Annotated in this window: 109 protein-coding genes (1 of these 109 cut by a window edge); 41 read left to right on the top strand and 68 right to left on the bottom strand. The window is 64.7% G+C overall.

The window, feature by feature from the left end; all coding sequences use genetic code 11:
* The 3 genes from moaC to lexA all read left to right on the top strand — a co-directional run.
* Positions 1-217, top strand: partial view of a cyclic pyranopterin monophosphate synthase MoaC gene (gene moaC, locus LZA78_RS00540; protein ID WP_233675006.1) — the 3' end only. 257 nt of this gene lie to the left of the window's left edge; the window shows 217 of its 474 coding nt (coding positions 258-474); its start codon lies beyond the left edge, outside the window; its stop codon occupies positions 215-217.
* Positions 217-1,398: a molybdopterin molybdotransferase MoeA gene (locus LZA78_RS00535; RefSeq protein ID WP_233675005.1), complete on the top strand. Its 1,182-nt coding sequence runs from the start codon at positions 217-219 to the stop codon at positions 1,396-1,398. Before moaC ends, LZA78_RS00535 begins: the two co-directional genes overlap by 1 nt.
* A gap of 90 nt (positions 1,399-1,488) precedes the next feature.
* Positions 1,489-2,187: a transcriptional repressor LexA gene (gene lexA / locus LZA78_RS00530; protein WP_233675004.1), complete on the top strand. Its 699-nt coding sequence runs from the start codon at positions 1,489-1,491 to the stop codon at positions 2,185-2,187.
* Here lexA and LZA78_RS00525 read toward each other — a convergent pair.
* Complete coding sequence (locus LZA78_RS00525; RefSeq protein WP_233675003.1) at positions 2,181-4,280, bottom strand: ComEC/Rec2 family competence protein; 2,100 nt, start codon at positions 4,278-4,280, stop codon at positions 2,181-2,183. The two genes, lexA and LZA78_RS00525, sit on opposite strands and share 7 nt — an antisense overlap.
* Positions 4,281-4,390: 110 nt before the next feature.
* Here LZA78_RS00525 and gltX point away from each other — a divergent pair, with 110 nt between their 5' ends.
* From gltX to LZA78_RS00510, 3 genes are all read left to right on the top strand, one after another.
* A complete protein-coding gene (gene gltX / locus LZA78_RS00520; protein WP_233675002.1) occupies positions 4,391-5,791 on the top strand; it encodes a glutamate--tRNA ligase in 1,401 nt (466 codons plus the stop codon).
* A gap of 75 nt (positions 5,792-5,866) precedes the next feature.
* Positions 5,867-7,162, top strand: a complete 1,296-nt coding sequence (locus tag LZA78_RS00515; RefSeq protein ID WP_233675001.1) for a citrate synthase — start codon at positions 5,867-5,869, stop codon at positions 7,160-7,162.
* A gap of 66 nt (positions 7,163-7,228) precedes the next feature.
* Positions 7,229-7,648: a DUF1284 domain-containing protein gene (locus tag LZA78_RS00510; RefSeq protein WP_233675000.1), complete on the top strand. Its 420-nt coding sequence runs from the start codon at positions 7,229-7,231 to the stop codon at positions 7,646-7,648.
* 65 nt (positions 7,649-7,713) lie between these two features.
* Here the strand turns inward: LZA78_RS00510 and LZA78_RS00505 are convergent, their stop codons facing one another.
* Positions 7,714-8,271: a biotin transporter BioY gene (locus LZA78_RS00505; protein WP_233674999.1), complete on the bottom strand. Its 558-nt coding sequence runs from the start codon at positions 8,269-8,271 to the stop codon at positions 7,714-7,716.
* Positions 8,272-8,472: 201 nt separating this feature from the next.
* On the opposite strand from LZA78_RS00505, the gene LZA78_RS00500 reads away from it, so the two are divergent.
* From LZA78_RS00500 to LZA78_RS00485, 4 genes are all read left to right on the top strand, one after another.
* Positions 8,473-9,144: an SDR family NAD(P)-dependent oxidoreductase gene (locus LZA78_RS00500; RefSeq protein WP_233674998.1), complete on the top strand. Its 672-nt coding sequence runs from the start codon at positions 8,473-8,475 to the stop codon at positions 9,142-9,144.
* 87 nt (positions 9,145-9,231) lie between these two features.
* Positions 9,232-10,020: a 5'/3'-nucleotidase SurE gene (surE, locus tag LZA78_RS00495; RefSeq protein ID WP_233674997.1), complete on the top strand. Its 789-nt coding sequence runs from the start codon at positions 9,232-9,234 to the stop codon at positions 10,018-10,020.
* Positions 10,017-10,688, top strand: a complete 672-nt coding sequence (locus LZA78_RS00490) for a protein-L-isoaspartate(D-aspartate) O-methyltransferase (RefSeq protein WP_233674996.1) — start codon at positions 10,017-10,019, stop codon at positions 10,686-10,688. Before surE ends, LZA78_RS00490 begins: the two co-directional genes overlap by 4 nt.
* A gap of 55 nt (positions 10,689-10,743) precedes the next feature.
* The gene (locus LZA78_RS00485) at positions 10,744-11,940 is read left to right on the top strand and encodes a peptidoglycan DD-metalloendopeptidase family protein (protein WP_233674995.1); all 1,197 of its coding nucleotides are present in this window, start codon (positions 10,744-10,746) and stop codon (positions 11,938-11,940) included.
* A 39-nt stretch (positions 11,941-11,979) separates the two neighbouring features.
* Here the strand turns inward: LZA78_RS00485 and LZA78_RS00480 are convergent, their stop codons facing one another.
* The 5 genes from LZA78_RS00480 to LZA78_RS00460 all read right to left on the bottom strand — a co-directional run bounded on the left by LZA78_RS00480 (position 11,980) and on the right by LZA78_RS00460 (position 15,894).
* A complete protein-coding gene (locus tag LZA78_RS00480; protein WP_233674994.1) occupies positions 11,980-13,356 on the bottom strand; it encodes an SLC13 family permease in 1,377 nt (458 codons plus the stop codon).
* A 106-nt stretch (positions 13,357-13,462) separates the two neighbouring features.
* Positions 13,463-14,299, bottom strand: a complete 837-nt coding sequence (locus LZA78_RS00475; protein WP_233674993.1) for an ATP-binding protein — start codon at positions 14,297-14,299, stop codon at positions 13,463-13,465.
* Entirely contained in the window at positions 14,296-15,123 is an 828-nt protein-coding gene (gene tatC / locus LZA78_RS00470; RefSeq protein ID WP_233674992.1) for a twin-arginine translocase subunit TatC, read from the bottom strand. The genes LZA78_RS00475 and tatC overlap by 4 nt, the downstream gene beginning before the upstream one ends.
* Positions 15,120-15,632 (bottom strand): Sec-independent protein translocase protein TatB, encoded by a 513-nt coding sequence (tatB, locus tag LZA78_RS00465; RefSeq protein ID WP_233674991.1) that lies wholly within the window; start codon positions 15,630-15,632, stop codon positions 15,120-15,122. The genes tatC and tatB overlap by 4 nt, the downstream gene beginning before the upstream one ends.
* Before the next feature lie 46 nt (positions 15,633-15,678).
* Positions 15,679-15,894: a twin-arginine translocase TatA/TatE family subunit gene (locus LZA78_RS00460; RefSeq protein ID WP_233674990.1), complete on the bottom strand. Its 216-nt coding sequence runs from the start codon at positions 15,892-15,894 to the stop codon at positions 15,679-15,681.
* 183 nt (positions 15,895-16,077) lie between these two features.
* Between LZA78_RS00460 and LZA78_RS00455 the strand changes: the two genes are divergently transcribed.
* The 3 genes from LZA78_RS00455 to LZA78_RS00445 are packed head-to-tail and all read left to right on the top strand — an operon-like array spanning position 16,078 to position 17,724.
* Complete coding sequence (locus LZA78_RS00455; RefSeq protein ID WP_233674989.1) at positions 16,078-16,470, top strand: helix-turn-helix transcriptional regulator; 393 nt, start codon at positions 16,078-16,080, stop codon at positions 16,468-16,470.
* Between the two features lie 9 nt (positions 16,471-16,479).
* A complete protein-coding gene (locus LZA78_RS00450) occupies positions 16,480-17,097 on the top strand; it encodes a MarC family protein (RefSeq protein WP_233674988.1) in 618 nt (205 codons plus the stop codon).
* A 48-nt stretch (positions 17,098-17,145) separates the two neighbouring features.
* A complete protein-coding gene (locus LZA78_RS00445; protein ID WP_233674987.1) occupies positions 17,146-17,724 on the top strand; it encodes a retropepsin-like aspartic protease family protein in 579 nt (192 codons plus the stop codon).
* Here LZA78_RS00445 and LZA78_RS00440 read toward each other — a convergent pair.
* From LZA78_RS00440 to LZA78_RS00395, 10 genes are all read right to left on the bottom strand, one after another.
* Entirely contained in the window at positions 17,721-18,695 is a 975-nt protein-coding gene (locus LZA78_RS00440) for a magnesium transporter CorA family protein (RefSeq protein ID WP_233674986.1), read from the bottom strand. The genes LZA78_RS00445 and LZA78_RS00440 overlap by 4 nt on opposite strands.
* 424 nt (positions 18,696-19,119) lie before the next feature.
* The gene (locus LZA78_RS00435; RefSeq protein ID WP_233674985.1) at positions 19,120-20,190 is read right to left on the bottom strand and encodes a c-type cytochrome; all 1,071 of its coding nucleotides are present in this window, start codon (positions 20,188-20,190) and stop codon (positions 19,120-19,122) included.
* The gene (gene soxC, locus LZA78_RS00430) at positions 20,174-21,454 is read right to left on the bottom strand and encodes a sulfite dehydrogenase (RefSeq protein ID WP_233674984.1); all 1,281 of its coding nucleotides are present in this window, start codon (positions 21,452-21,454) and stop codon (positions 20,174-20,176) included. The genes LZA78_RS00435 and soxC overlap by 17 nt, the downstream gene beginning before the upstream one ends.
* A gap of 39 nt (positions 21,455-21,493) precedes the next feature.
* Positions 21,494-23,185: a thiosulfohydrolase SoxB gene (gene soxB, locus LZA78_RS00425; protein ID WP_233674983.1), complete on the bottom strand. Its 1,692-nt coding sequence runs from the start codon at positions 23,183-23,185 to the stop codon at positions 21,494-21,496.
* 135 nt (positions 23,186-23,320) lie between these two features.
* Positions 23,321-24,175, bottom strand: a complete 855-nt coding sequence (gene soxA, locus LZA78_RS00420; RefSeq protein WP_438811048.1) for a sulfur oxidation c-type cytochrome SoxA — start codon at positions 24,173-24,175, stop codon at positions 23,321-23,323.
* A 95-nt stretch (positions 24,176-24,270) separates the two neighbouring features.
* Entirely contained in the window at positions 24,271-24,600 is a 330-nt protein-coding gene (gene soxZ / locus LZA78_RS00415) for a thiosulfate oxidation carrier complex protein SoxZ (protein ID WP_233674981.1), read from the bottom strand.
* Between the two features lie 20 nt (positions 24,601-24,620).
* Complete coding sequence (soxY, locus tag LZA78_RS00410) at positions 24,621-25,040, bottom strand: thiosulfate oxidation carrier protein SoxY (protein WP_233674980.1); 420 nt, start codon at positions 25,038-25,040, stop codon at positions 24,621-24,623.
* 25 nt (positions 25,041-25,065) lie between these two features.
* The gene (gene soxX / locus LZA78_RS00405; protein ID WP_233674979.1) at positions 25,066-25,536 is read right to left on the bottom strand and encodes a sulfur oxidation c-type cytochrome SoxX; all 471 of its coding nucleotides are present in this window, start codon (positions 25,534-25,536) and stop codon (positions 25,066-25,068) included.
* Between the two features lie 206 nt (positions 25,537-25,742).
* Entirely contained in the window at positions 25,743-26,300 is a 558-nt protein-coding gene (locus tag LZA78_RS00400) for a thioredoxin family protein (protein ID WP_233674978.1), read from the bottom strand.
* A gap of 15 nt (positions 26,301-26,315) precedes the next feature.
* Positions 26,316-27,056, bottom strand: a complete 741-nt coding sequence (locus LZA78_RS00395; protein WP_233674977.1) for a cytochrome c biogenesis CcdA family protein — start codon at positions 27,054-27,056, stop codon at positions 26,316-26,318.
* 95 nt (positions 27,057-27,151) lie between these two features.
* Here LZA78_RS00395 and LZA78_RS00390 point away from each other — a divergent pair, with 95 nt between their 5' ends.
* The 3 genes from LZA78_RS00390 (at position 27,152) to LZA78_RS00380 (ending at position 29,147) form a co-directional block, all read left to right on the top strand.
* On the top strand, positions 27,152-27,565 hold the full coding sequence (locus LZA78_RS00390) for a thioredoxin domain-containing protein (RefSeq protein WP_233674976.1): 414 nt from the start codon (positions 27,152-27,154) through the stop codon (positions 27,563-27,565).
* A 118-nt stretch (positions 27,566-27,683) separates the two neighbouring features.
* Positions 27,684-28,058 carry an ArsR/SmtB family transcription factor gene (locus LZA78_RS00385; RefSeq protein WP_438811043.1) on the top strand — a complete coding sequence of 125 codons (375 nt, stop codon included), beginning with the start codon at positions 27,684-27,686 and terminating at the stop codon, positions 28,056-28,058.
* Between the two features lie 42 nt (positions 28,059-28,100).
* Positions 28,101-29,147, top strand: coding sequence for a YeeE/YedE family protein (locus LZA78_RS00380; RefSeq protein WP_233674975.1), 1,047 nt, complete (start codon positions 28,101-28,103; stop codon positions 29,145-29,147).
* Positions 29,148-29,214: 67 nt separating this feature from the next.
* Here LZA78_RS00380 and LZA78_RS00375 read toward each other — a convergent pair whose 3' ends face one another.
* Entirely contained in the window at positions 29,215-32,442 is a 3,228-nt protein-coding gene (locus LZA78_RS00375; RefSeq protein WP_233674974.1) for an efflux RND transporter permease subunit, read from the bottom strand.
* Positions 32,432-33,418, bottom strand: coding sequence for an efflux RND transporter periplasmic adaptor subunit (locus LZA78_RS00370; RefSeq protein WP_233674973.1), 987 nt, complete (start codon positions 33,416-33,418; stop codon positions 32,432-32,434). Before LZA78_RS00370 ends, LZA78_RS00375 begins: the two co-directional genes overlap by 11 nt.
* Positions 33,419-33,614: 196 nt before the next feature.
* Here LZA78_RS00370 and serS point away from each other — a divergent pair, with 196 nt between their 5' ends.
* On the top strand, positions 33,615-34,904 hold the full coding sequence (gene serS / locus LZA78_RS00365; protein ID WP_233674972.1) for a serine--tRNA ligase: 1,290 nt from the start codon (positions 33,615-33,617) through the stop codon (positions 34,902-34,904).
* 136 nt (positions 34,905-35,040) lie between these two features.
* Positions 35,041-35,247: a hypothetical protein gene (locus LZA78_RS00360; protein WP_233674971.1), complete on the top strand. Its 207-nt coding sequence runs from the start codon at positions 35,041-35,043 to the stop codon at positions 35,245-35,247.
* On the opposite strand, the gene der is transcribed toward LZA78_RS00360, so the two are convergent.
* The 5 genes from der to LZA78_RS00335 form a co-directional block, all read right to left on the bottom strand.
* Entirely contained in the window at positions 35,244-36,740 is a 1,497-nt protein-coding gene (der, locus tag LZA78_RS00355) for a ribosome biogenesis GTPase Der (RefSeq protein ID WP_233674970.1), read from the bottom strand. The two genes, LZA78_RS00360 and der, sit on opposite strands and share 4 nt — an antisense overlap.
* A gap of 48 nt (positions 36,741-36,788) precedes the next feature.
* Complete coding sequence (locus tag LZA78_RS00350; protein ID WP_233674969.1) at positions 36,789-38,108, bottom strand: outer membrane protein assembly factor BamB family protein; 1,320 nt, start codon at positions 38,106-38,108, stop codon at positions 36,789-36,791.
* A 56-nt stretch (positions 38,109-38,164) separates the two neighbouring features.
* On the bottom strand, positions 38,165-38,809 hold the full coding sequence (locus tag LZA78_RS00345) for a hypothetical protein (protein ID WP_233674968.1): 645 nt from the start codon (positions 38,807-38,809) through the stop codon (positions 38,165-38,167).
* A gap of 82 nt (positions 38,810-38,891) precedes the next feature.
* The gene (locus tag LZA78_RS00340; RefSeq protein WP_306798946.1) at positions 38,892-40,805 is read right to left on the bottom strand and encodes an ABCB family ABC transporter ATP-binding protein/permease; all 1,914 of its coding nucleotides are present in this window, start codon (positions 40,803-40,805) and stop codon (positions 38,892-38,894) included.
* A gap of 100 nt (positions 40,806-40,905) precedes the next feature.
* On the bottom strand, positions 40,906-42,057 hold the full coding sequence (locus LZA78_RS00335; protein WP_233674967.1) for a LysM peptidoglycan-binding domain-containing protein: 1,152 nt from the start codon (positions 42,055-42,057) through the stop codon (positions 40,906-40,908).
* A 122-nt stretch (positions 42,058-42,179) separates the two neighbouring features.
* Between LZA78_RS00335 and LZA78_RS00330 the strand changes: the two genes are divergently transcribed.
* The gene (locus LZA78_RS00330; protein WP_233674966.1) at positions 42,180-42,734 is read left to right on the top strand and encodes an LOG family protein; all 555 of its coding nucleotides are present in this window, start codon (positions 42,180-42,182) and stop codon (positions 42,732-42,734) included.
* A gap of 2 nt (positions 42,735-42,736) precedes the next feature.
* Here the strand turns inward: LZA78_RS00330 and rarD are convergent, their stop codons facing one another.
* The 7 genes from rarD to LZA78_RS00295 all read right to left on the bottom strand — a co-directional run bounded on the left by rarD (position 42,737) and on the right by LZA78_RS00295 (position 50,279).
* Positions 42,737-43,618 carry an EamA family transporter RarD gene (gene rarD, locus LZA78_RS00325; protein ID WP_233674965.1) on the bottom strand — a complete coding sequence of 294 codons (882 nt, stop codon included), beginning with the start codon at positions 43,616-43,618 and terminating at the stop codon, positions 42,737-42,739.
* 77 nt (positions 43,619-43,695) lie between these two features.
* Entirely contained in the window at positions 43,696-44,139 is a 444-nt protein-coding gene (locus LZA78_RS00320; RefSeq protein ID WP_233674964.1) for a baeRF12 domain-containing protein, read from the bottom strand.
* A 140-nt stretch (positions 44,140-44,279) separates the two neighbouring features.
* Positions 44,280-44,879: a superoxide dismutase gene (locus LZA78_RS00315; RefSeq protein WP_233674963.1), complete on the bottom strand. Its 600-nt coding sequence runs from the start codon at positions 44,877-44,879 to the stop codon at positions 44,280-44,282.
* A 264-nt stretch (positions 44,880-45,143) separates the two neighbouring features.
* Positions 45,144-45,695 (bottom strand): sarcosine oxidase subunit gamma, encoded by a 552-nt coding sequence (locus LZA78_RS00310; protein ID WP_233674962.1) that lies wholly within the window; start codon positions 45,693-45,695, stop codon positions 45,144-45,146.
* The gene (locus tag LZA78_RS00305) at positions 45,688-48,639 is read right to left on the bottom strand and encodes a sarcosine oxidase subunit alpha family protein (protein WP_233674961.1); all 2,952 of its coding nucleotides are present in this window, start codon (positions 48,637-48,639) and stop codon (positions 45,688-45,690) included. Before LZA78_RS00305 ends, LZA78_RS00310 begins: the two co-directional genes overlap by 8 nt.
* Positions 48,636-48,959, bottom strand: coding sequence for a sarcosine oxidase subunit delta (locus LZA78_RS00300; RefSeq protein ID WP_233674960.1), 324 nt, complete (start codon positions 48,957-48,959; stop codon positions 48,636-48,638). Before LZA78_RS00300 ends, LZA78_RS00305 begins: the two co-directional genes overlap by 4 nt.
* Before the next feature lie 72 nt (positions 48,960-49,031).
* Positions 49,032-50,279, bottom strand: coding sequence for a sarcosine oxidase subunit beta family protein (locus LZA78_RS00295; RefSeq protein ID WP_233675414.1), 1,248 nt, complete (start codon positions 50,277-50,279; stop codon positions 49,032-49,034).
* Positions 50,280-50,500: 221 nt separating this feature from the next.
* Here LZA78_RS00295 and ccmI point away from each other — a divergent pair, with 221 nt between their 5' ends.
* From ccmI to LZA78_RS00280, 3 genes are read left to right on the top strand one after another with little or no spacing between them, the layout of a single operon-like run.
* Positions 50,501-52,027 carry a c-type cytochrome biogenesis protein CcmI gene (ccmI, locus tag LZA78_RS00290; RefSeq protein ID WP_233674959.1) on the top strand — a complete coding sequence of 509 codons (1,527 nt, stop codon included), beginning with the start codon at positions 50,501-50,503 and terminating at the stop codon, positions 52,025-52,027.
* A complete protein-coding gene (gene ruvX, locus LZA78_RS00285) occupies positions 52,024-52,503 on the top strand; it encodes a Holliday junction resolvase RuvX (protein ID WP_233674958.1) in 480 nt (159 codons plus the stop codon). The genes ccmI and ruvX overlap by 4 nt, the downstream gene beginning before the upstream one ends.
* Entirely contained in the window at positions 52,496-52,753 is a 258-nt protein-coding gene (locus LZA78_RS00280) for a DUF1289 domain-containing protein (protein WP_233674957.1), read from the top strand. Before ruvX ends, LZA78_RS00280 begins: the two co-directional genes overlap by 8 nt.
* Before the next feature lie 54 nt (positions 52,754-52,807).
* Here LZA78_RS00280 and LZA78_RS00275 read toward each other — a convergent pair whose 3' ends face one another.
* Positions 52,808-54,595, bottom strand: coding sequence for a TRAP transporter large permease (locus tag LZA78_RS00275; RefSeq protein WP_233674956.1), 1,788 nt, complete (start codon positions 54,593-54,595; stop codon positions 52,808-52,810).
* Positions 54,595-55,164 (bottom strand): TRAP transporter small permease subunit, encoded by a 570-nt coding sequence (locus tag LZA78_RS00270; RefSeq protein ID WP_233674955.1) that lies wholly within the window; start codon positions 55,162-55,164, stop codon positions 54,595-54,597. Before LZA78_RS00270 ends, LZA78_RS00275 begins: the two co-directional genes overlap by 1 nt.
* Before the next feature lie 710 nt (positions 55,165-55,874).
* Between LZA78_RS00270 and LZA78_RS00265 the strand changes: the two genes are divergently transcribed.
* Together LZA78_RS00265 and ilvN are read left to right on the top strand one after the other, a co-directional pair.
* Positions 55,875-57,620, top strand: a complete 1,746-nt coding sequence (locus LZA78_RS00265) for an acetolactate synthase 3 large subunit (RefSeq protein WP_233674954.1) — start codon at positions 55,875-55,877, stop codon at positions 57,618-57,620.
* Positions 57,621-57,698: 78 nt separating this feature from the next.
* Positions 57,699-58,259 (top strand): acetolactate synthase small subunit, encoded by a 561-nt coding sequence (gene ilvN / locus LZA78_RS00260; protein WP_233674953.1) that lies wholly within the window; start codon positions 57,699-57,701, stop codon positions 58,257-58,259.
* Between the two features lie 3 nt (positions 58,260-58,262).
* Here the strand turns inward: ilvN and LZA78_RS00255 are convergent, their stop codons facing one another.
* Entirely contained in the window at positions 58,263-58,505 is a 243-nt protein-coding gene (locus tag LZA78_RS00255; protein ID WP_233674952.1) for a hypothetical protein, read from the bottom strand.
* Between the two features lie 192 nt (positions 58,506-58,697).
* Positions 58,698-59,444, bottom strand: a complete 747-nt coding sequence (locus tag LZA78_RS00250) for an alpha/beta hydrolase (protein ID WP_233674951.1) — start codon at positions 59,442-59,444, stop codon at positions 58,698-58,700.
* Positions 59,445-59,757: 313 nt separating this feature from the next.
* On the opposite strand from LZA78_RS00250, the gene thrS reads away from it, so the two are divergent.
* Positions 59,758-61,704, top strand: coding sequence for a threonine--tRNA ligase (thrS, locus tag LZA78_RS00245; RefSeq protein ID WP_233674950.1), 1,947 nt, complete (start codon positions 59,758-59,760; stop codon positions 61,702-61,704).
* Between the two features lie 254 nt (positions 61,705-61,958).
* A complete protein-coding gene (locus LZA78_RS00240; protein ID WP_218629324.1) occupies positions 61,959-62,165 on the top strand; it encodes a cold-shock protein in 207 nt (68 codons plus the stop codon).
* 43 nt (positions 62,166-62,208) lie between these two features.
* Here LZA78_RS00240 and LZA78_RS00235 read toward each other — a convergent pair whose 3' ends face one another.
* From LZA78_RS00235 to proS, 6 genes are all read right to left on the bottom strand, one after another.
* Entirely contained in the window at positions 62,209-62,532 is a 324-nt protein-coding gene (locus LZA78_RS00235) for an arsenate reductase family protein (RefSeq protein WP_233674949.1), read from the bottom strand.
* Positions 62,533-62,535: 3 nt separating this feature from the next.
* Positions 62,536-63,213, bottom strand: coding sequence for an ABC transporter ATP-binding protein (locus LZA78_RS00230; RefSeq protein ID WP_233674948.1), 678 nt, complete (start codon positions 63,211-63,213; stop codon positions 62,536-62,538).
* The gene (locus tag LZA78_RS00225; RefSeq protein ID WP_233674947.1) at positions 63,206-64,498 is read right to left on the bottom strand and encodes a lipoprotein-releasing ABC transporter permease subunit; all 1,293 of its coding nucleotides are present in this window, start codon (positions 64,496-64,498) and stop codon (positions 63,206-63,208) included. The genes LZA78_RS00230 and LZA78_RS00225 overlap by 8 nt, the downstream gene beginning before the upstream one ends.
* Before the next feature lie 80 nt (positions 64,499-64,578).
* On the bottom strand, positions 64,579-65,712 hold the full coding sequence (locus LZA78_RS00220; protein WP_233674946.1) for a cytochrome-c peroxidase: 1,134 nt from the start codon (positions 65,710-65,712) through the stop codon (positions 64,579-64,581).
* Between the two features lie 93 nt (positions 65,713-65,805).
* On the bottom strand, positions 65,806-66,294 hold the full coding sequence (locus LZA78_RS00215; RefSeq protein WP_233674945.1) for a DUF2937 family protein: 489 nt from the start codon (positions 66,292-66,294) through the stop codon (positions 65,806-65,808).
* A complete protein-coding gene (gene proS / locus LZA78_RS00210) occupies positions 66,294-67,631 on the bottom strand; it encodes a proline--tRNA ligase (protein WP_233674944.1) in 1,338 nt (445 codons plus the stop codon). The genes LZA78_RS00215 and proS overlap by 1 nt, the downstream gene beginning before the upstream one ends.
* 257 nt (positions 67,632-67,888) lie before the next feature.
* On the opposite strand from proS, the gene LZA78_RS00205 reads away from it, so the two are divergent.
* From LZA78_RS00205 to LZA78_RS00190, 4 genes are all read left to right on the top strand, one after another.
* Entirely contained in the window at positions 67,889-68,995 is a 1,107-nt protein-coding gene (locus LZA78_RS00205; protein WP_233674943.1) for an AI-2E family transporter, read from the top strand.
* A 7-nt stretch (positions 68,996-69,002) separates the two neighbouring features.
* Entirely contained in the window at positions 69,003-69,677 is a 675-nt protein-coding gene (locus tag LZA78_RS00200) for a P-loop NTPase family protein (RefSeq protein ID WP_233674942.1), read from the top strand.
* 53 nt (positions 69,678-69,730) lie between these two features.
* Entirely contained in the window at positions 69,731-71,896 is a 2,166-nt protein-coding gene (locus tag LZA78_RS00195; RefSeq protein WP_233674941.1) for an RNA degradosome polyphosphate kinase, read from the top strand.
* Positions 71,897-71,957: 61 nt separating this feature from the next.
* A complete protein-coding gene (locus LZA78_RS00190; RefSeq protein WP_233674940.1) occupies positions 71,958-73,514 on the top strand; it encodes a Ppx/GppA family phosphatase in 1,557 nt (518 codons plus the stop codon).
* Here the strand turns inward: LZA78_RS00190 and LZA78_RS00185 are convergent.
* From LZA78_RS00185 to scpA, 5 genes are all read right to left on the bottom strand, one after another.
* Complete coding sequence (locus LZA78_RS00185) at positions 73,511-73,897, bottom strand: AAA+ family ATPase (RefSeq protein ID WP_438811041.1); 387 nt, start codon at positions 73,895-73,897, stop codon at positions 73,511-73,513. The two genes, LZA78_RS00190 and LZA78_RS00185, sit on opposite strands and share 4 nt — an antisense overlap.
* A 17-nt stretch (positions 73,898-73,914) precedes the next feature.
* On the bottom strand, positions 73,915-74,928 hold the full coding sequence (locus tag LZA78_RS00180) for an endonuclease/exonuclease/phosphatase family protein (RefSeq protein WP_233674939.1): 1,014 nt from the start codon (positions 74,926-74,928) through the stop codon (positions 73,915-73,917).
* Positions 74,928-75,626 carry a tellurite resistance TerB family protein gene (locus LZA78_RS00175; RefSeq protein ID WP_233674938.1) on the bottom strand — a complete coding sequence of 233 codons (699 nt, stop codon included), beginning with the start codon at positions 75,624-75,626 and terminating at the stop codon, positions 74,928-74,930. The genes LZA78_RS00180 and LZA78_RS00175 overlap by 1 nt, the downstream gene beginning before the upstream one ends.
* A gap of 17 nt (positions 75,627-75,643) precedes the next feature.
* Complete coding sequence (locus LZA78_RS00170) at positions 75,644-76,132, bottom strand: GNAT family N-acetyltransferase (RefSeq protein WP_233674937.1); 489 nt, start codon at positions 76,130-76,132, stop codon at positions 75,644-75,646.
* A gap of 120 nt (positions 76,133-76,252) precedes the next feature.
* Positions 76,253-78,382 carry a methylmalonyl-CoA mutase gene (scpA, locus tag LZA78_RS00165; RefSeq protein ID WP_233674936.1) on the bottom strand — a complete coding sequence of 710 codons (2,130 nt, stop codon included), beginning with the start codon at positions 78,380-78,382 and terminating at the stop codon, positions 76,253-76,255.
* 203 nt (positions 78,383-78,585) lie between these two features.
* Here scpA and LZA78_RS00160 point away from each other — a divergent pair, with 203 nt between their 5' ends.
* Positions 78,586-79,053, top strand: coding sequence for a DUF4174 domain-containing protein (locus LZA78_RS00160; RefSeq protein ID WP_233674935.1), 468 nt, complete (start codon positions 78,586-78,588; stop codon positions 79,051-79,053).
* Positions 79,054-79,060: 7 nt separating this feature from the next.
* Here LZA78_RS00160 and LZA78_RS00155 read toward each other — a convergent pair whose 3' ends face one another.
* The 7 genes from LZA78_RS00155 to LZA78_RS00130 form a co-directional block, all read right to left on the bottom strand.
* Positions 79,061-80,623, bottom strand: a complete 1,563-nt coding sequence (locus LZA78_RS00155; protein ID WP_233674934.1) for a DUF8728 domain-containing protein — start codon at positions 80,621-80,623, stop codon at positions 79,061-79,063.
* 1 nt (position 80,624) lies between these two features.
* Positions 80,625-82,628: an acetyl-CoA carboxylase biotin carboxylase subunit gene (locus LZA78_RS00150; RefSeq protein WP_233674933.1), complete on the bottom strand. Its 2,004-nt coding sequence runs from the start codon at positions 82,626-82,628 to the stop codon at positions 80,625-80,627.
* Positions 82,629-82,798: 170 nt separating this feature from the next.
* The gene (locus LZA78_RS00145) at positions 82,799-82,999 is read right to left on the bottom strand and encodes a YMGG-like glycine zipper-containing protein (protein WP_233674932.1); all 201 of its coding nucleotides are present in this window, start codon (positions 82,997-82,999) and stop codon (positions 82,799-82,801) included.
* 325 nt (positions 83,000-83,324) lie between these two features.
* Positions 83,325-83,717, bottom strand: a complete 393-nt coding sequence (locus LZA78_RS00140; protein WP_233674931.1) for a hypothetical protein — start codon at positions 83,715-83,717, stop codon at positions 83,325-83,327.
* A 576-nt stretch (positions 83,718-84,293) separates the two neighbouring features.
* Positions 84,294-84,419: a hypothetical protein gene (locus LZA78_RS17755; RefSeq protein ID WP_255697070.1), complete on the bottom strand. Its 126-nt coding sequence runs from the start codon at positions 84,417-84,419 to the stop codon at positions 84,294-84,296.
* 226 nt (positions 84,420-84,645) lie between these two features.
* Complete coding sequence (locus LZA78_RS00135; protein ID WP_233674930.1) at positions 84,646-85,065, bottom strand: DUF6497 family protein; 420 nt, start codon at positions 85,063-85,065, stop codon at positions 84,646-84,648.
* A gap of 31 nt (positions 85,066-85,096) precedes the next feature.
* Positions 85,097-86,629 carry an acyl-CoA carboxylase subunit beta gene (locus LZA78_RS00130; protein ID WP_233674929.1) on the bottom strand — a complete coding sequence of 511 codons (1,533 nt, stop codon included), beginning with the start codon at positions 86,627-86,629 and terminating at the stop codon, positions 85,097-85,099.
* Positions 86,630-86,847: 218 nt separating this feature from the next.
* On the opposite strand from LZA78_RS00130, the gene LZA78_RS00125 reads away from it, so the two are divergent.
* From LZA78_RS00125 to LZA78_RS00115, 3 genes are all read left to right on the top strand, one after another.
* Positions 86,848-87,198, top strand: coding sequence for a DMT family protein (locus LZA78_RS00125; protein WP_233674928.1), 351 nt, complete (start codon positions 86,848-86,850; stop codon positions 87,196-87,198).
* A 70-nt stretch (positions 87,199-87,268) separates the two neighbouring features.
* Positions 87,269-88,465: a multidrug effflux MFS transporter gene (locus LZA78_RS00120; protein WP_233674927.1), complete on the top strand. Its 1,197-nt coding sequence runs from the start codon at positions 87,269-87,271 to the stop codon at positions 88,463-88,465.
* 48 nt (positions 88,466-88,513) lie between these two features.
* Complete coding sequence (locus LZA78_RS00115; RefSeq protein ID WP_233674926.1) at positions 88,514-89,908, top strand: helix-turn-helix domain-containing protein; 1,395 nt, start codon at positions 88,514-88,516, stop codon at positions 89,906-89,908.
* Between the two features lie 46 nt (positions 89,909-89,954).
* On the opposite strand, the gene LZA78_RS00110 is transcribed toward LZA78_RS00115, so the two are convergent.
* From LZA78_RS00110 to betI, 4 genes are all read right to left on the bottom strand, one after another.
* Positions 89,955-90,194 (bottom strand): HP1242/YdcH family protein, encoded by a 240-nt coding sequence (locus tag LZA78_RS00110; protein ID WP_233674925.1) that lies wholly within the window; start codon positions 90,192-90,194, stop codon positions 89,955-89,957.
* Between the two features lie 82 nt (positions 90,195-90,276).
* Positions 90,277-91,932 carry a choline dehydrogenase gene (gene betA, locus LZA78_RS00105; protein WP_233674924.1) on the bottom strand — a complete coding sequence of 552 codons (1,656 nt, stop codon included), beginning with the start codon at positions 91,930-91,932 and terminating at the stop codon, positions 90,277-90,279.
* A 59-nt stretch (positions 91,933-91,991) separates the two neighbouring features.
* Entirely contained in the window at positions 91,992-93,443 is a 1,452-nt protein-coding gene (gene betB / locus LZA78_RS00100) for a betaine-aldehyde dehydrogenase (RefSeq protein WP_233674923.1), read from the bottom strand.
* Positions 93,440-94,021 (bottom strand): transcriptional regulator BetI, encoded by a 582-nt coding sequence (gene betI, locus LZA78_RS00095; RefSeq protein WP_233674922.1) that lies wholly within the window; start codon positions 94,019-94,021, stop codon positions 93,440-93,442. Before betI ends, betB begins: the two co-directional genes overlap by 4 nt.
* A gap of 118 nt (positions 94,022-94,139) precedes the next feature.
* On the opposite strand from betI, the gene choX reads away from it, so the two are divergent.
* From choX to choV, 3 genes are all read left to right on the top strand, one after another.
* Positions 94,140-95,069, top strand: a complete 930-nt coding sequence (gene choX, locus LZA78_RS00090; protein ID WP_233674921.1) for a choline ABC transporter substrate-binding protein — start codon at positions 94,140-94,142, stop codon at positions 95,067-95,069.
* A 66-nt stretch (positions 95,070-95,135) separates the two neighbouring features.
* The gene (gene choW / locus LZA78_RS00085) at positions 95,136-95,972 is read left to right on the top strand and encodes a choline ABC transporter permease subunit (RefSeq protein WP_233675412.1); all 837 of its coding nucleotides are present in this window, start codon (positions 95,136-95,138) and stop codon (positions 95,970-95,972) included.
* Positions 95,969-97,018 carry a choline ABC transporter ATP-binding protein gene (gene choV, locus LZA78_RS00080; protein WP_233674920.1) on the top strand — a complete coding sequence of 350 codons (1,050 nt, stop codon included), beginning with the start codon at positions 95,969-95,971 and terminating at the stop codon, positions 97,016-97,018. The genes choW and choV overlap by 4 nt, the downstream gene beginning before the upstream one ends.
* A 3-nt stretch (positions 97,019-97,021) precedes the next feature.
* Here choV and LZA78_RS00075 read toward each other — a convergent pair whose 3' ends face one another.
* Together LZA78_RS00075 and LZA78_RS00070 are read right to left on the bottom strand one after the other, a co-directional pair.
* Positions 97,022-97,933, bottom strand: a complete 912-nt coding sequence (locus tag LZA78_RS00075; RefSeq protein WP_233674919.1) for a DMT family transporter — start codon at positions 97,931-97,933, stop codon at positions 97,022-97,024.
* Between the two features lie 52 nt (positions 97,934-97,985).
* The gene (locus LZA78_RS00070; protein ID WP_233674918.1) at positions 97,986-98,588 is read right to left on the bottom strand and encodes a LysE/ArgO family amino acid transporter; all 603 of its coding nucleotides are present in this window, start codon (positions 98,586-98,588) and stop codon (positions 97,986-97,988) included.
* Positions 98,589-98,662: 74 nt separating this feature from the next.
* Here LZA78_RS00070 and LZA78_RS00065 point away from each other — a divergent pair, with 74 nt between their 5' ends.
* Positions 98,663-99,529 carry a LysR family transcriptional regulator ArgP gene (locus LZA78_RS00065; protein WP_233674917.1) on the top strand — a complete coding sequence of 289 codons (867 nt, stop codon included), beginning with the start codon at positions 98,663-98,665 and terminating at the stop codon, positions 99,527-99,529.
* Positions 99,530-99,532: 3 nt separating this feature from the next.
* Here the strand turns inward: LZA78_RS00065 and LZA78_RS00060 are convergent, their stop codons facing one another.
* The 6 genes from LZA78_RS00060 to mgtE all read right to left on the bottom strand — a co-directional run bounded on the left by LZA78_RS00060 (position 99,533) and on the right by mgtE (position 105,325).
* Positions 99,533-99,697 carry a hypothetical protein gene (locus LZA78_RS00060; protein ID WP_233674916.1) on the bottom strand — a complete coding sequence of 55 codons (165 nt, stop codon included), beginning with the start codon at positions 99,695-99,697 and terminating at the stop codon, positions 99,533-99,535.
* A gap of 84 nt (positions 99,698-99,781) precedes the next feature.
* Positions 99,782-100,522, bottom strand: coding sequence for a YebC/PmpR family DNA-binding transcriptional regulator (locus LZA78_RS00055; protein WP_233674915.1), 741 nt, complete (start codon positions 100,520-100,522; stop codon positions 99,782-99,784).
* A 78-nt stretch (positions 100,523-100,600) separates the two neighbouring features.
* The gene (locus LZA78_RS00050; RefSeq protein WP_233674914.1) at positions 100,601-102,379 is read right to left on the bottom strand and encodes an SLC13 family permease; all 1,779 of its coding nucleotides are present in this window, start codon (positions 102,377-102,379) and stop codon (positions 100,601-100,603) included.
* Between the two features lie 82 nt (positions 102,380-102,461).
* Positions 102,462-103,277, bottom strand: coding sequence for a TIGR00282 family metallophosphoesterase (locus LZA78_RS00045; RefSeq protein WP_233674913.1), 816 nt, complete (start codon positions 103,275-103,277; stop codon positions 102,462-102,464).
* Between the two features lie 111 nt (positions 103,278-103,388).
* On the bottom strand, positions 103,389-103,943 hold the full coding sequence (locus LZA78_RS00040; protein ID WP_233674912.1) for a 5-formyltetrahydrofolate cyclo-ligase: 555 nt from the start codon (positions 103,941-103,943) through the stop codon (positions 103,389-103,391).
* Entirely contained in the window at positions 103,940-105,325 is a 1,386-nt protein-coding gene (mgtE, locus tag LZA78_RS00035; RefSeq protein ID WP_233674911.1) for a magnesium transporter, read from the bottom strand. Before mgtE ends, LZA78_RS00040 begins: the two co-directional genes overlap by 4 nt.
* Positions 105,326-105,462: 137 nt before the next feature.
* Here mgtE and guaD point away from each other — a divergent pair, with 137 nt between their 5' ends.
* Positions 105,463-106,743, top strand: coding sequence for a guanine deaminase (guaD, locus tag LZA78_RS00030; protein WP_233674910.1), 1,281 nt, complete (start codon positions 105,463-105,465; stop codon positions 106,741-106,743).
* On the opposite strand, the gene LZA78_RS00025 is transcribed toward guaD, so the two are convergent.
* The 3 genes from LZA78_RS00025 to LZA78_RS00015 form a co-directional block, all read right to left on the bottom strand.
* Positions 106,740-108,077, bottom strand: coding sequence for an 8-oxoguanine deaminase (locus LZA78_RS00025; protein ID WP_233674909.1), 1,338 nt, complete (start codon positions 108,075-108,077; stop codon positions 106,740-106,742). The two genes, guaD and LZA78_RS00025, sit on opposite strands and share 4 nt — an antisense overlap.
* 76 nt (positions 108,078-108,153) lie before the next feature.
* Entirely contained in the window at positions 108,154-108,975 is an 822-nt protein-coding gene (gene hisN, locus LZA78_RS00020; protein WP_233674908.1) for a histidinol-phosphatase, read from the bottom strand.
* Positions 108,976-109,060: 85 nt separating this feature from the next.
* Positions 109,061-109,423 carry a helix-turn-helix domain-containing protein gene (locus tag LZA78_RS00015; protein WP_233674907.1) on the bottom strand — a complete coding sequence of 121 codons (363 nt, stop codon included), beginning with the start codon at positions 109,421-109,423 and terminating at the stop codon, positions 109,061-109,063.
* Between the two features lie 354 nt (positions 109,424-109,777).
* Between LZA78_RS00015 and LZA78_RS00010 the strand changes: the two genes are divergently transcribed.
* Positions 109,778-110,737 (top strand): NADPH:quinone oxidoreductase family protein, encoded by a 960-nt coding sequence (locus tag LZA78_RS00010; RefSeq protein WP_233674906.1) that lies wholly within the window; start codon positions 109,778-109,780, stop codon positions 110,735-110,737.
* A 106-nt stretch (positions 110,738-110,843) separates the two neighbouring features.
* A complete protein-coding gene (locus LZA78_RS00005; RefSeq protein WP_233674905.1) occupies positions 110,844-111,617 on the top strand; it encodes a Bax inhibitor-1/YccA family protein in 774 nt (257 codons plus the stop codon).
* Positions 111,618-111,733 lie beyond the last annotated feature (116 nt).

Here is a 111,733-nt window from a genome sequence, read left to right as displayed (position 1 = left end):
TCTGGTGCCCGACGAAGCCTTGCCGGGCGTGCGGATCACCGCGACGGTCAAGACCTCTGGGCAGACCGGGGTCGAGATGGAGGCGCTGACTGCGGTCTCGACCGCCGCGCTGACGGTCTATGACATGCTCAAGGCGGTCGAGAAGTCGATGCGCATCGAAGGCATCCGCGTGGTGCTGAAAGATGGTGGAAAATCTGGACGTTACGAGGCGAAGTGATGATTTCGGTTGAAGAGGCGCTTGCCAAGGTTCTTGAGCTTGTCCAGCTCCTGCGCACCGAAACCATCCCCCTGCGCAAGGGTCTCGGGCGCGTCATGGCCGCGCCGGTCGCCGCCGCACTGACGCAGCCGCCCTTTGCGGCCTCGGCCATGGATGGCTACTGGCTGGCCGCCGCCGATCACCGCCCCGGCGCCACGCTACGCGTCGAGGGCGAGGCCGCTGCTGGCCGTGGCTTTGATGGCGCACTGGCGCCCGGTCAGGCGGTTCGCATCTTCACCGGCGCCCCTGTCCCGGCCGAGGGCGGTGTCGTTGTCTTGCAAGAGGACGTCTCGCGCGACGGCGACATACTCACCCTGCCCGAACGCCTGTCGGACAATCGCAACATCCGCCCGCGCGGTCAGGACTTCGCTGAGGGCACCCCCTATTTCCCGCGTCATCGCCTGACCGCCCGCGACCTCGGGCTAATGGCGGCGATGAACGTGGCCGAGCTGACGGTGTACCGCCGCCCGGTCGTCGCGATAATCGCCACCGGGGATGAGCTAGTCATGCCCGGCGAAACGCCCGGCCCCGACCAGATCATCTGCTCTAACAATTTCGTGCTGGCGGCGCTGTCCGAAGCGGCGGGCGCCGAGGTGCGGATGCTGCCGATCGCTGCCGATAACGAGGCCAGCCTGCGCATGGTGTTCAGCCTGGCCGAGGGGGCGGACCTGATCGTCACCTCGGGCGGCGCCTCGGTGGGCGAGCATGACCTTGTGGGCAAGGTAGCAGCAGATTTGGGCCTTGAGCGCGCCTTCTGGAAGATCGCCATGCGCCCCGGCAAGCCGCTGATGGCGGGTCGAATGGGGAACGCCGCGATGCTCGGGCTGCCGGGCAACCCGGTCTCGGCCACGGTCTGCGCGAAGCTGTTTTTGGAGCCGATGCTGGCCGCCCTTCAGGGCCTGCCTGCCGCGCATGATGTCCGGCAGGCCATTCTTGGCGCCGACACCGGCCCCACCGGCCCGCGCACCCACTACATGCGCGCACGCCTCGCGCCCGGCGCAGGGCTGCCGACGATTACCCCGTTTGGCAGTCAGGATTCCGCCCTGCTGGGTATACTCGCCGAGGCCGATGCCCTGCTGATCCGCCCGCTTGGCGACGGCGCGCGCCGCACCGGCGAGACCGTGGATTACATTCCGCTCTGATCCCGGCGCGTGTGCCACGTTGACACGCAAAGGGAACAGAGTTAGAACTTTTATCGAACATTGTTTTCTTGACCGTGCGGAGGAACGCGGATGCTGACGCGCAAGCAGTTGGAGTTGCTGGACTTCATTCAGAAACGCATGGCGCAGGACGGTGTTCCGCCCTCGTTCGACGAGATGAAGGATGCGCTCGATCTGCGCTCGAAATCCGGGATCCACCGGCTGATCACCGCACTGGAAGAACGTGGCTTTATCCGTCGCCTTGCCCACCGCGCCCGCGCGATCGAGATCGTGAAGCTGCCCGAGGCGATGGAGAAAGCGCAACCAAAGGCCGGCTTCTCGCCGCGCGTGATCGAGGGCGACCGCACCGATCCACCGCGCAACGCGATCCCGGTTGAGGCCGTGCACGCGCTGGAACTGCCGGTAATGGGGCGCATCGCCGCCGGTGTGCCGATCGAGGCGATTTCCGAGATCTCGCACCACGTCGCGGTTCCGGGCTCGATGCTTTCGGGGCGCGGGCAGCATTACGCCCTTGAGGTACGTGGCGACTCGATGATCGAGGCCGGGATCAACGATGGCGACGTTGTCGTCATCCGCGAACAGGGCACCGCCGATAACGGCGATATCGTCGTTGCGCTGGTCGAGGGGCAAGAGGCAACCTTAAAGCGCTATTATCGCCGCAACGGGATGATCGCGCTCGAGGCCGCCAACCCGGCCTATGAGACGCGAATGCTGCGCGAAGAGCAGGTGAAGGTGCAGGGCCGCCTCGTCGGGCTGATCCGCACCTACTGAGCCTGGGTTTCGCGCGGGTGCCCGACCCAAAGACGCGGGCCAGTCACCTGGTATGAGGTCACCAGCCGCCCGTCGGGCATGATCGCCAATGCGCCAGTCTCGCGCAGGCGGTTCTGGTCCCACAGATCGCACCCCGAGGGCGCGCCTTGCGTCCGGGCGGCAAGGATCAGCATCGCTCCGTCATGACAGTGCGCGGCCACTCGCGTCTCGGCGCCTTTCCCCATTAGATGCACGAGGCGCCGCCCATCGGATAGCTGGGCTTCTCGCGCGCCCTTCGGGCCGGTGAAAGCCGGGCGCGTCGCGGCCTCTTCCGGCCTCAGGGTCTCGCCATCTGCATCAAGCCAGTTTTGCGCGATGAAGCTCGCGCCGGGTTTGGAAAGCGACCGGCCGTGGGGTGTGATCAATCCGACCAACTCGCCTTTGGGGGCGATCAGCAGCAGCGGGCGCTCGGCCAATCCCCATCCGACGAATGCGGCCACCACCACGCCCGCGCCGACACCGCGACCCGCCCCGCGAGCGAGTATGGCGATGCAAGCTCCCAACCCCATCAACGGCATGACCCATCCGGGTGGTGTCGCGACCGCGACAACCGCCTGATCGAAGCCCGCAACCCACTCGGCCACCCAGATCATCCAGCGGGTGCCCCAGCCCATGACCCAAAGCGCCGCCCCCTCCAACCCGAGAGGCGCGAGCAGTGTCGCCACGACCCCAGCGGGCATCACGATACTGCCCATGACCGGCACCGCCAGTAGGTTCGCGATCAGCCCGTAGGCCGACATCCTGTTGAAATGGGCGGCGGAAATCGGTGCGGTCGCGAAGCCAGCCACCACCGAGGTCAACAGCAGCATCGCGACCGGGCGCAGGGTCGTGGGGATGCGCGGACTGATCCGGCCCCAGGGCTCGAAGGTCACGATCAGCGCGACCGTTGCCGCGAAGGACATCTGGAAGCCGGGGGTCAGCAGGCTTTCAGGGCGCAGCACCAGAAGCACGCTTGCCGCCATGGCGACCGATCGCAGGCTGAGCGCCCGCCGATCGAACAGCACCGCCGCCAGCATCACGGCCGCCATCAGATAGGCGCGCTCGGTCGCAATCTCGGGCCCCGCCAGCCACAGATACCCCGTCGCCGCGACAAGCGCGCCGGCAGCGGCCATCTTCTTGGTCGGCCAGAGCAGCGCCAGCGATCCCGAACAGGCCAACCCGAATCGAAGCGCGGCAAAGACAAATCCCGCGACCATCCCCATATGCAGCCCGGATATTGAGATGATGTGCGACAGGTTCGCGGCGCGCATCGCCTCGTTCGTGGCTTGGGAGATCCCCGCGCGATCCCCGGTCAAAAGCGCCGAGGCCACCGCCCCCGCCTGCCCCGGTATCTGTGCCTGGATCGAGGCCGAAAGGCGCATCCGCGCACGGTGCCCGGCAAGTTGCCAATCCTCGGACACGGGCGGGGCGACCAGAACGACCGGATTACGCGAGTAGCCAACGGCGCCGAGTTGCTCGAACCAGGCATGGCGGCGGAAATCGTAGCCACCCGGCTCGGCGGGAGGCGGCGGCGGGGAAAGATGCCCGGTCAGCATGGCGCGCAGGCCTGGCGCTGGGATGAAATCGGGCTGGTTGCGATGCAGCGAGACCCGGACCCGTGCGGGCGTCCGGTCCGGCGCCATGTTCGAGAGGACCACCTCATCAAGCGTGATCCTGAGCCGGTCGGTGCCCGAGCGGTCGATCTCGACCACCCGCCCCTCGATCGGGCCATAGTAGCGAAAGCCCAAAACCGGCGCCGCCAAGGACTGCGCGCGGGCCTGCGCCAGCAGGAAACCGATGGCCAGACACAGAAGAACGCCGAGGGCAAAGCGCGCAGCCTCGGACGCGCGCCACCAGAGCAGAACGCAGATGGCAAGGACGGCCCAAGCGGTCAGGCGGGCGTCATCCCCCGGTTCGCCCCACCACAGAAAGTAGAGCCCGATTCCCACCGCCAGTCCGACCGGCGCCCAAAGCGCCAGATCGGCCCGCGCACGCGCCAGCGCCGCCAGCGCCCCCTGCAAACGCCATGCGCGCGCCCCAGAAACCCCGATGTGGCCCGCGCCGTCCGATCCCACGCTTGTTTCTCAGCCTCAGCCTGCTTATGCATCTGCGCAAGGAAGCCTACGGGCTTCGTGGTTAGCAAAAGGTTAACGCGCCCGATCCTACGGGCGCAGGAAAGGCCCCGATGTCGCAGAAGATCGTCACCCGTTTCGCCCCCTCGCCCACCGGATACCTGCATATCGGCGGCGCGCGGACGGCCCTGTTCAACTGGCTTTTCGCCCGTGGCCACGGCGGCACGTTCCTGCTGCGCATCGAGGATACCGATCGCGCACGTTCAACCCCCGAGGCGACGGCGGCGATCCTGAAGGGCCTCGAATGGCTCGGCCTCGATTTTGACGGCGAGCCGATCAGCCAGTTCGAGCGCGCCCCCCGTCATGCCGAGGTCGCGCATGAGATGCTGGCCAATGGCAAGGCCTACAAGTGCTTCTCGCCGCAGGAAGAGATTGAGGCCTTCCGCGAGGCCGCTCGCGCCGAGGGCCGCTCGACCCTGTTCCGCTCGCCCTGGCGCGATGCCGACCCCACGACGCATCCCGACGCGCCCTATGTCATCCGTCTCAAGGCACCGCATGACGGCGCCACGGTGATCGCCGACAAGGTGCAGGGCGATGTGACCTTCCGCAACGACCAGCTCGACGACATGGTCTGCCTGCGCTCGGACGGCACACCGACCTACATGCTGGCCGTAGTGGTGGACGATCACGACATGGGCGTGACCCACGTCATTCGCGGCGATGACCACCTGACCAACTCGGCCCGGCAGGTGCAGGTCTATCACGCGATGGGTTGGGACGTTCCGGTCTTCGCGCATATCCCGCTGATTCACGGCCCCGATGGCAAGAAGCTATCGAAGCGTCATGGCGCAGTCGGGCTCGAGGAATACCAGGCGATGGGCTACCCCGCTGCGGGGATGCGCAACTACCTTGCGCGCCTTGGCTGGAGCCATGGCGACGACGAGTTCTTCACCGACGCGCAGGCAAAGGAATGGTTCGAGCTGGAGGGAATCGGCCGCTCGCCCGCGCGGCTGGACTTCAAAAAACTCGAAAATATCTGCGGTCAGCACATGGCAATCTCCGAGGACGATGCATTGCTGAGCGAAATCGAGGGGTATTTGGCCGCAGCGCAGCAACCCGCGCTGAGCGAAATGCAACGCAAAGGTCTGGCCGCTTCGCTGTCCTTCCTGAAGGGCGGGGCCAAAACTTTCCCGCAACTTATTGAAAAAGCGCACTTCGCCCTGACTTCGCGCCCGCTTGAGGTCGAAGAGAAAGCCGCGAAGGCACTAGATACTGTATCCCGTGGTATACTGAAAGAATTGACGCCGCGACTGCAAGATGCTAGCTGGATGCGTGAGGAATTAGAGGCCATCGTAACCGACGTAGCGCAGGCGCATGGGCTGGGACTTGGCAAACTTGCTGCCCCGCTCCGTGCCGCTCTGGCCGGGCGCAGTGTGACGCCTAGCGTGTTCGATATGATGCTCGTTTTGGGCCAAGATGAAACTCTGGCCCGACTGAATGATCAGGCGGCCTGAGGGCGGGCCGCCACTCCGGAAAATCCGGAACACAGCACCCGGCGGGCCCAGCCGGACGACAGGAAAGGGAAGCTCATGGCTGACACCAAACGAACTGCCACACTGACGCTTGACGGCAAAACCTACGATCTGCCGGTGCTCTCGCCCACCGTGGGCCCCGACGTTCTGGACATCCGCAAGCTCTATGCGCAGGCGGACGTGTTCACCTATGACCCCGGCTTCACCTCGACTGCGGCCTGTGACTCGGCGATCACCTATATCGACGGCGACAAGGGCGAGCTGCTGTATCGCGGCTACCCGATCGAGCAGCTCGCCGACAAGTCGCACTACCTTGAAGTGTGCTACCTGCTGCTGAACGGCGAACTGCCGAACAAAGCTCAGATGGCTGACTTCGAAGGCCGCATCACCCGCCACACCATGCTGCACGAGCAGATCCACAACTTCTTCCGTGGGTTCCGTCGCGACAGCCACCCGATGGCGACCATGGTTGGCGTCGTCGGCGCCATGTCGGCCTTCTACCACGACAGCCTCGACATCAACGATCCGTGGCAGCGCGAAGTCGCCGCGATGCGCATGATCGCCAAGCTGCCGACCATCGCCGCGATGGCCTACAAGTACTCGATCGGTCAGCCCTTCGTGTATCCGCGCAACGACCTCGACTATGCGTCGAACTTCCTGCACATGTGCTTCTCGGTCCCGGCCGAGACCTACACCGTGCAGCCCGCGCTGGCCAAGGCGATGGACCGCATCATGATGCTCCACGCCGACCACGAGCAGAACGCCTCGACCTCGACCGTCCGTCTGGCCGGCTCGTCGGGCGCCAACCCCTTCGCCTGTATCGCTGCCGGTATCGCCTGCCTCTGGGGCCCGGCCCACGGCGGCGCCAACCAGGCCTGCCTCGAGATGCTCCGCGAGATCGGCACCGTTGACCGTATCCCGGAATTCATCGCCCGCGCGAAAGACAAGAACGACCCCTTCAAGCTCATGGGCTTTGGTCACCGCGTCTACAAGAACTTCGACCCGCGTGCGAAGGTCATGAAAGAATCGGCCGACGAGGTTCTGGATCTGCTGGGCGTCCACAACAACCCGCTGCTGCAGGTCGCCAAGGAGCTGGAGCAGATCGCGCTTCACGACGAATACTTCATCGAGAAGAAGCTCTATCCGAATGTCGACTTCTACTCGGGCATCATCCTCGAAGCGATGGGCTTCCCCACCTCGATGTTCACGCCGATCTTCGCGCTCTCGCGCACCGTCGGCTGGATCTCGCAGTGGAAAGAGATGATCTCGGACCCGGCGGGCAAGATCGGCCGTCCGCGTCAGCTCTACACCGGCGCCGTCGCCCGCGACTATCTCGAGGTCGAGAACCGCTGATCTCGCGGAACAGACAGGCGAAGGCCGGGGTTTTCCCCGGCCTTTGGCATTCAGGGGGAGAGGGCCATGAACGACACGCCACTGCGCTACCGGCCGCACCATTTCCTGTGCTCGGTCGGGTTTGAGGGCAAGGGCTACTCGCCCGAGTTCACCACGAATATGACGGCTATCGTGATGGGCCGCCTGCGCGCTGCGCGCGGGGACGAGGTCGAGATCGAAGTCGTCGAAGATACCGATGACATCTGCACGCCCTGCCCCTCGCGCCGGGGCAAGGCCTGCGGCAGCGGGCATCACATCGATCAGCTCGATGCGGCCCATGCCGCCGCCCTTGGGCTGAAACCGGGTGACAAGCTGCGGTGGGGAGAGGCGCTGGAGCGGATCCGGGCGCTGCCGGAAGACGCGCTCTCGGATATCTGCGCGCCCTGCCAGTGGCTAGCTTTCGGGATGTGTGCAGCGGCGCTCAAGCGCCTTAAGTCAGGCACGTAACACATTCCCCAGAAAAGAAAAACGCCGCCCGATGGGCGGCGTTATCCTGTATCGATCTGAAGCGATCAGGCGCGGCGCTTGGCCAGCACACTCCAGCCGCCCGACACGATCAGGGCCGCCAGGACCGCCTTGACGGCGTCGCCTGCCAGGAACGGCATCATCCAGCCCGAGAGCAGCTCGGGAACCGACTTGCCAAGCACGACGGCCGGCCAAGCAAGGCCCGGAACGTAAAGCACGGCACCCGCGATCAGGCCGGCAACCGAAAGGCCGAGAACCGACTTCACGCCACGGTCAGCGGCGATACCGGCAACGGCGACCATCGCGAGAAAGCCGAAAAGGAAGCCTGCGGTCGGGCCGAAGAACGAGGCGGTCGAGCCGCCATTGGCCAGAACCGGCAGGCCTGCGAAGGCTTCGGCAAGCCAGGCCGCCACGGTCAGCACGCCCATGCGCGAACCCATCGTCATGCCGATGGTCAGCACGGCGAGCGTTTGCAGGGTCATCGGAACCGGGAACATCGGAACCGAGATTTGCGACGCGGCAGCAAGCAGCGCGGTGCCGCCCAGAACCATTGCGGTGCGGGTGGCGATCGAGTTGGAGGGCACGAGGGCCTTCGAAAGCGTCATGGCAGGAACCTTCCCCATGAGTGAAAACATTGTCCGGCACCTTGTTATCTGAACGCCCGTTTGTCAATCTTGTGACAGCGCGAATGAGCAGATTTGCAAAGCAATTTAGCGACCCCGCCCGCTAATTTGCAAATTGCGCCACGCCGCCGCAGGACGCGCGACCCTCTTGCGCGAATGCCACGCCTCTGGCATCAGCACCGCATGAGCAAAACCGACACCGCCCCGCTGGAACCCAAGAAACTGGCCCTTGTGACCGGCGCCTCGCGCGGTTTGGGTTGCGCCATGGCCGAGGCCCTTGCCGCTTCGGGTTGGCATGTGATGGCGGTGGCCCGTACGGTGGGCGGGCTGGAAGAGCTTGACGACCGCATTCAGGCCGCTGGCGGCACCGCGACGCTCGCGCCCCTCGATGTGACCGATGAAAACCAGATGAAGCATCTGGCGGATTCGATCGCGGCGCGTTGGGGCGGTTTGCAGCTTTGGGTACATGCGGCAATCCATGCGGCGCCGCTCGCCCCTGTCGGCCATATCGCCAGCAAGGACATGACCAAGTCGCTCGCCACCAACCTGACCGCGACGGCGACGCTGATCCCGCTGATCGAGCCGCTCCTGCGCGCTGGCAATGGCGCGGCGATGTTCTTCGATGACAACCACGCGGGCGAGAAATTCTTTGGCTCTTACGGCGCGACTAAGGCCGCGCAGATGGCGCTGGTGCGCAGCTGGCAGGCCGAGAACGTCAAGATCGGGCCGCAGGTGTTGATCGAGACCCCGGCACCCATGCCCACGGCGACCCGCGCGCGCTTCTTCCCCAGTGAAGACCGCGCCCCGTTGGCCGATCCGCGGGCCGAGGCCGCGCGCATCGTGGCGCTGCTCTGACGCGACAATAGCGCTGCGCCTGCCTCAACCGCTTTACGACCCCGCGCCCACAGGCTAAGCAGGAAAAAACAGCGGCACGGGGGCAGTATGCGCATTCTCATCACCAATGACGATGGCATCAACGCGCCGGGTCTTGAGGTTCTGCATCACATCGCGACCGAGCTTGCTGGCCCCGACGGCGACGTCTGGACCGTGGCGCCCGCCTTCGAGCAATCGGGTGTGGGGCATTGCATCAGCTACACCCATCCGATGATGATCGCCCGCCTGGACGAGCGCCGCTACGCCGCCGAGGGCAGCCCCGCCGATTGCGTGCTGGCGGGTCTTTACGACGTGCTGAAAGACGGCCGCCCCGACCTGATCCTGTCCGGGGTGAACCGGGGCAATAACTCGGCCGAGAACGCGCTGTACTCGGGCACGCTTGGCGGCGCGATGGAGGCGGCGCTGCAAGGCATTCCCGCAATCGCGCTCTCGCAGTTCCTCGGCCCGAAATGCATGGGCGCCGGGATGGACCCGTTCGAGGCCGCGCGCGTCCACGGCCCCGCCTTGGTGCGCAAGCTGTGGGAGCGCGCGATCTGGGACGACGGCCCCTACCGCGTGTTCTACAACGTGAACTTCCCGCCGGTTCCGGCCGCCGATGTGCAGGGCTTCAAGGTCGCGGCGCAGGGCTATCGCACCGACAGCTTCTTCTCGGTCGAGCCGCACCACTCGCCCACCGGGCGGCGTTTCCTGTGGATCAAGGGCGGGCCGCAGCACACCGCGACCGCGCCGGGCACGGATGCGGCGGTGAACCTTGATGGCTGGATCTCGGTCACGCCGATGCGCGCCGACCTGACGGCGCATGACGTGCTCAAAGAGCTTGAGGCACAGCTGGCATGAGCGACGACCCCCGCCCTGAGATCAGCCCCGAAGAGCTGGCCGAGCGCAAGATGCGCTTCCTCTTCGCGCTGCGCTCCAAGGGGGTGACGGATGCGCGGGTGCTGAACGCGATGGAAAAGATCGATCGCGGGCTATTCGTGCGCGGCATCTTCTCCGAGCGCGCCTACGAGGACATGCCCCTGCCGATCGCCTGCGGGCAGACAATCTCGCAGCCCTCGGTCGTGGGGTTGATGACGCAGGCCTTGCAGGTCGGCCCGCGCGATACCGTGCTCGAGGTTGGCACCGGATCTGGCTACCAGGCGGCGGTGCTCTCGCTGCTGGTGCGCCGCGTCTATACCGTGGATCGCCACCGCCGCCTCGTGCGCGAGGCCGAGGAGCTGTTTCGCGCCCTCAACATGGCCAATATCGTGACACTGGCCTCGGACGGATCGCGCGGCCTGCCCGAGCAGGCGCCCTTCGACCGCATTCTTGTGACTGCCGCCGCCGAGGACCCGCCGGGCTCGCTGTTGTCGCAGCTCAAGATCGGCGGTATCATGGTCCTTCCGGTAGGCCAGTCGGACACGGTGCAAAGCCTGATCCGCGTGAAGCGCTTGGAAACCGGGTTCGATTACGAGGAATTGCGCCCCGTGCGCTTTGTTCCGCTTGTCGAAGGCATGGCAAGCGACTGACACGACCGCAAAGCCCCGGTCACAGGGGGGCGGCACGAATACGAGGACCGAGCAGATGAAAACGCCCTTTCCCGCACGCCCGACTCTGCGCCTGAGCCGCCTGTTTCTGGCCGGTTGCGCTGTTGCCGCCATCGCGGGCTGCGACTCGACCGGCACTTTTGACGCCGACCTGCGCAACTTCGGCCAGATCGGTTTTGATACCTCGCATGCCGCGCGTCAGGCCACCGCCGCGCGCCCGACCCCGGATGCGCGCGGGGTGATTTCCTATCCGAATTACCAGATCGCCGTTGCGCGCCGCGGCGATACGGTGACCTCGGTCGCCGCGCGCGTTGGCGCCGACCCGGCAGAGCTTGCGCGCTACAACGCGGTCTCGCCCACCGCGCCGCTGCGCGAGGGCGAGGTGCTGTCCCTGCCCCGCCGCGTGGCCGAACCGACGCCGCCCACGAATACTGGTGCCATCGGGTCCGAGGCGATCTCGATCACCTCGCTCGCTTCGAACGCCATCGACCGCGCCGAGGCCAGCGCCCCTGCGGCTGCCGCGCCCGCCACCCCGGCGAAACCCGCCACGCCCTCGGCCGAGCCCACGCGCCACAAGGTCGCCCGTGGCGAGACCGCCTATTCGATCGCGCGCTATTACAATGTGCCGGTCCGTTCGCTGGCGGAATGGAACGGCCTGCCCGCCGATCTGGCCGTGCGCGAAGGCCAGTATCTGATGATCCCGGTGGCCAATGCCGCGCCGCCCAAGACCGCTGCCGCGACGACGCAGCCGGGTCAGGGCTCGCCCACGCCGACGCCGCCCTCGGCCGCCAAGCCGCTGCCGGCGGAGACCCCGCCCAAGGCCTCGGCCCCGGTGGACAAGAGCGCTGCGCCTGATCTTGGCGCCTCGCGCACCGCGGCCGCCAAGTCGAAGCTGCAAATGCCGGTTCAGGGCTCCATCATCCGGCCCTATGTCAAGAAGAAGAACGACGGGATCGATATTGCCGCCACGCCCGGCACCAGCGTCGCCGCCGCCGAGGCGGGCAAGGTTCTGCTGCTGAGCCAGGACACCGAGAACGTCTATTTCGTCGGCATCAAGCACGCCAACAACTTGGTGACGATCTACTACAATGTCACCGATATTCAGGTCAAAAAGGGCGATGACGTGAAGCGCGGCCAGACCATTGCCAAGGTCGCGTCGAGCCAGCCGGGTTACCTGCATTTCGAGGTGCGCCAGGGCCTCGACAGCCTCGACCCGATGCCCTACCTGCAATGACCCCCCCCGGGGGGGGGGGCGCTTTGGCGCCCCTTCGCTTTAGCGGGTCAGCCCGAAGATCAGCGGCGCGAGCAGCTCGACCACCGCGAAGATCCCGCAGATCGAGAGCAAGTGCATCGCAAGCCCCGCGCGCAGCATGTCCGACAGGCGCAGCCCCTCCCACGAGAAGACGATGGCATTGGGCGGCGTCGCGATTGGCATCATGAAGGCCATGGATGAGGCCAGCGCAACAGGCAGCGTCAGCCACGGCACATCCACCCCGATCCCAAGCGCTACCGCGGCCAGAACCGGCACGAAGGTGGCCGTCACGGCGGTGTTCGAGGTGACCTCGGTCAGGGCGATCACCGTGATGATGACGGTGAGGATCAGCCCCCAAAGCGGCAATCCGTGCAGACCCGCCAGACCGCCGCCGATCCAGTCGCCAAGGCCCGTGACCTCGATCCCGCGTGCCAGAGCAAGGCCACCACCAAGCAGGATAAGCACGCCCCAGGGAAGGTTGCGCGTGGCCTCCCACCGCAACACGGGGCCACCGCGACCGTCCGGCAGGGCAAACAGGATCAGCGCCCCGGCGATCCCGATCCCCGCATCGCTGATCGGCAGGCCGAGCGCGCCGCGCGTCATCCAGCCAAGCGCCATCAACGCGAAAACAACGGCCACCGAAATCTCGGCGCGGCTCATCGGCCCAAGCGCCGCGCGTTCGGCCCGGATCAGCCCATGCGCGCCCGCCAATTGCAGCCCCTGTGAAGGGAACATCCGCCGAAGCATGAAATGCGCGTAGGGCAGCATGATCAGCGTCAGCGGCAGCCCCAGAAGCATCCATTGGCCAAAGCCGATCTCGATCCCGTAGCTCTCGCGCAGGACCGAGGCCAGAAGCGCGTTCCCCGGCGTGCCGATCAGCGTCGCCACCCCGCCAATCGAGGCGCCATAGGCGATCCCGAGCATCAGCCGCACCCCGAACCGTCGCGCGGCCTCGGGGTCATCGTTCTGCGCAGCCACGAACTCGATCACCGAAAGCGCGACGGCATACATCATCATCGCAGTCGCCGTGTTCGAGATCCACATCGAAAGCAGCGCGGTCGCCAGCATGAAGCCCCCGGCGATGCGGCCCGCGGCCTCTCCGGCATAACCGACGATGGCCAGCGCAATCCGCCGGTGCAACCCGTGCACCTGCATCGCCGAAGCCATCAGGAAGCCACCGAGAAAAAGAAAAATCAACGGGTTGGCATATTGCGCCGTGACCTCGTCGATGGGCGCGATCCCCAGCAGCGGGATCAGCACCACCGGCAGCAGCGCTGTTCCCGCCATCGGCGCGGCCTGCCCCAGCCACCAGATCACCATCCACAGCACGATGCCCGACAGATGCCAGCCCTCGGGCGTAAGCCCCGGCGGCGGCGCGATCTGTAAGGTGGCCGCCAAGGCCAATGGCCCGATCACAAGGGCCAGTCGTTGGAATATCGAGGGAGAAGACGCTGAGCTTTCGGGCATTGCAGCAGAGTGCCATGCTGCGGCGCAGAAGAAAAGATCAGAGCGCGATCCCGCGCCGTCCCGCCAGATCTGTGAAATACTGCCACGCCACGCGCCCCGAGCGCCCGCCACGGGTCGCCTGCCACTCGATGGCCTCGGCACGCAGATCGGCGGCGGAAATCTCGACGCCATAGGCCGCGCAATAGCCCTCGATCATCGCAAGGAACTCATCCTGACCGCAGGGGTGGAAACCCAGCCACAGCCCGAAGCGATCCGAGAGCGAGACCTTCTCTTCCACCGCTTCGGAGGGGTTGATCGCGGTGGAGCGTTCATTCTCGATCATATCGCGCGGCATCAGGTGGCGCCGGTTCGAGGTCGCGTAGAAGATCACGTTTGCGGGGCGGCCTTCGATGCCGCCATCCAGAACGGCCTTCAGGCTTTTGTAATGCTGGTCGTCATGGCTGAACGACAGGTCATCGCAGAACAGCACGAAACGCTGGCCCGAGCTGCGTAGGTGATTCAGGAGGCGCCCAACCGAGGGCAGATCCTCGCGCGCGAGTTCGACCAGCTTCAGGCTCAGGCCCTGACGGATCACCTCGGCATGAACCGCCTTGACGAGCGAGCTTTTCCCCATGCCGCGCGCGCCCCAAAGCAGCGCGTTGTTGGCGGCGAACCCGCGCGCGAATTGCAGGGTGTTGGCGAGCAGCGTATCGCGCGAACGATCAATCCCGCGCAGCAGCGCAAGATCGACGCGCGAGACGGTCTTGACCGGCTCCAGCCGATCCGGAGCGGTATGCCACACGAAGGCCTCGGCCGACCCGAAATCGGGCGCGGGGGCCGGCGCGGGGGCGAGGCGCTCAAGCGCCTCGGCGATCCGGATCAGCGGGTCGGTCATTCGTCTTCCTCATCGACCCAGGTGCCCTCGGCGCGCATCTTCGCCTCGCGCACACGCTCGATCCGGGCGACAAGCTGGATGGCGATCTCGTAGAGACCATATACAACCGTGAACAGCGTCACCTGGCTGATGACATCGGGCGGCGTCGCGACGGCGGCCACGATCAGGATCACCACCACGGCATATTTGCGCACGCTGCCAAGGCCCTTCGACGAGACAAGCCCCGCCTTGCCCATAAGCGTCAGCAGAACCGGCAGCTGGAAGCAGATCCCGAAGGCCAGGATGAACTTGATCGTCAGGCCAAGGTATTCCTGCACCGAGCCCTGAAAGCCGATCGAGGCCAGCTCATTCGTCGCGCCATCTCCAAGGCCGCCCTGCTGGAAGCCGAGGAAGAAGGTGAAGGCCATCGGCAGGATGATGTAATAGGCGAACGCCGCACCGGCGAAGAACATCGCGGGCGAGGCCAGCATGAAGGGCAGAAACGCCTGCTTTTCCGAGCGGTAAAGCCCCGGCGCCACGAAGCGCCACAGCTGGTAGCCGATGACCGGGAAGCTTAGCGCGAAACCGCCCACGAAAGAGATGTTGATCGCGACGAAGAAGCCTTCCTGAAGCTTGATCAGGTAGAGCCCGCATTGCTGGCCGCGCTCGGCCAACGCATGGCAGATCGGCTGGGTCAGGAAGTTGAAGATCGGGTTCCAGACCGAATAGCAGATCACCATCGCCACGACGAAAGCGCCAAGCGCATACAGGACGCGCGTGCGCAGTTCGGCCAGATGCTCGATCAGCGGGGCGGCGGTGTCCTCGATTTGGTCCTCGGCGCTCATGCGTCACCCTTCTTGGCGGGGGTCTTCTTGGCTTTGGGCTTTGCAGCCTTGGGCTTGGCTTCGGCACTCGCCTCGGCGGTCTTTGTGACCTTGGGCTTGGCCGCGCGCTTGGGCTTGGCCGGGGCCGGTTCGGGCTCCATCTCCTCGGGGGTCGGCGCCATGAGATCTTCGGGATCGGTGGGAAATCTCGGCGGCTCGGGCGTCTTGATCGTGCCCGGCAGCTTCGGCTCCCACTTCTCGAATTTCTCGGTCGCGCGCTCCAGCGCGTCGATGCCCAGAGATTTCTTCGAGGCAACGTTCTTGATGTCTTTCAAACCGCTCGCGGCCTGATCAAGCCCGCTTTCGCGCGCCGCATCCTCCATCGCCCGCGAAAACTCGCGCGCCATGGAGCGCGCCTTGGACGTCATCCGCCCCAGCGAGTGAAACATGCTGGGCAAGTCCTTGGGCCCCACGACGATCAGCGCCACGACGCCGATCAGCAGAAGCTCGCTCCAACCGATATCGAACATGAAACGTCAGGCCTCCGGCCTGCCCGACACCCTGACGGGTGGGGCCTCAGGCCTTGTCTTTGTCGTTTTGCGGCGTCACGTCGCGCGCGCTGTCTGCCGTGGCGTCCTCGATTTCCTTGGAGCCATCGGAAACGCCCTTCTTGAAGGCGGTGATGCCCTTGCCAACCTCACCCATCAGCGAGGAAATCTTGCCGCGCCCGAAAAGCACCAGCACCACAACCGCGATCAGAAGAAGGCCGGGAAGGCCGATATTGTTGAGCATTGTCTTCTCCTCATGACATGGGCCGAACCCGATGCCAGTTATTCAGCTATTCAACATCTAGGCCCCTTGGCAGCGCGATCAAAGCCCGATTCTGGCCCTGCACCGGCCTCGGCGCTCAGATTACTGACAGTTCATTGTCAGTTGCCCCCCTGCCGCGTTATGCTGCCCGAAACGGAGGCCACAATGAACCGGACCGAGCGGCTGCAACAGATTATCGCGATCCTGCGCGACGGGCGAATGCACCGCGCACGCGATCTTGCGGCGCGTCTGGGGGTTTCAGACCGCACGATCTGGCGCGACATGGCCGAGCTTGCCAATTACGGCCTGCCGGTCGAGGGCGAGCGCGGCGTGGGGTATATGCTGCGTCGCGCAATGGCCTTGCCGCCCCTTGTGCTGAACGCCGAGGAGCTTGCCGCGCTTGAGCATCTGCTGGTTCTGGCCGGCGCGCATCACGACACGCGGATTGGCGCGGGCGCGGCCAGCCTTGCTGCCAAGATCCGCGCCGCCCTGCCCGCCCCCGCCGAGACCGATGACGGCACGGCACCGGGACTGGCGGAGGATCAGCGCCTCAGCTAGAGTCCGCGGATGCCGAGCGCCGAATACATCACAGCTTTTGTAACCCTCTTCGTCGTCATGGACCCGATCGGTCTGGCGCCGCTGTTCATTGCGCTGACGCAGGGCATGTCCGCGCGCGCACGCTTTCAGGTTGGCCTGCGTGCCGTCACCATCGCGGCGATCCTGCTGACGTTGTTCGGCCTTTTCGGCGACAAGATCCTTGTTGGCATCGGCATCTCGATGCCCGCCTTCCGCATCGCTGGGGGCGTCCTGCTGTTCCTGACCGCGCTCGACATGCTATTCGAGCGCCGCACCCAACGCCGCGAGGGCCATCAGGCTGAGCCCGAGCATGACCCCTCGGTCTTCCCGCTGGCCACGCCGCTGATCGCGGGCCCCGGCGCGATGGCCACGATGATTCTGCTCGCGGGTGCGCCGGGCGCCGATACGACGCATATCGTGCTGGTGCATCTGGTGATGCTAGCCGTGCTGTGCTGCACCTTCGCGCTGTTCGTGCTTGCCTCGCCGCTGGAGCGCCTTCTGGGGCGCACCGGGACGATGGTTGTGACGCGGCTTCTAGGGATGCTGCTGGCCGCGCTGGCGATTCAGTTCATCCTTGACGGGCTGAAAGGCGCGGGCGTGATGGGCTGAGGCGATCCGCCCTCTCGCATTTTCCGCGCGACACCTTACATCGACGGAATGGACACCGAAAACTTCGCCCGACTGGTTTACCTTGGCCTACTGCTTGTCGCAGTGGGTGGGTACTTCCTGATCGAGTTCCGCCGCCGCCCGCAACGCACCATCCAGCAGGCGATGCTTTGGGGGCTGATCTTTCTGGGCGCGCTGGCGGCCGTGGGGCTGTGGACGGATATCCGCAGCACGGTGATGCCCTCGCAGACCGTTCTGTCCGATGGGCGGATCGAGGCACCCTTGGCCCCTGACGGGCATTACTACCTTACCGCCGAGGTGAACGGCGTGCCGGTGCGCTTCGTGGTGGACACCGGCGCCACCGACATCGTGCTGACCCAACGCGACGCGGCGCGCATCGGGATCGACGTGGCCGGTCTTGCCTATATCGGACAGGCACGCACGGCCAATGGCATCGTGCGCACCGCGCCGGTCCGGCTGAAATCAATGGAGCTAGGCCCGATCCATGACAGCAATGTCCGCGCGGTGGTGAATGACAGCGAGATGGACACCTCGCTGATGGGGATGACCTACCTGACCCGCTTTGCCCGGGTAGAACTTACCCGCGACCGCCTTGTGCTGGAGCGTTAGAGCCAGTTCTTCCACTTGAACACGGCCCAGGTTCCAAAAGCCGAGGCCGCCATCAGCCCTAGCGCCATCGGGTATCCCCAGGGCCAATCCAGCTCGGGCAGGAAGTGAAAGTTCATCCCGTAGACCGAGGCGATCATCGTGGGCGGCATGAACAGCGCCGCCACGACTGAAACGATCCGCACCGTCGCGTTCTGCGCAAGGTTAATCATACCAAGCGTCGCATCGACCGACAGTTGCACCCGGTTCGACAGGAAATCTCCATGCACTGCGAGCGAGCCGATATCGCGCATCTGGCTCTTGGCGATTGGCTTGAGTTCCTTACCCTGCGCGCTGGCGGCCAGCGTCTGGTCAAAGAAAGACAGCGCGCGCTCCAGCGTCAGCAGCGCAAGCTTTACCCGCCCCACCAGTTCACCCTGCCGCCCGACCTCTTCCAGCGCCTGCTGGAGCTGGTGCGAATCCAACCCCTTGCCTGACAGCACCCGCGCCGAGACCTTGTCGAGCGCCCTGCCCGCCCCCTCCAGCAGGTCGGCCTGCCGGGCGATGATCTCCTCAAGCAGACCAAGAAAAATCCGCTCCGCGGACTTGCAGCCTGCCGCAGACCGGTCGGCGCGTTCGGGGAAGGTCTCGAAGCTGCGCGGCGCGTGGTGGCGCACGGTGACAAGCCGCTGCTCGGTCAGGATGAAGCTGACCGGCCCCGCGATCTGCACCCCGTCGGGCGTGATCCCGGGCAGCACCACGGTCATGATATCCGCACCCTCTTCGCGATAGAGCCGGTTCGAGATCTCGATCTCTTCCATGTCCGCCAGCGACGGCACCTCGATCCCGAGGGCCGTCACCGCTGCGATTTGGCTGTCGAGCGGGCGATACAGGTCGACCCAGAGCGCCTCGGCAAGGTCCGCGCCGGGCGAAATCGAGGTCTCTTGCTCAAGGCGCAAAAGCCCGCGTGGGCCGGGGATGAAAGCGTAAAGCATGGCGTCGCCCCAAAGGTGTCATCCCATCGGTAGCCGCTTGCGCGTCCGGGTCAAGCCAAATGCCCGCGCGATGCCGTGGCGAGAAGGAAATTGCCTAGGTCCCGCCATCGTTACGCCGCAATCGCCGCGCAGGTTGAGCCTAGAAATACAGGAGGGACAGATGGATATCCTCAGCCTGCTCAGTTTCGACAACATCGCCGTCGCCGCCATCGTCGTCGGTCTGTTGCGCGAACTTCAGCTGCGGATTCTGAAGCGTAGAACCCCCTCCGCTCCGTAATCATCAGACATCTCCCGGATCCCCCACCACCGGACAGACAGCAGCGCCCCGAGCCAAACTCGGGGCGCGTTTCATTTTTTCCACGCGGCCCAAATGAAAAGCGCGCCCGTCGCAGGACGGGCGCGCCATGTTTTCCGGATAGCGACCTTACTGGCCGGTTGCTTCGATATATGCCAGGACGGCCGCGACATCGTCGTCCTTCTTCAGACCGGCGAAGGACATCTTGTTCTTCGGAACAAAGCCCTTGGGGTCTTTCAGATAGGCGCCGATCGTCTCGTGATCCCAGACCATGCCGCCCTCACCAGCAGCGATCATCGCGGGCGAGTATTTGAAGCCATCGGCACCGCCAGCCTTGCGGCCGACCACGCCATTCAGGCTCGGGCCGGTGGCGTGCTTCGCACCCTCGCCGATCTTGTGGCAGGCCTTGCACTTCTTGAAGACGGTCTCACCCGCCGCGACCAGCGCCGGATCGACCTCTGCCGGCGCGGCAGCGGCAACCTCGGTCGCCGCCTCAGCGGCCGGCGCGGCAGCTTCCTCGGCGGGGGCGTCAGTCGCCGGAGCCTCGGCCGCGGGCGCATCGTCGTTCGGATCGTTCGGCGTCACGTCCAAAACGGTCGCATGGGCCGTGATCTCGACGCTTTCCTTGCAGTTTTCCATGCAGGCGGGCTTCGAGAACTCGGGGTATTCCACGGTCTCGCGGTCATCGACGATGAAGCCATCCGCGTTCGGCATCTCGACTTCCAGGAAGTTCTCGTTCGAGAGCACGAAATCATCATCAACCAGGTCGTTCGAGTAGATGATGTAGGCGACGATCGCGTAGGTCTCGTCCGCGCTCAGCGTCTGCGCATTGCCGAAGGGCATCGAGCGGTGCGCATAGTCCCAGACCGTCGAGAGGTAGGGCCAGTAGGAGCCGACCGTCTTCAGCGGGTCCTTGCGGTTGAGCGTATCCATGCCGCCCGCCAGCTTCGGCCAGTTGTCCACGCCCTCGGCGAATTCGCCGTGGCAAACCGCGCAGCGATCCGAGAACAGCTCCTCGCCATCCGCGACCGAGCCCGAGCCCGGCGGAAGACCGGTGCCATCGGGGCTGACATCAAGGTTCCAGGCCGCGATCTCTTCGGGCAGCGCCGCGCGCCCAAGGCCGAAGGGTTCCGCGAAGGCCGGAACCGCCAGCGGCGCCGTCAGCGCAGTGGCAATCACCAGATTACGAAACTTCGACATTCTCGGCCTCCCCGTTCGATTTGACCCACCAGGTCTGGATAGCGTTGTTGTGATAGACCGAGTTCTCGCCGCGAATGGCGCGCAGCTGGTCCTTGGTCGGCTGGACATAGCCCGTGTCATCGGTCGCGCGGGCCTGAAGCAGCATCTCTTCGCCCTGCCAGTTGATGTCGAGGTAGAAGCGGGTCAGCGCCATCGGCTGGCCGGGGTTGGCCAGACGCGCCTCTTTCCAGTTCTTGCCACCGTCGAGCGAAACATCGACCTTGGTGATCGCGCCGCGGCCCGACCATGCGAGCCCCGTGATCACCAGCGGCCCGTTGCCATGCTTGATCGGCATCTGCGGCGAGGGCGAGGTGATGACCGACTTGGCATCCATCACCCAGGTCCACTTGCGCGAGGTGCCGTCTTCCAGCGTGTCGGTGTATTTCGAGGTCTCCTCGCGGCTCTCGACCGGGCCTTCCATGACCTCGATGCGGCGCAGCCACTTTACCCACATGTTGCCTTCCCAACCGGGAACGCACAGGCGCACCGGGTAGCCATGCTCCTTGCGCAGGGCCTCACCATTGGCCTTGAAGGCGATGAGGCAGTCATCGAGTGCCTTCTCGATCGGGATCGAGCGGCCGTTCGAGCTGGCATCGGCACCCTCAACATAGACCCACTTGCCCGCCGTCTGCACGCCCGCCTCTTCCAGCAGGGTGCGCAGCGTGACGCCGGTGTATTCCATGTTGTGGATCATGCCCTGGGTGAACTGCACGCCGTTAAGCTGCGCGCCCGCCCATTCCATGCCCGAGTTCGCGGCGCATTCGAGGAAATAGGTCTGGTTGACACGCGGGAAACGCTCCAGATCCTCGTAGGTGAAGACCAGCGGACGGTCCACGAGGCCGTGGATCATCAGGCGGTAGTCTTCCTTGCGCATCTCGATCGCGCCCGAGTGGTGACGCTCGAACGCGCAGCCCTGCGGGGTGATCGTGCCTTCCAGCGCATGGATCGGGGTGAAGTTGATCGACGAGATCACATCCGCCGTCAGCCAGCCCACGTTGCGACGCACCACGTCGGCTTCATACTTGATCGGCAAGCCATAGGGCGTTGCATCCACACCATCGCCGAAGCCGGTCGCCCAGGGCTGCACCTCGGTGATCAGCGGATCGGGCCCCTCGGCGCGCGCCGCACCCGCCCCGGTGACCAGTGCGCCTGCGGCCGCCCCGGCGCGCAGGAAACCGCGGCGACCCATGGCCAGACCGCTGCTTTCGCGTTCCTTCTCGTCCATCGTCTTCTCCCTTAAGTTCAATCTATTGGATCGCGTTGCTCAGGCGCCCGTCACGACGACCGACTCGTTCGGAGCCAGCTGGACGGTGCCGATCTTGCGAATATGGCTTTCGATGACATCCCAGATCTGCGGCCCCTCGGTGCCCTCGTTGACCGAGGCCCAGCCGGCAACCACATAGCTGCGCGCCGGGTCGATGGCCTCGCCGGTCTTGAGCAGCGTCATGTTCGACACCCGCTCGCCGATCGGCTTGGAGACGTCGATGTGGTAGCCCATGCCGCCGATGCGCACCATGTCGCCGCCCTGCTGGTAGTAGGGGTCGGTGTTGAAGATGTTGTCGGCCACGTCCTCGAGGATCGTGTTGATGGTCTCGCCGGTCATCTCGGTGCGGTAGCAGGCGCCATAGGTCATCGAGGTGGCGTTGTGGATATCCTCGCGGGTGATGCTGTCGCCCGGAAGCAGCGTAGTGCCCCAACGCACACCGGGGGACATGGCGATCTCGGCATCGCGTTCCGAAAGGATCGCGTCGCAGATCAGGTCATCCCAGGTGCCGTTGAAGTTGCCGCGGCGATAAAGCAGGCTCTCGGTCTGGCCGACGACCTCTTCCAGCTCGGCCTTATAGGGCGCGCGCTCGTTGTCGATCAGGGCCGCCATGTCCGCGTCCGGGGTGATCACGTCCGAGAAGATCGGGATCAGCTTGTGGCGGAAACCCATCATGCGGCCGTCGCGCACGTCCAGATCGACGCGGCTGACGAATTTGCCGTTCGAGCCAGAGGCGATCAGGATCGTCTCGCCCACCAGGACCGGCTCGGGCACTGCGTCATGGGTGTGGCCGGTCAGGATGACGTCGATGCCCTTCACGCGGCTCGCCATCTTGTAGTCCACGTCAAAGCCGTTGTGCGACAGGCAGACGACCAGATCGACGCCCTCGGCGCGAACCTCGTCCACGACCTCCTGCATGCGCTCTTCACGGATCCCGAACGAGTAGTCGGGGAACATCCACTTGGGGTTGGCGATCGGCATGTAGGGGAAGGCCTGACCGATGACGGCGATGCGCACGCCGCCGCGCTCGAAGATCTTGTAGGGCTCGAAGGCGGGCTCGTCCCATTCGACGTCGAAAATGTTGGCGCCAAGGAAGGGGAACGGCAGGGTCTCGACGATTTCCTTCACGCGGTCCTGGCCGAAGGTCCATTCCCAGTGCGAAGTCATCGCATCGGTGCCAAGCGCGTTCATGATGTTGACCATGTCCTGCCCGGCGGTCTTGAGCGAGGTCATCGAGCCATGCCAGGTGTCGCCGCCATCCAGCAGCAGCGCCTCGGGACGGTCGGCGCGGATCGCCTTGACCACGGTCGCCACGCGATCCATGCCGCCCATCTTGCCATAGGACTTCGCCAGATCGGTGAAGTTGTCATAGGTCAGCGCATAGGCCTCGGGCGTGTTCGGCTGAAGCTTGAACATGCTCAGGAAGTCCTTGCCCACCACATGCGGCGGGCGGCCCTTGGCATCGCCCACGCCGAGGTTGATCTCGGGCTCGCGGAAGTAGATCGGCTTGGCCTGCGCGTGAATGTCGGTGATGTGGATCAGCGTCACATTGCCGAAGCTGTCGAACTCCAGCAGCTGGTCCTGGGTCAGCGACTGCTGCGCCATCACGCGCGACCAGCGGCTCAGGCCGGATGCGCCAAGGATGGTCGAGGCCGCAAGGCTCGCCTGAATGAACTCCCGCCGCGAAATCATGAGGTAGCCTCCTTCTGCCCCGCCTCCGGGGTCCTCATACCGGATTTCCTCAAGGATATCCGATAGATAGAAATTCTTGAATGTGTCAGGAAAGAATAACGCGGGGCAAGGGAACCCCCTACCCCGCGTTACGGGTTACGGACGGACACCAGCGCCTTCGATATCAAGCCCGAGGCCGCGCGAGGCGACGTAAAGCTCAAGCTCGCGGAACTCCTGGCTGCCGGCACCGAAGGTCTCGGCGCGGGTGTCGCGCACACAGCCCACAAAGCGCTGGTGGATCGAGACCGGGGCCGCATCCTTCAGACGATAGAGCGGGAAGCCGTTGGTCTGGCCTTGGCTCAGGTGGTCGGCGCGGATGTAATTCCCGTAGTTCTGCTCGTGGCAGCTCGCGCAGCTCAGCTCAAGCTGGCCATAGCGGGTGTAATACATCTCCTTGCCGCGCTCCCAGAACTCGGCGGCCGGGCCGTCGATCTGAACCGCGACCGGCATCCCGCGCGATTGCAGCGAGATGGCCGTGGTCATGTGCTTCATCTGGTCCGAGTTCCACTTCCACGCCTCGGCGCCCATGCGCTCGGTGCGGCAAGCGTTGACGTAGTCTTCCATCGACCAGAGCGCACCGGCAGCATTGACCTTGGGCATGACGGCGCGCACGCCCTTCATGCCTTCCTCAATCGCGCCGTGGCAATCGACGCAGGCCTTGCCTTCGGTGCCCTCGGCGGTATTCCAGGCATCCATGCCCTGCTCGGCATAGACGAACATCGGGTTGTCGAAGTCGTCCATCTGCATGGCACGGGTCTCGTCCTCACGGAAGAGCCAGCCCGAATAGACTTCGGTCAGCGCACCGTCCAGATGCGCCGCGGCGGGGGCCTTGGTGGTAATGGTCAGTTCTTCGTTGACCACCAGTTCGGCATCGACCGGCTCGGCCATGGCGGGGCCAAAGCCAAGGGCCAGCGCGACGGCGGCGGCAGTAGTGGCGCGAGTGCGCAGCATCATTCCTTGATCCTCCCTGAGTGCTGCCCAAGCCCTTCTGCGAGGGCTCGGGCGTTCCTTGGTTGCGGCGCGCTCCCTCACGCGCCGGATCGGCCTCAGGCCACTTCGATCGACTTCTTGTCCTCGTAGACCGAGCCGTCGTCGTCGTACCAGGTGAACTTGAACTCACCGGAGGCATCGACCTTGGCGTCGAACTCGATATAGGGGTTGGTCGAGATCGAGGGCTCGAGCGTGACATCGATCACGAGCACACCGTTGAACTCGCAGGTGAAGCGATTGATGATCGAGCGCGGGATCAGGTTACCGTCCTTGTCCTTGCGCTGACCCGATTCCATCGGGTGCGAGATCAGGGTCTTGAGCGCGACCACTTCGCCAGCTTTCGCCTTCGAGGGCACTTTCACGCGGGGTTTGACGTTATCAGCCATGTCTGTGTCTCCTCGAAAAATCAGCCGCCGCAGCCGCCGATGGTGACCTTCACGGTCGAGCTGGCCTGCACGAAGCTGCCGTCGGGCATCTTGGCGATCGCGATGACATCCTGCGTCTTCGACAGACGGATGCGGGTCGAGGCGGCCTGCGAACCGGCGGCGGGACCGAACTTGAAGGTCGCGACGGACGGGGTCGGGTTGCCGGTGGCCAGCACGATGATCTCGGTCGCGCCGGGGGCGTCGACGGCGATCGGAACGGTGTTGCCGTTCTCGGCGATTTCGGGGGCGGTCAGCGTCAGGCCACCCGTGCCGGTCGCGGCGCCACCGGTGAAGGCGGCGATCGCATCGGCAGCGGCGTCGGCCATGGCGCGGGCGGGCAGCATGGCGGCGGCAGCACCACCGAGAGCCAGGGCCAGCGCATCACGTCTGGAAAGTTTCATTGGTTTCTCCTCTTGATCTCGGTGATCACTCTTTTAGCGTCAGCAGGAAGGCGACCACGTCCTCGACCTGCTGCGCCGACAGGATCGGCGGCAGATCGGCCGGGGCGGCCTTACCGGTGTATTCATCGCCGGGACGGATGAACGGGCCGGTCTTGTACATGCCCGGCATTACGGTCCCTTCGAAGGTATGTTTGGCGTCCACAACGATGCCGCGCAGCTGCTCTTCGGACCAGCGGTCCGCAGCACCATCCAGCGCCGGGCCGATGTTGCCCTGGAAATCCGCGCTGAGCGACGACACCTGGTGGCAGGCGACGCAATTGCCAAGCGAGCGCGTGGTCGCAACCTTCGCACCTTCTTCGGCATTACCCGGCTGGCCGGTAAGCGATTGCGCGACCGCGCCCTCTTCGAACTGCACCTCGGTGGGTGCGGTTTCAGCGAAGGCGACCCCGGTGGCGAGTGTGACGGCGGCAGCCGCCAGCACGACGTGGCGATTCATCGAAGACCTCCCATTTCTTCTCCCACCTCCAACATATCCGTGCGCGTCAGATCGACGCAATAGTTAAATTCAAAAATCTATATATCTGATGATAGCGCAAAGTGTGAAGCTTGCCGCAAGACATGAACATCGATCCGCATGTTGCTGATTTATATTCGTTTATTCGATCCAGCGCAGAGAGTCCCTTGCGCGGGGTTATCAGCGAATTATTGCCCCGTTACCCGCTCGGCGACGTATTTCTGGAAGTTCACGCCGCTCTCGTAGCCATGCTCTTGCACCCATGTCAGCAAGGCTCCGGTGGTTCCCTTCATAAAAGCTCCGGGCATCGTGGCGACCGCGGCCCGGTTGGCGGGAATCCCCTCGCTTACCTCTTCGGGGAAGAACATCATGGTGGGTGTGAACATCACCCCCCATTTCATCGCCATCTCTTTCTCGGGCAGACTCTCGCCGTCGAAATCGGTGATCGCGACATCACCGAAGAGGTTCATCTGTACGACGAAGTAGCCCTCTTCGATCTGTGCGCGAATCGCGGGGTCGGAGTAGACCTCCTCGTGCATCTTGGTGCAGTAGATGCAGCCGCGCTGCTCCCAGATGACCAGGAGGCGCTTGCCCTCGGCATTGGCCTCGGCCAGATCCTCGCGCATGTCCTTGAAGGTGTCGCGGAACCAAGGCTCCTTGTGCAATCCGTCATCCCCCAGTTCCGCGGAAAACGCGGGCAGCGCAAGCGTCAGCACGGTGACGGCAGCGGTCAGAAAATGGCGCATGGTCTTCTCCTTGAATCAGCCCAACGACGTCAGCGAGGGCATGGTCTTGATCAGGAAATCGGCGATGAGGCTGACCTTGTTGGTGGCGATCAGCACGGCAAACAGGATCAGCATGACCCCCATCGCCTTCTCGACATAGGCAAGCTTGGCACGATGGCGGCTCATCAGCGCAAGGAACGGGCGCGCGAAGAAGGCCGCGAGGATGAAGGGCGCGGTCATGCCGACGCCGTAGAAGAACAGCAGCAGCGTGCCCCGCGTCAGATCCCCGATCCCCGAGGCCACCATCAGGATCGCCGCCAGCGCGGGACCGACACAGGGCGTCCAGCCAAAGCCGAACGCCATCCCCGTGACATAGGCGCCGAACAGCGTCGAGGGGTCGGACTTCGACTCGATCCGGGCCTCGCGATACAGGAACGGGATGCGGAGAATGCCCAGGAAATGCAGGCCAAACAGGAACAGAATCGCTGCCGCAACATAGCTGAGCGGCCCCATCCAGCTGCGGAAGGCCTGACCAAGCGCCGTCGCCCCCATTCCCATCAGCATGAAGATCGTGGTGACGCCGAGGGCAAAGGCCACGGCCGAAAAGATCAGGCGCCGCTGCGCTCCGGGGGCGATTTTTCCACCGCCGCGCAGCTCGGACATCGAGATCCCCGCCATGTAGGACAGGTAAAACGGCACCATGGGCAGGATGCAGGGGGTCAGAAATGACAGTAGGCCCGCGAGCAGCGCGCCCCCGTAACTCGGGTCCAGAACCATTTATCCTCCCTGGCAGGGTCTCCCCCGGATCGATTCCTTGATCCGCCCCCGCAAACATATTACGATATTCATATGTAACTGGAGGTGCGTCAATCATGCGCATTGCTTTGGCGGCGGTATTCTTGCCTGCGCTGTCGTGGCTGGCTTCGGCGGCTCCGGCGGCCAGCATCGGTGCGAGCGCATCCGATGCCGCCGACGCGCCTTTCCGCCTGATCATGGTCGAGCAGGCCGGTTGCGGCTACTGCGCGCGGTGGGAAGCCGAGATCGGCCCGATCTATCCGAAATCTCCCGAGGGCAAGCTTGCCCCGCTGGAACATGTGGACCTGCGCAGCGATTGGGCCGAGGGGCTCCAGATCGGTGCGGCACCGGTGTTCACTCCGACCTTCGTCCTGATGCAGAACGACACCGAAATCGGCAGGATCGAAGGCTATCCGGGAGAGGATTTTTTCTGGGGGTTGCTGGGAATGGCGCTGCGCGACGCGGGCGCCGACCTGCCGCCTCCCCAATAAGAGCCGCGCAAATAGCGGCTGCTTCGCTCTCGATTATGCTGCGCATACATGCTATGCGCGGACCTATTGTGCATGGCGGTGCCATGCCAAGGCGATGAAAGGGAAGTTGGTGCAACCGATGGCGCCAGATGGTCAAAAATCCCCGCTGAAGGGAGAGCCGGCTGCGGCGCCGGACGAAGACGGCTGCGCACGCCTCGACGCGGATGAATTGATGGGTCGGGCACAGGATGCCTCGAACCTTCTCAAGGCGCTTGCCCATGAGGGGCGGCTGATGATCATGTGCCATCTTAGTTCGGGCGAGAAATCGGTGACCGAGCTTGAGAACCTGCTGGAATCGCGCCAGGCTGCGGTCAGTCAGCAGCTTGCGCGCCTGCGTCTTGAAGGGCTGGTCAGTTGCCGCCGCGAGGGCAAGGCGATCTACTATTCCCTCAGCGACCCGCGCGCCGCGCGCGTCATCGCCCTGATATACGATATGTTCTGCAGCGAAGTCTGATCGCTGGCGCGGGGAGGCGCTGCGTTCGGGAGGGGAGGACTAATGGACATTCTGCCGATTGGCGTGTTGTCCGCCCTGGTGGGGCTCATTGGTGGGCTCGTGCTGGGGATGGCCGCGCGACTTGGGGATTTCTGCACGCTCGGCGCGCTGGAGGCTGCCGCCTACGGCGAGGATCAGCGCCGCATGCGCCTGTGGGGCATCGTTCTGGCAGTGGCTATCGCGGGCGCTTTTGTCGCCGAGGCCGCCGGTTGGGCCGATCTGACCTCGACCTTCTACCTGACAATAAGCTGGAACCCGATCGGCTCGGTCGTCGGCGGGCTGGTGTTCGGCTACGGCATGGCTCTGGCGGGCAACTGCGGCTTCGGCGCGCTGGCGCGGTTCGGCGGCGGTGATCTGCGCTCGCTCGTGGTTGTGGTGGTGATGGGGATCTTCGCCTTCGCTACGCTGTCCGGCCCGCTGGCACCGCTGCGCGCGGCGCTGCTGCCGCAGGTGGATGCGACCGCCCCGCAGGGCATCGCGCATTGGCTGGCCGAGCGCACAGGCCTTACCCCGATCACCTTTGCCCTGCCCGTCGCGGCGCTGTTCCTGATCTGGGCGCTCAGCTACGCGCCTCTGCGTGGCGACCGCCGCAAGATCCTGTGGGGCATCGCAGCTGGCCTTGCCGTGGTCTGGTGCCTTGTCGGCACGACCTACCTGTCGCGTGAAAGTCTGGGTGAGGTTGGCGTCGAGGCGCCCTCGTTCACCGCACCGCTCGGCCGCACGATTCTGTATTTCATGACCTCGACCGGCGGCGGCATCACCTTCTCGGTCGGCCTAGTCGCCGGTGTTCTGGCGGGCGCCTTCGCCGGATCGGCCATCCGTGGTCTCTTCCGTTGGGAAGCCTGCGAAGACCCGCGTGAACTCGGGCGTCAGGTCTCGGGTGCCGCGCTGATGGGCATTGGCGGGACGGTGGCACTTGGCTGCTCGGTCGGTCAGGGGATCAGCGCGATGTCCACTCTCGCCTTCTCGGCCCCCGTCACGCTGGCCGCGATCATCGCGGGCGGGCTGTTGGGCTTGCGGCAGTTGATCCACGGCTTCCAACCGGATTGATCCCATCCCCTGAAATGCAAACGGCCCGCCGGAGTACGGCGGGCCTTTTTGGTTTCATGCAACCCGATCAGGTGCGGAAGATCCGGTAGATTGCCGGGATCACCAGCACCGTCAACAGGGTCGAGCTGAGCAGCCCGAACAGCAGCGAGATCGCCAGACCCTGGAAGATCGGGTCGGCAAGGATCACAATAGCGCCGATCATCGCGGCGATGGCCGTCAGCAGGATCGGCTTGAAGCGGATCGCACCAGCCTCGATCAGGATGTCGATCTCGGATTTCCCGGTGCGGTCGGCATGGCGGATGAAGTCAACCAGCAGGATCGAGTTACGCACGATAATCCCCGCCAGCGCGATAAAGCCGATCATCGAGGTCGCCGAGAACGGCGCGCCGAAAATCAGGTGCCCCGCCATGATGCCAAGGAAGGTCAGCGGGATCGGCGTCAGGATCACCAGCGGCAGCTTGAACGAGCCGAACTGCGCTACGACGAGGATATAGATCCCCAGAAGCGCCACGCCGAAGGCCGCGCCCATGTCGCGGAAGGTCACCCAGGTCACCTCCCACTCGCCATCCCACAGCAGCGTCACCTTGCTTTCGTCATTGGGCTGGCCATGCAGGGCAACCTCGGGCTTTTCGCCCTCGGCCCAGTCGATCTGCTCCAGCGCGTCACTGACCGCGATCATGCCGTAAAGCGGCGCCTCGTAGTCGCCTGCAAGCTCGGCGGTGACCATCTCGGCCTCGCGCCCGTTGTGGCGGAAGATCGGGAAGGAAGCCTTCTCCTCGCGGATCGAGATCACATCGCCCAGTTCCACCACTCCGCGCGCGCCGGGCAGCAGGTTCGCCGGGATCGGGGTCGACAGCGTCGCCTCGTCCATCACCTTGGCGCCTTTAGAGCGTTCCATCACGATGGGCAGAGGCGCACGTTCGGCGCCACGATGCGAGTAGCCGACCGTGGTCGAGCCGTTGAGCAGCCCGAGCGTGTCGAAGACGTCGCCTTCGGAGACCTCGAAGAATTCCAGATCGTCCGAATTCACGGTCGCGCGCAGGCGGCGCGCCTGGGTGCCGAAGCTGTCATCGACATCGACGATATAGGGCACGCTTTCGAAGGCCTGGCGGATCTTGGTCGCGGCGGCACGGCGCGTTTCGGCGTCGGGGCCATAGACCTCGGCGAGCAGGGTCGAGATGACCGGCGGGCCGGGCGGCGGCTCAACCGTCTTCAGACTGGTGCCGGCGGGCACATCAAGCGCCATGATCCGCTCGCGGATCTCAAGCGCGATCTCATGCGAGGCACGATCACGATCGGTCTTGTTGGTCAGGTTGATCTGCACATCGCCCTGCCAGGGATACTGGCGCAGGTAATAGTGACGCACGAGACCGTTGAAGTTGAAGGGCGCGGCCGCCCCAGCGTGGGTCTGGACCGAGATCACCTCGGGCAACTCGGTCACGACCGCCGCGACCTTCTGCGCCACCGCGTCCGTCGCTTCGACCGATGCGCCCTCGGGCAGGTCGATGACCACGCTCAGTTCCGACTTGTTGTCGAAAGGCAGCAGTTTGACCGTGACATGCTTGGTGTAAAGCAGCCCGAGCGAGCCAAAGCTGAGCACGACCGTCACCAGAAGGAAGGTCCAGGACGATTTCTTCGAGGCCAGAACCGGCTTGGCGACGCGGGTATAGATCGCGCCAAGCTTGCCGCCGTGATGGGCGTCATCGGCGTGATGCAAAGGCGCCTTACCCGCGATCTTGACCATGAGCCAAGGCGTGATGATGACCGCCACGAAGAACGAGAAGATCATCGCCGCCGAGGCGTTAGAGGGGATCGGCGACATATAGGGCCCCATCAGCCCCGACACGAAGAGCATCGGCAAAAGCGCCGCGACCACGGTCAGCGTCGCAACGATGGTGGGGTTGCCCACCTCGGCCACGGCGACGATGGCCTTGTGCGTGCGGTTGCCGGGCGTCTTGAGGCCCCAGTGGCGGGCGATGTTCTCAATCACCACGATAGCGTCATCGACCAGAATACCGATCGAGAAGATCAGCGCGAATAGCGACACGCGGTTGAGCGTGTAGCCCATGATATTGGCCGCAAAGAGCGTGAGCAGGATCGTCACCGGAATGACGATAGCCACCACGATCGACTCGCGCCAACCGATGGCGAAAAGAACCAGCGCGATGATCGACACCGTCGCTAGGCCAAGGTGGAAGAGGAGTTCATTGGCCTTCTCGTTCGCGGTCTCACCATAGTCGCGGGTGATCTGAACCTCGACCGAGTCGGGGACCAGTTCGCCCTTCAACTCTTCGACGCGGTGCAGGATTTCTTCGGCCACAACGACGGCGTTGGCCCCGGCGCGCTTGGCAATCGCCAGCGTCACGGCGGGCGTGCGGTTGAGCGTCTCGCCATCACGGGTGACATTCGCCACGATCTGATCCGAGGTATCGCCCACATAGGACACCTTGGCGACGTCAGCGACATAGACCGGGCGCCCGTCGCGCGCGGTCAGCAGCAGGCCCGCGATTTCCGCCGGAGCGGTCAGGGTTTCGCCCGCCACAAGGTCGATCTGCTCGCCCTTGTCGCGCAGCTTGCCGGTGGAAAATGCACGGTTCGCCTCTTGCACCTTGTAGCTGAGGGTTTGCAGCGTGATGCCGTAAAGCGCCAGCTTCTCGGGGTCCGGCTCGATGCGAATGGCCTCGGTCGCCTCGCCGACGACATAGGTGAGGCCCACGTTCTCGATCTTGGTGACCTCGGTTTGCAATTCGCGGGTGATCCGGGTCAGCTCATTCGCGCCGATCCCGGTGCCGGGTTTGCCCGAGAGCGTCAGCGACACGATGGCCACATCGTCGATCCCGCGCGCGACGATCATCGGCTCGGCTATACCCACGGGGATGCGGTCCATGTTCGCGCGCACCTTTTCATGCACACGCAGGATCGCCGCGTCGGCCGAGGTGCCGACGACGAAGCGCGCCATCACCAGCGCGTAATCGTCCGAGGTCTGGGAATAGACGTGCTCAACCTCGTTGATGCCCTTGACGATGGTTTCCATCGGCTCGGTCACCAGTTTCATCGCGTCAGGCGCCTTCAGGCCCGGCGCCTGGATGTGGATATCCACCATCGGCACCGAGATCTGCGGCTCTTCCTCGCGCGGCAGGCTGACCAAGGCCACGAAGCCCACGGCCAAAGCCGCCAGGATCATCAGCGGCGTCAGCGCCGACTCGATGAAGGCGCGCGTCAGACGCCCGGCAATGCCGAGCTTGACGCCTTCGAATTCATCGCCCTCGGGGCGGGTGCTCGGATCAGTGCTCATCGGCCACCACCGTCTCGCCGCCATTCAGACCGGTCACGATTTCCACCATCTCGACGCCGTCCACGATCGAACGGCCCCCCGGAACCACGGTGCGAACAACCTTTGCCCCGTCTAACTCGACGGTCACGAAATCCAGACCCGAGTGGGTGCGGATCAGATCGGCGGGAATGCGGATCGCTTCGCGCTTGGCCAGCGGCAGACGCACGAGAACGCGCGCATCAACAAAGGCCGCGTCCAGATCGGTGACCTCGACATCGGCAGTCACACGGCCGTTCTCGATCAGCGGGTAAACCTTGACCAGCTTGCCTTCCTTGGTGCCCGCCGGGGTTTCGATGCTGATCGTATCGCCCTCGGCCATCGCACCAGCATGACGCTCGGGCACCGAGACGCGCAGGAAGAACCCGCCACCACCGACGGTTGCGACGTTCTCACCCGCCATGACGACGGCGCCCTTGGCAACCGGAACATCCAGAACGCGGCCCGAAATCGGCGCCAGAACCTCACCTTCCGAGGCCTGCTGCTCGATCACCTTGCGGCTGGCGCGTTGCGCCTCGATCTGCCCGGCATAGACATCGACCTGCGTGCGCAGCTGATCGAGCCGCTGAGTCGTCGTCACGCCGCGGGCCTGCAATTCCTCGCCGCGTTTCAATTCGCTTTCCGCATTGGCCAGTTGCGACTCAAGCGCAGTGATCTGCGCATCGACCGCCGTCAGCTGGAAGGTGATCTTTTCATCGACGATCCGGCCCAGGGGCTGCCCCGCCTGCACCTGATCGCCCTCGCTCACGCTCAGCTCGACCAGCGTGCCGCCAAGACGCGCGCGCGCCGGGATCGAATCCTTCGCCTCGACCCGGCCGTAAACCGCTTTCCAGTCTGTAACCTGCTCTGATGTGACAACGAAGGGCCCGCTGGCCTCGGCCAAGACCCCCTGCGGCAGAGCCAGCGCCACAATCGCCAGCGGCAAGATGATGGATTTCATGTCGGGCCCCTTCCCTTCGGGTATGCGCAAAATGGCGAAAATTTACATTCCGCTTTTTGAATATGTGTCCCTTACACCATTATTCAACATCCGCGCAAGGGTTCCTGCTTTGACCTGAGTCACTTAGCTGATGCGCAGGGCTTTTACGGCGCATCTTTCCGCGTTAAACCCTGTCGCGCAACCAATGAGGTATGACATGCACGACATCCGCGCGATCCGCGAAAACCCCGAGATCTTTGACGCAGCCCTTGCGCGCCGGGGGCTTGCGCCGATGTCGTCGGATATCCTCTCGCTGGACGAGGAACGCCGCGCGGCGATCCACGCCGCCGAGACCGCGCAGGCGGCACAAAACGCGGCCTCCAAACAGGTCGGTGCCGCCAAGGCCAAGGGCGACGAGGCCGAATTCGAACGGCTGCGCGCGCTGGTGGCCGAGAAGAAGGCGGAGGTCGCGGCGATGCAGGCGCGTGCCGGTGCACTGGACACCGAACTGCGCGACACGCTGCTCTTGATCCCGAACAACCCGCTCGACGAGGTGCCGCAGGGCGCCGACGAGGCCGACAACGTCGAAGTGCGCCGTTGGGGCACCCCGCGCGAGCTTGGCTTTGCGCCGAAAGAGCATTATCAGCTGCCCGCCGTCGGCGCCGCGATGGATTTCGAAACCGCGGCCAAACTCTCGGGCGCGCGCTTTGTCGTGCTCAAGGGCGGGGTCGCCCGCGTTCACCGTGCGCTGGCGCAGTTCATGCTCGACCTGCACACCGACGAGCACGGCCTGACCGAGAACATCACCCCGGTCCTCGTGCGCCCCGAGACGATGCTGGGCACTGGGCAGCTGCCGAAATTCGCCGAGGACAGCTATGAGACCACCAACGGCTGGTGGCTGATCCCGACCGCCGAGGTCACACTGACCAACTATGTCGCGGGCGAGACGGTGGACGAAGCCGCCCTGCCGATGCGCATGTGCGGCCACACGAACTGCTTCCGCTCCGAGGCGGGTTCGGCCGGCAAGGATACCTCCGGTATGTTGCGCCAGCACCAGTTCGAAAAGGTCGAGATGGTCACCATCTGCCGCCCCGAGGACGCAATCGCCGAGCATGAGCGCATGACCAAATGCGCCGAGACGGTGCTTGAACGCCTCGGCCTGCCCTATCGTCGCATCGTGCTGTGCACCGGCGACATGGGCTTTGGCGCGCAGAAGACCTATGACCTCGAAGTCTGGCTGCCCGGTCAGAACACCTACCGCGAGATCAGCTCGGTCTCGACCTGCGGCACCTTCCAGGCGCGCCGCATGAACGGCCGCTACAAGCCCGCCGCCGGTGGCAAGCCCGAGTTCGTGGCGACGCTGAACGGCTCGGGCCTTGCCGTCGGGCGCTGCCTGATCGCGGTGCTGGAGAACGGCCAGGCAGCGGACGGCTCGGTCACCCTGCCCGCGGCGCTGCATCCCTATCTGGGTGGCAAGACCCGACTTGTGGACGGCAAACTCGTCTAAGGAACAGGCCCCCGCTTCGGGGGCCTTTTTCATTGCCCTGCGCGATTTCATCGCAGGCCCCTTCCGCGCATGACAGAAAGGCCCGACTCGCGTAACCTGCGCGCCGGGGAGGGTCCACTTCGGCTGGGGGGCTGAAATGCAGACCGACCAAGAGGCAATCGCCGAGACCGCCAGCGCCATCCTTCGGATTGGCGACGCGGAGATTCCCGCTCATATCGAAAAACTACGCGCGACCAAGGGCTTGTCGCCGCTTATTCACGACCTGAACTGCGCGATCCTTGGCTGCGACGGGGCAGCGCGCGACACGGCGCGCGCCGCTTTGAACCACTTGGGCTTCATTTAGTCTTCGGATTTAGATCCCGGCTTGCCCTTGCGCGCCTCGTGCTTGCGCGCGTCCACGTGCTTTTTCAGGCGCGAGGGGATCGACTTCTTGCGATCCTTGTAGGGGTTCTTGTTGCCCTGATCGCGGAAGTAGATGCGGATCGGCGTTCCCGGCATGTCGAAATCGTTGCGCAGCCCGTTGACCAGGTAGCGCCCGTAGCTTTCCGGGATCTTGTCGGTATGGGTCGCCATGATGACGAAGCCCGGCGGACGAGTCTTGGCCTGCGTCATGTAGCGCAGCTTGATGCGGCGCCCGCCCGGAGCCGGCGGCGGGTGCGCCTCGGTCATCGCCGAAAGCCATTGGTTGAGCTTGGCGGTCGAGATCCGGCGGTTCCAGACCTGATGGGCCTTCATGATCGCGTTGTGCAACCGGTCCAGACCCTTGCCGGTCTTGGCCGACACGGTCACCAGCGGCGCACCTTTCAACTGCGGCAGCAGGCGCTCGAACGCCTCGCGCAGTTCTTTCAGCTTCTCGGGCTTGTCTTCCTCAAGATCCCACTTGTTCGCGGCGACGACGACGGCACGGCCCTCGGTCTCGGCGAAGTCGGCGATGCGCAGATCCTGCGTTTCGAAGGGGATATTCACGTCGAGTAGCACCACGACCACCTCGGCGAAGCGCACGGCGCGCAGACCATCGGCCACCGAGAGCTTCTCGAGCTTGTCGTTGATCTTGCCGCGCTTGCGCATCCCGGCGGTGTCCCAGATCCGCATCGGCGTACCCATGAACTCGGTCGTGACCGAGATAGCGTCGCGAGTGATCCCGGCCTCGGGGCCGGTCAGCAGGCGATCCTCACCGAGGATCTTGTTGATCAGCGTGGATTTCCCGGCGTTCGGGCGGCCGATAACGGCCAGTTGCAGCGGCTTGAGCTTGGTCGGCGCCTGATAGACGCCCTCCTCTTCCGAGCCTTCCTCGATCTCGACATCGACCTCGGGGATGTTCGCCGCGTTCCGCTCGGCGAACTCGTCGGCCAACGGCTTGAGCACGGTGTAAAGATCGTCGAGACCCTCGCCATGCTCGGCCGAGATCCGCAGCGGCTCGCCCAGACCCAGCGACCAGGCCTCCAGCGCGCCGGCATCGCCCGCGCTGCCCTCGGCCTTGTTCGCGGCCAGTATCACATGCGCGTTCTTGCGGCGCAGGATGTCGGCAAAAATCTCGTCGGCCGGGGTCACGCCCATGCGCGCGTCGATCAGGAAAAGGCAGACATCGGCCTCTTCCACCGCGCGTTCGGTCAGGCGACGCATCCGGCCCTGAAGGCTGTCGTCCTCGGCCAGTTCCAGACCAGCCGAGTCGATCACGACGAACCGCAGATCGCCAAGGCGCGCATCGCCTTCGCGCAGGTCGCGCGTCACGCCGGGCTGGTCATCGACCAGGGCCAAGCGCTTGCCGACAAGGCGGTTGAACAGCGTCGATTTGCCGACGTTGGGGCGGCCCACGATGGCCAGGGTAAAGCTCATTTCTGCCTCCTGAGGCGGATCAAGCGGCCCCTCTACACCCTTTTTCCGTCAACGGAAAGCGTGAAGCTGACCATTCATGCCGACAACATACAGCGTGCCGCCCGCGACAACGGGATTGGTCGCCGCGCCGCCAGGGATCTCGGTCTGACCGAGCAGTGCGCCGGTCTCCGGATCGAAGCTGCGCAGCAGCCCGTCGGTCGAAGCCACAAATAGCTTGTTGCCAGCCAGCAGCGGGCCGTAATGCACGAAGATCTTGGCCTGCTTCTTGATCTTTTCCTTGACGAAATAGGGCAGATCCTGCGCCCAGATCGTCGCGCCGGTGGCCGCATCCAGACGCACAAGGCGCGCCTCGTCCGACACCAGGAAGATCGAGCCGCCCGCAACCTGCACCGGCGACACCGCGCCCTCGCTCGCGGTCCAGAGCCGCTCGCCCGAGTTCACGTCGAACGCGCCGACCTTGCCCGCCGAGGAGCCCGCATAAAGCTTGTCGCCCACGATGACCGGATCGCCGGTCAGGTCGGTCACCGTCGCGAAGGCCCGGCCAAGCCGCGCGCCCGCAACCTTGCCCTGCCACAGCGTCAGACCGCCCTGCTTGAGCGCACCGACCATCTCGCCCGACGAGAACGGGAACACGACCATCCGGTCGTTCACCGCGGGTGCCGAAACGCCCACCATGGCCGAGCCCGAAGGCGTGCCGGGCAGCTGCCATTGCACCTTGCCGTCCGTGGCGCGGATCGCCCAGGCCGAGGCATCGCGCGCCACGACATAGACCAGACCGCCCGACACGGTCGGTGCGCCGCCAATTGCGGCATCGAATTTCTGGCGCCACTTCACCGCGCCCGAGGCCGCGTCCAGCGCGACCAGCTCGCCAAAACCGGTAGTGACGTAAACCTGCCCGTCCGCATAGGCCAGACCGCCACCCGAGGCATCGTCGGCATTGTCCGCCGGCGGCGTCAGATCGGCCTTCCAGAGCGCCGCACCATTCAGACCCGTCGCCGCGACCTGCGCACGCGCATCGAGCGTGTAGATCCGCCCCGCGCCCACGACCGGATCGGCAGTAATGCGATGCTTGCGCCCCGCGCCCTCGCCGATCGCGGCCGACCAGACGCGCGCCGAGCCACCGCCGATCACAGGGTTGATCAGCGCATGGGACGGGTTGCCGGCCCGATGGGTCCATTCCGCATTCGATTGCTGCGCGGGCAGTGCGATTGCCGTGGAAACCGCGAGCGGCGCATCGGCTGCGCTCTGGCTCAGCACATCGCGCGGGTCAATCCGGTCGCCCTCAAGGATCAGCTCCTTTTCGCAACCGGTCACCAACGCCGCCATGCCAAGCACGGCCATTCCCCGGATCAGCTTCACCGCTTTCATCCCCCTGCCCTCGCATCATTTGGACACGGCCATTCGACCCGGTCCGAGGTTTCCGGTCACTGCTCCGCCGGATCGCCCCCAAGCGCCACAATCAACTCAGTCGCGCGCTGTTGCAAGCCCGGCGTGACCCCTGCCTCGGCAAGGATTTGCTTGGCCAGCGAAATCGCCTGTTCGGGATCGCCCGCCGTCGCGGCGGCCTCGGCCTGCGCCTCGAGCGCCAACAGGCGATAAGGCGCGCCCGGTTGCGCAAGCGCGCTCAACTCGGCTGCGCGTTCCTCGGCGCTCATCGCGTCGCCCGCAACGCCAAGCGCCTTGAAGCGTGCCAGTTCGCGCAGGCTGGCCGGAGCCGCGGCATTCGCCGCAACGGCGCGATAGGCCGCCAGCGCGCCCTCGGCATTGCCCGCCTCGGCCTGCTGACCGGCCAGCATCAGCTGTGCCAGCGCCGCACGGCTGCCATCGGCCTGAATCGCCGCAAGTGCTGCCGCCGGATCATCGGATTCCACCGCCGCAAGCAGCGCATCGCCGAAGCCCTCGGCCTGATTGCGCGCCTTGGCCTTGCTCCACTCGGTATAGGCCGCTCCGCCGACAATCCCCAGGATCGCCACGACCCCGATCCAGCCATACTTGCGCATGGCGGCAAAGAGCTTGTCGCGGCGGACCTCTTCGGTGACTTCCTCGATAAAGCTGTCGGTCTCGTCCACAGGCGGCTCCCCTATCGGTTTGCGGTTTTCTTATACAGTTCCAAGGCCATTGCCAAGGCCAGCCCGGGGGATGCCGCGGCGCTCAGGTCGTCCAGGTATGGGGGGCACGATGGCGCATATCGGAAGGTTCCGCCTCGCCATCCTCTTCGAGCTGGCGCACCGAGTTGCGCAGCAGATATTCCTCGCCGCCCTGACGTGCCCACATCGCGGCGTAGCGCCCGCCATGGGCCAAAAGCTCCTCGTGGCGGCCTTCCTCGACGATTTCGCCCTGTTCGAGCACCACGATACGGTCCGCATCGACAATCGTGCTGAGGCGGTGCGCGATCGAGATCACCGTGCGCCCCTCGCCCATCGCCTTGAGGCTGACCTGGATGTCACGCTCGGTCTGCGTATCAAGGGCCGAGGTCGCCTCGTCCAGCAGCAGGATCGGCGGGTTCTTGAGAAGCGTGCGCGCAATACCCACGCGCTGCTTCTCGCCACCCGAAAGCTTCAGCCCGCGCTCGCCCACCGTCGTTTCATATCCCTCGGGCAAGCTCATGACGAAATCGTGGATCTTCGCGGCCTTGGCGGCGGCGATGATCTCGTCTTGCGTGGCATCCGCGCGGCCATAGGCGATGTTGTAACCGATGGTGTCGTTGAACAGCACGGTGTCCTGCGGCACCACGCCGATCGCGTCGTGCAGACTGGTCTGGGTGATGTCGCGCAGATCCTGCCCGTCGATGCGGATCGACCCGCCGGTCACATCATAAAAGCGGAACATGAGCCGCCCGATGGTCGACTTCCCCGAGCCCGAAGGTCCCACCAGCGCCACGGTCTGCCCCGCCTGCACCTTGAGCGAGATCCCCTTGAGGATCGGCCGCGCCGCGTCGTAGGCGAATTTCACCTCGTCAAACTCGATCGCGCCGCCGGGCACGCGCAAGTCGGGGGCGCCGGGCTTGTCGTTGATCTCGGCGGGTTGGTGCAACAGGTCGAACATCTCGCCCATGTCCACCAGTGCCTGCCGGATTTCGCGATAGACCGTGCCAAGGAAGCCAAGCGGCATGGTGATCTGGATCATATAGGCCTGCACCATGACGAAATCGCCTACGGTCAGCTTGCCCGACTGCACCTCGATGGCCGCCATGACCATGACCGCGATCAGCCCGACCGAGATGATCAGGCTCTGGCCAAAGTTCAGGATCGCGAGGCTTTGGCCGGTCTTGACCGCCATCTTCTCATAGCCCGCCATAGAGGCGTCATAGCGCCGCGCCTCGCGCGACTCGGCGCCGAAATACTTGACGGTTTCGAAGTTCAGCAGGCTGTCGATAGCCTTCTGATTGGCCTGCGTGTCGGCCTCGTTCATCTTGCGCCGGATCGCGACGCGCCATTCGGTCACCTTGAACGTATAGGTCACGTAGGCAACGATCGTCACGACCACCACAGCCGCATAGCGCCAATCGAAGAGTACCGCGAAGAGCACCGCCACCATCGTCAGTTCCAGGATCAGCGGCCCGACCGAGAACAGCATGAAGCGCAGCAGGAACTCGACGCCCTTGACGCCGCGCTCGATGATCCGGCTGAGCCCGCCTGTCTTGCGGGTGATGTGGTAGCGCATCGAAAGGCGGTGGATATGCTCGAAGGTCTCCAGCGCCAGTTGCCGCAGCGCGCGCTGCGCAACCCGCACAAACACCGCATCGCGCAATTCCCCAAAGCCGACCGAGGCCATTCGCGCCACGCCATAGGCGACCGTCAGCGCCACTGCGCCAAGCGGCAAAAGCCAGCCCTCGGCCCGCGCGGTGCCGGCAAGGCTGTCCACCGCAGCCTTGTAAAGGAACGGGGTCGCGACCGAGATCACCTTGGCCATGACCAGCAGGCTAAGTGCGATCACGACGCGCTGTTTCACCCAAGGGTGCGCATCCGGCCACAGGTAGGGCGCGACCGAGCGGATCGTGCGCCAGCCACGCGCACGCTCGTTCGCGCTGACTTTGCCCGCGACGGTGATCTGGGAAGGCGCCATGGGGGAAAACCTTTCGACTGGTCCTGAAATGCGACGCCCGGTTCGGGATGATCCCAACCGGGCGGGCAAAACCTAAGCCGGAAACCGTCAGAGTCCAGCCCTATTCGGGGATCTCGAAGACCTGCCCGGGATAGATCAGGTCCGGATCGCGGATCTGATCGCGGTTCGCCTCGAAGAGACGGACGTAAAGATAGGGGTCGCCATAATTCTCACGCGCGATGGCCCAAAGCGTGTTACCCGGCTCAATCGTGATCATGCGGGTGCCGCCCTTGGGCTTGGCGCCATCGGCCGCGGCAAGTGCTTCGGGGGCGACGCGGTCATAGCTGGTTTCGGCGCGCGCCAGAACCTTGCCATCCACATCAAGCGCGTCGATGCGCAGGACATGCTGGCCCGGTGCACCCGCCGGAAGCACCATACGCCAGTCGCCCTCGGTTCCGGCCTGGATCAAGCCTGCCTCGGCATTGTCGATATAGGCACGCAAAAGCGCCCCAGCGGGCGCACCGCGTCCGCTGATCGCGATCTGGTCACCCGCATCGAAGGACACGGTATCGATGGACAGATCGACGCTGGCCTCGGCCAGAACGCGCGCGCCCTGATCGTCGGTCACCAGCGGCGCCTGCGCCAGCGCCTCGGCAGCACTGACCTGGTCGGCGACGGCCGCCTCCGAGGTGCCCTCGGCCTCGGCCGCCTGCGCCACGGCCTCCGCGCTCGGCGCAACGGTCACGCTTTCCTCACCCTCGCGGGCCACACCATCGGCACCAGTCACGCGCACGCTCAGCTGGCGCGGATCGGCCGACGGGTCGGCCAGCACGACCGAGGCAAAGCTGCCACCCGGCTCGGCGGTCACGGTATCGACGACGGCACCATCGAGCAGAACCTCCACCTTAGCGCCCGGCTCGACCCGCCCCGCCAGCGTCAGCGCGCCGTCGGGGGCCGCGCGGAACTGATCAAGGCTGGCGACGGGCGCGGGCGCAGGCTCTGCGACAGGTTGGGTCGGTTCCGACGCAGGCTGCGCCTCGGGTTCGGCAACTACGACCTGAGTTTCAGGCGCGGGCTCTGCCGCAGGCTCCGGCTGCGCGGGTTCAGGCACCTGCGCGACGGGCGCCGGCGCCTGCGGCGGATCGCGCAGCACCCAATAGCCCGCCAGAACGGCCAGCAATGCGAGCGCGGAAATGCCGCCCAACATCGCCCCGCCCAGACCCGAGCCAGCCTTTGCTGCGACCGGCTCTTGCCCCGATTCGACGTTTTTCATCCCAGTTCCCCTCGTTCCGATGCGATCTTGCGCCGCATGACTTGAGCAACCTTAGCCAAGCCGCTATCACCTAACAACAATTCGCTGCACCCGTCATGCAGTTCAGCACGAAAGGTGCTTTGATGTCCCACCAGCCCTCGATCTGCGTCTTTTGCGGCTCGCGCCACGGCAGCCGCCCCGCCTATGCCGAGGCCGCAAGGGCCACCGGCACGATGCTTGCCACGCGCGGCTGGCGGCTGGTCTATGGCGCAGGCGATGTGGGCCTGATGGGTGAGGTCGCCCGCGCGGCCCAACTGGCAGGCGGCACCACCTTCGGCGTGATCCCGATCCACCTGTTCCAGCGCGAGGTCGGCAAGCGCGACCTGTCCACCTTCATCGTCACCGAGAACATGCATGAGCGCAAAAAGGTCATGTTCATGAACTCGGATGCCATCGTCGTCCTGCCGGGCGGCGCGGGATCGCTGGACGAGCTGTTCGAGGTGCTCACCTGGCGCCAGATCGGCCTGCATGAAAAGCCGATCTTCATCCTGAACACCGAGGGCTACTGGAACCCGATCAAGACCGCGATCGAGCATATGGTTGGCGAAGGCTTCGCCGACCGCTCACTGGCTGAGATGCTGATCTGGGCCGAGGATGTTTCGGCACTCGAATCCGCGCTGTCCACCGCGCTGAGCTAAACCTACCCGCGGCGCAGCAGTGTCAGCGAATAGATCCCTAGCGCAAGCCAGATCAGCGGCAGCGCGACCGCGTGCCACTGCGTGACGGGTTCGTGAAACGCGATCACCGCGACCGACAGCTGCAAGGTCGGATTGAGGTATTGAACCAGCCCCAGTGTCGCCATCCGAACCCGCCGCGCGGCATAGGAAAACAGGACCAGCGGGCCGCCGGTCAGCACACCTGAAAACGCCAGCAAAAGGCTTGTGCGCCAGTCCGACCCAAACGCCCCCGACCCCGGCGTGGCCCCAGCCCAGCCGTAATGCAGCCCTAAAAGCAGCGTCAGCGCCAGTGGCGCCAGCAGAATCACCTCGGCGGCGACCGAGACCACCGGCCCCACGTCCAGGCGCTTCTTGATCAGCCCATAGGCGCCGAAGGTCCCTGCCAGCATCAGCGCGATCCAGGGCGGCGCACCGATGCCCCAGGTCAGATACAAAACCGCACAAGCCGCGATCATCACGGCCAGCGTCTGCGCCCGGGTCATCGCCTCGCGCATGACGACAACGCCAAGGCCCACCGCGACAAGCGGGAAGATGTAGTAGCCGAGGCTCGCCTCAAGCGCGCGCCCGTTCTGCACCGACCAGATAAACCCGAACCAATTCGTCGAGATCATGATCGCGGAAACAAGCAAAGTCAGCAGGTTACGCCCACGTAGCGCAAGTCGAACGGTGCCGAGCCTGCCCTGAACCGCCAAGACGGCACCGAAGAACACCAGCGACCAAAGCGTCCGATGCGCAAGCACCTCAAGCGGCGGAACGGCGGCCAATTGCTTGTAGTAAAGCCCCGAGAGCCCCCACACCACGCAGGCGAATAGCAGCGCCCAGAAGCCCTTGACCTGATCTCGCATGAACCGCCCCTACCCGTTCGGCGCCACGCTGACCGAAAGCGCCGGTAAAGGAAAGGGGCGGCCGTGCTTACCCTAGGTCAAAGCGCGTCGATATCCGCCGCGACGATCTTGCCGATCTCGGCCAGGGGGTGCTTGGTCAGCGTCTTGTCGATCTCTGCCACGACATGAGCCGCCAGACCCTCGCTCAGCACATCGCGCAACGCGCCCAGAACCTGCGGCGGCGCCACAAGGACCAACTTCTCGAATGCGCCGCGCCGCTGCGCGCGCGCCAGATCGTCGGCCAAATCCGCCATGAAGGTTTCGGCATTCAAACGCGTGTAATCGGGCACTTCCATCGCCGAGCGCTGGCCCTGCCCAACATCTGCGCGCCGCCCCGGCGCATCGGACGCGATGATGACCTCCGGCGCCTCTTCACGGCGTACAAATGCCAGAAGCGGCTCCCGCCCGGTCCCCTCATTACACAGGACCAAGGCTTTCTCCGAATCCGCGACGACAACCCAAATTCCCTTGGAAAGCAGCATGACAACCTCCTCTTGTCTCGCACTGTTTAATATAGGGTCGCAGGCAGGAAGTTTTTAGCCAGCCCGGACGATCTGCCGCAGGACATTGAAAAAGGCCCGCCGGATCGCTCCGACGGGCCCGAAAGCTCATGCGCTCGCAATTACATGCGCGAGGCGACGTTCTCCCAGTTCACCAGCATCTCAAGGAAGTTGGTGAGGTAAGCCGGGCGCTTGTTGCGGAAGTCGATGTAGTAGGAATGCTCCCACACGTCACAGCCGAGAAGCGCGGTCTGGCCGAAGCAAAGCGGGTTCACGCCGTTCTCGGTCTTGGTAACCTTCAGCGCGCCGTCGGTGTCCTTGACCAGCCAGCACCAGCCCGAACCGAACTGACCCGCGCCCGCGGCGGCGAAATCGTCCTTGAACTTGGCGACCGAGCCGAAGGATTCAACCAGCGCCTTCTCCAGCTCGCCCGGCATTGCCTTGCCGCCCGGCCCCATCATTTCCCAGAACTGGGCGTGGTTCCAATGCTGCGAGGCGTTGTTGAAAATGCCGTTCTGCGCAACAGCGCCCGCCTGGTAGGTGCCCTTGACGATCTCTTCGAGCGACTTGCCTTCCCACTCGGTGCCCGCGATCAGCTTGTTGCCGTTATCGACATAAGCCTTGTGGTGCAGGTCGTGGTGATACTCGAGCGTCTCCTTCGACATGCCAAGCCCGGCAAGCGCATCATGGGCATAGGGAAGATCGGGAAGTTCAAAAGCCATTTTCTTGTCCTCTCGCGTGCAGTTAGCGTTACCCCTATAGAAGCGCGCGGAACCCCGAGGTCAAGGGCGCTTGCACACATCCGCCAGAAGGTTTTGGCACAAAGAAGAAGGGGGGCTGTCTGCCCCCCTCTTGCCCGTATCCGGGCAATTCACCCCCCGAGGATATTTTCTCCACATTGAAGAGCCAACCCAGCCCTTCAACGTGGCGCAAATATCCCGGGGGTGAGCGGCCTTGGCCGCGAGGGGGCAGCGCCCCCTGTCGCCTCAGAAAATCTCGCCACCCTTTCGGGAAGAGACCTCAAGAAGCCCGAGCATATAGGCCGCAACCGAGCGGAAGCAGATCACGCTTATCTCCTGCGGACCCGAGCGCCAGAGCGCGGCGGCGACCTGTGCTGCACGGGTTCGGCGCATCTCTCCCTCGGGGAACGTCGCGAAATCGACGGGGCAAAGCTTCATCACCACCTCGTCGCCCTTCTCGCCCGAGATGGTGAACATCGCCCGCGCGTCCGATACGTTGGTGACCAGCGAATGCTCTTTCGCCAGGGCGTCGCTCAGTGACTGGCTCAGGCCCGGCGCCTCTTCGTAGGTGCAGATGAGCAATAGCTCATCCGGGCTCATCCAGGCGACGCTGCGCCCCTCGGACGAGACGACCTTGCGCTGGTCTGGGGTGGCAAGACCGAGCCCTTTCAGAGCCTTTGCCAGTGCCTTCGACGTCAGGTCAGCCCGGATCGAGATCATCCCGGTCAGACCCGCCTCGGCGACGGTGGCAAAGCCCGTGTGGCTGGCGCCCTTGAGTGCGCTGATTGCCTCAGACATTGGCCTTCTCCCCTTCCTTGTCGTAGAAGACCGGGTCCACGATCTTCGCCTTGAACACGGCCCCCTTGTCACCGGGGAACTCGAGTACCTCGCCCATCCGGTCGGGTCCGTTAAGCACCAGCCCCATCGCGATCCCGCGCTTGAGCATGGGCGAATAGTAGGTCGAGGTCACGCGCCCCTGGGTGTTGCGCTGGCCGTTTGCGTTATGCCCTTCGGCCACGGCATAGACCCCATCGGGCAGCACCGAGCCGTCGAGCGTCTCAAGGCCCACAAGCTTCCAGCGCTTCGGATCGGTCATATAGCTGCGTTCCTGCGCGCGCTTGCCCAGGTAGTCTTCCTTCTTCTTCGAGATCGCCCAGCCAAGGCCCAGATCCTGCGGGATCACGGTGCCGTCAGTCTCGTCGCCGATCATGATAAAGCCCTTCTCGGCGCGCATGACGTGCAGCCCCTCGGTGCCATAGGGCATCACGCCGAACTCTTCGCCCGCGGCGTTCAGCGCCTCCCAGAAGGCCAGACCCATATTCGCGGGCACGGCAATCTCGTAGCTCAGCTCGCCCGAGAAGGAGATGCGGAACACCCGAACCGGGAAGCCGCCAAGCGTGCCCTCGGCATAGGTCATGAAGGGCAGCGCCTCTTTCGAGACATCCATCCCGCCAAGTTTTTCAAGCAGCATCCGCGCCTTCGGGCCGACGACCGCGACCTGTGCATATTGCTCGGTCAGGTTGGCGGTATAGACCTTCCAGTCCCACCACTCGCATTGCAGCCAGTCTTCCATCCAGCCGTGGATCCGGTCGGCCCCGCCCGAGGTCGTGTGGCACAGCCAGGTATCTTCGGAGAGACGCACGACAACGCCGTCATCGCTCAGGAAGCCGTTCTCGTTGCACATCAGACCGTAGCGGCATTTGCCCACGCCAAGGTTCGACATCATGTTGGTGTAGAGCATGTCGAGGAAGCGCCCCGCGTCCGGCCCCTTCACTACGATCTTGCCAAGCGTCGAGGCATCGAGCAGACCCACATTGGTGCGGGTGTTGACGATCTCGCGGTTGACGGCGGTGCGGTGGCTTTCCCCGGCTTTCGGGTAGCAATAAGGACGGCGCCATAGGCCCACGGGTTCCCAATGCGCGCCCTTGGCCTCGTGCCAGCCGTGCATCGGCGTGCGGCGCAGCGGCTGGAACAGCTCTCCCCGCGCCTCGCCGGTGACGGCACCGAAGCTGATCGGCGTGTAGGGCGGGCGGAAGGTGGTCGTCCCGGTCACCGGGATCGGCCGCCCAAGCGCATCCGAAAGGATCGCCAGGCCGTTGATGTTGCTCAGCTTACCCTGATCCGAGGCCATCCCGAGCGTGGTGTAGCGCTTGGTGTGCTCGACGCTCTCATAGCCTTCACGGGCGGCCAGCTGAACGTCCGAAACCTTCACGTCGTTCTGGTAATCGAGGAAGGCCTTGAACTTGAGCTTCTCCTTCGCGCCGGCGGGCATGACCCAGACCGGCAGGAGGGGCGCCTCGACCTCGGACACGGCGGGGATGCCCGCCTCGTCCATGATCGTGCCGAGTTGCAGCAGGCCGTTCGCGGCACCGACCACGCGGGCCAGCGGTTCGCCTGCCGCGCCGGTCGGCGGGCGGGCGGCATCGGGGCGGAACATCGCCGCTGCGTCGTCCCACACGAGCTTGCCGCCGCAATGGCTCCAAAGGTGAACGACCGGCGACCAGCCGCCCGACATGGCGACGCAGTCGCAGGCGACGGTCTCGATCACCCCGCCCTCGCCCGCCTGGGCGCAGATCTCAACGCCGGTGACCGACTTGCGGCCGAGCACCTTGGCCACGCCGCGCCCGGTCATCACCTTGATACCGCGGGCGCGCGCCAGTTCCGGCAACTCGCCCGTCGCGGCTTCGCGTGCGTCGATGATGGCGGGGACCGTGAGGCCCGCGGCCTGCACCGCAAGCGCCGTGCGATAGGCGTCGTCGTTATTGGTCACCACGACGACGCGGTCGCCGGGGCTGACGGCCCAGTTCACGATGTAGTCGCGCACCGCCGAGGCCAGCATCACGCCGGGCACATCGTTGCCCGAGAAGGCGATCGGGCGCTCGATCGCGCCGCTTGCAGTGATGGTGAGGCCCGCGCGCACGCGCCACAGGCGATGACGCGGACGGCCATCGGCTGCGTGCTCGCCCACCGACTGATAGCCGATCGCATAGCCATGGTCATGCAGACCCGCCGCCATGGTGCGCAGCATAAGGCGCACATTGGCCATGCCCGACAGCGTTTCAACCGCTGCTGCAACCCAGGCTTCGGGCTCCTGACCGTCGATCTGGCCGCCATCGACCGGGGCGCGGCCGCCCCAATGCGCGGTCTGCTCCATCACGATCACGCGCTTGCCCGCGCGCGCCTCGGTCAGGGCTGCGGCAAGGCCTGCCACGCCCCCGCCGACGACGAGCACGTCGCAATAGTCATAGGCCTGCTCGTAGCGATCCGGGTCGGCCTCTTTCGGCGCAGCACCCAGACCCGCCGACTGGCGGATGATCGGCTCGAACACATGTTTCCAGGCGAAGCGCGGCGCCATGAAGGTCTTGTAATAGAAGCCCGCCGGCAGGAACCGATAGAAGGTGTCGTTGATCGCGCCCACATCGAATTCCAGCGACGGCCAGTGGTTCTGGCTGGTCGCCTCGGCGCCCTCGAACAGTTCGGTGGTGGTGGTGCGCTGGTCGGGCTCGTGACGGTTGTTGCGGCCAAGGTTGACCAGAGCGTTCGGCTCTTCCGCGCCGCTGGCCACAAGGCCGCGCGGACGGTGATACTTGAACGAACGCCCGAGCATGACCTGACCGGCACCCAGCAGCGCCGAGGCGAGCGTGTCGCCCGCATAGCCGCGCATGGGCTTGCCGTTGAAGGTGAAGTTGAGCGGTTTGGCGCGGTCGATCAGCCGGCCGCCTTTTGCGAGACGCGTGCTCATTTCCAGCCCCCCCAGTTCGGTCGTTTCTCATTGATTTTCGCGATCAGCTCGGCCGGAGGCTCGGTCGTCTGCGCCGGATAGGTGCCGAAGACCTCAAGCGTAGCGGTGCAGCGCGCCGCCAGGAACCACTTTCCGCAGCCATAGGCATGGCGCCAGCGCTCGAAGTGGACGCCCTTGGGGTTCTTGCGCGCGAAGAGATAGCCTTCGAAGTCCTCGTCGGACGCGCCCGGCCCGAAGCGCTTCAGATGCGCCTCGCCGCCGGGGGCGAGTTCGGTTTCCTCGACGGTCACGCCGCAATAGGGACAGGTGAGTGTCAGCATGTCAGAGGGCCTTTCGGGAAGCGGACGGCATGGCGTCCGCAAGATCGTGGAGCGATGCGAAGCGAAGACGGGTCAATGCGCCACCCCCGCCGCGACGGATTCGTCGATGAAGCGGCCTTCCTTGAAGCGGTTCAGCCCGAAGTCGGCGGCCAGCGGGCCCGGCTCGCCCTTGGCGACCAGTTCGGCCATTGCCCAACCCGAGCCGGGGATCGACTTGAAGCCGCCCGTGCCCCAGCCGCAGTTGACGAAGACGTTCTCGACCGGCGTTTTCGACAGGATGGGCGAGCGGTCGCCGGTCATGTCCACGATCCCGCCCCACTGGCGCAGCATCTTGAGGCGCGAGATGATCGGGAAGGTCTCGATCAGGGCACGGGTGGTTTCCTCGACATGGTGCCACGAGCCGCGCTGCGTGTAGTTATTGAATCCGTCGGTGCCGCCGCCAATAACCATCTCGCCCTTGTCGGACTGGCTCATGTAGCCATGCACGAGGTTCGCCATGACAACGACGTCCATGCAGGGTTTGATCGGCTCGGACACCCAGGCTTGCAGCGCCATCGACTCGATCGGCAGGCGGAAGCCCGCCATCTCGGCCAGCACGCTCGAATGGCCCGCAACGACGATGGCCAGCTTGCCGCAGTCGATCGAGCCCTTGGTGGTCTCGACGCCCTGCACCTTGCCGTTCGCGGTGCGCACACCGGTCACTTCGCATTGCTGGATGATGTCCATCCCCATGGCCGAGCACGCCCGAGCATAGCCCCAAGCCACGGCGTCATGGCGCGCGGTGCCACCGCGTTCCTGATAAAGCGCGCCCAGAACCGGGTAGCGCGGCCCGTCGATATTGACGATCGGCACCAGGTCCTTGACCTCTGAGGGCGTGATCCAGCGCGTCTCGACCCCTTGCAGATTGTTGGCATAGACCGTGCGCTTGTAGCCGCGCATCTCATGCTCGGACTGGGCCAGCATCAGCAGGCCACGCGGCGAGAACATGACGTTGTAGTTCAGATCCTGGCTCAGATCCTCGTAAAGCGAGCGCGCTTTTTCGTAGATCGCCGCCGAGGGGTCCTGCAGGTAGTTCGAGCGGATGATGGTGGTGTTGCGCCCGGTGTTGCCACCGCCCAGCCAACCCTTCTCAATCACCGCGACATTGGTGATCCCATGGACCTTGCCAAGGTAATAGGCCGTCGCCAGACCGTGGCCGCCCGCGCCGACGATGACCACATCGTAGCGTTTTTTCGGCGCAGGGCTTTGCCAGGCGCGTTCCCATCCGGCGTGGAAGCGCAAGGCCTCTCGCGCAACGGCAAACATCGAGTAGCGTCTCAAAGCCATGTTCACTCCTTCGGCACGCATTCCGGACGGGCGCGAATCCGCAAGGCCCCATCATTCGTCCTATTGATGGACCGCCCCCCCGCCCAAAAGCCACCCCCAAGCGGCAATTGCGGGAAAAATACGACATGCGCCTGCGACAAGGCGCACCATCTTGGCGCTTGGCCCTTTCTTGCCCGGCCTATCCAGCCTAAATGGGGGCAGACACAGGAGACGTTATGCTGTTCTGGACCCTTACCGCCGCCCTTGTGGCGCTTATCGCGCTGCTTTTCGTCCTTGCCCTCGTGCGCCGCCACGCGGCTGAAGCACCTGCCTCGGCCTATGACGTGCAGGTCTATCGCGACCAGCTGCGCGATCTTGACAAGGATCTGGCCCGCGGCGTGATCACCAAGGACGAGGCCGAGCGCACCCGCGTGGAAATCTCGCGCCGGATGCTCGAGGCCGACCGCGCCGTGCAAACCGAACAGCTCAGCCGCGAGGCCCCCAAGGGCGCCACGATGGCGATCATCCTTGTGCTTGGCGCGATCATGGGCGCGTCGTTCTACATCTATCAGCGCCTTGGCGCGGCGGGTTACCCCGATCAGCCGATCAAGGAACGCTTCGAAATCGCCAATGAGCTTTACGACTCGCGCCCCTCGCAGGACGACGCGGAAAAGCAGGCCGCCGCCGCGCAGGCCGACCAGGCGCAGCCCGATCCGCAGTTTCTTGAACTGATGGAGCGCCTGCGCAAGGCCGTGGCCGAGCGCCCCGACGACCCCGAAGGCCTTGCGCTTCTGGCGCGTAACGAGATGAGCCTGGGCAATTACCGCGCGGGTTGGGAAACCAAGAAGCACCTCGTCGAGGTTCTCGGCGACAAGGCGCGCGCGCAGGACTATGCCGACCTGGGCGAATACATGGTCGTCGCCGCGGGCGGTCTGGTGACCAAGGAGGCCGAGGAGAACTTTGCCAAGGCGCTTGAGATGGACCCGGCCGATGGCCTGTCGCGCTATTATATCGGTCTGATGATGGCGCAAAATGGCCGCGGCGACCGCGCCTTCCGCATCTGGGATGCGCTGCTGCGCGATGGTCCGGCACAGGCGCCCTGGGTTCCCGCGATCACGGCCAATATCGAGAACCTCGCCTGGATCGCCGGCGAGACGCGCTACGAGATGCCGGCTCCCGGTGGCCGTGGCCCCTCGGCCGCCGACATGCAGGCCGCGGCGGAAATGTCGCCCGAAGACCGCCAGCAGATGATCCGTGGCATGGTCGAGCAGCTCAACGACCGTCTGGCCAGTGAGGGCGGCCCCGCCGCAGACTGGGCCAAGCTGATCTCGTCGCTGCGGATGCTGGGCGAGGAAGACCGCGCACAGGCGATCTGGGGCGAGGCGCAAAGCCGCTTTGCCGAGCACCCGGAAGATCTCGAAATGATCCGCTCCGCCGCCGAGGGCGATGTGGCCCCGATGGCCGGTGGCGCGCCGATGCGCGGCCCGGCGCTGACCGACGAGCAGATGCAATCGGCCTCGGACATGACCCCCGAAGAGCGTCAGGACATGATCGCCAACATGGTCAACGGTCTGGTCGAGCGGTTGGAGACTGAGGGCGGCGACGCCAGCCAGTGGGCGCGCGCGATTTCCTCGCTTGCCACGCTTGGCCAGACCGAGCGCGCCGCCGAGGTCTATGCCAAGGCCCAAGCCGCGCTTGCGGGCGATGAGGCCGCGCTGTCAGTGATCGCGGGCGCCGCGCAGGCCGCCGGGGTGGCCAATTGATCTGCGCCACCATCGAGGAGTTCTTCGCGGCCCTGCCCCGCTTTGGCGCGGTGGCGGGGCTCGATCTTGGCACCAAGACGATCGGCGTTGCGGTCTCGGACACGCTGCGCTCGGTCGCATCGCCGCTCTCGACGATCCGGCGCGAGAAATTCACGCTTGATGCCGAAAAGCTTCTAAAGATCGTGGCCGAGCGCGAGATCGCCGGGATCGTCCTTGGCCTGCCGATGAACATGGACGGAACCGAGGGGCCGCGCTGCCAATCGACGCGCGCCTTTGCCCGCAACCTCGAAAAGTTGACCCCCCTGCCCATCGGCTTCTGGGATGAGCGGCTCTCGACGGTGGCCGCCGAACGGGCGATGCTGGAGGCGGATATGTCGCGAAAGCGTCGCGCCGAGGTGATCGACCATGTCGCTGCCGGGTTTATCCTGCAAGGGGCGCTGGATCGCCTGGCGCATCTGAGGGCCTCGAATGTCTGAGAACGTCCCCGCCAATACCGACCGGATCTGGAAGCGGGCCGAGATCGAAAGCCCCTGCATCAAGCTGTGCTCGGTCCACCCGGTCGAGAAGATCTGCGTGGGCTGCTATCGCACCCTCAATGAGATCGGCAACTGGTCGCGCATGACGCCTGAGGAGCGCGACCGGATCATGGCCGAACTGCCCGACCGCGCGCCGAAGCTGAAACAGCGGCGGGGCGGTCATGCGGGGCGCACCGGCGAAACCGCCTGACGACCACCCTACCCCGGAAAGAGGAACGGCGGCCCGAGGGCCGCCGTTTTCGTTTCAGTTGCTGGCCGGGGGAAGCCCGCCAAGCCCCATCGGAGCCGGCACGATGGGCGCCCCTCCGCCCGCCGGCGCCCCGGGGGCACCGATCGGCGGCAGGCCAAGGCCCATCCCGCCCGGTGCAGAGCCAGGCGCACCAAGCCCGCCAAGGCCGCCCAGACCACCGCCAAGACCCGGCATCTCGGGCAGCTTGAGCTCGATCGTCGAGGGATCGACCACCTTGCCCTTGTAATGCATGACCATGCCCGGGAAGGCGATCACGATGCCGATCATGATGATCTGGATGAACACGAACGGCACGGCACCCCAGTAGATATGCGAGGTCTTCACCGGATCGGTCAGCTTGCCCGTCACCTTGTCGATATAGGCCGACTTCGGAGCGACCGAGCGCAGGAAGAACAGCGCAAAGCCGAAGGGCGGGTGCATGAACGATGTCTGCATGTTCACCCCCAGGATGACCCCGAACCAGATCAGGTCGATGCCCAGCTTCTCGGCCGCGGGGGCCAGCAGGGGAACGATGATGAAGGCAAGTTCGAAGAAATCAAGGAAGAACGCCAGGAAGAAGACCAGCAGCGACACCACGATCAGGAAGCCCATCTCACCGCCCGGCAGCGAGACCAGAAGATGCTCAACCCACAGGTGGCCGTTCACGCCATAGAAAGTCAGCGAGAAGACCCGCGCACCGAGCAGGATGAACATCACGAAGGCCGAGAGGCGCGTCGTGGCGGCCAGTGCATCGCGCACCACGCCGTAGTTCAGACGCCGCTTCATCCCCGACAGGATCAGCGCACCCACGGCACCCATGGCGCCGCCTTCGGTCGGCGTGGCAACGCCAAGGAAGATGGTCCCGAGCACTAGGAAGATCAGCGCCAGCGGCGGGATCAGCACGATGACGACCTGCTGCGCAAGGCGGCTCATCGCGTTGATCTTGAGCGCCTTGTCGAGCACGGCGGCCGCGTAGATCACCAGAACGGCAAGCGCGGCGGCCAGGATGCCCGCATCCTTCGGGTTGTGGTTCGCTTCAAGGTACTTCTCGGCGCCGTAGAAAAGCGCGAGACCGGTGGACAGTGCGACGACCAGCGAGGTCACACCCGAGCCAAGCGTGCGCGCCTCTTTCGGCAGCGCAGGCATCGAATGCGGACGCAGCACCGACATCAGAGCGACATAGCCAAGGTAGATGCTCGTCAGCACGAGGCCGGGGATCATCGCGCCCTTGTACATGTCGCCCACCGAACGACCGAGCTGGTCGGCCAGAACGATCAACACCAGCGAGGGCGGAATGATCTGCGCCAATGTGCCGGACGCCGCGATCACACCCGAGGCAATCCTGCGGTCATAGCCATAGCGCAGCATGATCGGCAGGGAGATCAGGCCCATCGCGATCACCGAGGCGGCCACGACGCCCGTGGTGGCGGCCAGCAGCGCGCCCACGATGATCACCGCATAGGCCAGACCGCCACGCACCGGGCCGAACAGCTGGCCGATGGTGTCGAGCAGGTCTTCGGCCATGCCCGATTTCTCAAGCACGATCCCCATGAATGTGAAGAATGGAATGGCGAGCAATGTCTCGTTCGACAACACCCCCCAGAACCGTTCAGGCATCGCGTTCAAGAGCGGCCAGCTGAGGTTGATCGTGCCATTCGACAGCGGGGCAAGCTCGACCCCGATGATGAAGAACACCAGACCGTTCGCGGCCAGTGCGAAGGCAACCGGATAGCCCAACAGCAGGAAGCCGATGAGCGAGATGAACATTATCGGCGCCATGTTCTGCGCGATCAGTTCCATCATCACAGCGCCTCCTCTTCGGCGATCATGTCATGGCCGTGATGGCCCGTCGCCGGATGCGGATCTTCCATCAGGCCGCGCATGACGGCGATCTTCTTGATGATCTCGGAAATCCCCTGCGCGAAAATCAAGATGAAGCCGATCAGCAGCAAGGCCTTCGCCGGCCAGATGATCAGGCCGCCCGCATTGGTCGAAACCTCGCCCGATTTCACCGAAAGCATCACATAGGGATACAGCAGGTAAAGCATCAGGCTGACCATGGGCATCAGGAAGAAGATATGCCCGAACAGGTCGATCCAGTGCTGCACGCGGCGCGAGAAAGCGCCATACACGATGTCGATGCGGATATGCTCGTTTTGCTTAAGCGTATAGGCCGCAGCCAGCAGGAACGCGGCACCGAAAAGATACCACTGCAGTTCCAGCCAGGCGTTCGACGATACGTTGAAGATCTTGCGAATGGTCGCGTTTGCCGCCGAGATGATAACGGCCAACAGGATCAGCCATGATACGGCCTTTCCGATGGTCTCGTTCACTCTGTCGATCAGGCGCGACAGGGCTATCAAAGCGCCCATCTCCGTCCTCCCCTTCCCAGTTATTGGCCCCCTACCTCCAGGGGCAGTCAGCATTCCTTGAACGGACTCCCCCCGGACGTCAAGAAATTTAGCCCATTTTGGTAGTTTTTTATGACCAGTTTGCGCAAAACTGCATCGTCCGCATGCTTGGCGGCGATCCCTCACCGGAGTCCACCCCGGAAAGCTGACCGCAAGATAAAGAACACCGCACGAAAGGGAAGCGGGAAATAAAGCCTTCCCCAACGTCACCGCACCCCAAAACAGATCCACGGCGCGGCTCGCGGATGCGCCTGTTGTTGACGCACCTCAGCATGAGCGCCGCCGAATAGTGGCCGGCCGACTCGGGCGAGCTGCGGTACGGTTAACCGCCCCAGGCGCCGTTTCGCACCCGCGGCATGGAAAAATCGGGGCTGATTTTCTGAAAATGTCGGCTGAAAGATGCCACGACGCAACATTTGAAACGATTTTCATGCCCCTGCGACATAATATTCACAGATTTGCCGTTGACGCCCCCGACGCGCCTTTCTAATGTCCGCTGCAACGCAACGGAAAGGATCAGCGATGCTCTCGCTTCTTGTCGTCGTAGGAGGTAGGTGCATGGGCCGGTAACGGTTGACCATATTGGTTCCCATGCGCCCTCGCCCGAAACGCGAGGGCTTTTTGTTGCGAAACGGTTCAGAGGCCCAAGGGCCGCGGGAATGGAGAGACTGATGGCACGGCAGATGACCGGCGCGAAAATGGTGGTTCAGGCACTCAAGGATCACGGGGTCGATACGATCTTCGGATATCCGGGCGGCGCCGTCCTTCCGATCTATGACGAGATCTTCCAGCAAAACGACATCCGTCACATCCTCGTCCGCCACGAGCAGGCCGCCGTCCATATGGCCGAAGGCTACGCGCGCTCGACCGGCAAGCCCGGCTGCGTGCTGGTGACCTCGGGCCCCGGCGCGACCAATGCCGTGACCGGCCTGACAGACGCGCTGATGGACTCGATCCCGCTGGTGGTGTTCTCGGGCCAGGTTCCGACCTTCATGATCGGCACCGACGGCTTCCAGGAAGCCGACACCGTGGGCATCACCCGCCCCTGCACCAAGCATAACTGGCTGGTGAAAGAGAGCGAGAAGCTGGCGGAAACCATCCACCAGGCCTTCCACGTGGCCACCTCGGGCCGCCCCGGCCCGGTGCTGATCGACATCCCAAAGGATGTGCAATTCGCCACCGGCACCTATAGCGAGCCCAAGGCCGCGCGCGTCGATCACTACCAGCCCAAGGTGAAGGGCGATCTGGATGCGATCACCAAGCTGGTAGAGCTGATCGAAACCGCCGAGCGGCCGATCTTCTACACCGGCGGTGGCGTGATCAACTCGGGCACCGCGGCCAGCCAGCTTATGTGCGAGCTGGTGGATGCCACCGGCTTCCCGATCACCTCGACGCTGATGGGCCTGGGCGCATACCCGGCCTCGGGCAAGAACTGGCTGGGGATGCTGGGGATGCACGGCCTTTACGAGGCCAATCTGGCGATGCACGGCTGCGACCTGATGATCAACCTCGGCGCGCGCTTCGACGACCGGATCACCGGCCGCGTGGCGGATTTCTCGCCGAAATCGACCAAGGTGCATGTGGATATCGACGCCTCCTCGATCAACAAGATCGTCCCGGTGGACCTGCCGATCGTGGGCGACGTGGGCCATGTGCTCGAAGACGCGCTCAAGATCTGGAAATCGCGCGGTCGCAAGGTCAACAAGGAAGGTCTCGCCAAGTGGTGGGCCAAGATCGAGGGTTGGAAGAAGGTGAACTGCCTCGCCTACACCAACTCGGAAAAGACGATCAAACCGCAATACGCGCTGCAACGCCTCGAGGCGCTGACCAAGGGCCGCGACCGCTACATCACGACCGAGGTGGGTCAGCACCAGATGTGGGCCGCGCAGTTCCTAGGCTTCGATGCGCCGAACCGCTGGATGACCTCGGGCGGGCTTGGCACCATGGGTTACGGCTTCCCGGCCTCAATCGGTGTGCAGATCGCGCATCCCGACGCGCTGGTGATCAACGTCGCAGGCGAGGCCTCGTGGCTGATGAACATGCAGGAAATGGGCACCGCGACCCAGTTCCGCACCCCGGTGAAGCAGTTCATCCTGAACAACGAGCGCCTCGGCATGGTGCGCCAGTGGCAGCAACTGCTGCATGGCGAGCGTTACTCGCACTCGTGGTCGGAGAGCCTGCCCGATTTCGTGAAACTGGCCGAGAGCTTCGGCTGGAAGGGCATCCGCTGCGAAGACCCGGCCGAACTGGACGACGCGATCATGGAAATGCTCAACTATGATGGCCCGGTCCTGTTCGACTGCCTCGTCGAGAAGCACGAGAACTGCTTCCCGATGATCCCCTCGGGCAAGCCGCATAACGAAATGCTGCTGGCAGCCGATGCCGAGGCGTTCAAATCGGGCGCGACGCTGGTGTGATCGAGTGGCCCGGGGGACTACCCCGGGCGCGACAGGAATTCATGTAGTCCACGGACTTACGAGATAAAGGAGAGGGCAATGGCCGCTCTGAACATCAAGAAGGGCTCGACCTCGCATTCGGCCTATGACCTGCGCGATTTCCACTCGGAAGTGGAGCGCTCGCATACGCTGGCGGTGCTGGTTGACAACGAGGCGGGCGTGCTGGCCCGCGTGATCGGCCTGTTTTCCGGCCGCGGTTACAACATCGACAGCCTGACCGTGGCCGAGGTGGACCATAAGGGCCACCGCTCGCGCATCACCATCGTGACGCGCGGCACGGTCGCGGTGATCGACCAGATCAAGGCGCAGCTTGGCCGCATCGTCCCGGTGCACCAGGTCATCGACCTGACCACCGAGAGCACCCCGGTCGAGCGTGAACTGGCGCTCTTCAAGGTCTCTGGTACGGGCGACAAGCGCGTCGAGGCGCTGCGCCTTGCCGACATCTTTCGCGCCAACGTGGTCGATTCGACGCTGGAGAGCTTCGTCTTCGAGATCACCGGAACGCCGGAAAAGATCGACGCCTTCGCCGAGCTGATGCGTCCGCTCGGCCTGTGCGATGTCGCGCGCACCGGGGTTGCGGCCCTGCCGCGCGGGGTCTGAGGCTCAGCTTCCGGTTTCGCAAGGTTCTGGGGCGGTGCTGCGCTGAGCGGCCCGCCCTTTTTCACAAGTCTCTTGCGGCAGATAGATCAGACGCTGCAACAGCAACTCGGCCGTCAAAAGCCGGTCTACCGGCGGAAAGCAGTCAGCCGGACGCGCGCCGCGCAACAACACCAGCGCGCCATCGCGCACCGAATAGATCACGGCGGACCCGTGCCGGGGATCGCGCCAGCAGACAATCGCTTTCATCCGATACTCCCCCCCACCCGGCGCACCAGAGACACCGCAAAAACGCCCCCGGCAATAGTCGAGCTCGGTTACCCGGCGTCAGCCTAGCAGAAATGGCGCCCCCAGCCAATCGCGCAGCGTAAACGAGCCCCCACAGGGCTTACGAACGTTCGACCCCGCGACTGGCTAAGGCAGAATAGTTGAACGCGCTGCTCAGCCGACCCGCACCAGAACCTCGACCACAGCCTGCTCGATCAGCGTCAGGTCGTCCGGCTCCGAGAACCGGTGGTCGGCGCCCTTCACCAGCGTCAGACGCATATCCGGGCATTGCGCATGGGCCAGAAGGCGGGTCGCCCATTCTACCGGCACAGCGTCATCGTCGGTGCCCTGAAGGCAGCGTACCGGGAAGTTCAGGCTCAAGGGATCGCGCAGCACAAGACGGTTGCGCCCCTCATTGATCAGGCGCCGCGTGATCCGGTAGGGCTCGCCATAGTCCGAGGGCACATCGACATAACCCACCTCTTCCAACGCACGCCGCTCGGCCTTGTCGAACGAGGCCCAGTAACCGTCCTCGGTAAAATCCGGCGCGGCCGCGATGGTCACCAGCCCTGCGACAAGCTCGGGATGTTCGCGCGCGAGCAGAAGCGAGATCCATCCCCCCATGGACGAGCCAACCAACACCTGCGGCCCGTTAGTCAGCGCGCGAATCGTGTCGCGCGCGTCTTCGAACCAATCCCCGATGGCGCCTTCGGTGAACTCCCCATCAGACTGGCCGTGGCCAGAATAGTCGAACCGCAGAAATTCCCGCCCCTGCGCCCGCGCCCAATCCTCCAGCGCAAGCACCTTCGTGCCCTGCATGTCGGATTTGAAGCCATGCAGAAAGACGATCCCCGGCCCGGCCCCTTCGGTCTTGGCATAGGCGATCCGGCGGCCCTCCGGCGTGGTGATGAATTCGGTCATGCGCTCCCCCTTCGGCTTGCACCTACCCTAACCGGCGGGTCCGCGCGCCTCAACTGCCGAAAAGGGGCTCTGCCCCCTCGCCCGTGCCGGGCTCGCCCCCGGGATATTTAGACAAAGCCGAAAGAGAACAGATCACTACATCCTTTCGGCTTTGCAAAAATATCCCGGGGGAGGCGAAGCCGGGGGCAGAGCCCCCACTTGACCGATTGCCGCAGCGCCCCCGTTGACTTGGGCGCACGGTCGGCGCATATCGGCACCGACCATAACCCGCAACCGGGCGTTCCGTGGGCGCCAAACCGACGAGGAGGACGACATGTCCCAGATCACCCTCACCTTTCCCGATGGCAATCAGCGTTCCTACGACGCGGGCGTGACCCCGGCGGAAGTCGCCGCCTCCATTGCGCCTTCGCTGGCCAAGGCCGCGCTTTCGGCACGCGTCAACGGCGCACATTGGGACCTGCAATGGCCAATCGAGACCGACGCGAAGGTGTCGATCAACACTCTCAAGGATGACGAGCCCGCGCTCGAGCTGATCCGCCACGACCTCGCCCATATCATGGCCCGCGCCGTGCAAGAGATCTGGCCCGACGTGAAGGTCACGATCGGCCCGGTGCGCGATTACGGCTGGTTCTACGACTTCGACCGCGCCGAGCCCTTCACCCCCGAAGATCTCGGCGAAATCGAAGCGCGGATGAAGCAGATCATCAACGCCCGCGAACCCGTCCGCACCGAGGTCTGGGACCGTGTCCGCGCAGTCGAGCATTACATTTCCACCAATGAGCCCTACAAGGTCGAGCTGGTCAACCGCATCCCCGAGGGCGAGCCTCTTCGGATGTACTGGCATGGCGATTGGCAGGATCTGTGCCGCGGCCCGCACCTGCAAAACACCGGGCAGGTTCCGGCCGATGCCTTCAAGCTGACCCATGTCGCAGGCGCCTACTGGCTGGGGGACAATACCCGCCCGATGCTCCAGCGCATCTACGGTGTCGCGTTCAAAAACAAGAACGACCTCAAGGCCCACATGACCATGCTCGAGGAGGCCGCGAAGCGCGACCACCGCAAGCTGGGCAAGGAAATGGACCTCTTCCACATGCAGGAAGAGGCGCCGGGCCAGATCTTCTGGCACCCGAACGGCTGGACCATCTACACCCAGTTGCAGGATTACATGCGCCGCCAGCAGACCAAGGGCGGCTATGTCGAGGTCAACACCCCGCAGGTGGTGAACCGCAAGCTCTGGGAAGCCTCGGGCCACTGGGAAAAGTACCAGGAGAACATGTTCATCGTCGAGGTGGACGAGGAAGGCGCGCGCGAAAAGGTCGTGAACGCTCTCAAGCCGATGAACTGCCCTTGCCACGTGCAGATCTTCAACGTCGGCCTCAAGTCCTACCGCGATCTGCCGCTGCGCATGGCCGAGTTTGGTTCGTGCGCGCGCTATGAACCCTCGGGCGCGCTGCACGGCATCATGCGCGTGCGCGGCTTCACCCAGGACGACGCGCATATCTTCTGCCGCGAAAGCCAGATCGAGAGCGAAACCAAGCTCTTCATCGAGTTCCTCTCGCGGATCTACCGCGACCTCGGCTTCACCGAGTTCAAGATCAAGTTCTCGGATCGCCCCGAGAAGCGCGCGGGCTCGGACGAGGTCTGGGACAAGGCCGAGGCGGCACTGGCCAACGCGACCAAGGCGGCGGGCTACGAGTTCACGCTGAACCCCGGCGAGGGCGCCTTCTACGGGCCCAAGCTTGAGTTCGTGCTGACCGACGCCATCGGCCGCGACTGGCAATGCGGCACGCTCCAGGTCGATTTCGTGCTGCCCGAGCGTCTGGACGCCAGCTACATCGGCGAGGATGGCAACCGCCACCGCCCGGTCATGCTGCACCGCGCGACGCTCGGCTCGTTCGAGCGCTTCATCGGCATCCTGATCGAAAGCCATGCGGGCAAGCTGCCGCTGTGGCTGGCGCCGCGTCAGATCGTGGTTGCCTCGATCGTTTCGGATGCGGATGATTACGTCCACGAGGTTGTGGCCGCGTTGCGCGCCGCTGGTCTGCGCGCCGAGGCCGACATTCGCAACGAGAAGATCAACTACAAGGTCCGCGAGCACTCGCTTGGCAAGGTGCCCTATATCTTCGCCATCGGTATGAAAGAGGTTGAGGAGCGCACCGTTTCCGTCCGTCGTCTGGGCGAGAACCGCACCGAAACGGCGGCGCTCGACGCGATCGTGGAAACGCTCAAGGGCGAGGCTCTGCCCCCCGACCTGCGCTGATTGCACCCATACCCTACCCGAACCCTCGGCAGGCGCCCCCACAAGGGCGCCTGCTGCCGTTTTGGGCAAGAAATCGGTCTTCGCACGGGTGTCACATTTATTTTCGTTGATTTTCTCTTGGCTTGTGGCAGGCTGGCCTCGCGTGACTGCAGACTTTCTACCGCTCCCTTCGCGGGGCAGCCGGAAGACTTGAAAGACCTGGCTGCACGGCCCGGAAGCAATTCTGCCCGGGAAAACCTGAAGGAGTGAACGGAATGGCCACTGGCACCGTGAAATGGTTCAACACCACCAAAGGCTACGGCTTCATCGCGCCCGACGAGGGTGGCAAGGACGTCTTCGTCCATATCTCGGCGGTTGAGCGCGCCGGCCTCAAAGGCCTGCAGGACAACCAGAAAGTCAGCTACGAGCTGCAGTCGGGCCGTGATGGCCGCGCCTCGGCGAGCGACCTGAAACTGCTCTGAGAATTCCGCGGCCCGACCCTGTCGGGCCGCTCTCATTTCGGGGCTAGAGCCCCTGCGCCGCCTGCGCGGCCTTATCCCAGCCAAGTGTCAGCTGCGCGCCCCGGATCAGCGGACGCTTCATCAGTGTCGGATGGGCCGCAAGAAGATCGGGCACGGGTGCCGCGCGCTCGGCCTCGGACAGACCGCGCCAGGTGGTCGAGGCGCGATTGACGATTCTCTCTCCGAAGATGCCCACGAACTCGGCGATCTCGTCGCCGCTCAGCGGTTCCGCGCGGACATCGCGCAGGGTGACCTGATGGCCCGCAGCCTCCAGCGCCTTTTTCGCCTTGCGGCAGGTGTCGCAGGTCGGAATGCCGTAAAGGATCATCGCTTACTCCGTCAGTTGTCCGCCATCGAGGCGCACGATCCGGTCCATCTTGGCAGCCAGATCAAGGTTATGCGTCGCGATCAGCGCCGACAGCCCGGTTTCGCGCACCAGTTCCATCAGCACGTCGAACACCGTGTCCGAGGTCGCCGGGTCGAGGTTTCCGGTCGGCTCGTCGGCCAGCAGCAGCTTGGGCTGGTTGGCCAGCGCGCGGCAGAAGGCGACCCGCTGCTGCTCGCCGCCCGACAGGGCCGAGGGGCGGTGATCGACGCGTTCGGCCAGGCCCACACGCCCCAGCAGCGCGCGCGCACGTTCCTCGGCCGCCTTGCGCCCTGCCCCGTTCGCAAGCTGCGGCAGGACGATGTTTTCCAGCGCGGTGAACTCGGGCAGCAGGTGGTGGAACTGATAGACAAAGCCCAGATCGGCGCGGCGCGCCTCGGTCCGGCGGCGGTCGGTGGCGCCGCTTAGATCCTGCCCGCCGATTGCCACGCGCCCGCTGTCGGGCGTGTCCAGCAGCCCCGCGATATGCAGCAGCGTCGATTTCCCCGCCCCCGAGGGCGCCACCAGTGCCACGACCTGCCCGCGCGGAATCGTCAGGTTCACCCCGCGCAGCACGGCGATCTCGCCCGGTTTGCCGCGATTGTAGCTTTTCTCAAGCCGCTCCAGCGTCAGCACATCACTCATAGCGCAGTGCCTCCACTGGGTTCAGGCGCGCGGCGCGGCGCGCGGGGAAGATCGTGACGACAAAGCTCAGCCCAAGCGACAAGCCAACCGCCTTGGCGATATCGACCGCGCGCAGCTTGGCGGGCAATTCGTAGATTCCACGCACCGAAGGATCCCAGGCCCCGCCGCCGTTCAGCCAGTTGATGAAGTTCATCACATGCTCGATGTTGAGCGAGAAGACAACGCCCAGCACAAGGCCCAGAAGCGTCCCCAGCACCCCTGTAAACGCCCCGCACAGGAAGAAGACGCGCAGGACCGAGCCCTCGGTCAGCCCCATGGTGCGCAGGATGCCGATATCGCGGCCCTTGTTCTTGACCAGCATGATCAGCCCCGAGGTAATGTTCATCGTTGCGATCAGCACCAGAACCGAGAGGATGACGAACATCACGTTATCCTCCATGTCGAGCGCGCGCAGGAAGCTGCCCGAGGCATCGCGCCAGCTCCAGAGCATCGTGCCCGCGCCGCTGGCCGCGATCAACTGCGGCGTCCAGCCATCGACGCGCTCGGGTTCGGTCACGTCCACCTCGATCTCATCGGCGCCGCCCTCGCGGTTGAAATAGCTCTGCGCCTCGGCGAAGGGCATGTAGATGCGCGTGCGGTCGATGTCCCAACGGCCCGCGGTGAAGATATAGACCACCTCATAGGCGCTGACCCGCGGGCTGGTGCCAAAGGCCGTCTTGGCGCCATTGGGCGAGATCAGCTTGACCTTGTCGCCCACGCTCACGCCCAGTTCGCGCGCAAGACCCGAGCCCATGGCGATCCCCTCGCCGAAGCGGTTGATATCGCCAAGCGCCTCTTCGGAATGCGCGACGCGCGGGATGGTCAGCAGATCCCCGGCGGCGATGCCGTAAACCTCGGCCACGTTCGAGCGGTCGGCCAGCGTCACCATCACCTGCCCGCGCACCAGCGGCGCGGCGCGGGTCACGCCCGGCACTTCGCGGAGGCGGGCCGCGCGGTCCTCGTAGTCGCGCATCAGGCGCGAATAGACGCCCGAGCCTGCGACTACCTCGGTCGGGGCGGAATAGACCGTGACATGGGCATTCGCACCCAGGATCGTATCGACGAACTCGCCGCGAAAGCCTGCGCGCACGGCCAGCGTAATGATCAGCGCGGCCACGCCCAGCATGATTCCGATCAGGCTGATCCAGGTCATGACCGACACGCCCCCCTCGGCGCGACGCGCGCGCAGGTAGCGCCAAGCAATCATGAATTCAAAAGGAGAAAAGGGCGCGGTGCTGCTGGCCATGTTCCTATCCCAAAAGCTCGCGCAAGCTGACCCGCGCGGGGCTAAAGGTCAAGCCCGCGCGGGTTCACGGATCTGTTGGGTCACTGATCCAGAAGCGGCTCGTAGCGCGCGTCGGTCAGGGTGCGCAGGAAAGCCACGATGGCGTCGATCCGCTTGTCGTCCAGCGCCGGGCCGGTCTCCAACTCGGTCAACGAGAGGTTCTGCGCCACTTCGGGCGCGGCGAAGGGCGCGCCGGTTTCGGGGTTGATCTGCCGCTCGGGCAGTTTCGAGTTGTACTTGTTGTAGAACAGCACGACCGTGCGCAGGTCCGAGAACACCCCGTTATGCATATAGGGGCTGGTGACGGCGACGTTGCGAAGGCTTGGCACCTTGAACTTGCCCGCCTGAGCCGGATCGTCCACAGCGGGGTTATCGAGCAACCCACGGTCAACATGATCGCCCGCCACCCCGTTCACCGCGCGCACCGCCGTGTTCGCGGGCACACCGATGTTGTGGTATTCGTAATTCGAGAAGGTTTCCTTTTCCTCGAGCGGTCCTTGGCGCAGCTGATGGCAGATATTGCAGTTGGTGAACTGGTTCGAGAAGAACAAAAGCCGCCCCAGTTCCTCCTCATCCGTCAGCCGCACCTCGCCGCGCAGGAAGCGGTCGTATTTGGAATCAAAGGGCTGGAAAGTCTCGCTTTGCTCGAAGGCAGCGATAGCCTCGGCCATGGCGTCATAGGCCTTGAGCGGGTCATGCGCGGCCTCGGGACCGGACAGTGTGGTCATGGTGGCTAGGTAGCGCGGGTTCGCCCAGAGGCGCTCGGCCACGGCGGCCTCGTCCTTCATGCCCATCTCGATGGGGTTGAGCGGCGGCCCCTTGGCCTGATCGGCCAGCGTCGCAGCGCGTCCGTCATGGAACTGCCCACCCTTCCATTTGCCCTCGGTTGTCTTGTGGAAAGCGGGCGAGAAGGACGCATAGGCCGCAGGCGGCGCGTTGCGATCGCCAAGGCTGTGCCCGTCATCGCCAAGGCTCACGGCGCCCTCGCGCGCATCGACAAAGCCCGCTTCGGGGGAATGGCAGGTCGCACAGGACTGGGTGCGATTGGCCGACAGGGCGGTGTCGAAGAACAGCGCCTCGCCCCAAGCTTCCAGCGAGGCATAGGGCTCGGCCGCGCCGACCGCGCCGCCCATGACACAGATCGCGGCAACTGCCCCTGACAGCAACTTTCTCATGGCTCACTCCAGCTCGGTTCCTGAGGCGCTTATGCGACACGCCCCGTCGACCGACATTGACCAAGGTCAATTACCCGAGTATTTTGCTCAAGTCTATACCGCGCGACGCCGGAAGGGCCGCATGATCAACCCGGCAAGCGCCAGAACCAGTCCCCATCCAAGACCAAAGCCGATCCCGGCGGCGGTCAGGCCGGTAGGCGTAAGCTGCACGGCGGGCTGGAAATCGCCCCATGTCGCCTGCAGCACCTCCGCGTCGCGGAAGCGTTGCGGAAGGGTCAGACGCTCCAGCGGCGTCGCCGCGCGCAGCAGGGCATAATCGGCCTGTGCATGTTCGGCCCGCACGATCAGGCTGCGCATATCGTTGCCGTGGTTGTCGAGAAAAGCCGAGCCCTGCAACTGCGTCAAAGCCGCCTCGCGCGTCAGCCCGGCAACATCGGCGGCGGCGTCGAATTCAGCGACGACAGCCGAGAGCGCCTCGGCCTGACCGCCAAGGCGCTGAAGGTATTGCTGGGAAAACTCGGGGAATTGCGAAAGCGCTGCCGCCCCCGCAACTCCGCCCAGTATGGCCAGCGTGCCGCGCATCAATGCGCTTCGTAGATCTTGGCGATGCGTTCGACGGCGGCGGTGGCCGACATCTCCTCGCTCTCGCCGGTGCGGCGGCAGGTCAGTTCGACCACGTTATTGGCCAGCCCGCGCGGGCCGACGGTGATGCGCCACGGCAGGCCGATCAGGTCCATGGTGGCGAACTTGGCGCCGGCACGGTCCTCGCGGTCGTCATAAAGCGGGTCGAGGCCGTGGCCTTGCAGCGCCTTGTAGATCGCCTCGCAGGCCGCGTCGGTCGAGGTGTCGCCCTGCTTGAGGTTGACGATGCCGACGTGGAACGGCGTCACACCCTCGGGCCAGATGATGCCCTTCTCGTCGTGGTTGGCCTCGATCAGCGCGCCAAGCAGACGCGAGACGCCAATCCCGTGCGAGCCCATCTCGACCGGCACGCGATTGCCATCGGGGGTCACGACAGTGGCGCCCATGGATTCGGAATACTTGGTGCCGAAGTAGAAGATCTGACCGACCTCGATCCCGCGGCCGACCATGCGGCGCTCTTCGGGGATCTGGTTGAAGACGGCCTCGTCATGGGTTTCGTCGGTGCGGGCGTAAAGCGTGGTGAACTCTTCGCAGATCGCGGCGACCTCGTCGCGGTTGTCGTAATCGACGGTGCGCTCGCCCAGCTTCAGATCCGGCACCTTGGCGTCATAGAACACCTCGGATTCGCCGGTCTGCGCCAGCACCAGGAATTCATGCGTGTTGTCGCCGCCGATCGGGCCCGAGGCCGCGCGCATCGGGATCGCCGTCAGGCCCATGCGCTCATAGGTGCGCAGGTAGCTGACCATGTGGCGGTTGTAGGCGTGCAGCGCGTCTTCCTTGGTCAGATCGAAGTTGTAGCCGTCCTTCATCAGGAATTCGCGGCCGCGCATCACGCCGAAGCGCGGGCGAACCTCGTCGCGGAATTTCCACTGGATGTGGTACAGCGTCAGCGGCAGCTGCTTGTAGCTGGACACGTAGCTGCGGAAGATGTCGGTGATCATCTCTTCGTTCGTGGGACCGTAGAGCATGTCACGCTCGTGCCGGTCCTTGATGCGCAGCATTTCCTGGCCGTAATCGTCATAGCGGCCCGACTCGCGCCACAGATCGGCGGGCTGAAGCGTCGGCATCAGAAGCGGAATATGGCCCGCGCGGACCTGCTCTTCATGCACGATCTGCTCGATGCGCTTGAGTACCTTGTAGCCAAGCGGCAGCCACGAATAGATCCCCGCCGCCTGCTGCTTGATCATGCCCGCGCGCAGCATCAGGCGGTGCGAGACGATCTGCGCCTCGGCGGGGTTTTCTTTCAGGACGGGGAGGAAGTAGCGGGAAAGGCGCATTGGCTTGTCCAAATTGGGTTTCGCGTTGCGAACTGGCCTAGAGGAAATGGGAAGCTGGGGCAAGGTCAGCCTCCACGGCGCCCCCGAAAAGAACGGCCCCGAGACCGCCCCGGTTCTGGCGGCACGGGGAAAAATGCGGGCATAGGGGATGAAATAGCCCCGGCGATGCCTATCTCGGCTTGCGACAGCGGGCCTTGGCCGCTTGCAACCGCGCGGCAGTTCGGCAAACTGACGCCAACGACACGAAAGGCTGACCGATGGCCCTGCCCGCGCGACAACAACTGACCTACTGGGGGGGAACCGCCGCGGTATTCACGCTTGCGCTCTGGGGGTTGGGCGACGTGATCCTGCCCTTCCTCGTTGGGGGCGCGATTGCCTATTTCCTCGACCCGCTCGCCGACCGGCTCGAGCGTCTGGGGTTGAGCCGCGCGGCCTCGACATCGACCATCGCGTTGGTGGCGACACTGACCTTCGTGATCCTCGCGCTGGCCGTGGTGCCCGCGCTGGTCCGCCAGCTGACCCAGCTTGTCGGCATCGCCCCTGAGGTCGCCCGGCGCCTGCAATCCTTCCTGACGACAACCTTCCCCTCGGTGATGGAGGAAGGATCGGTCATCAACGAAACGCTGGCCTCGCTTGGTCAGGCGGTGAAGGCGCGCGGCGGGGAGCTGGCCAGCGGGGTGCTCAGCTCGGCCATGGGTGTGGTGAACTTTGTCGTCTTCATCGTCGTCGTGCCCGTCGTGGCCTTCTACATGCTGCTCGACTGGGACAATATGGTCGCCAAGATCAACGGCTGGCTGCCGCTTGATCACGCGCCCACAGTGCGCCGTCTGGCGCATGAGATCGACAAGGTGCTGTCGGGCTTCGTGCGCGGCCAGATCTCGGTCTGCCTCATCCTCGGGGCGTTCTACTCGATCTCGCTGATGCTGGCGGGGCTGAATTTCGGCCTGATCGCCGGGGCCATCGCGGGCGGGCTGACCTTCATTCCCTATGTCGGCGCGTTGGTCGGCGGCGCGCTGGCCATCGGGCTTGCGCTCTTTCAGTTCTGGGGCGACTGGATGTCGATCGGCATCGTCGCCGCGATCTTCGCCGCCGGTCAGTTCCTTGAAGGTAACCTGATCACGCCCAAGCTGGTTGGCAGTTCCGTCGGCCTGCATCCGCTGTGGCTGATCTTCGCGCTGTCGGCCTTCGGCACGCTCTTTGGCTTTGTCGGTATGCTGGTCGCCGTTCCCGTTGCCGCGGTCCTCGGCGTGGTCACCCGCTTCGTGTTGGAGCGATACCTCGAAGGTCGGCTTTACAAAGGCCTCACATCGGGTCAAGAAGCGGCCCCCGAGACCGCCTTGGCACATGAACCCGCAGAGGACTGACCCGGACGTGAGCCGTCAACTGACCCTGGATCTGCCCCTGCGCCAGTCGCAGGGCCGCGAGGATTTCTTCGTCGCCCCCGCGAATGCGCTGGCGCTAGCGACGCTTGATGCGCCCGAAAGCTGGCCACAGGGACGGATGCTGCTGATCGGCCCCGAGGGCGCGGGCAAATCGCACCTCGCGCAGATCTGGGCCGACACGCACGGCGCGCCGGTGATTGCCGCCGAGGAGTTGACCGACGAGGCCGCCCCCGATCTGGTGCGCGCGGGCGCCGTGGTCGTCGAGGATGCCGAGCGCGTGGCCACCAGCCCCGCCACTCAGGCCGCGCTTTTCCACCTGCACAACCTCATGCTGGCCGAGCGCGGGCGGCTTTTGCTGACCGCCCGCAGCGCACCGCGTGACTGGGGCCTCAGCCTGCCAGACCTGCTTAGCCGCATGTCGGCCACCGCCAATGTCCGCATCGAGCCGCCCGATGACGCGCTGCTGTCTGCCGTGCTGGTCAAACTGTTCGCCGACCGCCAGATCGCGGTGCCTGCCGCGCTGATCCCGTGGCTTGTGACGCGCATGGACCGCTCGCTTGCCACGGCGCGGCAGCTGGTCGCGGCGCTTGATGCGCGCGCGCTGTCCGAGAACCGCGCGATCACGCGATCTTTGGCCGCCGAGGTGCTGGACACTCTGGGCTGAGCAGAGCAAAATACTGTCATCGCGCCATTACAAAAGCATCTCATAAGCGCATCATGACCAAGGCAGATTTCCTCAAGACCCCGTTCCCGACCCCCGTCGAGATGCCCGCCGAAGTAATCGCGGGCCCGCGCCGTTTCTTCAATCGAGAGCTGTCGTGGCTCGCCTTCAACTGGCGCGTCCTCGAAGAGGCCACGAACCCGCGCGTGCCGCTGCTGGAGCGCCTGCGGTTCCTGTCGATCTCGGCCACCAACCTTGACGAGTTCTACACCGTCCGCGTCGCGGGCCTGCGCGAGCTGGTGCGCGAAGGCAGCGTGACCCCTTCGCATGACGGGCTGACCCCGGCCGAGCAGCTTGTGCTGATCAACGCCGATGCGCGCAAACTGATGGACACGCAGCAGACCACCTGGAACAAGCTCAAGCGCGAGCTTGAGGGCGCTGGCATTCATCTTGTCACGCGCTCCAAACTGACCAAGCGCGACCGCGATTTCCTGGCCGATCACTTCCTGAACAAGGTCTTCCCGGTGCTCTCGCCGCTGGCGATCGACCCGGCACACCCCTTCCCGTTCATCCCCAACACTGGTTTCTGCCTGGCGCTGGAACTGGAGCGGCAGACCGACAAGCGTCGCCTTCAGGCCCTGCTACCGATTCCGCAGCAGATTGACCGCTTCGTGCGCCTGCCCGGCGAGGCGCGCTTCCTGCCGCTCGAAGAGCTGCTGCTCTTGCATCTCAACATGCTCTTCCCCGGTTATGCCGACACCGGTCATTGCGCCTTCCGGGTGCTGCGCGACAGCGACCTTGAGGTTGAGGACGAGGCCGAAGACCTCGTGCGCGAGTTCGAAACCGCGCTCAAGCGCCGCCGGCGTGGGCAGGTGATCCGCATGAAAATCACCTCAGGCGCGCCGGAAAGCCTGCGCGCGCTGATCATGGATGAGCTGCACGTCGATCCCTCCGAGGTGGTCGAGGTACGCGGGATGCTTGGCATCGCCGACCTCAAGGAACTGGTGCTGTCGTCGCGCTCCGATCTGCTCTGGCCAGCCTTCACGCCGCGCGTCCCCGAGCGGGTGCAGGACCATGACGGCAATATGTTCTCGGCGATCCGCCAGAAGGACATGCTGCTGCATCACCCCTACGAGACCTTCGACATGGTGATCCGCTTCCTCAATCAGGCGGCGGCGGACCCGAACGTGCTGGCGATCAAGCAGACGCTCTATCGCACCTCGAAGGACAGCCCGATCGTGGACGCGCTCTGCGAGGCGGCCGAAAGCGGCAAGTCGGTGACGGCGCTCGTAGAACTCAAGGCGCGCTTTGACGAGGCCGCGAATATCCGCCAGTCGCGGCGACTGGAGCGCGCGGGCGCCCATGTCGTCTATGGCTTCATCAACTACAAGACCCACGCGAAGATCTCGACCGTGGTCCGGCGTGAAGGCGACCAGCTGGTCACCTACACCCATTACGGCACCGGCAACTACCACCCGATCACCGCGCGGATCTATACGGATCTGAGCTTTTTCACCTGCGACGCCGCCCTTGGCCGCGACGCGACCAAGGTCTTCAACTACCTGTCGGGCTATGTGCAGCCCGAGGGGCTTGAGAACCTCGCGATCTCGCCGATCACGCTCAAGCCGCGCCTCCTAGAACTGATCGCGCGCGAAAGCGAGCACGCCCGCAACGGCCGCCCGGCCGAAATCTGGGCCAAGATGAACAGCCTGATCGACGCGCAGGTGATCGACGCGCTTTATGCCGCGTCTCAGGCCGGGGTGAAGATCAGCCTTGTGATCCGCGGCATCTGCGGGTTGCGCCCCGGCATCAAGGGCCTGTCCGAGAATATCCGCGTGAAATCCATCGTCGGGCGCTTCCTCGAACATTCGCGCATAGTATGCTTTGGCAACGGCCACGGCCTGCCCTCGAAAAAGGCGCGGGTGTTCTTTTCCTCGGCCGACTGGATGGGGCGCAACCTCAACCGCCGGGTCGAGACGCTGGTCGAGGCGCTCAACGACACCGTGAAGGCGCAGATCGTCAGCCAGATCATGGCCGCGAACATGGCCGACGAGGCGCAAAGCTGGGTGCTGCAACCCGACGGGCGCTTCCTGCGCGACCTGCCGCCGGGGAAAGACGATCTGTTCTCCTGCCATCGCTTCTTCATGGAGAACCCCTCGCTTTCGGGCCGCGGCTCGGCCGGGGCAAAAGACGTTCCGAAACTTGCCCATAGCATGGACTAGAGGGTAGTTTGAGGCGGCGCCGAGGCGACTCGGGGCCGCCCATTATCGACGGCAGGACAGCATGAACCCGAAGACCGAGGGGCACAGCCCGAAGCTTTCCGACGACTGGGATCCCTTTGGCAAACCCCTCTTCGATGATCCCTCGGCACGGGCGCTCAGCCGCGTGGGCGTCGTGGATGTCGGCTCGAACTCGGTCCGGATGGTGGTTTTCGACGGCGCGGCGCGCAGCCCGGCCTATTTCTACAACGAAAAGGTCATGGCGGGTCTGGGCCAGGGCCTGGCCGAAACCGGCCTGTTGAACCCTCAGGGCCGCGAGCGCGCCTTTGCCGCGCTGCAACGCTTTGCCCTGCTGGCCGACGGCATGGGCATCGGCCCCCTCACCTGCGTGGCCACCGCCGCCGTGCGCGAGGCGCAGGACGGCCCGGAATTCCAGCGCCTAGTCGAGCGCACGACCGGCCTCAAGCTGCATGTGATCGACGGCACCGAAGAGGCGCGCCTGTCTGCGCAGGGGGTGCTGCTTGGCTGGCCCGAGGCGCAGGGGCTGATCTGCGACATCGGCGGCAACTCGATGGAGTTGGCCGATATCCGCAACGGTCGCGTTTGGCGGCGCGTCACCTCGCCGCTCGGGCCGTTCCGGTTGCAACAGGTGCCGGGCGGCAAGAAGGAAGTGGCCGCCCATATCAAGGACGTCATCGCCGGCCTCGCGCGCGAAATGGGGACCGAGCACGAACGCATCTACCTTGTCGGCGGCTCTTGGCGGGCGATCGCGCGGCTCGACATGGAGCGGCGCGGCTATCCGCTTCTGGTGCTGCATGAATACCGGATGGACCCGGAGGGCACGCTGAAAACCCTCGACTGGATCGAGAAGAACGACCTGAACGATCTGCGCTCGCGCACCGGCACGTCATCCGCGCGGATGGAACTTGTGCCGCTGGCTGCGATGGTGCTGCGCGAACTGATCGCCACCTTCGGCCCGAAAGAAATCGACATCTCCTCTTACGGGATCCGCGAGGGGCTACTTTACGAACAGATGCCCGAACGCCTGCGCCGGCGCGACCCACTAATCGAGGCCTGCCGCCATGCCGAGCGCACGATGGCCCGCCTGCCCGGCTTCGGCAAACGCCTGCACGCGTTTATCCAGCCGATCTGGGGGCAAGTCCCGCCCGAGAAATACCGCCTGATGCGCGCGGCGTGCCTGCTGCATGACACCACCTGGCGCACCCATCCCGACTACCGCGCCGAGGCCTGTTTCGACAATGTCACCCGCGCGAACATGGCCGCGCTCAGCCACCCCGAGCGTGTCTTCGTGGGCTTGGCCCTGCTGCACCGCTACAAGAATTCGCGCAGCGGATCGCGGTTCGAGCCGCTCTTTACCCTGCTCTCGCCCGAGCAGATCCAGGAGGCCGAAGTTCTTGGCAAGGCAATGAGGTTTGGCGCGATGTTCTCGATCCATGACCCGCAGGACGCGGGAGAGCTGAACTACAAGCCCAAGAAAAACCTGCTGGAATTGCGCCTGACCAAGCGCGGCGCGGGGCTGTACGGTGAAGTGGCCGCAGCACGCCTTGCCTCGCTCGCAGCCGCGCTCAAGGCCGAACCAAGCGTCCGCCTGCCCTCTTAAAGCTCGATCTCGTCGGGAGCCGGTTCGGCCTCGGGCTGCATCAGCGGCGGTGGCGGCGGTGCGTCCGGCTTGCGACGGATAATCACGTCGCCGTTGGGCAGCCGCTCGGGCGCTTCGTAGTTCTTCACATCGTCGACCAACGCCATAAGCTGCGACAACGCGGGGCCAAGTTTACTGCCAGCCTCGTCCAGACCCTGCTGCATCTCGTCCAGGCTCGGGCCGACCTCTTCCATGATGCCGCGAAAGATCAGTTTCGCGCCCTCTTCAAGCAGGCTGAACCCTTCGTCCAGATCGCCTGCATCGGCGCCTTCCTCCGTCTCCTGCGCGACGGCCGGAGTGGTGAGCATGGCAACAACCAGAAGCGGGGCAAGAAGCTGTTTCATGGCCCCAATATAAGGGCTCAAAGCGAAATATCCATACTGACCGGGAAGTGGTCCGAGGCTTGTAGCAAAGCCTCGCGCAACTCGGGCGTGCGATAGCAGGCAGGGTCGTCGAACGGATGCCAGATGCGCCATTTGGGCTGAGCCACGCACAGATCGGGCGAGATCATGATGTAATCCAGCATCGCCGAGAAATACTGCTTGTTTTCAGGGTCATAGAACCGGGCCGAGGCAGGCGCCGCCATCGTCGCATGGCCGCGATGCAGCCGCGCATGGGGATCGTGCATCTGCCGCATCGGCGGCCCGCCATGCCCCAGCACGATCTCCAGCCCCGAGCGCCCGAAGAGCCGTTCGTACTCGTCCAGCCCCGGACCGTCGTTGAAATCCCCCAGCACAATCAGGCTGTCGCCGGCGTCCAGATGCTCATCCACGCGCTGGCGCAGCCAGATGCATTGTGCCAGCTGCTTGCGGCGGTTCTCGATCGCGATGCGGTTCTCGGCATCGGGCGAGTTCGCCCCGCGCGGCGCCTTCGACTTGATGTGCACGCCGATCAGCCGCAGCAAACGGCCCTCGCGGGTCTCCAACTCCACCTCCAACGGCGGCTTCGAGAAGGTCACCGTGTCCAGCGTCGCGTCGATATCCAGATCAATGCGCAGGCTCTGATCAAAGCGCGGGCTCTGCCCTTCGCCACCGCGCGGATCATGCCGGGCGCGCAGCACGTCCGGGTCATACATCAGTGCGATTTCCTGTTGCGTATCATTGGCATAGCCAATCAGAGCCCGGCGCTGGCGCAACCCGAAATACTCGGCAAAGCTTTCCAGCATCGCGGCGGTCTTGCGGCGCGAGTTCTCGTCCGGCGCCTCGACCACAAGGATCACATCGGGATCGACCGCCGTGAAAACGATCCCAAGCGCGCCAAGCTGCTGCGCCCGCGTGACCTGATAACGCGAGGACCATTCGCCATCGTCCAGAATCCGCCCCCGCCGGTCGAAAAGCTCGTTGAACCACTCGACGTTATAGGTGGCGATCCGCATCAGCCTGCCTCCGCGCCCTGCCGCAACTCCTCCCAGGCGCGGTTGAGGGCGATGGTGCGCGCCTCGGCCAGACGCACCGCCTCGGGCGGCAGGCCACGGGCGATGGCGCGGTCGGGATGGGCCTCGCGCACCAGCTCGCGCCAGCGCGCGCGCACGTCCGGCATTGGCGTTCCAGGCGGCAGTTCCAGCACCGTCCAGGGATCCGGGATCGCATCGGGCACGAAGCTCGCCCGGATCGAACGGAAACAGCAATCCTCAAGCCCGAAGATCCGCGCGACCTCCTCAAGGAAGGCATCCTCGGCCTCGTGGTAATCGCCATCCGCCAGCGCGATCACGAACAGCCCCTCAAGCAGGTCCTTCAGGACATCGCTGCCCTGCCCGAACATCGCCGCGATCTTGCGCGCATAGGCGTCGAACCCGGCCACATCGGTGCGCGCAAGGTTAAAGACCCGCGCGGCGTTATCCTCTTCGTCCGGCGGGATCTGAAAGACGCGCCGAAAGGCTGCCACCTCGTCGCGCGTTACCTGACCGTCGGCCTTGGCCATCTTGGCGCCAAGCGCAATCACGGCAATGGTAAAGGCAACCGAACGTTCCGGCGGCGCGCGCAGATGATCGAAGACAGCCGCCAGCCCCTCACCCCGCGCCAACGCGGCAAGTGCCTGCCCGATACGGGACCAAAGGGAAACCGGCTTGTCCATGGGCTAACCTTATCGCGTCACAGGATCTTTTGCATCAGAACAAGGTCGATCCAGCGGTCGAATTTCCGCCCCGCCTCGCGCACGCGGCCTACCTCAACATAACCGACAGCCGCATGAAAGGCGACCCCGGCGGCATTCTCGGCCGATATCCCGCCCATCATGATATGTACGCCACCCGCCCGCGCATGGGCCTCAAGCGCATCCATCAATGCCCTCCCGGCACCGCGCCCGCGCGCCTCGGGCGCCAAGATGATCGTGTGCTCCATCGCGTGCCGATAGCCGTTCCCGCCCCGAAACTGCCCATAGGTGACGAAACCCAGAACCTGCCCCGCCTCCTCGGCCAACAAGAACTCCTGCCCCGCGTCGCGGCGCGCGGCAATCATCGCGCCCAGACTGTCGCCCGTCTTCTCCTCGCTCGAAAACGTCACCGTGGTGTCCCGGATCACCGGGTTCCAGAACGCAAGGATCGCGTCGTAATCGGCGGGCGTCGCGGGGCGGATGATCATGGGACTCTCCTGATTTCCGCGCGACACTGCGCCCGCAAAAGAAAAAGGGCAAGGTCTCCCCTGCCCCTTCAATTTGGCCCAAATATCCCGGGGGTCCGGGGGCAGCGCCCCCGGCTTCCCTCAGCCCTTGGTCGCGCGAACGATATCGAGGATCTCGCGCGCCGCGGCCGGAATGTTGGTACCCGGCCCGAAGATCGCCTTGACGCCCGCTTTCTTGAGGTAGTCGTAATCCTGCTGCGGGATCACGCCGCCACAGATCACGATGATGTCGTCGGCGCCCTTCTCCTTCAGCGCCTCGATCAGCTTCGGCGCGAGGGTCTTGTGACCCGCCGCCTGGCTCGAGATACCGACGATATGCACGTCATTGTCGATGGCGTCCTGCGCGGCCTCTTCCGGGGTCTGGAACAACGGACCCACATCGACGTCAAAGCCGATATCGGCGAACGCGGTCGCGATCACCTTGGCGCCGCGGTCATGCCCGTCCTGGCCCATCTTGACGACAAGCATGCGCGGACGACGGCCTTCAGCCTCGGCAAAGGCCTCGACGTCGCGCTGGATCTGGGCAAAACCCTCGTCGCCCTCATAAGCCGCACCGTAAACACCGGCGAGCGTCTTCACCTCGGCGCGGTGGCGCCCGAACACTTCTTCCATGGCCAACGAGATCTCCCCGACCGAGGCGCGCGCACGCGCCGCTTCGACAGCCGCCTCAAGCAGGTTGCCGCCCTCTTTCGCGCGACGGGTCACCTCGGCCAATGCCGCCTGGCACTTGGCCTCGTCCCGCTCGGCACGCATCTTGGTCAGACGCGCGATCTGGGCCTCGCGCACCTTCACGTTGTCGATGTCGAGAATGTCGATCGGGTCTTCCTTGGCCAGACGATACTTGTTCACGCCAACGATGACTTCCTCGCCACGGTCGATCATCGCCTGACGACGCGCCGCCGATTCCTCGATGCGCAGCTTCGGCATCCCCGAGGCAACCGCCTTGGTCATGCCGCCCATCTCCTCGACTTCCTCGATCAGCTTCCAGGCCTCTTCGGCCAGCTTCGCGGTGAGGCTTTCGATGTAATAGGAACCCGCCAGCGGATCGACGACATTGGTGATCCCGGTTTCTTCCTGCAAGATCAGCTGCGTGTTGCGCGCGATCCGGGCCGAGAAATCGGTCGGCAGCGCAATCGCCTCATCGAGCGCGTTGGTGTGCAGCGACTGCGTGCCACCAAGCGCCGCCGCCATCGCCTCATAGGCCGTGCGCACGACGTTGTTGTAGGGATCCTGCTCTTGCAGCGAGACGCCCGAGGTCTGGCAGTGCGTGCGCAGCATCAGCGAACCGGCCTTCTTCGGCTCGAATTCCTTCATGATGCGGGTCCAAAGCAGGCGCGCGGCGCGCAGCTTGGCCACTTCCATGAAGAAGTTCATGCCGATTGCGAAGAAGAACGACAGACGCCCGGCGAACTTGTCGACATCCATGCCGGCCGCGATGGCGGTGCGCACATATTCGCGCCCGTCGGCCAGGGTGTAGGCAAGCTCCTGCACCAGGTTCGCCCCGGCTTCCTGCATGTGGTAGCCCGAGATCGAGATCGAGTTGAACTTCGGCATCTCGTTCGAGGTGTATTCGATGATATCCGCAATGATCCGGATCGAGGGTTCCGGCGGGTAGATATAGGTGTTGCGGACCATGAACTCTTTCAGAATGTCGTTCTGAATGGTCCCCGAGAGCACCGAGCGGTCATGGCCCTGCTCTTCGCCGGTGACGATGAAGTTCGCCAGAACCGGGATCACCGCGCCGTTCATCGTCATCGAGACCGAGACCTTGTCGAGCGGGATACCGTCGAACAGGATCTTCATGTCCTCGACGCTGTCGATGGCCACGCCGGCCTTGCCGACATCGCCCACAACGCGCGGGTGATCCGAGTCGTAGCCACGGTGCGTCGCAAGGTCGAAAGCGACCGAGACGCCCTGCTGACCGGCGGCCAGCGCCTTACGGTAGAATGCGTTCGATTCCTCGGCAGTCGAGAAACCGGCATATTGGCGGATCGTCCAGGGGCGACCGGCATACATCGTCGCGCGCGGGCCACGGGTGAAGGGCTCGATCCCCGGCAGGCTGCCCAGATGGTCGAGGCCCTCAAGGTCGTCCTCGGTGTAGAGCGGCTTGACGGCGATGCCTTCCAGCGTGTTCCAGGTCAGGCTGTCGAGCGGCGTGTCGCGCAGTTCCTTCTGGGCAAGCTTGGCCCATTCCTCTTTCTTGTTCGTCATGGAACAATCCCTCTTCTGTGTCGCCGCCTCCGGGCTGCCCCGGCGCTGTTGCGTGCCTTTCATCCCCACCCGGCGGATCTAGCCCCCGCCAGGCAAACTCCCGTCTTCATTCGCCCGGTTCGAGCGAAAATCCTTTCCCGGCGGTCCGCGCACCATGGAACCCCAGCCCCGCGCCGCCTATATTCCAACCAAGGAGGGCCGTAATGTCAGCACCCAGAACCCTTGGATTCGCATTGTTTTTCGCGCTGTTGGCCGCGCTGATAGCGCCGTTGAGCGCGCAGGAAAGCCCCGCGACCGCTGCTGTCGAGGCCTTCGCCCCGGTAGACGGGGCTGAGGCCGACTTGGCCGCATATGTCTGGCAAAAACGCCCGGTGGTAGTGTTTGCCGACAGCCCCAACGACCCGGCCTTCACCGAGCAGCTGCGGCTTATCGAAGCGCGCTGGCCCGAACTGGCCGCGCGCGATGTGGTGGTGATCACCGACACAACGCCCACCCCGGCGTCCGATATCCGCCGCAAGCTGCGCCCGCGCGGCTTCTCGCTGGTGCTGATGACCAAGGACGGACAGGTTTCGATCCGCAAACCCCTGCCCTGGGACGGGCGCGAGATCATGCGCGCGATCGACAAGATGCCGATCCGGCGCGAAGAAATCCGCAACGGGGCAACACGATAAGCCACCATCATTGCGTCGCCTCCGCCAGTGTGAAATGGGCGTCGGCGGGCAGCGTCTGCGCAAAGGCATTTAGTTTTTCACGCAGGCCCGGCACGTATTCGGGCGCCGTGGCATAAAAGGCCACGCGCCAATCGGCCACCGTGCCACGCGGATTGTCCATGGTCAGCTCTCCCAACCGCTGCCATTCCGGCGCAACAGCATCGGCAAACCAGCTGTCATAGATCATCACAAGGCTGACGCCGTGCTGCGCCACCAGCGGCCCGCCCCAGCCGGGCTGAGGCCCACCGGGTCGCAGCCGCTCGGCCAACGCAGACGGCGATCCGAGTCCATAGAAATCAAATACATACTGATCGTTTTGCCAGGTCACCCAGCCCAGGTCATTCACCCCGACCGGCCCCTGCACATAGTCTTTGGCAAAACGAGCCATCTGCGCCTGCTGCAAATGGATCGCACGCGGCCCCCAGATCGAGCGTTTCGCCATGGAGTTTGCATAGGTAGCGCCCAAAACACCAAGCGAGAGCGCAAGTGCGGCAGCTGTCACACCCTTCCACACCGGCCCCATATAGGACAATGCCAATACAAGGCCGCCGACCAGAACCAGCAAGATGTAATGCTCGTAGCGGTTCATCCAGCCAATTCGGCCGCCGAGGAAATGCGCGATCCCCGCCAGACCGATAGCCCAGAACACCAGATACAGCCGCTCGCGGCGCAGGTTCTGAACAGCAAGCGCGATTAGCACCGTGAAAAAGCTCAGGGCCAGAAGGATCTGCCCCGGCGTCTTGCGGATATTCTCGATGATCGCGCGCACGAAGCCTGGCAGTTCCGGTCCATTGCCCGTGGTCAGTTGTGTCTTTGCGATGATGGAACCGGGCAGCGGCTCCAGCCCCAAGGACACAAGGAAACCCATGAAGGCCAGCACTGGCAGAATTGCTGCCAGCCCAAGCCCAAGCGCGGCAGCGAGCCGGCCACGCAGCAGCAACACGCCGCAGGCCGCCCCCGACAGGGCCAGCCCCTCAAGCCGCATCAGCGGTGCGCCGATCACCCCGATCACGAGCAGCGCCGAGATTCGGTCTTCCTGCACGAAAATCCACAGGCCCAGTAGGCAGGACAGCGCGAAGGCCGCGTGCAGGCTGTGCTCCATCCCCGCGAAGGCGACACCCGGCACGTTCAGCGCCAGCGGCCCGACGATCGCCAGCAAGACCGCCGCGACTCGCGACAGGTTCGCACGCGCAACCACCAGCCCCCACAGCGCGCCCACCGCAACGACACCGACGATGTTCCAGAACAGCGGCATCCAGCGCTGCATCTCGGTCCCAGCAAAGGGCACCAGCAGCAGCGGGTAAAGGATGGACGAGGCCGCCGAAGAGGCCTCGCCCGGATTGACGCCATAGGTGCCCGAGGCAATGCCCTCGGCCATGGCCATGTGGATGTAGACGTCATCCAGCGGATATTCGAAGACACCCGCCAGCGCCGCGGCCCACAGCTGCAACCCCGCGAACGCCGCCAATGAAACAATGGCAGAAAGCGCGGCACAGCCGAGAGCGTTTTCGCGGGCCGGCGAAAGCGTCATCTCATTCGAACTCCATGATCACGTCGTCAACCTTGAGCGAAGCGCCCGCAGCCGCGTTGATCTTCTTGACGACGCCCTTACGCTCGGCGCGCAGGATGTTTTCCATCTTCATCGCCTCGACGGTGGCCAGCGCCTGACCTTCCTGAACCTCCTGACCCTCCTCGACCGAGATCTTGACGACCAGGCCGGGCATCGGGCAGAGCAGGAACTTCGAGGTATCCGGCGGCAGCTTCTCGGGCATCAGCAGCGCGAGTTCGTGCTGACGCGGGGTGCGCACATGCACCTTCAGGTCGGCACCGCGCACACGGATGCGGAAGCCCATCGGGATCAGCCCGACCTTGAGCACCAGCGGCTCACCCGCAACATCGAGAACCGCCAGCGACTTGCCCGGCGTCCAGTCGGACGACACGCGCTTCTTGCCGCCATCCTTGAAGATGACGGTGGAACCATCGCGGTCGGCGTCGATATGCAGCGGGTATTCCTTGCCCTGCAGGCTCACGACCCATTCGTTGCCGACGTGACGCTCGTGGTTGCCAAGCGTGCCAGAGATGCGCGACTGGCGGATCTCCGAGACGCGGTTCATCGCGGCGGCGGCAGCGGCGACATCGCGCAGGACTTCCTCGTCCAGCTCGACGCCCTGAAAGCCCTCGGGGTATTCCTCGGCGATGAAGGCGGTGGTTATGTTGCCCTTGATGAAGCGGTCATGGTCCATCACCGCGCCCACGAAGGGCAGGTTGTGGCCGATGCCCTCGACCTCGAAGGTATCCAGCGCCAGACGCATCTCCTCGATGGCCTCGGCGCGGGTCGGCGCCCAAGTGCAGAGCTTGGCGATCATCGGGTCGTAATACATCGAGATCTCGCCGCCCTCATAGACGCCGGTATCGTTGCGCACGATCCCGCCGCGCGAGGTCGGGCCTTCGACCGGCGGCTGATACTTGGTCAGGCGGCCGATCGAGGGTAGGAAGTTGCGGTAGGGATCTTCGGCGTAAAGACGCGATTCAATCGCCCAGCCGTTGATCTTGAGGTCTTCCTGCTTGAAGGGCAGCGGCTCGCCATTGGCGACGCGGATCATCTGCTCGACAAGGTCCACGCCGGTGATCAGTTCGGTGACCGGGTGTTCCACCTGCAGACGGGTGTTCATCTCGAGGAAGTAGAAGTTCTTTTCGCCGTCCACGATGAATTCCACCGTGCCCGCCGACGTATAGCCCACGGCCTTGGCCAGCGCGCAGGCCTGCTCGCCCATGGCTTTGCGGGTGGCTTCGTCGAGGAAGGGCGACGGTGCCTCTTCGATGACCTTCTGGTTACGGCGCTGGATCGAGCATTCGCGCTCGTGCAGGTAGACGCAGTTGCCGTGCTTGTCGGCAAGCACCTGGATCTCGATGTGGCGCGGTTGGGTAACGAATTTCTCGATGAAGATACGGTCGTCGCCGAACGAGTTCGCAGCCTCGTTCTTCGAGCTCTCGAAGCCTTCGCGGGCCTCCTGCTCGTTCCAGGCGATCCGCATGCCCTTGCCGCCGCCGCCAGCCGAGGCCTTGATCATGACGGGATAGCCGATCTCGTTCGAGATCTTCACGGCCTCTTCGGCATCCGCGATCAGGCCCATATAGCCCGGCACGGTCGAAACGCCGGCTTCCTGCGCAATCTTCTTCGAGGTGATCTTGTCGCCCATCGCCTCGATTGCGGGCGACGGCGGGCCGACGAAGACAACGCCTTCCTTTTCAAGCGCACCGGCGAACTTCATGTTCTCGGACAGGAAGCCGTAGCCGGGGTGGACGGCCTCGGCGCCGGTCTGGCGGATGGCGTCCATGATCTTGTCGATCACGATATAGGACTGGTTCGCGGGCGGCGGGCCGATATGGACGGCCTCATCCGCCATCTTGACGTGCAGCGCATGCGCATCGGCGTCGGAATAGACGGCGACCGTCTTGATCCCCATCTTCTGCGCCGACTTGATGACGCGGCAGGCGATCTCGCCGCGGTTTGCGATCAGGATTTTCTTGAACATGTCAGTCCCTTCCCCTCGGGTGCGGATATCGGCCGCCCCGCTCTTCGTGATTGCTGGTTCGATTGATGGAAACAAAAATGCCACCGGGGAGGGAATCCCCGATGGCATTCAGATACGCATAACCCTGCAGGGCCGGGATCTGCCCGGCCGCAAGGCTGATGTTCAGTGTGTTACTGGCAGACGCCCATGTCGTCGCAATAGGTGCCAGCCAGAGCACCGATCGCCGCGCCCGCGACAACGTTGTTGTCAGTCGCATCCGCGATGAGCGCACCGGCGGCCGCACCGCCAAGGGCGCGCTGCCCTTCGGTTGCATAGCAGCCCGAGAGGACGGACACGGCGAGAACCGCGACGAGAACCGAATATTTGCGCATGTTGTACTGCCTCCATTCACAGGTTTGTTTGCCCATGATTCTAGCGCAGCCACGCGCGAAGAAAAGCAAATACCGCAATCTGCACGCCCTGCGGCGGTCAAATCGGCGGCACACCGCTGATCTTTCGAAGAAAGAAGCGGTCTGACCTGGCGGCCAGACCGCAGACAAAGGGAAGGGGTAGGGAAAATGCGCCGAACCGTATGCAGGGTAACATCGGTGCGCATTGCCCCATGCTGCGCCGCGCCAGCCTCATTGGCAAAGCCAAATCGCCCGATCGCGGCGCGATCGGCGACAAGTTGCCCATAGGTCAGCGAGACGCGCGGAATCATTCCCAATCGTCCTCCTCGTCGTCGTCCCACGCGAAGGCCTCGGGGTCTTCGAACACTTCCGGGAAGGAGGCTTGAGCTTTTTTGACATCGATGCGCAGCAGCGCCTCGTAAGAGCACGGATCGAAGGGATCGGTGGCGGGTACGACTTCGCGCCCGATCAGCCAGCTCAGACGACCAGCATCGAGATTGCCCCGCTCAAAGGTTTCTTCGCCGAACTGAGCCCACAGCGCGGCCATAAAGCCCGCGTCGGCGCGGCGATCAGCGGCCGCGCGGTCCTTGTAACGCTCGCGGCGGATAATCTTGGTCGCGCCGTTCTTGTTCGCGCGGCGGATCAGGAATTGGAAATCTGTCCCGGGCAGACGCCCCGGAAATCCACGGTGTTTCAGCATTGGGTGCCCTCCTGTGCGAAGGACACCCGATAACCCGTTTCACAGCCCGCCCGCAATGCGCGGACGGCTTCGAGGTCAACCGCCTGCAGCCGTACCGGGCGTACTATTAGGCTCGCGCCCCGGAGTGTCAGGCTCACGATTCCCGTCATCATCGGGAACACACATAACCGGGTTGTAAGCCGTCGATGCGACCGAGCTTTGCCCCGGCGGGCAGGGCGGAGGCGGGCAATCGGGCACCGAGGCCGGATATGCCGAGGTGACGCGCTCACCAGTTGGGCGGCATTCGCCGCCGGTCGGATTGCCGTATTTATCGTAGAAGACGGGCTCAGGCTGGATCGGCTCGGGCGCTGGCGGCGCACAGGCGACCAACGCGCCAGCGGCTGCGCAAGCCAAGACGGCAATGCGAACGAATGAATATTGCATGGTGGCACCTCCCCGAGCCGGTTGTTATTGGCTCGATGGTAGCGCCAACGTGTCGTCACGGCAACGAAGGATGCATAGGCTACGCGGAAACGGTCTGTCGCCGCGGCCTGTCGGGGGAACCGGGACAGGGCGACGCCCTGCCCCGCAACCGTCTTACTTGTACTTGCCGGTGAAAGTCGGCTCGGTCGAAACCGGCTCGGCAGGTGCCGGCTCGGTTTTCGGCGCGCAAGCAGCGGCGAAGGCGACCAGAGCGAGGGCGAGGATTGCTTTCTTCGACATTTGGAACTCCTGAGCGGGCTGGCGGAGGGAGCGATTCGCGTGTTTTCCCCAAGCCCTGTTGATAACGTGCAGAGCGGAAGCACCACCCCGGGGGCCTCACGGCCCCGCGACAATTTATCACTTTTGCTGCAATTGCATAGCGGACTGCTTTGCACGGAATGCAGGGCAGCCACGCGGCGGCGGAAACCCGCCACCCGGCCCGACATTTCATGTCCACGCAGTTGCATCAGAACAGCTCCCACTCACAGAGCCCATTCACGACGGAATAGGCCTCGAAGAATTGCACCGCCTCCTCGTCGGTCTCGCCGAATGGCACGACCCGGTCAGAAAGGCTGATAATCACCTGCGCTGGCCGTGGCCCGATAACGGGCAGCCTGGGCAGCGCGAACTCGTCACACAGCGCCTGCATGTCGGTTGCGGCAAGATCCGCATCCAGCGGCCCTTCCCCCCCGATCTGTGGCGCCAGAAATCGGAAGCGCATGGTCAGCCCCCCGGGCCCCGGCGCATCCGAGATGGTGTCGATCCAGCGCACCTCCTGCCCGGAAGGAACCGGCACCAGCACCCCGGCCCCATCCTGGGCCGAGACGGGCCGGGCAAACGCCGACATCAGCAAGGCCACCATAAAGCCCCTTGCCAGTCCCTGCATTCGCCCGGCCGCGCGCCCCATTCCGCGCCCCTCAGAGCGGAATGTTGTCGTGCTTTTTCCAGGGGTTCGACAGTTTCTTCGAGCGCAGCGAGGCAAATGCACGCGCCACCCGGCGACGGGTCGAATGCGGCTGGATCACCTCGTCGATGAAGCCCTTTTCGGCCGCCACGAAGGGGTTGGCGAAACGGTCTTCATAGTCCTTGGTGCGCGCCGCGATCTTCTCGGCATCGCCAAGCTCGCTGCGATAGAGGATCTCGACCGCGCCCTTGGCGCCCATTACCGCGATCTCGGCGGTCGGCCAGGCGTAGTTGAAATCGCCGCGCAGGTGCTTGGAGGCCATAACGTCATAGGCGCCGCCATAGGCCTTGCGGGTGATTACGGTAACCTTCGGAACGGTCGCCTCACCATAGGCGAAGAGCAGCTTCGCGCCGTGCTTGATGACGCCGCCGTATTCCTGGCCGGTACCGGGCAGGAAGCCGGGCACGTCCACCAGCGTCAGGATCGGAATCTCGAACGCGTCGCAGAAGCGCACGAAACGCGCGGCCTTGCGGCTCGAGTCGATGTCCAGGCAGCCCGCCAGCACCATCGGCTGGTTCGCCACGACGCCCACGGTCTGACCTTCCATGCGGATGAAGCCGGTGATGATGTTGCCCGCGTAATCCTTCTGGATCTCGAAGAAGTCGCCCTCGTCGGCGATCTTCACGATGAGTTCCTTCATGTCGTAGGGCATGTTGGGGTTGGCCGGGATCAGCGTATCGAGCGAATCCTCGACGCGCGCCACATCGTCGAAGAACGGTCGCACCGGCGCCTTTTCACGGTTCGACAGCGGCAGGAAATCGATCAGGCGGCGGGTCTCGGCGATCGCCTCGACATCGTTCTCATAGGCGCCGTCCGCGACCGAGGATTTCTTGGTGTGAGTCGACGCCCCGCCCAGTTCTTCGGCGGTGACGATCTCGTTGGTCACGGTCTTCACGACGTCGGGACCGGTCACGAACATGTAGGAGCTGTCCTTCACCATGAAGATGAAGTCGGTCATCGCCGGCGAATACACCGCGCCGCCCGCGCAGGGGCCCATGATCAGCGAGATCTGCGGCACCACGCCAGAGGCCATGATGTTGCGCTGGAACACCTCGGCGTACCCGGCAAGCGAGGCCACGCCTTCCTGGATACGCGCACCGCCCGAGTCGTTCATGCCGATGACCGGCGCGCCGTTCTGCATGGCCATATCCATGATCTTGCAGATCTTTTCGGCGTGGGTTTCGGATAGCGAGCCACCGAACACGGTGAAATCCTGCGAGAAGACATAGACCATGCGGCCGTTCACCGTGCCCCAGCCGGTGACAACGCCGTCGCCTGCGGGCTTTTCGCCCTGCATGCCGAAATCGGTGCAGCGGTGCGCCTTGAACATGTCGAATTCTTCGAACGAGCCTTCGTCGAGCAGAAGCTCGATCCGCTCGCGCGCCGTCAGTTTGCCCTTCGCGTGCTGCGCGTCGATCCGGCGCTGTCCGCCACCAAGGCGTGCTGCCGCGCGACGCTCTTCAAGCTGGTTCAGAATGTCTTTCATGGGGTCCCCTCCGAAGGTTTGAGGCACCCTATACGCGCGCAACAATATTACAAAGCAGATTTGCGAAAATTTGCAAATTATTGGCAGGCGCACGATTGCGAATTGCGAAGTCGCAAAATCTTCACCCGATTGTCACGCGAGGCAGGGCCCAAAACACTCTGGCAGAACAGGTGGCACGGAGCTAGAGCAACTCGGACACTTTCGTGATCGAGGCCGCCATGTCGCTCCCCGCCCCGCTGATTACCGTCCTGCTGCTGATTGCCTCGAACCTGTTCATGACCGTCGCCTGGTATGGGCATCTGCGGTTCCAGTCAGCCCCGATCATCGTGGCGATTCTGGTCAGCTGGGGCATCGCCTTCTTCGAATACGTCCTTCAGGTGCCCGCCAACCGGATCGGCTATGGCGCGCTCAGCGCCGCGCAGCTCAAGACGATTCAGGAGGTCATCTCGCTGACCATCTTCGTCGCCTTCAACGCGCTCTGGCTGGGGGAGCCTGTGACCCTGCGCACCGTTGCGGGCTTTGCGCTGATCGTCGCGGGGGTGGCGGTGATTTTCACCGGGCGCAGCTAAGCCGCACAAACTTGTGCTGCACACATTTTACCCGATGGACAAGGAACCTCGCTGCGCCTAGCGGTTGGGAATGGCTTTCCTCGACCGGCGCACCCATCCCAGTATCGTCACCCTTGTGCTCGTTTCCGGGCTCGGGGCGCTCAGCCTGAACATCTTCTTGCCCTCGCTGCCGGGCATGGCGCGGTTTTTCGGCGTGCCTTACGGGCAGATGCAGCTTGCGGTCTCGGGCTATCTTGCCGTGTCGGCGGGGCTGCAACTGGTGATCGGCCCGATCTCGGATCGCTACGGGCGGCGGCGGGTTCTGCTGACAGTGTTCTCAGTCTTCCTGCTGGCCACTGTCGCCACCCTGCTCGCGACAAGCTTCGAGACTTTTATAGCCGCACGCATGGTTCAGGCAGTCGTGGCCACCGCCTTCGTGCTGTCGCGCGCGACGGTTCGCGACATGGTGCCCGGCCCCGAGGCCGCGTCGGTCATCGGCTATGTGACCATGGGCATGTCGCTGGTGCCGATGATCGGCCCGGTGATCGGCGGCTTTCTGGACGAGGCTTTCGGCTGGCGCGCGAATTTCACCCTTTTGCTGGCCTTCGGCGTCGCGATCACGGCGCTGGTCTGGGCAGATATGGGCGAAACCACCGCCAAGGGCGGCGTCCCGTTCCGCGATCAATTACGCGCCTACCCGATCCTGCTGCGCTCGCAGCGGTTCTGGGGCTATTGCCTCGCCACCGCCTTCGCCTCGGGCCTGTTCTTCGCCTATCTGGGCGGCGCGCCTTTCGTGGGCGATCAGGTGTTTCACCTGACCTCGGCGCAGGTGGGCTATTTCTTCGCCCTGCCCGCCGTGGGTTATGCGATCGGCAACTACCTGTCGGGCCGCTTTGCAATGCGCGCGGGGATGGACCACATGGTGCTTTACGGCGCCTTGCTGGCCACCGCCGCGCTGATCGTGGCGCTTGGCGCGGAACTAGCGGGGATTTCCTCTCCGCTGATCTTCTTCTCGATGGTCGGCGTGACCGGCATGGGCAACGGCATCGCCCTGCCCTCGTCCAACGCGGGCATGATGTCGGTGCGCCCCGAACTGGCAGGAACCGCCTCGGGCCTTGGCGCCACGCTCAGCATTGGCGGGGGCGCGGCACTGGCCGCACTTTCGGGCGCAATGCTTGGCCCCGGCTCGGGCGCGATCCCGCTGGTGCTGATCATGCTGGCCTCTTCGGCAGCCTCGGTCGGCGCGATTCTGTGGGTCTTCCACCGCCGCAGACGACTGGGGATTTGACGCACTGCCTTTGCAAAGCTACCAATCTCTTTGCAAAGGGAGGACGCTATGGCGACTCAGAAACTCTATGCCGGGGTGAAGCTGCGCGAGACCCGCGCCCGCCTTGGCCTGACGCAAAAGGCCTTTGCCGACCGGCTCGGCGTCTCGCTGCCCTACCTCAACCAGATGGAGAACAACCATCGCCCGGTTTCGGCCGCGGTCGTGCTGGGATTGGCGGGCGAGTTCGGCCTCGATGTGACCGAGCTTTCCGCAGGCGATGCCGAGCGGCTCGTGTCGGACATGCGCGAGGCGCTGGCCGATCCGGTCTTTGCCGATGGCGCCCCGCCGCTGGCCGATCTGCGGCTGGCCGCATCGAACGCCCCGGCCCTTGCGCGATCTTTTCTGGAACTGCACCGCGCTTACCGACAGGCGCATGAACGCCTCGCCTCACTTGATGAGGCCCTAGGCCGCGAGGCCGGTCAGGCGATCGTCAGCCCCTGGGAAGAGGTGCGCGACTTCTTCCACTATTGCGACAACTATATCGACGTGGTCGATCGCGCGGCCGAGCGGTTTTCCTGCCCGGATGGCAAGCGGTTAGAGCCCATTCTTCGCGCAACCGAGGCACTGAACGCCCGCGGTATTGAGGTTCAATTCGCCGACACCGGCGCGCTGCGGACGCGCGAAGGCAAGACCATCACCCTCTCGGCCCATGCCGGGCGCCCGACACAGGCCTTTCAACTGCTGCATCAGGTCGCGCTGATCACGCAAAACGAGCTGCTTGAAGCCACGCTCGACCTCGCGCGTTTCCAGTCAGAAACCTCGCGCGCCATCGCCAAGATCGGCCTTGCGAACTACTTCGCCGGGGCCGCGCTGATGCCCTACCGCGCCTTTCTGGAGGCCGCGCAGGAAACCCGGCACGATCTTGAGCGCCTCGGCGATATGTTCGGCGCCTCGATCGAGCAGGTGGCGCATCGCCTCTCGACCCTCCAGCGCCCCGGCGCCAAGGGCATCCCCTTCTTCTTCGTGCGCGTCGATCAGGCCGGCACGATCACCAAGCGCCACTCGGCCACGCGCCTGCAATTCGCCCGCTTCGGCGGCGCCTGCCCACTGTGGAACGTCCATCAGGCGTTCGAAACCCCCACGCGCTTCCTGCGCCAACTGGCCGAAACCCCCGATGGCGTGCGCTACCTGTGCCTTGCCCGCGACGTCTCAAAGCCCGGCGGCTCCTTCACAGCGCCCGTGCGCCGCTACGCGATCTGTCTGGGATGCGAGGTGAGCCACGCCCGCGGCCTCGTCTATGCCGACGACATGGAGCTGTCGAACCCGCGCGCTTACCAGCCGATCGGCATCTCCTGCCGGATCTGCGAGCGCAAGGATTGCCACCAAAGATCGGTTCCGCCGCTCGAACGACGCCTGTCGGTCAACCCCGACAAACGCGGCCTTCTGCCCTACGACATCTCATGAAAAAAGCCCCGTTTTCCCGGGGCTTCTTCGTCGTTCTTCTCACGGATCACACCGCGGCGAGCATCCGTGCGATCTCATCCTTGATCGCGGTGCGCTTCTTGCGAAGCTCCACCTCGGCAAGGCTATCCATCGGGGTCACATTCGTTTCCGCATTGTGCACCCGGTCGTTGATCTCGTCATACTCGTTCAACAGACGTGCGAAATGCGCATTCGAACCTTTGAGTTCGCGCAGTTTCTCCATGTCAAAGGGGAATTCTTCCTGCAGCGTATGCGGGGTGTTCGACATGGGCTTTCTCCCTTTTCCTGTGTTTCGAATCGACCCTAGCGCCGCGCGCGCGTGCCGACTTTGACCCTAGTCAAACTCGCACTCAGCGCTGCGCGACACGCCAGTTCGGGTTGATCCAGGGCTCAACATTTTCCGACGGCAGACGGCGGCCAAGGATGTGGTCGGCCACCTTCTCGCCCGTCATGATCGAGGGCGCGTTGAGGTTGCCGTTGGTGATGCGCGGGAAGATCGAGCTGTCAGCGACCCGCAGCCCCTCGACCCCGATCACCCGACCCTCCGGGTTCACCACGGCAGTCGGATCGTCCGCCCGCCCCATGCGCGCCGTGCCGCAAGGGTGATAGGCGCTTTCGGCGTGCTCACGGATGAAGGCGTCGATTTCGTCGTCGCTTTGCACCGCCGCGCCGGGCTGGATCTCGTGCTTCACGTGCCCCGCCATCGCGGGCTGCGCAAAGACCTCGCGCGTTAGGCGGATCACCTTGCGGAACTCTTCCCAGTCGTCCGGGTGGCTCATGTAATTGAAGCTAATAGCGGGCGCCTCGCGCGGATCGGCGCTGCGCAGGGTCACCGCCCCGCGTGATTTCGAGCGCATCGGCCCGGTATGCACCTGGAACCCATGTCCCTCGGCCGCGGCCTTGCCATCGTAGCGCACCGCGATCGGCAGGAAATGATACTGGATGTCGGGATACTCGATCCCCGCGTCCGAGCGGATGAAGCCGCAGGCCTCGAACTGGTTCGAAGCACCAAGGCCCTGCTTGGTGAACAACCACTGCGCCCCGATCAGCGCCTTGCCCCACAGGTTCCAATATTTGTAAAGCGTGACGGGTTCTTGCGCGGCGAACTGCATGTAAACCTCAAGATGGTCCTGCAAGTTCGCGCCTACTCCGGGGCGGTCCGCGATCACCTCGATCCCATGCGCCGCCAGATGCGCCACAGGGCCGATCCCCGACAGCATCAGGAGCTTCGGCGTATTGATCGAGCTTGCCGCCAGGATCACCTCGGCCCGCGCCCGGATCACCTCAACCTTACCGCCACGCTCGATCTCGACCCCGGTCGCACGCCCCTTCTCGATCTGAACCTTGCGCGCCAAGCCACGGATAATGCTGACATTCCCACCCTTCATAGCAGGCCGCAGATAGGCATTCGCGGTGGACCAGCGCCGCCCCTTATAGATCGTGGCCTCCATCGGGCCAAAGCCCTCCTGCTGACCGCCGTTATAATCCCGCGTCACCGGGTAACCCGCCTGCTGGCCCGCCTTGATGAAGGCCTCGAACAGCGGATTGCGCCGCGGCCCGCGGGTGATATGCATCGGCCCCGAGGCGCCCCGCCACGCGGCATCCCCGCCATCATGGCCGCCGTGCCAGGTCTCCATCCGCTTGAAATAGGGCAGCACATCGGCATAGCCCCAGCCCTGCGCGCCCTGCTCGGCCCAGTGATCGAAATCGCAGGCATGCCCGCGCACATAGACCATCCCGTTGATCGAGGACGACCCGCCGATCACCTTCCCGCGTGGCGTCACCAGCCGCCTCCCGCCAAGCCCGGGCTCGGGCTCGGACATGAAGCCCCAGTCGTAGATCCCCATGTTCATTGGATAGGACAAAGCCGCGGGCATCTGGATGAACGGCCCCGCATCCGACCCGCCATGCTCGATAATCACAACTTTGCGCCCGGCCTCGGCCAGCCGATAGGCCAGCGCCGAACCGCCTGAGCCCGCTCCAATGACAACGTAATCCGCTTCCATCGTTCCTGCTTTCTTCTTGGCCGAAATACCTCGGGGCCCGGGGCAGCGCCCCGGTTCCGTCAATAGGGGCTCTCGACCGGCCCCATGCCCACGTAGACGGCCTTTACTTGCGTGTAATGCTCAACCGCCGCTCTCGAGTTCTCGCGCCCGAGGCCCGAGGCCTTGACGGCCCCGAAAGGCATCTCGACCGGCGTCAGGTTGTAGGCGTTGATCCAGCAGGTGCCAGCCTCAAGCTGCGCGATCACCCGATGCCCGCGCGCCAGATCGGCGGTAAAGACGCCCGCCGCCAGGCCAAACTCGGTCCCGTTGGCACGCGCGATCACCTCGTCCTCGGTCTCGAAATCCAGCACCGACATGACCGGCCCAAAGATTTCCTCGCGCGCGATGGTCATATCGTCGGTCACATCGGCGAAAACGGTGGGCTGCACGAAAAGCGGCCCCTCGTTGCCCGAGGCGCCACCGCTAACCAGCCGCGCGCCTTCGGCCTTGGCGGTCTCGATATAGCCCATGACCTTCTCGTGCTGCGCAGCCGAGATCACCGGGCCGAACTGCGTGCCCTCATCCAGCGGATCGCCCGCGATGATGGCTGCCGTGCGCTCGGCCAGACGCTTCAGGAAGGCCTCCTTGATGCCCTTCTGCACGAAGACCCGCGTGCCGTTCGAACAGATCTGCCCCGATGAGTAGAAGTTCCCCAGCATCGCTGCCCCGATCGCGCTTTCGATATCAGCATCCTCGAACACGATCAGCGGGGATTTGCCGCCCAGTTCCATCGTGACATGCTTCATGCCAGCGGCGGCCGAGGCATAGACCTTGGCGCCCGTCGGCACCGATCCGGTCAGCGAAACCTTGGCAATCCGCGAATCGGTGGACAGCGCAGCGCCCACCGCACCACGCCCCTGAATCACGTTGAAGACGCCGGCGGGCATCCCCGCCTCGACGAAGATCTGCGCCAGTTGCAGCGCCCCAAGCGGCGTCATTTCCGAGGGTTTGAACACCATCGCATTGCCCGTGGACAGCGCCGGAGCGGCCTTCCAGCAGGCGATCTGGCTGGGGTAATTCCACGCGCCGATGCCGACGCAAACGCCCAGAGGCTCGCGGATCGTATAGGCGAAATCGCCGCCCAGGGGGATCGTCTCGCCGGTCAGCGTGGGCGCCAGACCCGCGAAGAATTCAAGACTGTCGGCCCCCGAAGGCCAGTCGGCGCAGCGCGTCTCCTGGATCGGTTTGCCGGTGTCGAGCGTCTCAAGCCGCGCCAGTTCCTCGCCGCGTTCGCGGATAATATCGGCCGCGCGGCGCAGGATGCGGGCGCGTTCGACCGGCTTCATCGCGGCCCATTTGCGCTGCGCCGCAACCGCGCCCGAGATCGCGACATCGACCACCGCGGGCGTCGCCGCGTGCAGTCGCGCGATCACCTCGAGCGTGCCGGGGTAGATCACCTCGATCACCTCACCAGCGGTATCTTCCAGCCATTCGCCATTGACGAAATGGCTCGCTTTCGGTTGTGCCTTCATGCTTTTCCCTCCAGCTCGCGTTCCAAATATTCCGTAACGATTTTAAGTGCATAGCGCCGATCCGGCGCGCCTTCCGCCAGCGCCGCGCGGATATAGACCCCGTCGATCAGTGCGCCGAGGCCGCGCGCCACCGCCTCGGCCCGCGATCCCACCAGCGGGCGCAGCTCGTGGCGCAGGTTCGAGCGCAGCCTGCGCTGATAGACATGCAGCAGACGCCGCGCCTCGGGCTGGGTCTGCGACAGAACGTAGAAATTCAACCAGGCCGAGATCACCTCGCGCCGGAAGCTGCCCACACCGAACGAGCCCGCCACGATCGCCCGCAGCCGCGCCTCGGGGCCGGTCGCGGTGGCCAGCGCCCCGCGCACCTCGGCTCCGTAAAGCGTCAGGATCGAGCGCATGGCCGCCAGAAAGATCTGCTCCTTCGAGCCGAAGTAGTGATGCGCCAGCGCCGAGCTCATGCCCGCCCGCCGCGCGATCTGCGCAACCGTGACTTCAAGCGATCCCGCCTCGCCCACCGTCTCGATGGTGGCTTTCACCAGGGCGGCCCGTCGAATAGGCTCTGCGCCAAGCTTCGGCATGGGTTTTGTAACCTTTCTGCAAAAAGTGCTTGCCTTTTCCGAGCTACAGGTAAGTTTATTGACTCGTCAATCAACAAAAAACGCCTGAACCACAACTGGGCTAACTAGGGAGACTGAAATGACCCTTCGTTCCATCCTGCTGGCGGGCGCCGCCAGCATCGCGCTGACCTCGGCCGCGGGTGCCGCTGGCTGCGACAAGGTGACCTTCTCGGATGTGGGCTGGACCGACATCACCGCCACCACCGCCGTCACCACCACCGTCCTGCAGGCGCTCGGCTATGAGACCGACATTAAGCTGCTCTCGGTGCCGGTGACCTACACCGCGCTCTCGACCGGCGACGTGGACGTGTTCCTTGGCAACTGGATGCCGACCATGGAGGCCGACATCGCCCCCTACCGCGACAACGGCACGGTCGAGACGGTTCGCACCAACCTTGTGGGCGCGAAATACACGCTGGCAACCAACGCTGCGGGCGCGGCCCTTGGCATCAAGGATTTCGCCGACATCGCCGCGAACAAGGATGCGCTTGAGGGCAAGATCTACGGCATCGAGCCGGGTAATGACGGCAACCGCCTGATCATGGACATGATCGGCGCAGACGCCTTCGGCCTGACCGGCTTCGAGGTCGTGGAAAGCTCGGAACAGGGGATGCTGGCCCAGGTCGAGCGCGCCGACAAGGCGGGCAAGCCGGTGATCTTCCTCGGCTGGGAACCGCATCCGATGAACGCCAATTTCGACATGACCTACCTTGCGGGCGGCGACGATTTCTTCGGCCCGAACTTCGGCGGCGCCGAGGTGGCGACGAACGTGCGCAAGGGCTATGTTGCCGATTGCGCAAACACCGGTAAGCTGCTGGAAAACCTCGAATTCTCGCTCGCGATGGAGAACGAGATCATGGGCGCGATCCTCAACGAGGGCGAAGACCCGGCCGCCGCCGCCAAGGCCTGGCTGGCCGCCCATCCCGAGGTGCTCGGCCCCTGGCTTGAGGGCGTGACCACCAAGGACGGCGGCGATGCCGTGGCCGCCGTGACCGCCGCGCTGAAGTAACCCCGGACCAGGTGTGCGGCGCGACCCGCCGCACACCGCCCACGCGCTCAAGGGAGAAACCGCGTGATGGAGTGGCTTACGGCCCACAAGATACCTGTCGGCAAAACCGCGAAGCTCGTTTTCGACTGGCTCAAGGACAATGCCGGCGCCTTTTTCGATACGCTCGCGGCCCTGATGCAAGGGCTGATCGACGCGATCCTCTGGGTCTTGCAGACCCCGCACCCCTTGGTGATCATCGCCGTTTTCGTCGGCTTCACCTATGTCATGCAACGCAACTGGAAGACCGCCCTGCTGGTTCTGCTCGGGTTCATGTTCATCCTCAATCAGGGATACTGGAAGAACACGACCGAGAGCCTCACGCTCGTGCTGTCGGCCTGCGTGGTGTGTATGGCCATCGGCGTGCCGATCGGCATTGCTGCGGCGCATCGCCCGCGCCTGTTCGCCTTCATGCAGCCGATCCTTGACCTGATGCAGACGCTGCCGACCTTCGTCTATCTGATCCCGGCCATCGTCTTCTTCGGCATCGGCATGGTGCCGGGCCTGATCGCCACGGTGATCTTCGTGCTGCCCGCCCCCATTCGCCTGACGCATCTTGGCGTCTCCTCGACCCCCGAGGCACTGCTCGAGGCCGCCCGTGCCTTCGGCGGCACGCCCCGGCAGGTGCTTTGGAAGGTCGAACTGCCCTATGCCACGCCGCAGATCATGGCGGGGCTAAACCAGACGATCATGCTATCGCTCTCGATGGTAGTGATCGCCGCACTGGTCGGCGCGAACGGGCTTGGCGTGCCGGTCGTGCGGGCGCTGAACTCGGTCAACACCGCGCTCGGCTTTGAATCGGGCTTCATTATCGTTGTCGTCGCGATCATCCTTGACCGGATGCTGCGCGTGGGAGGCCGCAAATGACCCAAACGACCGATCCCAAGCAAACCGCAGGCGTCGCCGTCAAATTCGACAATGTTTCCATTGTCTTCGGCGACCATGCTGATCGCGCCCTGCCGCTGATGGATCAGGGTCTGACCCGGTCCGAGATCCAGAAGGCCACCGGCCAGGTTCTGGGTGTGCATGACTGCTCGCTCGACGTGGCGGAGGGCGAGATCCTCGTGCTGATGGGCCTGTCAGGCTCGGGCAAATCCACGCTTCTGCGCGCGGTGAACGGGCTCAACCCGGTCTGCCGCGGCGCCGTGCATGTCTGCGACGGCAACGCGCTAGTGGATGTCACCCATGCCGACCCGGCCACCCTGCGTCGCATCCGGCTGCACCGCGTCGCCATGGTCTTCCAGCAATTCGGCCTGCTGCCCTGGCGCACGGTGCGCGAGAATGTCGGCCTCGGGCTGGAACTCGACGGCATGTCCAAGGCCGAGCGGCACGAACGCGTTGACACGCAGCTTGAACTCGTCGGCCTGTCGAACTGGGCCGAGCGCAAGGTGGGGGAGCTGTCGGGCGGGATGCAGCAGCGCGTGGGTCTGGCCCGCGCCTTCGCGACCGAAGCGCCGATCCTGCTGATGGACGAGCCCTTCTCGGCCCTCGATCCGCTGATCCGAGCCAAGTTGCAGGACGAGTTGCTGGAACTGCAATCGACCCTCAAGCGCACGATCATCTTCGTCAGCCACGACCTAGATGAGGCCTTCAAGCTAGGCAACCGCATCGCCCTGATGGAGGGCGGACGCATCGTCCAGCTTGGCACGGCGCGCGAGATCATCGCCAACCCGGTCAACGACTATGTCGCTGATTTCGTTGCGCATATGAACCCGCTTGGCGTGCTGACCGCCGAGGATCTGGCCGAGTCCGGCCCCGCCGATGGCCCGGCGCTGGAGCTTGATACGCCTGTGAAAGACGTGATGGAGATGCTGCGCTCCGTTCCGGCCGTGGCCCTGAGCGATGGCCGTCGGATCACGCGCGAGGGCGTCATCGGGCGGCTGATTGACCCGCGCGGCGGCATGGGCGCCTGATCGTCAGACCTTGGTCTGCGGAATCGCCGGGGTCACCCCCCGGCGTTTCATTTTGGCCTCGCGCCATGTCACATAGCTGACCGCCCCGATGATCATGCCGCCGCCAAGCAGCACATAGGGGTCGATATGCTCGCCAAACAGCAGCAGGCCTGCGGTCGAGCCGAAGACAAGTTGCAGGAAGGCCACCGGCTGTGTCACCGTCACCGGCGCACAGGCAAAGGCACGGGTCATGCAGTAATGCGCCAAAGTCGCGAAAACCGCCGTCAGGCCCAGCCAGAGCGTCTCGTTCAGGTTCATGGGCTGCCAGACGGCGATGGCGAAAGGCGCAAGGCAGAGCGTAATGCTCAGCGTCATCAGCGCCACGATGATGCTGGCCGGCGTATGGGCGCTGAGGTGCTTGGCGACCAGATAGGCCAGCCCGAAGAAGATCGCAGCGCCAAGCTGCGCGACATGGCCCGGCGCGACCTCGCGCAGGCCTGGGCGCAGGATGATCAGCGCGCCGATAAGCGCGACCGCGATGGCCGCGCCCCGGCGCCAGGCAAAGCCCTCGCCCAGCAAAAGCGCGCCGCCAAGCGTCACGACGATCGGGTTAAGGTAGCCGATGGCGGTGACATCGGCGATTGGGATCCGCGCCATGGCGTAGAACCACAGCAGCACCGCCAGCGCCTGCGTCGCGCCGCGCAGCCCGAACAGCCCCCAGATCCGCGCCGAGAACCGCATCTTGCGCAACTGCCAGATCGCCGGCGCCACGAACAGGATCCCCCAAAGGAACCGCACGAACGAGGTCTGCGCTGCGGGCAGATCGGCGCCAAGATGGTGGACGATGACATTGACGCCCGTAAAGCTGAGCGTCGTGGCCAGCATCCACATCACACCCAGCACGGGCCGATCCTGCGAGGGGGCGTGTGCGTTCATCGCGCCAGATGATCCGATCCCGCAGCGCCCCGCAAGGCCCTGATTGTATGGGTTACAGCCCGCCCCAGATCAGCTTGGCCGCGACAGACCAAAGGATCAGCGCCACACAAGCCTCGAGTACGCGCCAAGCCACGGGTCGCGCGAACAGCGGCGCCAGAAGCCGCGCGCCATATGCCAGCGCCATGAAGAACGAGAACGAGGCCGCCGATGCCCCCGCCCAGAAGACCAGCCCCTGCCCCGGAAACTGCGCCGAGACCGCACCGATCAGCACGACGGTATCCAGCCAGACATGCGGATTGGCCCAGGTGATCGCCGCCAGCGTCAGCATCACCGTACGCAGGCTTTGCTTGCCGCCATTCGTGGCCTCAAGCGCCTCGCCGCCACGCCAGGCGGCCAGTGCCGCGCGCGCGCCATACCACAGCAGGAACGCGACCCCGCCCCACCGGAGCGCCTCGGCCAGCCAGGGGGCCGAGCGGGTCGCCACCGCAAAGCCCGAAACCCCAAGCGCGATCAGCGCCGCATCCGAGGCCGCGCAGAACAACGCGACGGGCAGCACATGCTCGCGCCGCAGGCCTTGGCGCAGAACGAAGGCGTTCTGCGCCCCAATCGCGACGATCAATCCCAGGGTCAGCTTGAAGCCAGAAACGAAAACCATGTGGCACCTCCGGGCTTTTCCCTAGCCGGCGCCGCGATTTCATGCGACTTATTTTGTGTTATCCAAAATAAGGAATGCTTATGCTGGACTATGCCGCGCTTGAGGCTCTTGCCGCCGTGATCTCGACAGGTTCCTTCGAGGGCGCTGCGGGGCGACTGCATGTCACGCAGCCCGCCATCTCGCAGCGCATCAAGCAGCTTGAAGAGCGAATGGGCGCAGTGCTGATCGTGCGCGGCACGCCCTGCACCGGGACCGAGCTGGGCCTGCGCCTCGCCCGCCACGCCGAGGCCGTGGCGCTAATGGAGGCCGATCTCGCCCCGCACGACGCCGCCCCCACCGTTCGCATCGCGGTCAATGCCGACAGCCTGGCGACCTGGGTCTTGCCCGCGCTGGCGGAGGTGGAGGGGCAACTCTTCGATCTGGTGATTGACGATCAGGATCACTCGGCCGACTGGCTGCGGCGCGGAGAGGTGGTCGGCGCCGTCACCGCCTCGGCCACGGCGGTTCCGGGGTGTGATGTCACCCCACTCGGATCGCTGCGCTATTTCGCTACAGCCTCGCCCGCCTTCGTCAAACGCCACTTTCCGCAGGGGATCACCGCGCAGGCGCTGGCCGAGGCCCCGGCCATCGTCTTCAATGAAAAAGACCGGCTGCAAAACGACTGGGCACGGCGCGAGACCGGGCAAAGCCCTGCCCTGCCCCAGCATCGCATCGCCTCCAGTGCGGGCTTCGTCGAGGCCTCGCTTCTGGGCATGGGATGGGGAATGAACCCCGAGCAGATGGTGGGCCGCGCGATCACAGCAGGCCGGCTTGTGGCTCTGTCGCCCGAGCCGCTTGAGGTGCCGCTTTACTGGCAAAGCCTGCGGCGCCTGCGCGCGCCACTGGCACCGCTGACCCGCGCGATCCGCAAGGCGGCCGCGCAGGTCCTGTTGCAGGTCTAGGCCTTACTTGGCCTTGCGCGCCTCGGCGGCGGCTTTCATGCGGGCCAGCAGTTCGGCCTTGGTCTCGGTCTTGCCGAAGGGGTTCTTGTCCGAGCCCTTGGCATTGTGTTCGGAATGGCGCGGCGTGTTCTTGCCCTGCTTGGCGCCACCGGATTTGCTGTAATCCATCGTCTTTCACTTTCGGTTCGGGGAACATCCCCATGAACGGCAAAGGGGCGCCCGTAGGCGCCCCGTCATTGGCTACGCGCGGGCTTAAAGCTGCGCCGCGACATCCTCGGGGACGTCGAAATTATGCGTCACGGTCTGCACGTCGTCATCTTCTTCCAGCGCGTCGATCAGCTTCATCAGCTTTTGCGCTGTTTCCAGATCGACCTCGGTGCTGACCTGCGGCTTCCAGATCAGCTTCGACTCGGTCGATTCGCCAAGCGCCTGTTCGAGCGCCTCGGAAACCTCGCTGAGGTTTTCGACCTGGCAATAGATCCAGTGGCCCTCTTCATCCGACTCGACATCGTCCGCGCCCGCTTCCAGCGCGGCCATCATGACGGTGTCGGCATCGCCTGCCGTGGCGGGGTAGGAAATCTCACCCACGCGGTCGAAGCCGTGGCTGACCGAGCCGGTCTGACCAAGGTTGCCGCCCGACTTAGTGAAGTAGCTGCGCACGTTCGAGGCGGTGCGGTTGAGGTTGTCGGTCATGCACTCGACGATAATCGCGATGCCGTTGGGGCCGTAGCCCTCATAGCGGATCTCGGTGTAGTCTGCCGCATCGCCCATCTGCGACTTCTTGATGGCGCGGTCGATCACGTCCTTGGGCATCGACTGCGACTTGGCGGCCTTCACCGCCAAACGCAGACGCGGGTTCTTGTCGGGATCGGGATCACCCATCTTCGCGGCGACGGTGATTTCCTTCGCCAGTTTCGAGAACATTTTCGAGCGGATAGCATCCTGCTTGCCCTTGCGGTGCTGGATGTTTGCCCATTTGGAATGGCCTGCCATGACCTTCTCCGTCGGAATACCTGTGAATTCCGGGCCTCTATAGTCCAGCCCGGGGTGTGCCTGCAAGTCGGGCGGTGCTTATAGCGGCCAGATCAGCGGGATCATCAGGCAGGCAACGATCCCCGTGACAATATCAAGCGGGATCCCAAGCCGCAGAAAGTCCGAGAAACGGTAGCCGCCGGGGCCATAGACCATCATATGCGTCTGGTAGCCGATGGGCGTGGCAAAGGCGACCGAGGCCGCGAACATCACCGCCACCGCGAAGGGCCGCGGGTCAAGCCCAAGCGCCAGCGCCAGCTTGATCGCGATCGGCGCGTAGATCACCGCCACCGCGTTGTTCGAGAGGAACTCGGTCAGGATCAGCCCGAGGAAATAGACGGCAAACAGCGCCGTCATCGGGTGCAACTCTGCCAGGAAGGGCGCCACCGCATCGACCAGCATCTTGACCGAGCCCGAGGCGTCCAGCGCCTCGCCCACGACCAGCATCGAAAAGATCATCGCCAGAAGCCGCCCATCGATGAAGCTGAAGGCCTCGTCTGCGTCGATGCAGCCGGTTACCAGGATCACCGCCACCGCCACCATCGCCAGCGACATGATCGGCGCCACGTTGAAGGCCGAAAGCGCCACGACGGCGGCCAGCGCCCCGACCGCAATCGGCATATGCGAGCGGCGGAAAGCGCGCACGGTGGGCTTGGAGACATCGACAAGGTCCATGTCGGCGGCAAGGCGGCCAATATCCTCGGGCGCGCCTTCCAGCAGCAGCGTATCGCCCACCACGACGACCAGATCGTCAAGCTGGCGCCCGATATTCTGATTGCGGCGGTGCGCGGCCAGCACATAAACACCATAGCGGCGACGCAGGCGCAGCTCGCCCAAGCTGCGCCCGATCATCCGGCAACCGGGTGAGATCAGCACCTCAACCGTCTCGGTCTGAACCGAGCTGAGCTTGTCGACCAGCCGCAGGTCGGTGTTTTGCTGCATCGAGAGAAGCTCGCTCATCTCGGTGCGCAGAACGACCCGGTCGCCGGCCTGCAAGACCGCGTTGGCCAGATCGCGCCGCAGTGAGGCATCGCCGCGCAGCACGTCGACGACGCGCACGCCCTCGCGCTTGAACACATCGACATTCAGCACCGGGCTGCCGATCAGACCCGAGTTCTCGGGGATCGCGACCTCGGTGAAATATTTCATCTTCGGGCGCTGGCCGAGCATGAAGGACATCGAATGCCGCTCGGGCACCAGCTTCTTGGCGAACAGCGCCATGAAGATCGAGCCCGCCAGAGCCACGACCAGGCCAAGCGGCAGGATCTCGAAGATCGAGAAGGGCTCCAGCCCATCCTTGCGCACCACGCCATCGACAAGGATGTTGGTCGATGTGCCGATCAGCGTCAGCATTCCACCCATCACGGTGAAATAGCTCAGCGGCATCAGGAAACGCGAGGGCGAGGCACCCAGCTTGCGCGCCACCTGGATGAAGACCGGGATCATCACCGCCACGACGGGGGTGTTGTTCATGACACCCGAGGCGAACATGGTCAGCGCGAACAGCATCACCACCGTCACCACCGGCCGGGCCGAGATATGCGCCTCGGCATAGCGCGTCATGGCGTCAAGCGCGCCCGTGCGCACCAGCGCGCCCATGATCAGGAACATGAAGGCGATCGTCCAGGGTGCCGAGTTCGACAGCATCCCCACCGCGTCATCATAGGGCACCAGCCCCAGCACCAGCATCGTCGCGGCGCCGCCCATGGCCACGACCTCGGGCGGGAACCTCTCGCGCAGGAACATCACGAACATGCCCAGAACGATGACCAGCGCGGCGACCGCGGTGCCAGTCTCGGAAAACGGGAGTTCGATCATGATGCCTCGTCAAGCCGGTTGCTCGGGCCGATATTAGCTGCTCGCTGCGCCCGCACAAGCGCGCTGTCGTCGAAGACGACGCTCAGACCGGCGCGGACTGGGGCAAGCGCCCACCCACGCGCACCATCTGACAATGCTTCGCGCGGCCGGTGCCGTCGTCGGTCTCAACGTAAAACCCGCTCAGGCTGGCCTCGCCATTGGCGGGCGTGAACCGCTCCTTCGCCATGCCGGTGATGAAACGGCGCATCGGCTCGGCCTTCTCCATCCCGATGACGGAATGATAATCGCCACACATGCCCGCATCGGTCAGATAGGCCGTGCCACCCGGCAACACCATCGCATCGGCGGTCGGCACATGGGTATGCGTGCCCACCACGACCGAGGCCCGCCCATCGCACCAATGCCCCATGGCCATCTTCTCGCTCGTTGCCTCGCAATGCACATCCAGCACGATCGCCTGCGCGAGCCCCCCAAGCGGGTGCGCCCGCAGCACCGAATCGACCGCCGAGAAAGGATCGTCGAAGGGCCGCTTCATGAAGACCTGCCCCAGCACCTGCGCCACCAGCACCTTGCGCCCGCGCCGGTCCTCGAACAGCCGCGCCCCGCGCCCCGGCGCCTCTTTCGCGTAATTTAGTGGCCGGATGATCCGCGGCTCGCCCTCGATGGCGCGCATCATGTCCTTCTGATCGAAGGCATGATCGCCAAGCGTCAACACATCCGCCCCCGCATCCAGCAGAAGCTTCGCATGGTCCCCCGTCAGGCCCATCCCGCCCGAGGCATTCTCGCCGTTCACCACGACGAAATCGAGACCCCAGTCCGCGCGCAGCTTCGGCAACCGTTCGACCACCGCCGCACGCCCCGCACGCCCCATCACATCGCCAAGAAAGAGTATTTTCATGGCCCATTCCCTAGCCCCGGCGCCCCAAAAGCGCAAACCCTTTCCCTTTCGGCTTTGCGCAAATATCCCGCGGGGGTCCGGGGGCGCGAAGCCCCCGGCGACTGGCCAGCCTCAAGGCGCGGGCGCCAGAATTCCAGCCTCGGTCACGATCAGATCAAGCGGCTGATCGGTCGGCTCGATCGGCACCTCAGCCACTTCCTGCGCGGCATAGGCATAGCCGATGGCGATCACCGGGCCCGAGGCGCGCAGCATCTCCAGCGTTCGGTCATAGAACCCGCCACCATAGCCCAGCCGATACCCGCGCTGATCGAAGGCCAGCATCGGCACGATCAGGATGCGCGGCACGATCGGATCGGCAGCCTCGGGGATCAGCGCACCAAACTCGCCCGCGACCATGGCACAGCCCGGCGTCCAGCGATGAAACACCAAGGGCCGCCCCGGCCCCTGAATGACCGGCACCCCGACCGGGCCGGTATGTCGGGCCATCACCGGCAGCGGGTCGATCTCGGTGCGGATCGGCATGTAGCCTGCAAGCGGGGCCGAGCCGCAGCCGGCCAGCACTTCGGCCAAGATCTCGGGCGCGCGGCCCGGCCCTTCGGCATTGGCGGCCTTGCGCGCGGCGAATGCGGCGCGGCGCGCCTCGGCTTTCTGCTCGGTCAGGCTCACAGCAACATCACTCCGGCAAGGCCTAGGAAGGCGAAAAAGCCCACCACATCGGTCACGGTGGTCACGAAGGTTCCCGAGGCCAGCGCAGGGTCCGCACCCAGCTTCTCAAGCGCCAGCGGCACCAGAATGCCCGCAACCGCAGCGACAAACAGGTTGATCACCATCGCCGCGCCGATCACGAGGCCCAGACTGGCGGTGTCAAACCACACCCAGGCAACGAACCCCATTACCACGGCAAAGGCGAGACCGTTGAACAAGCCCACGAAAGCCTCGCGTCGCACGACGCGCCACACGTTGCTTTCGGTCAGGTTCTTCGTGGCCAGCGCGCGCACCGCCACGGTCAGCGTCTGCGTGCCCGCATTGCCGCCCATCGAGGCTACGATGGGCATCAGCACCGCCAGCGCTACCAGCCGCTCGATCGTGCCCTCGAACACCGCGATCACGCCCGAGGCCAGGATCGCCGTCAGCAGGTTCACGAACAGCCACGGCAGGCGCTGGCGCACTGTCTCGATCACGGTATCCGAGATCGCACTCTCGTCGCCCACACCGGCCAGACGCAGGATGTCTTCCTCGTGCTCTTCGTCCAGAACGGCCATGGCGTCGTCGATGGTGATCACGCCCACAAGGCGGTCATCGTCATCCACGACCGGGGCCGAGATCAGGTGATACTGGTTGAAGGCATAGGCAACGTCGCCCTCTTCCTGCCAGGCCGAGATGGTGCGGAAGCTGTCCTCGGTAATCTCCTTCAGCGCCAGATCGCGCTTCGAGGCCAAAAGTTTGCCCAGCGTCACATAACCGATCGGATGGTGGCCCGGATCGACAAGGATGACGTGATAGAACTGGTCTGGCAGGTCTTCCTCGCGGCGCAGGAAGTCGATGGTCTCGCCCACCGTCCAGAATTCGGGCGCGGTCACGACCTCACGCTGCATCAGACGGCCGGCCGAATATTCCGGGTAGGTCAGCGATTGCTCGACCGCGGCACGGTCGGTTTCGTCGAGAACCTTGAGGATCTCTTCCTGCTGCGGCTCTTCGAGGTCTTCGATCAGGTCAACGACGTCATCCGAATCAAGCTCGCGGACCGCCTCGGCCAGAACGTCCTTGGGCAGCGCCTCGATGACCTCTTCACGGATCGACTCGTCGATCTCGGTCAGGATCTCGCCGTCCATCTCGCGCCCGTAAAGACGCACGATGGCGCGGCGCTCGGCCCCGCCGACCTGTTCGAGAAGGTCGGCGATGTCGGCGGCGTGCAGGGGCTCCATAAGCGCGGTGAGGCGTTCGGCATCGCCCGCCTCGGCAGCTTCGAGGATCAGATCGACGAGATCGCCGTCCAGACGATAGTCTTCCTCTTCGCGTTCGTGCTCTTCGGCCCGTTCTTCCGCCATGCCACCCCCTGCAATTTGCGCGCACCATAGCGAAGGCGGAGCGCGCGCAACAGGGGGAGGCGCGGAAAAACCCGCCGCGCGCAGGCGATTGCCGCGCCCCGGGCAAACCCCTAGCATGGCCCCAAACGGAGGCGCGAATGACCGAACTGCTGCTGGGACAGGTGATCCATTTCTCGGGCGACCCACTGCGGGACGGCCCCGAGGTCGCGCATCACATCGCGCAGGGTGGCGTCTTGGTCGCCGATGGCCGGATCGTGGCACTGGGCGAGGCGGCCGCGATGCGCGCGGCCTATCCGCAGGCGCAGGTGCATGACTACGGCGCCGGACTGATCTCGGCCGGGTTCATCGACGCCCATGTGCATTACCCGCAGACCGCGATCATCGCGAGCTGGGGCAAGCGCCTGATCGACTGGCTGAACGCCTATACCTTCCCCGAAGAGATGCGCTTCGGCGATCCGACCTATGCCGCGCGGGTGGCCGACACCTACCTTGACCTCGCGCTGGATCACGGCACGACCTCGATGTGCAGCTATTGCACCATCCATCCCGAAAGCGTGGACGCCTTTTTCACCGCCGCCGAGGCGCGCGGGATGCGCGCCTTCGCGGGCAAGACCTGCATGGATCGTAACGCCCCCGAGGGGCTGCGCGACACCCCTGCCCGCGCCTATGACTTCTCGAAGGCGCTGCTGGAACGCTGGCATGACCGCGCGCGCCTCTCCTATGTCATCACGCCGCGCTTCTCGCCCACTTCGACGCCCGCGCAGCTTGAGGCCCTCGGCGCGCTTTGGGCCGAGCATCCCGACTGCCTGATGCAGACCCACCTGAGCGAGCAGGTGGACGAGATCGCATGGGTCAAGGGCCTCTTCCCCGAGGCGCGCGACTATCTCGACACCTACGAGGCGTTCGGCCTTTTGGGTCCGAACGGACTGTACGGCCACGCGATCCACCTGGAATCGCGCGAGATCGACCGGCTGACCGAGGTGGGGGCCGCGCTGGTGCATTGTCCGACCTCGAACACCTTTATCGGCTCGGGGCTCTTTGACATGGCCCACCTTGCGCCGCGCCTGCGAGTGGGGCTGGCAACCGATACCGGGGGCGGGTCGAACTTCTCGATGCTGCGCACCATGGCCGCCGCCTATGAGATCGCGCAGCTGCGCCACAACCCGCTGCACCCCGCGCAGCTGTGGTGGCTGGCGACCGGCGCCTCGGCCAAGGCGCTGCGGGTGGGCGACCGGATCGGCAATATTGCACCGGGTATGGAAGCCGACCTGATCGTGCTCGACCTCGCCTCGACCCCGGTGATCGCGCAGCGCAGCACCCGTGCCGACAGCTTCTGGGAGGCGCTTTTCCCCACGATCATGATGGGCGACGACCGCGCCATCTCCAGCGTCTGGGTGAACGGCAAAAAGCTGCGTTAACCGGCCAGCTGGCGCGCAAGGCGGTTCTGGGTCTCGATCACGCGGGGCAGGTCGATGGTGATGATCTGCCCGTCGCGCACCACCTGCCGCCCCTCGACAAACAGATGCCGCACGCGCGGCGGCCCGGCCAGCAAAAGCGCCGCGACCGGATCCCAGGCCCCGGCAGACTCCAGCCCCGAGACATCCCAGATCGCGACATCGGCGCGCTTTCCCACCTCAAGACTGCCGCAATCGGACCGCCCAAGCACCTGCGCCCCGCCAAGCGTCGCAATCTCCAGCGCCTCGCGCACACTCATTGCATCGGCGCCATTCTGCACGCGCTGCAACAACATCGCCTGCCGCGCCTCGGCAATCAGGCTGCCCGCGTCGTTCGAGGCCGACCCGTCCACCCCAAGCGCCACCTTCACGCCCGCATCCCGCATCGCGCGGACCGGTGCGATCCCAGACCCAAGACGACAGTTCGAGCAGGGGCAATGCGCGACGCCCGTGCGGCTGCGCGCAAACAGGTCGATCTCAGCCCCATCCAGCTTGACGCAATGCGCGTGCCATACGTCAGCCCCGGTCCAACCCAGGTCCTCGGCATATTGCCCCGGCCGACAGCCGAACTGCGCCAGCGAATAGGCGATATCCTCGTCATTCTCGGCCAGATGGGTGTGCAGCATCACGCCCTTGTCGCGCGCCAGATCAGCCGCATCCTTCATCAACCCGCGCGACACGGAAAAGGGCGAGCACGGCGCCACGCCAACCCGGCACATCGACCCTTCCGAGGCATCGTGGAAGCCGTCGATCACCCGGATGCAGTCGTTCAGAATATTAGCCTCGCGCTCGACGAGGCTGTCGGGCGGCAATCCCCCCGCGCTCTCGCCAATACTCATCGCCCCGCGCGTCGGGTGAAAGCGCAGCCCGATCTCGCCCGCCGCATGAATTGTATCTTCGAGCCGCGCACCGTTCGGGTAAAGATAGAGGTGGTCCGAACTCAGTGTGCAGCCCGTCAGCGCCAGCTCTGCCAGACCGATCAAGGCCGAGACCCGGATCTCCTCGGGCCCCATCTTCGCCCAGATCGGGTAAAGCGTCTTGAGCCAGCCAAAGAGCAGCGCATCCTGCCCGCCCGGCACCGCGCGCGTCAGGGTCTGGTAAAGATGGTGATGCGTGTTCACCAGCCCCGGCGTCACCACGCAACCGCGCGCCAACAACACCTCGCCCGAGCTTGCCAGCCCCATGCCCACGGCCGCGATCACCCCGTCGCGGATCAGCACATCCGCCCCGGCCAGCTCACGCCGCGCGCCGTCCATCGTCACCACGACCTCGGCACCCCGGATCAGAACCTCGCGCATGACCGCCCCTTCTCCTTGTCGAAATACCTCGGGGGTGAGGCCGCAAGGCCGAGGGGGCAGCGCCCCCTGTCCCCGCTCAGCCGTTCAGAACCGCCATGGCAGCGGCATGCAGCTCGGCATTCGCCGCTGCCAGAACCTGACCGCCCGCCCAGGCAGGCCCGCCCTGCCAGTTGGTGACGATCCCGCCCGCCGCCTCGATCACCGCGATCGGCGCCTGCACATCGTAGGGTTGCAAACCGGCTTCGACGACCAGATCGATCTGCCCCGCCGCGATCAGCGCATAGGCGTAGCAATCCGTGCCATAACGGGTCAGCCGCACCTGCCGGGATAGCTGCGCGAACGCTGCTCCCTCCTCGGCTGTGCCCACCTCGGGGAAGGTCGAAAACAGCGTCGCCTGCGAAAGCGCGCGCGTTGCCCGCGCCTTCAGCGCGCGCTCGCCCATCGGGCCGACACTTTGCGCCAACCCGAGCCCGCCAATGAACCGCTCACCGATATAGGGCTGGTCGATCACCCCCAGCAGCGGAGCCTTGGGGGCGCCCTCGCCCTCTTCGGCAAGCGCGATCAGCACCCCCCAGGTCGGCGTGCCTGACATATAGCCGCGCGTCCCGTCGATCGGATCGAGCACCCAGGTCAGGCCCGAGCGCCCCCGCTCGATCCCGAACTCCTCGCCATAGATGCCATCCTGCGGACGGCGGCGCACCAGGATCTCGCGCATCGCGGCCTCGGCGGCGCGGTCGGCCACGGTGACCGGATCGAACCGCGCGACCTCTTTGTTTTCCGCGTCCAGACCGCCATCGGTGCGGAAGTGGCACAACGTCTCAACCCGCGCAACATCCGCCAATTCCTGCGCAATTTCGATAACTTCGGCCTTTTCCGCCGCGCTCAGGTTCCGGCTCATCGCATCCTCCGGGTTCGGAAATGAATAAAGGGAGCGGTAACCGCCCCCTTCATACGGGTCAAGCACCCGTCGATACTCGTAATGTTCAGGCCGCGTCCGAAAGCACCTTGGCCAACTCGAACAGCCGACGCCGCTGCGCCTCGGGGATCGCGTAATAGGACCGCACAAGCGCCAGCGCCTCCTTATCGGCAAGAATATCGCCCGAGACTTCACGCGCCGGAGCGGCCTCACCGGAAAGCCCCTCGAAGAAGAAGGAAATCGGAACCTCGACCGCATCGGCGATGTCCCAAAGACGCGACGCCGAGACCCGGTTCATACCGGTTTCATATTTCTGGATCTGCTGAAACTTGATGCCGACCTTGTCGGCCAATTGTTGCTGCGTCATGCCGATCATCCAGCGACGATGACGGATGCGCTTCCCCACGTGGACATCTACGGGATGTTTCATAAAAATCGTCCTCAAACCACCAACTGGCCTCAAGCTAACACGCGCATGACGGGAATTTCCGTTCGAAATGCACCAACCTGTCTAAAAAGACAGGCCGAACGGTAGCCCGCATTCCGTGAAATCCGCGAAATGCGGAAAAATCGCCTCTCGCGACCAGAGAGAGACTGTCCAAATCGATACTCGCGCGCTGCGTGTGTTCGATTTTGCACCAAATTTCGCGAATCAGATACCTCTTCCTGACAGAAAATAACGTCATGGTTGATTTGCTCTTTACGGCGGCCGACGGGCTGGCCCGCGGCCGGGCAAGCCGCTAAGGTCGCGCCCGAACGGTCCACCTACCCTACAGGAGCCCCGATGCGCGCCTACCAGCTCACCACTACCGGAAGCACTCCTGGTCTTGTCGATCTGAACCTGCCCGCACCGGGCCCCGGCGAGGTGCAGGTGCGCATCGCCGCCTGCGGGCTGAACTTCGCCGATCTGCTGATGATCGAGGGCAAGTATCAGGACACGCCAGAGGCGCCCTTCGTCATGGGGATGGAACTGGCGGGCACAGTTGTGGCCGTCGGGCCAAGCACCTCGACGCCGGTCGGGACGCGGGTCGCGGTCTTCTCGGGTCAGGGCGGGCTGGCCGAGGCGGGCAATTTCGCCGAGGTGCGCTGCACCCCCCTGCCCGACGCGATGGGCTTTGACGAGGCGGCCGCCTTCCAGATCGCTTATGGAACATCTCATGTGGCGCTCGGGCCGCGCGGAAGGCTGGCGGCGGGCGAGACGCTTGTTGTCCTTGGCGCTGCGGGCGGCGTGGGGCTGACGGCGGTCGAGATCGGCAAGCGGATGGGCGCGCGCGTGATCGCCTGCGCGCGCGGCGCCGACAAGCTGGAAATCGCGCGCGAGGCGGGTGCCGATGTGCTGATCGACAGCGAGACGCCGGACCTCAAGGCCGCACTGAAAGCGGTGGGTGGCGCGGATGTCGTCTATGATGCGATTGGCGGCGAGGCTGGTGAGGCCGCGTTCGGCGCGCTCAAGCCCGGCGGGCGTTACCTGGTGATCGGCTTTGCCAGCGGCGGACAGCCGAAGCTGCGGCTCAACCACGCGCTGGTGAAAAACCTTGAAATCCATGGGCTTTACTGGGGCGGATACCTCAAGACGGACCCGGCCGTGCTGACCGGCTCTATGCGCACGCTGTTTCACTGGTTCGCCGAGGGCGGATTGCGCCCCCATATCTCGGCCCGGCTGCCGCTGGAGCGAACCGCCGAGGCGCTGGAAATGCTGCGTTCGCGGCGTTCGACCGGCAAGGTCGTGGTCAGGATGGATTGAGTGCGATTTTCGGGGCACAAGTTCTTGAAAGCCAAGCGCGTTGCCCCAATATTCGAACGGAAAGCGGCGTCAGGGCGCCGTGAAAGGGACATGCACGGAGGTATGAATGGCTGAGTTCCAAACCATGCGCGCTGGCGCCGGAACGCGCGCTCAACTGATCGACGAGGGCCTGCGCGCCCATATGAACAAGGTCTATGGCCTGATGTCGGTGGGCATGCTGATCACCGGCGCGGTGGCCTGGATGCTAGCCAACATGGCGATGACGACCGATCCTTCGGCTGCCGCGATGCAGATCGGCGCGTCGAAATACCTTACCGCGTTCGGCGTCACGCTGTATACGACCCCGCTCAAGTGGGTGCTGATGTTCGCGCCGCTGATCGTGGTCTTCGCCTTCTCGGCGACGCTGCACAAGATGCAGACCTCGACCGCGCAGCTGGTGTTCTGGGCCTACGCTGCGCTGATGGGCGCCTCGCTGTCGTCGATCTTTGTCGTCTTCACCGGCGTGTCGATCGCGCAGACCTTCCTCGTGACCGCCATCGCCTTCGCGAGCCTGTCGCTTTACGGCTACACGACCAAGCGTAACCTGTCGGCTTTCGGCTCGTTCCTGATGATGGGTCTGGTGGGTCTGATCGTGGCCTCGATCGTGAACATCTTCCTCGCCTCCTCGGCGCTGCAATTCGCGATCTCGGTAATCGGCGTGCTGCTGTTCTCGGGCCTCACCGCCTATGACACGCAGAACATCAAGAACACCTACCTGCAACTGGCGCAGTCGGACAGCGACTTCCTTGGCAAGGCCGCGATCCTGGGTGCGCTGCAGCTCTATCTCGACTTCATCAACCTGTTCATGTTCCTGCTCCAGTTCCTCGGCAACCGCGAGTAACCGGCCAGAGCAACCGAAAAAGGAAAAGCCCCGCGCATCGCGCGGGGCTTTTTCGTTGCGCCCCGCTTGCGGGGCGCCCGGGGGCGCGGGGGGCGCCGGGGCATCCGCCCCGGCGC

It is taken from the genome of Rhodobacter flavimaris, assembly GCF_021378075.1.
Lineage (GTDB): Bacteria > Pseudomonadota > Alphaproteobacteria > Rhodobacterales > Rhodobacteraceae > Rhodobacter > Rhodobacter flavimaris.
Note: the sequence above shows the minus strand (reverse complement) of the source record. Positions and strands in the feature narration are given on the sequence as shown.

Coding starts and splice junctions, on each gene's coding strand:
- LZA78_RS00535 (WP_233675005.1), top strand. CDS start 217: ATGATTTCGGTTGAAGAGGCGCTTGCCAAGGTTCTTGAGCTTGTCCAG.
- lexA (WP_233675004.1), top strand. CDS start 1,489: ATGCTGACGCGCAAGCAGTTGGAGTTGCTGGACTTCATTCAGAAACGC.
- gltX (WP_233675002.1), top strand. CDS start 4,391: ATGTCGCAGAAGATCGTCACCCGTTTCGCCCCCTCGCCCACCGGATAC.
- LZA78_RS00515 (WP_233675001.1), top strand. CDS start 5,867: ATGGCTGACACCAAACGAACTGCCACACTGACGCTTGACGGCAAAACC.
- LZA78_RS00510 (WP_233675000.1), top strand. CDS start 7,229: ATGAACGACACGCCACTGCGCTACCGGCCGCACCATTTCCTGTGCTCG.
- LZA78_RS00505 (WP_233674999.1), bottom strand. CDS start 8,271: ATGACGCTTTCGAAGGCCCTCGTGCCCTCCAACTCGATCGCCACCCGC.
- LZA78_RS00500 (WP_233674998.1), top strand. CDS start 8,473: ATGAGCAAAACCGACACCGCCCCGCTGGAACCCAAGAAACTGGCCCTT.
- surE (WP_233674997.1), top strand. CDS start 9,232: ATGCGCATTCTCATCACCAATGACGATGGCATCAACGCGCCGGGTCTT.
- LZA78_RS00490 (WP_233674996.1), top strand. CDS start 10,017: ATGAGCGACGACCCCCGCCCTGAGATCAGCCCCGAAGAGCTGGCCGAG.
- LZA78_RS00485 (WP_233674995.1), top strand. CDS start 10,744: ATGAAAACGCCCTTTCCCGCACGCCCGACTCTGCGCCTGAGCCGCCTG.
- LZA78_RS00475 (WP_233674993.1), bottom strand. CDS start 14,299: ATGACCGACCCGCTGATCCGGATCGCCGAGGCGCTTGAGCGCCTCGCC.
- tatC (WP_233674992.1), bottom strand. CDS start 15,123: ATGAGCGCCGAGGACCAAATCGAGGACACCGCCGCCCCGCTGATCGAG.
- tatB (WP_233674991.1), bottom strand. CDS start 15,632: ATGTTCGATATCGGTTGGAGCGAGCTTCTGCTGATCGGCGTCGTGGCG.
- LZA78_RS00460 (WP_233674990.1), bottom strand. CDS start 15,894: ATGCTCAACAATATCGGCCTTCCCGGCCTTCTTCTGATCGCGGTTGTG.
- LZA78_RS00455 (WP_233674989.1), top strand. CDS start 16,078: ATGAACCGGACCGAGCGGCTGCAACAGATTATCGCGATCCTGCGCGAC.
- LZA78_RS00450 (WP_233674988.1), top strand. CDS start 16,480: ATGCCGAGCGCCGAATACATCACAGCTTTTGTAACCCTCTTCGTCGTC.
- LZA78_RS00445 (WP_233674987.1), top strand. CDS start 17,146: ATGGACACCGAAAACTTCGCCCGACTGGTTTACCTTGGCCTACTGCTT.
- LZA78_RS00440 (WP_233674986.1), bottom strand. CDS start 18,695: ATGCTTTACGCTTTCATCCCCGGCCCACGCGGGCTTTTGCGCCTTGAG.
- LZA78_RS00435 (WP_233674985.1), bottom strand. CDS start 20,190: ATGTCGAAGTTTCGTAATCTGGTGATTGCCACTGCGCTGACGGCGCCG.
- soxC (WP_233674984.1), bottom strand. CDS start 21,454: ATGGACGAGAAGGAACGCGAAAGCAGCGGTCTGGCCATGGGTCGCCGC.
- soxB (WP_233674983.1), bottom strand. CDS start 23,185: ATGATTTCGCGGCGGGAGTTCATTCAGGCGAGCCTTGCGGCCTCGACC.
- soxA (WP_438811048.1), bottom strand. CDS start 24,175: ATGCTGCGCACTCGCGCCACTACTGCCGCCGCCGTCGCGCTGGCCCTT.
- soxZ (WP_233674981.1), bottom strand. CDS start 24,600: ATGGCTGATAACGTCAAACCCCGCGTGAAAGTGCCCTCGAAGGCGAAA.
- soxY (WP_233674980.1), bottom strand. CDS start 25,040: ATGAAACTTTCCAGACGTGATGCGCTGGCCCTGGCTCTCGGTGGTGCT.
- soxX (WP_233674979.1), bottom strand. CDS start 25,536: ATGAATCGCCACGTCGTGCTGGCGGCTGCCGCCGTCACACTCGCCACC.
- LZA78_RS00400 (WP_233674978.1), bottom strand. CDS start 26,300: ATGCGCCATTTTCTGACCGCTGCCGTCACCGTGCTGACGCTTGCGCTG.
- LZA78_RS00395 (WP_233674977.1), bottom strand. CDS start 27,056: ATGGTTCTGGACCCGAGTTACGGGGGCGCGCTGCTCGCGGGCCTACTG.
- LZA78_RS00390 (WP_233674976.1), top strand. CDS start 27,152: ATGCGCATTGCTTTGGCGGCGGTATTCTTGCCTGCGCTGTCGTGGCTG.
- LZA78_RS00385 (WP_438811043.1), top strand. CDS start 27,684: ATGGCGCCAGATGGTCAAAAATCCCCGCTGAAGGGAGAGCCGGCTGCG.
- LZA78_RS00380 (WP_233674975.1), top strand. CDS start 28,101: ATGGACATTCTGCCGATTGGCGTGTTGTCCGCCCTGGTGGGGCTCATT.
- LZA78_RS00375 (WP_233674974.1), bottom strand. CDS start 32,442: ATGAGCACTGATCCGAGCACCCGCCCCGAGGGCGATGAATTCGAAGGC.
- LZA78_RS00370 (WP_233674973.1), bottom strand. CDS start 33,418: ATGAAATCCATCATCTTGCCGCTGGCGATTGTGGCGCTGGCTCTGCCG.
- serS (WP_233674972.1), top strand. CDS start 33,615: ATGCACGACATCCGCGCGATCCGCGAAAACCCCGAGATCTTTGACGCA.
- LZA78_RS00360 (WP_233674971.1), top strand. CDS start 35,041: ATGCAGACCGACCAAGAGGCAATCGCCGAGACCGCCAGCGCCATCCTT.
- der (WP_233674970.1), bottom strand. CDS start 36,740: ATGAGCTTTACCCTGGCCATCGTGGGCCGCCCCAACGTCGGCAAATCG.
- LZA78_RS00350 (WP_233674969.1), bottom strand. CDS start 38,108: ATGAAAGCGGTGAAGCTGATCCGGGGAATGGCCGTGCTTGGCATGGCG.
- LZA78_RS00340 (WP_306798946.1), bottom strand. CDS start 40,805: ATGGCGCCTTCCCAGATCACCGTCGCGGGCAAAGTCAGCGCGAACGAG.
- LZA78_RS00335 (WP_233674967.1), bottom strand. CDS start 42,057: ATGAAAAACGTCGAATCGGGGCAAGAGCCGGTCGCAGCAAAGGCTGGC.
- LZA78_RS00330 (WP_233674966.1), top strand. CDS start 42,180: ATGTCCCACCAGCCCTCGATCTGCGTCTTTTGCGGCTCGCGCCACGGC.
- rarD (WP_233674965.1), bottom strand. CDS start 43,618: ATGCGAGATCAGGTCAAGGGCTTCTGGGCGCTGCTATTCGCCTGCGTG.
- LZA78_RS00320 (WP_233674964.1), bottom strand. CDS start 44,139: ATGCTGCTTTCCAAGGGAATTTGGGTTGTCGTCGCGGATTCGGAGAAA.
- LZA78_RS00315 (WP_233674963.1), bottom strand. CDS start 44,879: ATGGCTTTTGAACTTCCCGATCTTCCCTATGCCCATGATGCGCTTGCC.
- LZA78_RS00310 (WP_233674962.1), bottom strand. CDS start 45,695: ATGTCTGAGGCAATCAGCGCACTCAAGGGCGCCAGCCACACGGGCTTT.
- LZA78_RS00305 (WP_233674961.1), bottom strand. CDS start 48,639: ATGAGCACGCGTCTCGCAAAAGGCGGCCGGCTGATCGACCGCGCCAAA.
- LZA78_RS00300 (WP_233674960.1), bottom strand. CDS start 48,959: ATGCTGACACTCACCTGTCCCTATTGCGGCGTGACCGTCGAGGAAACC.
- ccmI (WP_233674959.1), top strand. CDS start 50,501: ATGCTGTTCTGGACCCTTACCGCCGCCCTTGTGGCGCTTATCGCGCTG.
- LZA78_RS00280 (WP_233674957.1), top strand. CDS start 52,496: ATGTCTGAGAACGTCCCCGCCAATACCGACCGGATCTGGAAGCGGGCC.
- LZA78_RS00275 (WP_233674956.1), bottom strand. CDS start 54,595: ATGATGGAACTGATCGCGCAGAACATGGCGCCGATAATGTTCATCTCG.
- LZA78_RS00270 (WP_233674955.1), bottom strand. CDS start 55,164: ATGGGCGCTTTGATAGCCCTGTCGCGCCTGATCGACAGAGTGAACGAG.
- LZA78_RS00265 (WP_233674954.1), top strand. CDS start 55,875: ATGGCACGGCAGATGACCGGCGCGAAAATGGTGGTTCAGGCACTCAAG.
- ilvN (WP_233674953.1), top strand. CDS start 57,699: ATGGCCGCTCTGAACATCAAGAAGGGCTCGACCTCGCATTCGGCCTAT.
- LZA78_RS00255 (WP_233674952.1), bottom strand. CDS start 58,505: ATGAAAGCGATTGTCTGCTGGCGCGATCCCCGGCACGGGTCCGCCGTG.
- LZA78_RS00250 (WP_233674951.1), bottom strand. CDS start 59,444: ATGACCGAATTCATCACCACGCCGGAGGGCCGCCGGATCGCCTATGCC.
- thrS (WP_233674950.1), top strand. CDS start 59,758: ATGTCCCAGATCACCCTCACCTTTCCCGATGGCAATCAGCGTTCCTAC.
- LZA78_RS00240 (WP_218629324.1), top strand. CDS start 61,959: ATGGCCACTGGCACCGTGAAATGGTTCAACACCACCAAAGGCTACGGC.
- LZA78_RS00235 (WP_233674949.1), bottom strand. CDS start 62,532: ATGATCCTTTACGGCATTCCGACCTGCGACACCTGCCGCAAGGCGAAA.
- LZA78_RS00230 (WP_233674948.1), bottom strand. CDS start 63,213: ATGAGTGATGTGCTGACGCTGGAGCGGCTTGAGAAAAGCTACAATCGC.
- LZA78_RS00225 (WP_233674947.1), bottom strand. CDS start 64,498: ATGGCCAGCAGCACCGCGCCCTTTTCTCCTTTTGAATTCATGATTGCT.
- LZA78_RS00220 (WP_233674946.1), bottom strand. CDS start 65,712: ATGAGAAAGTTGCTGTCAGGGGCAGTTGCCGCGATCTGTGTCATGGGC.
- LZA78_RS00215 (WP_233674945.1), bottom strand. CDS start 66,294: ATGCGCGGCACGCTGGCCATACTGGGCGGAGTTGCGGGGGCGGCAGCG.
- proS (WP_233674944.1), bottom strand. CDS start 67,631: ATGCGCCTTTCCCGCTACTTCCTCCCCGTCCTGAAAGAAAACCCCGCC.
- LZA78_RS00205 (WP_233674943.1), top strand. CDS start 67,889: ATGGCCCTGCCCGCGCGACAACAACTGACCTACTGGGGGGGAACCGCC.
- LZA78_RS00195 (WP_233674941.1), top strand. CDS start 69,731: ATGACCAAGGCAGATTTCCTCAAGACCCCGTTCCCGACCCCCGTCGAG.
- LZA78_RS00190 (WP_233674940.1), top strand. CDS start 71,958: ATGAACCCGAAGACCGAGGGGCACAGCCCGAAGCTTTCCGACGACTGG.
- LZA78_RS00185 (WP_438811041.1), bottom strand. CDS start 73,897: ATGAAACAGCTTCTTGCCCCGCTTCTGGTTGTTGCCATGCTCACCACT.
- LZA78_RS00180 (WP_233674939.1), bottom strand. CDS start 74,928: ATGCGGATCGCCACCTATAACGTCGAGTGGTTCAACGAGCTTTTCGAC.
- LZA78_RS00175 (WP_233674938.1), bottom strand. CDS start 75,626: ATGGACAAGCCGGTTTCCCTTTGGTCCCGTATCGGGCAGGCACTTGCC.
- LZA78_RS00170 (WP_233674937.1), bottom strand. CDS start 76,132: ATGATCATCCGCCCCGCGACGCCCGCCGATTACGACGCGATCCTTGCG.
- scpA (WP_233674936.1), bottom strand. CDS start 78,382: ATGACGAACAAGAAAGAGGAATGGGCCAAGCTTGCCCAGAAGGAACTG.
- LZA78_RS00160 (WP_233674935.1), top strand. CDS start 78,586: ATGTCAGCACCCAGAACCCTTGGATTCGCATTGTTTTTCGCGCTGTTG.
- LZA78_RS00155 (WP_233674934.1), bottom strand. CDS start 80,623: ATGACGCTTTCGCCGGCCCGCGAAAACGCTCTCGGCTGTGCCGCGCTT.
- LZA78_RS00150 (WP_233674933.1), bottom strand. CDS start 82,628: ATGTTCAAGAAAATCCTGATCGCAAACCGCGGCGAGATCGCCTGCCGC.
- LZA78_RS00145 (WP_233674932.1), bottom strand. CDS start 82,999: ATGCGCAAATATTCGGTTCTCGTCGCGGTTCTCGCCGTGTCCGTCCTC.
- LZA78_RS00140 (WP_233674931.1), bottom strand. CDS start 83,717: ATGCTGAAACACCGTGGATTTCCGGGGCGTCTGCCCGGGACAGATTTC.
- LZA78_RS17755 (WP_255697070.1), bottom strand. CDS start 84,419: ATGTCGAAGAAAGCAATCCTCGCCCTCGCTCTGGTCGCCTTCGCCGCT.
- LZA78_RS00135 (WP_233674930.1), bottom strand. CDS start 85,065: ATGCAGGGACTGGCAAGGGGCTTTATGGTGGCCTTGCTGATGTCGGCG.
- LZA78_RS00130 (WP_233674929.1), bottom strand. CDS start 86,629: ATGAAAGACATTCTGAACCAGCTTGAAGAGCGTCGCGCGGCAGCACGC.
- LZA78_RS00125 (WP_233674928.1), top strand. CDS start 86,848: ATGTCGCTCCCCGCCCCGCTGATTACCGTCCTGCTGCTGATTGCCTCG.
- LZA78_RS00120 (WP_233674927.1), top strand. CDS start 87,269: ATGGCTTTCCTCGACCGGCGCACCCATCCCAGTATCGTCACCCTTGTG.
- LZA78_RS00115 (WP_233674926.1), top strand. CDS start 88,514: ATGGCGACTCAGAAACTCTATGCCGGGGTGAAGCTGCGCGAGACCCGC.
- LZA78_RS00110 (WP_233674925.1), bottom strand. CDS start 90,194: ATGTCGAACACCCCGCATACGCTGCAGGAAGAATTCCCCTTTGACATG.
- betA (WP_233674924.1), bottom strand. CDS start 91,932: ATGGAAGCGGATTACGTTGTCATTGGAGCGGGCTCAGGCGGTTCGGCG.
- betB (WP_233674923.1), bottom strand. CDS start 93,443: ATGAAGGCACAACCGAAAGCGAGCCATTTCGTCAATGGCGAATGGCTG.
- betI (WP_233674922.1), bottom strand. CDS start 94,021: ATGCCGAAGCTTGGCGCAGAGCCTATTCGACGGGCCGCCCTGGTGAAA.
- choX (WP_233674921.1), top strand. CDS start 94,140: ATGACCCTTCGTTCCATCCTGCTGGCGGGCGCCGCCAGCATCGCGCTG.
- choW (WP_233675412.1), top strand. CDS start 95,136: ATGGAGTGGCTTACGGCCCACAAGATACCTGTCGGCAAAACCGCGAAG.
- choV (WP_233674920.1), top strand. CDS start 95,969: ATGACCCAAACGACCGATCCCAAGCAAACCGCAGGCGTCGCCGTCAAA.
- LZA78_RS00075 (WP_233674919.1), bottom strand. CDS start 97,933: ATGAACGCACACGCCCCCTCGCAGGATCGGCCCGTGCTGGGTGTGATG.
- LZA78_RS00070 (WP_233674918.1), bottom strand. CDS start 98,588: ATGGTTTTCGTTTCTGGCTTCAAGCTGACCCTGGGATTGATCGTCGCG.
- LZA78_RS00065 (WP_233674917.1), top strand. CDS start 98,663: ATGCTTATGCTGGACTATGCCGCGCTTGAGGCTCTTGCCGCCGTGATC.
- LZA78_RS00060 (WP_233674916.1), bottom strand. CDS start 99,697: ATGGATTACAGCAAATCCGGTGGCGCCAAGCAGGGCAAGAACACGCCG.
- LZA78_RS00055 (WP_233674915.1), bottom strand. CDS start 100,522: ATGGCAGGCCATTCCAAATGGGCAAACATCCAGCACCGCAAGGGCAAG.
- LZA78_RS00050 (WP_233674914.1), bottom strand. CDS start 102,379: ATGATCGAACTCCCGTTTTCCGAGACTGGCACCGCGGTCGCCGCGCTG.
- LZA78_RS00045 (WP_233674913.1), bottom strand. CDS start 103,277: ATGAAAATACTCTTTCTTGGCGATGTGATGGGGCGTGCGGGGCGTGCG.
- mgtE (WP_233674911.1), bottom strand. CDS start 105,325: ATGGCGGAAGAACGGGCCGAAGAGCACGAACGCGAAGAGGAAGACTAT.
- guaD (WP_233674910.1), top strand. CDS start 105,463: ATGACCGAACTGCTGCTGGGACAGGTGATCCATTTCTCGGGCGACCCA.
- LZA78_RS00025 (WP_233674909.1), bottom strand. CDS start 108,077: ATGCGCGAGGTTCTGATCCGGGGTGCCGAGGTCGTGGTGACGATGGAC.
- hisN (WP_233674908.1), bottom strand. CDS start 108,975: ATGAGCCGGAACCTGAGCGCGGCGGAAAAGGCCGAAGTTATCGAAATT.
- LZA78_RS00015 (WP_233674907.1), bottom strand. CDS start 109,423: ATGAAACATCCCGTAGATGTCCACGTGGGGAAGCGCATCCGTCATCGT.
- LZA78_RS00010 (WP_233674906.1), top strand. CDS start 109,778: ATGCGCGCCTACCAGCTCACCACTACCGGAAGCACTCCTGGTCTTGTC.
- LZA78_RS00005 (WP_233674905.1), top strand. CDS start 110,844: ATGGCTGAGTTCCAAACCATGCGCGCTGGCGCCGGAACGCGCGCTCAA.